We start from the raw sequence: 114,997 nt of genomic DNA, 5'->3' as shown, positions 1-114,997 counted from the left end.
AACGTCGGCGGGGTTGTGTATGTTGTTTACATACTAGTGTTCATTACAGTAATCCACGCTCTTGAAAGTTATTTATTAAATCCAAAATTTATGTCTGCAAAAACGAATTTACCTGTTTTTTATACATTTATGATTCTTATCTTTTCAGAGCATTTCCTCGGAATATGGGGGCTTATTATTGGGATTCCAATCTTTATCTTTTTATTAGATGTACTTGATGTAAATAATGATGAACCGATTAAAGATAATAAGTGATAGAAAATGACCGATGTTTTCTCTTGATGAAAACATCGGTCATTTATTATTTTTTCTTTGGAGGAGGTAGTTTAATGAAGGTATTTGCAATTAAAGCTATAATAACAGCAGCAAAAATAAAGACTGCAATTACACTAACTCCCATACCTGCCCATCCTCCTACAAGGAAGATACTTATCGGTATTGCTAACAAGCTTAAAATAATTAGAATCAATCCGAGATTCTTATCATATTTTTTAGTTGGAAATAGCGTTCTGATGATTAAGAAGAGGAAAAGTATTAAGGATGCTACAGCTAGCAAGAGGATTGCAATCGTCAAAGAATCATTCATGAAATCACCCCTTTTTATAGATAATATTACCGTTTAAATTGAGGGGGAACTATAAAAGTATAAAAAAGCAATCCAATATAAATCGGATTGCTTTTTTGATTGGAAAATATGATTAAAGAACAGGAGCCATTGTTTCTTTCAACACTTGAACAGAGTGATCGAATTTTAATTCTTCCTCTTCACTTAGTTCAACTTCTAAAATTTCCCGAACACCGCCGCGGTTTAAAACAGCAGGTACGCCGATATAAACATCCTGTTGGCCGTATTGACCTTCAAGATATGCTGATACAGTTAATACGCTGTTTTCATTGCTTAAGATTGCTTTCGTAACACGTAAAAGTGACATGCCGATGCCGTAGTATGTAGCACCTTTTCGTTCAATAATGTGATAAGCTGCATCACGAACGTTTACGAAAATATCATCTAAATCTTTTTGGTTATATGTGTTGTCTTTTTCAAGAAGCGTTTGTAGTTTTTGAATACCAATTGATACGTGACTCCACACCGGAAGTTCTGTATCACCGTGCTCTCCGATAATATAAGCGTGAATGTTATGAGGTCCAATATCGAAGTACTCACCTAACATATAGCGGAAACGAGCTGAGTCAAGAGTTGTACCAGAACCGATTACGCGTTCTTTCGGTAATCCAGATTCTTTCCAAGTTACGTAAGTTAAAATATCTACAGGGTTTGTTGCGATTAAGAAGATGCCATCAAAGCCGCTATCCATAATGCTACGAACAATTTGCTTGAAAATTTTAGCGTTTTTCTCAACTAAATCTAAACGTGTTTCACCTGGCTTTTGTGGCAATCCAGCTGTAATTACAACAAGATCTGCGTCTTTACAATCTTCATAACTACCTTTCCAAACCTTTGTTGGAGCTGGTGCGAAAGGAACGGCATGGCTTAAGTCCATTGCTTCTCCTTCAGCTTTTGCTTCATTTACATCAACTAAAACAAATTCTTCAGCTACAGCTTGGTTAATCATACAGTAAGCATAACTACATCCAACTGCTCCTGTTCCTACTAATACAACACGGTTAATACCTTTTTTCATTTCAAAATTCCTCGCTATTTCATAAATTTTATTATGTAAGATAATACGTCTTACTTCTATAGTTTCATATCTATTTTATTACATTTTATAAAAGATATTCAAGTGATTGAAAATGTATCCACTCAATTACTTGAATGAAACATAGGAATCCTGTTAAACGAATATAATTCAGTAAAATCCTTCGTAAAAGGGGAATTGGCATGGGGAATCCATTATCGATGGAACAAATGCTTCAAATTGTTCATGAAGGGCTTGCCAAAACGAATAACCCCAAACGGATTACAGTTGCCGGTGCAGGGATATCTGGATTAGTTGCAGCATCTTTATTAAAAGAGGCTGGGCATGAGGTAACGATTATAGAAGCGAATAACAGAATAGGTGGCAGGGTGTATACGATTCGTGAACCATTTAGTGCAGGATTATATTTTAACGCAGGTCCTATGCGTATTCCGGATACTCATGATTTAACTTTAGCCTACATTCGTAAATTTAAACTACCGTTAAACCTTTTTATTAATAAAACTTCTTCAGATATAATTTATACGAATAACAAAAGAACGAGATTGGATGTGTTTGAAAAGGATCCAAGTGTACTTGGATATCCAGTTTTAGATAAAGAAAGAGGGAAAACGGCAGAAGGGTTAATGTTAGAGGTATTGGAACCGATACTTAATTATATTAAGAAAGATCCTAATAAAAACTGGATTATTGTTGAAAAAAAGTATAAAACATATTCGCTCGCTTCATTTTTAACTGAGTATTATTCAGATGGAGCAATAGATATGATCGGAGTACTTCTTGATATGGAAGCATACATGGGAATGTCTTTAATTGAAGTATTACGCGAAATGATCTTTTTCACTTCGACGACGAAATATTATGAGATAACGGGCGGGATGGATAAATTACCAAATTCATTTTTACCAGAACTAAAGGATAATATTTTTATGTCATATAAAGTAGAAAAAATTATACAGGAAGATAATAAAGTAATGTTGCAAGTAACTCATGAACATACGTTAGAGCAATTTATAGTAACGGGTGATATTGCTATTATCACAATTCCATTTTCAGCTTTGCGCTTTGTAGAAGTTCAGCCATATCATTTATTCTCTTATTATAAAAGGCGGGCAATTCGTGAATTAAATTATATTGCTGCAACTAAAATTGCGATAGAGTTTAAAAGTAGATTTTGGGAAAGAGCAGGACAATATGGTGGTAAGTCAATTACAGATTTACCTATCCGCTTTACATATTATCCGAGCTACGGCATTCATACACCAGGGGCGGCTATCGTTTTAGTGAGTTATACGTGGGCAGATGAGGCGTTAACGTGGGATAGTCTCTCGAATAGAGAACGTATTCGTTATGCGTTGAAAAATTTAGCGCAAATATATGGAAATGTGGTTTATAGTGAGTATGTTGCGGGAGAATCTTTTAGCTGGAGTCAAAATCCGTATTCTTGCGGAGCATTTACAGCTTTTGAACCAGGGCAAGAGCTTGAATTGTTTCCATATATTACGCCGCCAGCGGGTAGAGTGCACTTTGCAGGAGAACATACGACATTAACACATGGATGGATGCAAGGGGCAATCGAGTCTGGAATTAGAGTTGCTCATGAAGTGAATGGAAAATGAAACGATAATCTAGCAGTTTTGTTTACAAATAGGTATTCTTTTAATAAAATGATAAATATAAATCGTAATAATTACGCTTTGAAGAAATTTGAAGTAGAGAAATGGATGGTCGGTCGAATGAGTAAAGTAGAAATTCATATATTAGGTGGTTTTTTAGGTAGCGGAAAATCAACATTGCTGCAAAATTTATTATTAGCAGAAAAGAAGAAAAATCGAAAAGTTGCAGTTTTGATGAATGAAATCGGTGAATACTCGGTAGATACAGATATTATTGGAAAAGAGAATGTGCTAAGGGAACTTCTGAAAGGATGTATTTGTTGTACGTTAAAAGAAGAGCTTGAAATTCAATTACATTCTTTATATCAACAAGAAAGACCAGATGTAATTTATATAGAAACAACAGGTGTCGCACATCCAATTGAAGTGTTAGATGCATGTGTATCACCAATTTTAGCTCCTTTCCTTGAAGTGAAATCAATTGTCGTCGTTTTAGATGCAGTAAGATGGTTAAACCGAAGTATATTAAGTGCAAATGTACAACAGCTATTACATGAGCAAATGAAATATGGAAGTCATATTCTTATTAATAAATCAGATTTATTAACAGATTCGGATAAGAACAAAGTACTTGAAGACGTGAAAGCAATAAATAATCATGCGAAATTGTTTGAAACAAAATATTGTAATATATCTTTAGAAGACATAGAAGAAGCTGAATTTACGAATGATGGGGAACATGAGACACTACATGTCAAACAGCATTTACATATACAAACGATGACGTATCAATTTACGAAATCGATTGATCAAGATAAATTATACGAATGGCTTTCGAATTTACCAGATAGTATTTATCGTGTAAAAGGATTTGTGAAATTCCATGGAGATAAATACCCTCACTTATTCCAATATTCATTTGGCGTACCAACTTTACTGGAACAAGACTTCGGTTTCCCGACAAACTTGGTAGTAATAGGGGAAGGATTAGATAAGAAGCAATTGGTTGAGGGGTTAGAGAAAGTCGAAAATAATTAATCGGTTTTTCTAATCATTTTTTTAGGTAAGCTGCAAATAATTGACTTAATGAATTAAGTCAATTATTTGCAGCTTTTTGCGTGATGATTACTGTAATGAAACAGTAATTTCATTTGAACAACGGAATATATATTGATTGTATGTCCGTTTCCATTTAATAGGAAGGTGATTATAGATTTGTGCCGAATGTAGAGGTTACTACAAGAGTTTTCCATTACCAATTTTAAAGTCATGATTACGGACAGGGGAATTTGGCGTGTTTGATTCTATCAGAAAGTAAAGTATGGGGAGGATCACAATGTCGATGAAAAAACGTAAATGGCTAAGAACGGTGGTTACTGGTTGTGTTTTAGGGTCATTATTAGTAACAGTAGCTTGTTCGGGAAAGAAGACAAGTACAGAAGATGAAAAGACGATTAAGGTAGGGGTTCTTGCTTCATTAACAGGTCCATTAGAATCATATGGAAAACAAACAGTGAACGGATTTGAATTAGGGTTAGACTATGCAACTGGTGGAACTGGGAAAGTGGAAGGGAAGAAGATTAAGTTTGTTGTAGAAGATACGGAAACGAAAGCTGATGTAGCGGTTAAAAAAGCTACGAAGTTATTAGAAGAAGAGAAAGTCGATTTTTTAGTCGGATCGTCTAGTTCAAGTGATACATTAGCGGTTTTACCACTTGCAGAGGAATATGAAAAAATAATGGTTGTAGAACCAGCAGTTGCTGATAGTATTACCGGGAAGAACTGGAATAAATATATTTTTAGAACAGGTAGAAACTCTTCGCAAGATGCGATTGCTGGGGCTGCCTCAATTGCTAAAAAAGATGTAAAGATTGCGACGTTTGCTCCAGATAATGCTTTCGGTCGTGAAGGGATTGCAGCATTTAAAGCGGGAGCAAAGAAATTAGGTGCGAATATTGTAAACGAGCAATACGCGGATACGAATTCAACTGATTTCACTGCAAATATTCAAAATATTATTAGCTCAAAGCCAGATTATTTATTTATCGTTTGGGCAGGTGCGAATTCACCATGGAAACAGTTGAAAGATATGAATGTGGAAGCGCAAGGTATTAAAATTTCTACTGGTGCACCTGATATACCAGCATTAAAAACGATGGATGCACTAATAGGGATGCAAGGGTTTTCTGTTTATTATCACTCACTTCCAAAGAATAAGGTGAACGATTGGCTAGTAGAAGAACATAAAAAACGTTTTAATGGTGCTGTTCCAGATCTGTTTACAGCAGGAGGAATGTCAGCGGCAATTTCTATCGTCGAATCTTTAAAGAAAACGAAGGGCGATACAGATGTAGATACACTTATTAAGAAAATGGAAGGGATGGAATTTGAGACACCGAAAGGAAAGATGAAATTTAGAGAGAAGGATCATCAAGCATTACAAACTCTATATTCTATAACGCTGAAAAAGCAAGATGGTGTTGATTATCCAGTACCAGTGTTAGAGAGAGAATTAACGATGAAAGAGACAGAACCATCAATTCAGAATAAATAGACTGAATTTTCTGTTGTATTTGTATAAAGAGGGAATACCCTCTTTATACTTGTTTCTTTCATAAACATGGCTTTCAGTGGGAGGGATTTTATGACACATTTGTTAGAGACGAAAAATCTTTGTGTATCTTTTGGGGATCATCATGTTATTAAGGATGTTAATTTAACGGTACAAAAAGGAAAGCTCATTTCAATAATTGGACCGAATGGTGCTGGAAAGACAACGCTATTCAATTTACTAAGTGGACAAATTTCTCCAACAAAGGGTGAAGTATATTTTAAAGGACAAGAGATTACAAATTTATCAATTTCGGATCGTACTCGATTAGGAATTGGTCGTTCTTTTCAACTTACAAATATATTCCCAGAGTTAACGGTACTTGAAAATGTTCGTTTAAGTGTTCAATCATTTGTGCAAGATTACTATAGTTTTTTTCCGAGTTCGGCAAAATTTAAGCAACAAGTTGGAGAGGCGAGACGTTTCTTAAAAACAGTATTACTTCACGAGAAAGAACATGTATTAGCGAAAGATCTAGCGCATGGGGAAAAACGAAAGTTAGAGCTTGCGATGTTATTAGCTTTAAAAACGGATGTGTTACTACTTGATGAGCCGACGGCAGGTATATCAGTTGAGGAGGTACCGGCTATTTTACAAGTGATTGAAAATATTAAGAAACATCCAGAGAGTACAATTGTACTTATTGAACACAAAATGGATATGGTACTAGGTTTGTCAGACCATCTTATCGTTTTATTCCATGGAGAGTTATTGGCTGAAGGTTTGCCCGAAGAAATGATGAAAGATGAGCGTGTACAAAGTGCTTATTTAGGGGGATTATATAGTGGCACTATTACAAGTGAATAATATAGAGACGTATTTAGATCAGTTTCATATTTTACAAGGGGTATCTCTTACTGTTGAGAAAGGAACGATTACTGTACTGTTTGGAAGAAATGGGGCAGGGAAGACTACGACATTACGTTCGGTTATGGGATTTCACCATATCGCACATGGTGAAATTTATTATGATAGTACACAAGTAAATGGATTATCTACACATTTAATTTCAAGGAAAGGAATAGGGTATGTACCAGAAAATCAAGGTATTTTTCACGACCTGACAGTAGAAGAAACATTCGCTCTTGCTAGGGGGAAGGGAGAAGAAGCGGAAGAAAAAATAGACTGGATGCTTGAATTATTTCCAGATTTAAAGAAATTTTGGCACAAAAAAAGCGGACTCTTAAGCGGAGGGCAAAAGCAAATGCTAGCAATTTCAAGAGCATTTATTAATAGTGATGGTTTATTACTTATTGATGAGCCGAGTAAAGGCTTGTCGCCCATTATGATAGAAAAATTAATGATAGCCATTTTGAAAATGAAGGAAAAAACGACTGTTTTACTTGTTGAACAAAATTTTATGATGGCTAGTCAAATCGGTGATTATTTTTACATTATGGATAATGGGCGCATTGTGCATAACGGTTTCATGGAGGAACTGCGAGAGGATAAGGAAACATGTCATAAATATTTAGGTATTTCTTAACATTGATACGGGGGGATAGAACGTGGATGTGCTAATTAACTTATTTGTAAATGGCGTTTCGACAGGGATGCTTATTTTTTTATTAGCGTCTGGTCTATCACTTATTTTCGGTTTAATGAGCGTACTAAATTTTGCGCATGGCGGTTTATTTGCATGGGGAGCATTTACAGGCGTTTGGTTATTTAATATGACAGATAGTTATTTATTAGCGCTAATTGGGGCAGTCGCTATGGGTATGTTCCTCGGTTTCATTTTAGAAAGATTTCTTATTAGACCAGTGTATGGAAACCATGTGCGGCAGCTACTCGTGACACTCGGAGGAATGCTCGTTCTTAGCGAGTGCATCAAAATATTTTGGGGTCCTAATCCAATTGCTGCAAAATTACCGTTATGGCTTCAAGGCAGTTTTACATTTGGAGGAGTTATCTTAATAAAATATCGCCTATTCGTTATTTTAGTTGGGATACTAATTTACATCGCTTTACTATTGCTGCTGAAAAAAACAAAGATAGGACTTATGATTCGCGCTGGTGTAATGGATAAAGAGATGGTTCAAGCTCTCGGAATTAACGTAAAAGCGATATTCTCGTTTGTTTTTTTATTAGGAGCAGGGATGGCGGCGTTAGGTGGTTTTCTACTAGCACCATATTCAGGAGTTATTTTTGCTGAGATGGGTATGCAGTACGCAATTTTAGCTTTTATAGTAGTTATTATTGGCGGATTAGGTAGCGTACAAGGTTCAGCGCTAGCATCTTTAATTGTCGGATTAGCCGGTGCTTTTACAGCGTATTTTTTGCCAGATTTATCTCTTGCAATCAATATGTTAATGTTACTATTTTTCTTAATAGTGAAGCCAACGGGACTTGTTGGTGAAAAGGGGTGAAATGGTGAACAGCACATCAAATCGAATTAAAGTATACTTCGGAGTATTTATGCTCATTTGTTTAAGTGTATTTCCATTCGTAAATGATTCACGGAGCTTGTTAATTTTGTTCACTCAAATCTTCATCTTTGCTATTTTCGCTATGAGTTTTGATGTTCTCCTTGGATATACAGGTATTGTTTCATTCGGTCATTGTATGTTCTTTGGTATAGGGGCGTATGGGGTAGCACTTTTATTTGATCGACAAGGGGTGTCTATCACAAACTTTTTTATAGGAATAGCAGCCGCAATTATTGTATCAGCCATCGTTAGTTATATAATCGGTTTGCTTTCTTTACGGCTGAAAAGTCATTTTTATGCAATGTTAACGCTTGCTATTTCCCAGCTGTTTTTTGTACTTGCTGAAAAATGGCGTTCACTGACTCATGGAGGAGATGGATTTACATTTCGTGTACCAGATATATTCCGTGATCGTTTTACATTTTATTATATAACATTTATATGTCTAATCAGTATTTTCATTTTGTTACGTCTTTTCACAAAATCTTCAATTGGGAAAGTGTTAAAGGCGATTTCACAAAATGAACAACGAGTTGAAGCACTTGGCTATAAAGTTCTTCATTATAAAATTATTGCTAGTGTTGTTGCAGGAGTAGTTGCAGCGATTAGCGGTGGTTTATTTGTCATCACATTACGCTTTGTTAATACAACTGTATTTTCAATTGAAATGACGTTAAATGCATTATTGATGACAATGATTGGGGGAGTTGGAACGTTAATCGGAGCTATTGCTGGAGCGGGGATTATTGAATCACTGAAATATTATTTATCAGAACTAGCTACAGAGTATCCGATTTTTGAAAGGTGGACGATTATTCTAGGTTTATTATACATTATCGTGTTATTAGTTTTTCCAAAAGGATTAGTTGGAACGGTTAAGAAGTTGAAGAATTTTAAAAGAAGTAAGAAGGAGAAGAGTACAGGGGTGGAACAGAACGTGTAAAATAAGTCTTCAAGATGAAAAGGGATGTCCTAGTAGTTAAACATATTAACTAGGTAACATCCCTTTTTATTTTATTAAGCCGTACGATAGTATATGAAGTTATATTAGCGATTCGAAAAGGGATATTTATTTACCCGTAAAATACGACAAGTGTAGCCTTTTTATTAATTAAATAGTTCACCTGGAATCACTTTATCTAAGTCTCGAGTTGTAAAGAAGTTAATAGGTAGTTTTTCAACCGCGACATTTTCAACTGGAACTAATTTATCATTTCTAATCGGTAAAAAAGCTATCCCATTTCCCTCAACAATAAACTCTTCAATAAGCGAATAAGAATCTAACTGTTGAAGTTGATGCTGAGATAGATTGTTTTCTTTTAGAAATTGTATTGTCATATTTCTAAAAGGGCACTTTTTATCGTTACTAACAAAGAAAAGTTCTTTTGAAAAGTCAATGTTACACTGTTCTTTCGCTTTTAATAAGCCTACAGAAATTGAAGTGGTGAATACTTTTTTAAACGCTGCGTCGGGATAATCCTCATAAGTTATGACCATATCAACTTTTTGTTGCTGTAGTAGTTTTTGTAAATGGCTACTACTTTCTATATATATTTGATAATTCCTGAAATTTTCTTTAATACGCATACTTAAATAATTAGTCAAAATAGATTGTGACGTCGCTATTACATAAGAAGAAGCACTTGTTTTAATTTCATCTTTGGCTTCTTCTAAAAGAGCTAATATTTTATTCGTGTAGTCTAATAAAATGTCACCAGAAGGTAACAGGGAGACACCTTTGTTATCTCTATGTAGTAAAGGTGTTTCTAATTCTTGTTCTAATTTTTTGATTCGCTCAGTTACATTTGGTTGTACATAGCCTAGTTCTTTAGCGGCTTTACTAATAGATCCTTCGTTAGCTACAGTTTTAAATATGATAAGATCATTTATTTCCATTCATTTCAGCCCCTTATACGGTATCATTATAAATGATATCAAACATAATTTATACCTATTTTACGTCAGCCAATCATCGGTTTATCATTATATATATAAGATCGAAAGTGAGTGATAAACATGATTGGTATGCAATATAAGGTCATTTTACCAAAGGATTATGACATGGAGATTATTAAAAAAAGGGTAAAGGATAATGGGTTTAAAACTGATGGTTTTCAAGAACTAAATTTTAAGGCTTATTTAATTACTGAGACAGGTAAGGGTGGGAATTTCTATAACTGTTATGCACCTTTATATATGTGGAATGGTTATGAAGGGATGAACAAATTTATATTCGAAGGGTATTACGATAATATTTTGCAATCGTTTGGGTGGCAACAAATAAATATAGGTGTTCCATTAGTTGTTAATTTAAGTAATGATTTTAGAAAAAGTAGATATGCTGTTGAATATGCAGGGAGTATTTCTCAAAGTAAATCGCTGATTGGGACGCAATTAAATAAAGTAAATGAAAATGTGCAAAACATAGAAAAATGTTTAGGAAATGTAATAGTTTATAATCCGGATAAGTGGGGATATAGTCAATTCAGTTTTTATAAGGAAAAGCCTGAAATAGATGTAATGGGCGATGTTACTATTTATGAGATTTTACATATTTCACGAGGATATGTTGTTGAATGCTAAATTAAGAAAAAGGAATGAAAATCTATGCCTTTTGTGAACGTTTATTATCATGAAGATATATTAAATAAAGAAGAGTTGAAAAAGATAGGTGAATGTATCCATCTTTCATTAATTGAACATTTCGACATCCCTGAAAATGATTATTTTCAAATATTTTTACCTTATCAACAAAATCAATTTTTGTATAATCCATATTATTTGTTGGAAAGAGGAGAAATGAGAACTGAGAATATGATTCATGTTTCTATTACATGTGGACCTGGAAGAACAGTGCAACAGAAAAAAGGTTTGTATCAATCTATATCCTTTGAAATTTCAGCATGTTCCAATGTGAAAGTTACTGACATTTTTATTACATTACATGAGATAGCTGCTGAAAACTGGTCATTTGGTCAAGGGATGGCACAATTGGTAAAAATGAAGGGAGCAAAATGATGAATGAACCAATTGAATTCTATATTCCAAAGAAAATGAGAGAAGTAGCACCTGTATTTTCTCATTATAGTGAAGAGATATTATTTGAGGAAGTGTGGCGGGATGCCGCTTTAACATTAAGAGAAAGAAGCTTATGTACATTGTCGGCACTAATCAGTCTTGGTAATACAGAACAATTACCATTTCATCTGAAGCTAGCTAAACAAAATGGGATAATGGAGAATGAATTAGTTGCATTAATAACACATATGGCTTTTTACGTTGGTTGGCCAAAAGCTGTGGCAGCTTTAAATATAGCAATGAATGAAATGGAAAGTTAAGAATAATGATTTTGGGAGGTATTTTTAACATATTTCTACTTGCATTACTATCACTTGAGTGGTAAAGTGATAGTAAGATTAACGCTAGGAAGTGATGAAACATGCGTGAAAATACGATAGGATCGTTAATATGGCTACGTTTAATACGATTTACGAACCAAAGTAATCAAATGTCAAATGAGTTTTTAAAACGTTTTGATTTAACAACAGCCCAATTTGATGTGCTTTTGCAAATACGGACTTATCAGCCATTAACACAAATGGAGTTAGCAGAAAAGGTTACCGTTACACAAGGCGGTATTTCTCGAATGTTAACACGTCTTGAAAAAGAAGGATATATTATACGAAAACAAGATTGGAAAACGAAAACAATTAGTCTTACAGAGCAAGGGGAAGCGGCTTTAGAAAGAGCATTGCCAGAGCAACTTGCATTTCAATCATCATTTTTTGATGATGTATTAAATGAAGAAGAGCAGAAAATACTATACGAGTTGATGTCAAAAGTTCATAAGCATAGTGAAAAAAAAGAATTACCGAATGAGTAATTTTTTTTACTTAATCAATTGACTAATCAAGTGATAAAGAGGAGGAAGTTTTATGTATACAATTCCAGGACATCACCACATTTCTATGGTGACTAAAAATGCGAAAACAAATAATAATTTTTATCGAGATGTCTTAGGATTACGCCGGGTGAAAAAGACAGTCAATCAAGATAATCCATTTATGTATCATTTGTTTTATGGTGATTTAACAGGGAGTGCCGGAACTGAATTATCATTTTTTGAAATGCCGAATGTAGGTAGAACAATCCGTGGTACAAATGCAATAACACAAATAGGCTTGCTCGTACCTTCAATAGAAAGTCTTACATTTTGGAAGAGACGTTTTGAGTCACTCCAGGTGGCGCATGGGGAAATTACAACTTACGCCGGAAGAGACGCACTGCACTTTGAAGATCCAGATGGTCTACGGTTAGTGCTGTTAAATAATAAAGATGAAGAGGTGCCTGAATATTGGACTGCATGGGATGAATCTTCTGTAGAGCAGAATCATCGTATTTTAGGCATGGGAACAGTTGAAATGACAGTGCGCAGTTTAAATAAATTATCAAAAACATTAACAGGTTTGTTTAGTTATAAAGAAGTATCTCGTTCAGAAGATGAGGGGATTTATCAATCTATCGATGGTCAATCTTTTGGAGAAATTTTGGTGAAACAGCAAGATGGAGAGAGTGAAAGACCAGGAAAAGGAAGTATTCATCATTTAGCTATTCGTGTGAAAAATGATGAAGAACTGAGTTATTGGAATGAAGCGGTGAAAGATAAAGGGTTCCAATCAACAGGGATTATCGATCGCTTTTATTTTAAAAGTTTATATTTCCGTGAGTCAAATGGCATTTTATTTGAGATTGCGACGGATGGCCCAGGATTTACAGTAGATTCAACAGTTGAAGAATTAGGAAAAGAGCTGGATTTACCACCATTTTTAGAAGAGAGAAGAAAAGAGATTGAAGAGAAATTAATACCGCTTTATTAAAAGGGAGAGAGCAACTATGGAAAAATACCGTATTGATACAAGTAAGGGAATTGAATTTGGATTATATTCAATTGGAGATCATATTTTAAATCCGCATGATGGTTCGAAAATAAGTGCAGAAAAAAGAATTCATGAACTAATTGAAACAGCTAAGTTAGCAGATGAAGCTGGAATTGATGTGTTTGCTGTCGGTGAAAGTCATCAAGCGCATTTTACAACGCAAGCTCATACAGTTATTTTAGGAGCTATTGCACAAGCTACGAAAAACATTAAAATCGCGAGTTCTGCAACAGTATTAAGCACGTCAGATCCGGTTCGTGTATATGAGGATTTTGCCACAATTGATTTAATTTCTAATGGTCGTGCTGAAATCGTTGCTGGTCGTGGATCTCGTATTGGGGGATATAGTTTACTTGGTTACGATGTAAATTATTATGAAGAACTATTTGAAGAGAAGATGGATCTTTTATTAAAAATAAATAAAGAAGAAAGTGTAACATGGAAAGGGCAGTTTAGAACGCCACTTGAACATGCGGCAATTATACCGAGAGCTAAAAATAACAATATGCCAATTTGGCGTGCTGTTGGAGGGCCACCTGCTAGTGCAATTAAGGCAGGACGCGCAGGTGTACCAATGATGCTTACGACACTTGGTGGCCCAGCTGTTAATTTTAAAGTTTCGGTTGATGCATATCGTGAAGCAGCTGAGCAAAGTGGTTTTGATCCAGCAACATTACCAATTGCAACAACAAGTTTATTTTATACAGCAGAAAATTCACAATATGCACTTAGTGAATATTATCCTCATATTAATGCTGGTATGCTTGCGCTACGCGGTGGTGGGTATCCAAAACAACAATTTACTAACGCAGTAGATCACCGTGATGCGTTAATGATTGGTAGCCCGCAACAAATTATTGAAAAAATGCTTTATCAATATGAATTATTTGGACAGCAACGTTTTATGGCACAGATTGATTTTGGCGGTGTACCATTTGATAAGATTGAGAAAAACATTGAATTAATTGCTACCGAAATTATGCCGGCTGTTAGAAAATATACAACGAAATAATGATTAAAGTACCGGGAATATAATTTATTCTCGGTACTTTTTTATTTAGTCTGTTTGAAAAATGACAAAAAAACGAATTTTATGTCTAGAGAAAGGGGAGTTTTTTTCTATTTGTGAATAACAATATTGTTGATTTGAATTTTGGAAATACATTTTTCTCTTGACAAAAAACTAGCATATTTCTAGGTTTGATTCGAGGACATTTTTCAAGGGTAAAGTCAAGCGTATGAAGAGAAAAACATAATAACAATTGATATAAGAGTGTGTTGTATGTTTGAAAAGTACGTTTTTAAAATGTGAGAAATCAAATTCAAAAAAATTACAAAAGACATATTTCAGACAAAATCCTGTCAATAATACGTCAAAAATCACCTGAATTTATTATGTAAGTATATTATACAATTCGATTAACGAATAAAACACTACTGAAATAGTGAAAAGGTAAATCGTATGAAGAAAGTTCTTTTGTAATTATCTAAAAAACTGACAATCTATATTTTCAGAAAGTACATAAACGAATTTATCTTTTTGTATTTCCACATGATTGAATTGTTCGTTATGAAGTGAATTCATACAATTCAATCGATATTACGATATAAAAAAATATGAAGGAAGTGACTTTAGCATGGAAACGCTCGAATTGGCACGAATACAATTTGCATCAACAACGATTTTTCATTACTTTTTCGTTCCGCTGTCTATAGGTTTAGCTTTTATCATTGCGTTAATGCAAACGTTGTATGTGGTAAAGGGACAAGAAATTTATAAGAAGATGACAAAGTTTTGGACACAAATATTCCTTGTTAACTTCGCAGTAGGTGTAGTAACAGGTATTTTACAAGAATTTCAGTTTGGTATGAACTGGTCAACGTATTCACGTTTTGTTGGTGATGTTTTCGGACCATCACTTGCAATTGAAGGTTTATTAGCATTTTTCATTGAGTCTACATTCCTAGGTTTATGGGTATTCGGTGAGGATAAACTTCCGAAGCGAGTTCACCTTTTATGTATTTGGCTCCTCTCAATAGGAACAATGTTATCAGCATTTTGGATTTTAACTGCAAGTGCATTTATGCAGTCCCCGGTAGGATATGAAATGGCTGCAGATGGACGTGCGCAGATGAATGATTTCTTGGCGATTATTCAAAATCCACAACTATGGGTGCAATTCCCGCATACAATTACAGCGGCACTTGCAACAGGCGCATTCTTTATTGCTGGTGTTAGTGCATGGAAAATCGCAAAACAACAAGAGACTGAGGTGTTTAAGAAGTCTTTCCGAGTTTCTATCGTTGTTGGAACAATTTCAACAGCATTGGTATTATTTTTCGGTCATGCACAAGCGCAAAATTTAATTAAGACACATCCGATGAAAATGGCAGCAGCTGAAGCATTATGGAATACGAGTGAGGATCCAGCGCCATTTACAGTATTTGCAAAAATTGATACAGAGAAGAAAGAAAATTCGTTTGAAATTCAAATCCCTTATATGCTAAGTCTATTGTCATACGATAAATTTAGCGGTCAAGTTGAAGGGATGAACCAAATTCAAAAACAATATGAAGAAAAATATGGACCTGGAGATTATATTCCGCCAGTACATACTATGTTCTGGAGTTTTAGAGCGATGGTAATGAGTGGAACATTCATGCTTCTTTTAGGAATGTACGGCTGGTTCTTATCAAGAAAAGATCGCTTAACTGAAAACCCTTGGTATTTAAAAATAATGGTATATGCAATTGCACTACCGTTTATCGGTAATACAGTAGGATGGATCATGACTGAAATGGGACGTCAGCCTTGGGTTGTCTTCGGTGTTATGAAAACAGAAGATGCTGTATCTCCAAACGTTTCATTTGGAGAAGTATTATTCTCTCTTGTTTCATTCACATCACTATATTTAATTGTTGGAGGAATTACTGTTTACTTATTCGTTCGTATCATTAAAGGACATGCGAATAAGAAAACGAAAAAGGATTATCAAAGCCATGATCCATTTGATAAGGAGGAAGAGTATGTTATCTCTTAATGAGTTGTGGTTTCTAATTATCTCAACCTTATTCGTTGGCTTCTTTGTACTTGAAGGTTTCGATTTTGGTGTAGGAATTGTTTCAAGGTTTTTAGGGAAAAACGATTTGGAAAAACGTATATATTTAAATACAATTGGGCCGTTTTGGCACGCAAATGAAGTATGGCTTGTTTGTGCTGGTGGCGCTATGTTTGCGGCATTCCCGCACTGGTATGCAACTTTATTTAGTGGGTTTTATATTCCATTTGTGTTTATGCTTCTTGCATTAATTATAAGAGGTGTTTCCTTTAAATTCCGTGCGAAAATAGAAAATCATAAATGGAAGAGTTTCTGGGATTGGGGCATGTTTATTGGAAGTTTGCTACCTCCTATACTTTGGGGAGTTGCAATCGCAAACTTTATGACAGGTGTACCAATTGATGAAAGTAAAAATATGGTAGGCGGGTTCATGAAATTACTTCACCCATTTGCGTTACTTGGGGGAGTTATGTTTCTTCTTCTATGTATTGTTCATGGTTTGCAATTCCTTACTATACGTACAACAGGGAAACTACGAGAACGCGCACGTATTGCCGCGACAAAGATTGCACCTTTTGCATTAATAACACTTCTTGTTTTTGCAGCTGTAGGGTTATGGAAAACAGATATTTTCACCGCACATGGTTCAGAGTGGCTAATGGTTCCAATTGGAGCTTTTGTAGCGCTATTTGTTTCTACTTTATTGAATAAAAGAAGAAGAGATGGTTGGGCTTTCTTTATGACGAGTTTAACAATCATTTTGTTAAGTGCAAGTGTGTTCATCGGTATGTTCCCGCGTGTCATGATTAGCTCATTAGGAGCGGTAAATGATTTGACAATTTATAATGCAGCATCAGGACCTTATGCATTAAAACTGATGAGCTATTTCTCTCTTGCTATTTTACCGTTTGTTATCGGTAGTCAAATATGGAGTTTCTATGTATTTAGACAACCTGTTAAGTCAGACAAAGATTTGGAGTACTAATGAAAAGAAAAAGAGGACTTCCGTCGTATCCTGGTAGCCGAGTTTTATATGTAACTTTAAGTCTTATTAGCATTTTAGAGGCGTGTAGTATCATTGCGCAGACAGTGTTTTTAGCACGAGCAATCACATTTTTATTTCAAGGAGAAACAGTGCAAGCTGTGCTAAATGAAACTGTTTATTTTGGGGTCACGTTTGCAGCACGCCAAATGTTGGTGCGAACATCGCAAATATTGGTGGAGCGTTTCGCTGAAAAAACAGGATTTGCATTACGTAAACAGTTAATAGAAGCATATTTTACGTTAGGGCCGAGATTTGTCCAAACGAATGGGACTGGTCATTTGGTTACTTTATCGATAGAAGGTATTGAGAAATTTAAAACATATATTGAATTGACAATTCCTAAAATGATTAGAAGTAGTATCGTTCCAGGGCTAATTGTTCTATATGTTTTTACACTGGACATTAAGTCTGGAATCATTTTAGTTGTAACGATTCCAATTGTGATCATATTTATGATCCTTCTAGGATTAGCAGCGCAGAAAATGGCGGATAGCCAATATGAGACATATCGTGTACTTTCTAATCATTTTGTAGATACGTTAAAAGGATTAGAAACATTAAAGTATTTAGGGAAAAGTAAACAGCACGAAGGAAAGATTGAAAAAGTAAGTAAACGATATAGAAAAGCAACGATGCGTACTTTGCGAGTTGCTTTTCTTTCTTCTTTTGCATTAGATTTCTTTACGAGTTTATCAATTGCATTTGTAGCAGTTGGATTAGGGATACGGTTAATAGATGGGACAATTATACTGTTGCCAGCTCTTACGATTTTAATTTTAGCGCCGGAATATTTTCTGCCGATTAAGCAAGTTGGAGCGAATTATCATGCTACATTAGATGGACAACTTGCAATGGAGCAAATAGAAGAAATTTTACAGAAACAAAAAGAAATAGAAAAGAAAGATTCAAATGTAGATATAGTATGGAATTCTTCTAGTAGTTTGAAATTACAAGATGTAAAAGTAAATAATGATGAATCTGAAAAGGCTATATTAGAGGGAATTGATTTTACTTGGCAAGGTAACGGTGCTATAGGCATTATTGGTGAAAGTGGGGCAGGGAAATCAACGTTAATCGATGTGTTAGCAGGATTTCTACCGCCTTCGGGTGGGAAGATGTTAGTAAATGGTGTGGAAATTGGTGAATCTACTCGAGAAGATTGGCAAAAAAATATTGCTTATATTCCGCAGCAACCTTATATTTTTCCGCTTTCATTAAAAGATAATATTTGTTTCTATGAAACGAATACAATTGATGAAGAAGTTGAGAGAGTTATTAATGAAGTTGGCCTTCGTTCGCTCGTTGCATCATTACCACATGGGATGTACGAAAGAATTGGAGAAGGTGGACGTATGCTTAGTGGCGGACAAGAACAACGTGTCGCTATGGCACGTGCACTTTTAAGTAAAAAGCCAATCATTTTATTAGATGAACCTACAGCACATCTTGATATTGAAACTGAATTTGAAATAAAGCAATCGATGTTACGTCTGTTTGAAGGTAAGTTAGTATTTCTTGCAACGCATCGTCTGCATTGGATGAAGCAAATGGATCATATTCTTATTTTAAATAAAGGGGAAATTAAAGAAAGTGGAACATATGAAGAGCTTTTAAAGAATGAGACATTACATTTTCATAGGGAAGAGAGGGGAGAGCGATGAGTAACTGGATTAAACCTCATATACAGCAAAATAAAGGTAGAATGACGTTGACTATTTTCCTCGGGCTTCTTGGAGTTAGTTCAGGTGCGATGTTACTTTTCATTTCAGGTTATTTAATTTCTAAATCTGCTCTCAGACCAGAAAATGTAATGGCTGTATATGTTCCTATAGTTGCAACGCGTGCGTTTAGTATAGGGCAAGCTGTCTTTCATTATTTAGAGCGTTTAGTAGGGCATGACGTCGTTCTACGAATTTTAGAAAAAATGAGAACAAAACTATATAGAATTGTAGAACCACAGGCGTTATTTTTACGCTCTCGATTTCAAACTGGTGATGTACTAGGTGTATTGTCTGATGATATAGAACATTTACAGAATCTATATTTACGTACAATATTCCCTAGTATATTAGCGTTAGTTGTATATAGCATTTTCGTAATTGTTATAGGTGCATTTGACTTAGTATTTGCACTTATCGCAGCTTGTATGTTAGCTGTTATTGTTTTTCTTCTCCCATTCGTATCACTACTTTTGATGAAACGACATCATGTTGCTTTGAAGCGAGGAAGAAATCGTTTGTATCAACAATTGACAGATGCTGTATTTGGGTTATCTGATTGGCAGGCGAGTGGTAGAAAAGATGAATTTATTAATGAGTATGTAGCGCAAAATGTCCAGTTGTTAAAGACAGAAAAGAGAGTGAAACGCTGGTACCATATTCGAGACAGTATCATTCATTTAATAGTCGGCATTGTAGTTATTTCAATGATTATGTGGACTGGAAATCAAGCGGCAAGTGAACAGATTGCACCTACAGTTATCGCAGCTTTCGTATTAATGACATTATCTGTGACAAATGCGCTTATCCCTATATCAGATGCTATCGATCGAATTCCATCTTATGTAGAATCTGCTCATCGGCTTAATGGCGTAGAAAGTGAGAGCACTTTGGATGGTGGTAAGGAGTTACCTGTAAATAAGGAATACGTTGTATCAAAACATGTAGATATTGAACTGAGTAATGTGTCGTATAATTACCCGGATAGTAATGAACCTGTATTAAAAGATGTATCATTGCAAATAAAGGCAGGAAAGAAAATTGCTATTTTAGGTAGAAGTGGAACAGGAAAATCTACTTTACTAAAACTGTTAACTGGGGCGCTACGTCCGGTGAGTGGGCAAGTTATATTGAATGGTGAACAAGCTCGTACGGGTTTTTTGTCAAAATATATTTCTGTATTAAACCAAAAACCACATTTATTCGATACGACAATTGGAAATAATGTGCGGATCGGTAAACCAGAGGGTAATGATGAAGAGATATGGAGAGCTTTAGAGAAAGCACAGCTAGCACCGCACATTGCTTCTCTTCCTGATGGATTACAAACAAAAATGCATGAAATGGGAAAGAGGTTTTCTGGCGGAGAAAGGCAAAGGGTAGCATTTGCAAGAACTCTTATGCAAGAAGCATCGATTATTGTGCTTGATGAACCAACTATCGGTTTAGACCCTAAAACGGAATTAGCCTTAATAGAAACAATGTTTTCTGCAACAGAAGAAAAGACTGTTATTTGGATTACACATCATCTTGTAGGAATTGAACATGTAGATGAAGTTATTTTCCTTGATAGTGGCCAAATCGCTATGCAAGGTAGTCACGAACAGCTACTGAAAGAAAATGAGAAATATCGTAGGTTATATGAGCTTGATAAAGGTATATAGGAATGAAATGCAAAAAAACACAAATTCTTGGTAGTTCAAGGTTCGTATTTTTTTGTATTTGTGGTGAAATCATATAAGCCGTATAAGCTATTTGATCATGAAATGGTTATATATTGTTAGAAAGGGTGTTTAAAACCTATCCTTTCAAGGCAATACTTGAGCCATAGTGAATGGATTGTTGGAAGGCGTGATTATATGTTTGAAGAGGATGGCATTGTTTTAATACTGGAGCCTGCTGATGAGCGGAATATGAGGAAATTTATTTTTACAGTACCGAAGTCAGTTTATGAAAAAAAAGAAATTTTATTACATTACGGAACACCTTTAGGCCAAGGATATACGGACATTATAGAAGATATTATTAGTGTACATATAGACATAGATATTATAACAGTAATAGGGCATGTGAGAGGATAAAGAGAAACTTTAATTAGTGAGAGCTATACGTACCTGGAAAACAGACGTACTTAAAATAAGTATGTCTGTTTTTATATTTAAATGAAGATAGTTTCGAGGTACATGTTGAACAGGATAATAATGATTTTTCTAGAATGTATAAGAGGAAGATTAAAAAAATAAGATATGATGTGATAAAGTGTATAAGAAGAAAATAAAGTGTTTATAAATGAATAAAAGTATGGCAATTATTTAGGAGGTAAAAATGAAGTTTACAAAAACAATGTTACTTTCAATTGTAGTTTCAATTGGTTTGATGGGATGTTCGCTAGTAGAGGAAGGGAAGAACTCCATAGATTACGCTCAAAAAGCGACAGACTATGTAAATGAAATAAGTGCATTTGCAAATGAAGCGCCAGCATTAGCAGAAAAGGCCGTTAATGATGGGGAAGCCCGGAAAGAACTAGAAACGAAACTTACTGAAATTAAACAAGATATACCAGCTTTTAATGAATTAACACCACCAGATGTAGCGAAGGATCTTCACCAGCAAATCGTCGGGTATAATGAAAAGTTAAATACATTAATTGATACATCTATGACAAAGATAGAGGAAGGGAAAATGAATGTAGAGCAGTTTAAAAACTCTGAGCTTATGCAGACGATAGAACAAGTTCGTGATTTGAAAGATAAGGTTCAAAATTTAGGGCAATAACAAAAAGATCCGTTTATCATAAACGGATCTTTTTGTTATTGAATACAATAGATGATTACACCAATGACAATAATAATGTTGCCAATGATTTTTCGTTTCGTGATTTTCTCCCCTAGGAAGTACCAACTGAAAATTAAAATGATGATATAACTTAATGATTCTAATGCAGATGCTTGCTTTAATGCCATGCCCTTTAAGGCGATCACATTTAATCCGGCATTAATTACAAATAAAAAGTAGCCGATGATAACATAAGGATTCACATATTCTTTTATTCTAGAATCGTATTGTTGTAAAGTAGCCTTTTTTAATAATATTTGTGAGTAATTGGCTAAAATTATCCCAAATATCAATAATAACATATAACTATTCATCTTTTGTCACCACCACAATTCCGACGATAATAATAGCTGCGCCAAGTATGTGATTCCACTGTATCGTATCTCCAAACAGGAATACTGACCAAAGCATTGACCATAGTATGATAATCCCACGGTGTGAATATGCTCTAGAAATTTCAAAGTTCTTAATGACTTGTTGCCATAGAATTGCATATCCGAATAAAAGTACAACAAGTCCGAAGTAAGCAATAAAAAATGAAATTGATGCAATAGGGAATTGAGATGCCCATTTCATGTAAACCATAATGATAGAATATATCAAGAAGGCTACATGTAGAAATACATAGTTTTTAATAGTTGGTTTCATATATTCACTCTCTTTTACTTTATATACACGTATGTAAACTCGATGTATATAATCAATAGCTTCTTATTATATATAAAAGGCATATTGAAATGATTTTTGTTTATTTCTTCACATTCCAAAATATATAGTATCATGTCTTCTAATGTAAAACAATAGAAGGCAATGCGTAGCTTTAGAGCTGAAAATAATAGAGCTAGTAGAGTTAGATTTTCCACTGTTCTATAATTTGTATCGTTTTATTTGTTGCATCCATCTCTACGTGAATACCTATTGGCAAAGTAATCATTGGATGAGTATGACAACAGTCAAAATCGGCTAGAAAAGGAAGTTTTTGATTTTGTAATACTTCTAATAATATTTCGTAAGGTTTTCTATTTGTACCACAATCATCAAATTGCTCATGTTTTCCAAGGATGATACCTGAAACTTTATCAAAAACGCCGCTAATTTTAAGTAATGAAAAACTTCTTTCGATAGTAGCTGCATCTTTTGAGCTATCTTCAATAAAGAGAATGTCACCATCTTGAATAAGTGGCATATAGGGGCTACCCCAAATACCTTGTATAGTGTTTAAATTCCCACCAATAATACGTCCAGTAGTTTTTCCGCCCATTACTGAAATCCAATTGTTCGGTCGAAGATCTTTTTCTTTCGTTTTTTCTTCCCAATTAATAAATTCATCTGACCAAAATAACGGCTGGTTTATGTTGTAAGGAAGGTGTTGATCAGTTAATAAAGTATCCGCAAAATATTTGTACGTGCAATCTACGAAAGGCTCAAATTCACCAAAAGAAGGAACAAGTGCTGGACCATAAAATGTAGGAATTCCTGTTTTTGCATAAATACCTAGTAATAATGCTGTTGTGTCTGAATAGCCAATCATTATTTTAGGATTCTTTTGAAAAGTCTCATAATCAATATAAGGTAATAATGAATTTGAATTCAGTCCCCCAATTGTCGACATGATACAAGAGACGTTAGGGTTTCTAATCAAGTCATTTAATTCCTCAGCACGCTCTTTAATGCTCCCGGAACGATAATAATCATATTGACCTGTTAGTGAACCTTCTAATATATGAAATCCTTTCTTTTGTAAGTATAATTTTGCGCGCTCAAATCTCTTTGGAGAAGTATAGGTTACTGGTGAAGAGGGAGAGTAGATGCCAATGGTATCGCCATATTTTAATGCTTTTGGAAGTATCATTTGTATAAATCCTTTCTATTATATAGTGTTTTTGTGTTTAAATGTAATTGAATATTCTTATATTTCGTTGTTTTTAGTGTAACACATATGAAAAAGAGAACGAGGTTGAAATTATAATTGTTATAGATGAATAAATATGCTTTTTACCTTGACGATATAAAGTAATTGTTGTTATGGTTAAACATGAGTGTATAAAAGGTTTGTTAAAGGAGTTTTAGAATGAAGCGGTTAAAATGGGGAAGATTAACAATCCTGTTAGTAGTAATTCTGGGTATATGTTGGTTCTTTTTCCAAGGAGTTCAAAAGAGTGAAACAAATGTAGATACTCAGCCTTTACAAGTGGCAGAGCTACCTAAAACAGGGCTATCTGAAAAAGTAGTTCCACCAAAATATATACCACCAGAAATTGATGCAAAAGCAGCTATTATTATCGATGCGAGTAATGGAGAAGTTATTTATCAAAATAATGAAAATGAAGCTGTTGCCCCTGCTAGTATGTCAAAAATGATGACAGCATATCTCGTTTTAGAGAGTATACATAATGGGAAAGTCCACTGGGAAGATCCAGTGAAAATAAGTGCAAAGTCGGCACAAACAGAGGGTGCAAAAATCCCGATGCAAGCAAATGATACATTAACTGTTAAGGACTTATATCATGCGTTAATGATTGAATCGGCTAATAATTCGGCTGTCGCTTTAGCGGAACATGTAGCTAAGACAGAAAAAAACTTTGTTCAACTTATGAATGAAAAAGCAAAGCAGTTAGAAATGTCAGATAAAGCTAAATTCGCGAATGCTTCCGGATTGCAGGAGCCCGACGGAAGTGAAACAAAAATGACAGCAGCTGACGTAGCGAAATTAGCGTATCATCTTATAAAAGACTATCCAGAGATATTAGAAGTGACTCACTTACGTCAAAGTCAGTTAGCATTTAATAATGTTAATGTTACAAGCACAAATGAGATGTTAAACAAAAATAATAAAGCTTTATATATAGAAGGAATAGACGGATTAAAAACAGGATTTACAGATAGCGCAGGGTATTGTTTTACAGGTACTGCAAAACAAGGTGATAATCGCATTATTACAGTTGTTATGGGGACAAAAAGTAAAACAAAACGTTTTACAGAAACAAATAAATTAATGTCCTATGCATTTCAATTGCTTAATTAGGTGAAGAAAGAAGTAATTTAGATTGTTATAAAAATAAGACAGACAGTTTATTGAACCTTGATTTTGGTGACAATAAACTGTTTTGTTATTTTTTGACGTATAGGAAGTGGAAACTCAAGTGATATCATTTGAGTTTGTTTTTGTTTGTTGATATTATTAAGTTAAGAACTTATTAATAATAAGTTCGAGAGGCATTATATGCTTCGTACATATGATACTGCCTCAAATGAAAATTGGAGGGAATTGTAATGGCAAAAGATTTTTACTCAGCAATTGAAGACAGAAGATCTATTTACGCGATTAGTAAAGAGCAAGTAGTTTCTGATGAAAGAATTCAAGAAGTGATTTATCATGCTGTGAAACATACACCTTCGGCTTTTAATTCTCAAAGTGCAAGAGTTGTTGTATTACTAGGTGAACAACACGACAAATTATGGAGTGTTACGAAAGAAACGTTACGAAAAATTGTGCCTGAAAATAATTTTGCACCTACTGAAGAGAAAATGAATGCATTTAAAAGTGGCTATGGAACAGTTTTGTATTTCGAAGATAGTAAAGTAGTAGAAAGTTTGCAAGAGAACTTTGCACTATATAAAGATAATTTTCCTACATGGTCTCAGCAATCTTCTGGAATGTTGCAATTTGCGATTTGGACAGCATTAGAGATTGAAGGTTTTGGTGCTACACTACAGCATTATAATCCGTTGATTGATGAGGAAGTAAAAAAAGAATGGGATGTACCTGAAAACTGGAAGTTAACTGCGCAAATGCCATTTGGTAAACCGGTAGTTTCGGCAGGAGATAAAGAATATCAGCCATTAGAAACTCGTGTGAAAATTTACAAATAAAATAAAAAATAAAAGGTGAACAGAGATATAATCTGTTCACCTTTTATAAGTAGTAAGGATTTTTTTTGTAGGAATTTTTCATCTGATTTTTTAATTTGTTTTTACGTGTTTCAATAGTTGATACTTTTTGTAATGTTATAATTGAAACGAATTGAAAAAAAGCATAGTACAGTTCTATATTTTTATTTATAGGATCATCTATTATGTTTTTCATAAATATATCTCCTTTTTTTATCTCACTATTTGCGGGCAGTAAGACTTCCATATCAAAATTCAATGATACGTATAGAATACCGACCTGTAAAAGTTCGATTGGTTTCAGTGTGGGGTGAATAAAATTTGTATGGATTAAAATCCTACTTTATATATGATAATATAAATATCCTAAAAATTCCATGGATAGTGAAAAATAGATAGTGGAATGTGTATTTTCGTCAAATTAGAACAGAATTTTTGGAGTTAAATCTTACAAATCGTCAAATCTTTTAAAAACGATGGATAATATCAAAAATAGTTTTCTAAAAATATTATACTATTGATAAAAAAAGCACTTTTTGTCATGATAAGAGTATGCTTCATGGAAGGGACTTTACTAGAAAATACATTCTTTGCATTGTATTAGATTAATAGAGTTTTTTAAAGTGGATAGCAAAAGAAAAATATATATTAAGATAATGAATGGAATGTCGAATTTTCAATGAAATACATAAGAAATTTGAAAAAAGCATTGCAAAAACACACTGTTTAATGATAAAGTTCACATGAAGTTCACACTAAATTCACTTCAATCGTTTAAAATAAACGATGTGTGAAAAATAAAACTCTTGCTAAAAAATGGAACTGGATGAATATTTTACTTTGATAATATTGTAAAGTACTAAGTTTATAGTTTTCTCAAGAGGATAGTAGGGAAAGGAAGTAAAGACAACTTATGAAAAAAGTAATCGCAGGTTTAGCAGCAGCATCTGTAGTAGGTGTAGCAGTTCCTGGAATGGATTCTGCTCATGCACAAGTTTCAAATGATGCGCTAAAAGAAATTAATGGACAAACTCAAACTCAAACGACTGTAACTGAAACAAAAACGGTAGAAACAACTTCTGAATTAAAATACACAGTAACAGCTGATGTATTAAATGTACGTTCAGGTGCTGGTACAGGACATAACGTTATTTCTAAAGTGAAATCAGGTCAAGTACTTCAAGTAATTGGACAAGAAAACGGTTGGTTCAAAGTTAGTGTAAACGGTCAAACAGGTTATGTAAGTGGGGACTTCGTAACAACTGGTGGCAATAAAGGAACTACTACTACTGTTCAGCAAGGAACAGGTACTTACACAGTAAACGTTTCTTCATTAAACGTACGTACAGGCCCAAGTGCATCTCATACTGTTTTAGGTTCTGTAAATAAAGGAAAAACAGTTCAAGTTGTAGGTGAAGTTCAAGATTGGTTTAAAATTAACTTCAATGGTGGAACTGGATACGTAAGTAAAGACTTCGTAACAAAAGGTGGTTCAGCTGTATCTAACGAAACTCAGCAACCAACTACAAACAACAACAACAATACTACTACAGTTCAAACTGGTGGATCTTATGTTGTTAACACAGGTGCTTTAAAAGTACGTACAGGTCCAGCTACATATAACCCTGTAATTGGTGGGGTAACAAATGGTACAGTATTAAACGTTACTGGCGCTGAAAATGGTTGGTATAAAATTAACCATAATGGCCGCACTGGTTACGTAAGTGCAGACTTTGTTAAGTTTGTAAAAGGCGGAGTGAACAATGTAGTTACTGGTGGTAACCAAGGTACGAACCAAGGTACGAACCAAGTACAAAAACCAACAGCACCAACAGGTGGAGATACATCTTCAATCGCTGGATTCGCTAGATCTTTAAATGGTTCACCATACAGAACTGCTGGTACAACACCTGCTGGTTTTGACTGCAGTGGATTCATTCACTACGTATTAAATCAAACTGGTCATAAAGGCGCTCGTCAAACAGTTGCTGGATACTGGAGCTCTAAAACAAAGACTAACAGTCCACAACCAGGTGATTTAGTATACTTCCAAAATACTTATAAATCAGGTCCTTCTCACATGGGCGTTTACTTAGGTAATGGACAGTTCATCAGTGCAGAAACTGACGCAACTGGTGTACGCATTAGCTCTGTAAGCAACTCTTACTGGAGTAAGCACCTATTAGGTTACACAAAAGCATACTAAGAAAAAGTATTTTATATACTTTTCGTATAGAGAAAAGGCTTTCCAGGGAAACTTGGGAAGCCTTTTTCATAGTTGGATAAACTAACAGTATAGTAGTATTTATCCTGCTATTTGCGGGATAATAATCAGCGGGGATGGACAAATCCCCGCTGATTAAAGTTTCACTTTATGTCAATTTTCCATGCAAAAACTTAGCATATAAATCATGAAAATAGTTTGGACGGAATAAGTTTGCTGCATGACCTGCTAATGGAATTTCTTTATATAAAACGTTCGGAAGAATGGACTTCAAATCAAAGAGACAAGATTTATAGAGATGATCATGTTCTCCCATCACCCATAATATAGGATGGGGAAGTGCTTTTAATTTAGATTTTAAGTCGAATTCTAAGCGGTGTCGTAATGACTCAGCAATAATGGACGAGTGTAATTGTAATCCGAAACGGTAATAAATATTTCGTGAAATAACAGCGAACGGATTTGCCCTTAGTATTCCACTTGGAAAAATAGTACTAGCATACTGAGAAAGCCAAGATGAATATTCATCACCACGTTTTTCCCAAAAATTCTGAAAAACATTATATAAACGGGAAGGGTTATTATAATGTCCACCAATATGACAAATACTCAATACTTTTTCTGGATGCATTTGTGCAAATGTCGTAGAGATATAACAGCCATAGCTTAGAGCGCAAATATGAGCCTTTTTAATTCCCTCTTTTTCATACAAGTTCAATAATTGATCTACGAGGCGCTGTATTGAAAAGTCGATAGCTTCTCCTTTATCGTCGCCGTGACCTAATAAATCATAAGTTATAATGTTGTAGGAGGCAGAAAATCGTTTATGCTCTTTTTTGAAGGCGCGGCGATTTCCAACTAATCCATGAATAAAAATGATTGTTTCCTTTTCGGAATGTGTATTTGTTTGCAAAAAGGATACTCCTTTCAATGCTGGAGATTTATATAGTGTTTTAAATTAGCTAATTGATAAAATTAGTTATATATTTTCTATGCGTAGTCTATAATTTACATAGAATAATAATAAGTACCAGGTAATAATATCAGATATTTATACTTGTTGTAAAGATGAGTTTATATGTATATTTTGTAAAATTAGAAAAAAGTGTGTTTACATTCAGTTTACATTTATAGCGTATTCTAGTTTTAGAAAGAATAGTTTTGTTTATAACGAGGAGATGAACGACAATGGAAGTTAGGAATACAGAAAAGAAAAAAGGGAATTGGAGGCAGTTTTTACGTCTCATTCAAGATACAAATCCACCGAAAGGCATTCTTATTTTTGCATTAATAATGAGCTTACTTTCTACTGGAGCGAGTTTGTTTATTCCAATGCTGACAAAAGGTTTAGTTGATAATTTTTCACTTTCTTCAATTAGTACGGGACAAATTGTTGGATTAATTGCATTCTTTATTATTCAAACAATTGCTGCAGGATTGTCAATTTATTTACTGAATTATATTGGACAAAAAATTGTAGCTGGACTTAGAGAACGATTGTGGAAAAAGGTACTTATTTTACCAGTGTCTTATTATGATCAAAACAGAACGGGAGATACAATTAGTCGTATGACAAATGATACAGGTGTTGTTAAAACATTAATTTCTGAGCATTTGTCAAACTTATTAACAGGCGGTATCTCAATTATTGGGTCATTAATTGTATTATTTGTTTTAGACTGGAAAATGACAATTTTACTTTTAACGGTTATTCCATTATCGGTACTAATTTTAGTTCCACTTGGACGGAAAATGTATAAGATTTCAAAAGCACTTCAAGATGAAACGGCTTCTTTTACTAGTGTATTAACACAAGTACTATCAGAAATTCGTTTAGTAAAATCTTCAAATACGGAAAAAAAAGAATATGAAACAGGTAATACAGGTATCCAAAAATTATTGCAATTTGGTTTGAAAGAAGGAAAAGTGCAAGCATTAATTTCACCTGTTATGTCGTTTGTTTTAATGGCATTGCTTGTTATTATCGTAGGGTATGGTGGAATGCGAGTTTCTAGTGGTGCATTAACAACAGGTGAACTTGTAGCATTTATTTTGTATTTGGTTCAAATTATTATGCCAATGAGTCAGTTATCAATGTTCTTTACTCAGTTCCAAAAAGCAATTGGTGCAACCGAAAGAATTAATACGATTTTAGAATATGAAGTAGAAGATCATGAAACAGGTATGAATGTTACAAATGCGAAGCAGCCGATCGTTATTGAAAATGTACATTTTGAGTATAACGAAGAAGAGAAAATCTTGAAAAATATCGACTTCACGATTGAATCTGGAAAAGTAACGGCGATTGTAGGGCCAAGTGGTAGCGGAAAAACAACTTTATTCTCGCTGTTAGAACGTTTTTATGAGCCAACTAGTGGTTTCATAAAATTAGGGAAAGAACCAATTACAGCATATTCATTACAATCATGGCGACGTCAAATTGGTTACGTTTCACAAGATAGTCCGTTAATTGATGGAACGATTCGTGATAATATTTGCTACGGTGTTGAGGGTGAAGTGACGGATGAAGAAATTGAAAAAGTAGCAGCGATGGCGTATGTTGATGCGTTTATTCATGATTTACCAAGTGGATACGCAACAGAAGTTGGAGAGCGTGGTGTGAAGCTTTCTGGAGGGCAAAGACAACGAATTGCGATTGCTCGAGCGTTACTACGAAACCCGCAAATCCTTATGTTAGATGAAGCGACATCAAGTCTTGATAGTAAATCGGAATCGGTTGTTCAGAAGGCGTTAAATAACTTAATGAAAGGTAGAACAACTTTAGTTATTGCGCATAGACTTTCTACTGTTGTAGATGCAGATAAAATTATCTTTATTGAAAAAGGGAATCTTACAGGAAGTGGCTCACATGATGAGTTATTACGGACACATGACATGTACCGTGAATTTGCAATGCAACAATTGAAAATTAAAGAAGGAGCATTATAGAATGAAAACAAACAGTGAAGGGGCACTTCACTGTTTGTTGATTTTAGAGTGCTAAAAAGTATGTTAAGCAGAAAGGATATGATTCCTTGATACCCAAAATTTTAATTGTAGATGATGATCCGCACATTAGAGAACTTGTTTCTGTATTTTTGGAACGAGAAGGTTTTCAAACATATGAGGCCGTTGATGGATTAGATGCTCTTCGAAAAATAGAAGAAGTGAAAGTCGAAATGGCGATTATTGATATTATGATGCCAAATATGGATGGGTTTGATTTATGTTATGAATTAAGAAAATACTATGATATCCCAATTCTTATGCTGACTGCTAAAGGTGAAACATCTCAAAAAGTAAAAGGATTTCACCTCGGAACAGATGATTATCTTGTAAAACCATTTGATCCTTTAGAATTAGTTGTGAGAGTGAAGGCATTATTAAAACGTTACCAAATTACAGTATCGCAATCTATTCAAGTTGGGAATGTACTGTTAAATCGTAAAACATTTGAAGTTAACGTTGGAGAACAAACGGTGACGCTGCCGCTAAAAGAATTTGAGTTGCTCTTTACATTAGGATCTAAAGCGGGAAGAACTTGTTCAAGAGAGCAATTAATAGAAGACGTATGGGGATATGATTTTGAAGGGAATGAACGCACGCTAGACGTTCATATTAATCGGTTGCGTGAAAAGTTTCAAGAAGAGCTATCAAAGTTTAGTATAAGGACGATAAGGGGCTTAGGGTATCGCTTAGAGGTAAGTAAATGAGAAAAAGAGAAAGAATGAGTAAGATGAAGATGTTAAAAGTAATGGGGGCGATAGTAGCGCTCTTTGCTTTTCTTACTATAATTTGGTCAATAGCCTTTTTTGTATCGTCTAGTGTAATGAAAGCTTTTGAAATAAACGTATCGCCTTTTATTACTTTTCTAATTAGTGATATGGTCGGCTTTGTTTTTATCGTTCTTATTTGGACATTAATCGGAATTTTAATGAGACCGAAGCGAGAGGCGATGATTTGGACGATCATTGAACCGATACAAAAAATTGCAAAAGGGGACTTCTCTGTAAAAATACGGAATGAAGAAAAGTATGATGGTGAAATTGGTGTGCTTGTAAAAAGTATTAACGATATGACGGATGAACTTAATGCAATGGAGAAAATGAGACAAGAATTTGTATCGAATGTTTCTCATGAAATACAGTCGCCATTAACATCTATTAAGGGATTTGCTCGAGCGCTACAAGATGATAATCTACCAGTTGAAAAAAGAAAACATTATCTTACTATTATTGAAACTGAAACAACGCGATTATCTAAATTGAGTCAAAATTTATTGAAGCTAACACTTTTAGAGTCAGAGGAGTATTCACCAGAAAGAGCTACTTATCGATTAGATCAACAGTTGAAACAAATTGTGTTAAATAGTGAGCCTCTTTGGGATGAAAAAGGACTTGAGCTAGATCTTGATATGGATAAAGTGTGTGTTACTGCAGACAAAGAAAGTATGAGCCAAGTATGGATTAATTTAATTCATAACAGTATTAAATTCACACCAAATGGTGGCACGATTACAATTCATTTAAAAGAACATAAAGAATTCCTGGAAGTAAGTATTCATGATACGGGAATTGGTATATCCGAAGAACAGAAACAACATATTTTTGAACGTTTTTATAAAGCGGATTCTTCACGAAACCGTGCTTATGGAGGAAGTGGATTAGGTCTAGCAATTGTAAAAAAAGTACTCGACCTTCATCAAGGAAAAATAAAAGTTGAGAGTGTAGAAGGAAATGGTACAGAATTTATTGTGCGTATTCCAAATCATGAAGAAAAATAGTGTTAGAAGGAGGCCTTCTAACACTATTTTTCTTTAAAAATGCATTTACCATTACTATAGTTACCTATAAGTAACCTACGCACATAAAAGTGCATCATTGCCTTTTTACATAAACATAGCTACACTTTTAATATAATAAACAACTGAGAAGATTAAGGAGTGTTACACTTGGCAGAATTATTACAAGGAAAAAATGCTTTAATTACAGGAGCAGGTAGAGGGATTGGTCGCGCTGTAGCGATCGCATTAGCGAAAGAAGGCGTAAATGTTGGTCTTTTAGCTCGTTCAGAAGAAAACTTAAAAGCAGTTGCGAAAGAAGTAGAAGCAGAAGGCGTAAAAGCTGTTATTGCGACTGCTGACGTATCTTCATATGAAGAGGTAACTACTGCAATTGAAACATTAAAAAACGGTTTAGGATCTATCGATATTTTAATTAATAACGCTGGTATTTCTAAATTCGGTAAGTTTTTAGAATTAGAAGTTGCTGATTGGGAAAAAATCATTCAAGTAAACTTAATGGGTGTATACTATGCAACTCGTGCAGCTTTACCAAGTATGATTGAACAACAATCTGGTGATATTATTAATATTTCATCTACAGCAGGACAAAAAGGTGCACCTGTAACAAGTGCATATAGTGCTTCTAAATTTGGTGTTCTTGGTTTAACAGAATCGTTAGCGATGGAAGTTCGTAAACATAATATCCGTGTAACAGCTCTAACACCAAGTACAGTAGCAACTGACATGGCTGTAGACTTAGGATTAACTGATGGAAACCCTGATAAAGTAATGCAAGCGGAAGATATTGCAGAGTTTATCGTAGCGCAGCTGAAATTAAATAAACGTACATTTATTAAATCAGCAGGACTTTGGTCTACTAATCCGTAAGGGGTAAATATAAAGTACAAAGAAGGGACATCTATTCTGTAATGGAGTGGGTGTCCCTTCTTTATTTTTTGTGTATGAAACGGAATTTTCGATATAATTAAATGTGAATGGTAGATAAGTATTAAAAACTTTAAGGGGATGGTATTTACATGAGTACGATTGAGAAATGGACGGCTGTTGATCAATATATGAGTGATGTATTAATACCGAAAGACTCTACATTAGAAGAAGTTCTTCAAGCAAATGCTTCAGCTAATTTGCCGGCACATGATGTATCGCCAACGCAAGGGAAGTTTTTACAACTATTAGTACAAATCCAAGGAGCTCGTAACATATTAGAAATTGGCACTCTAGGCGGATATAGTACAATATGGCTTGCAAGAGCATTGCCATCTGGAGGGCGAATTGTTACATTAGAAGCAAGTGAAAAGCATGCTGAAATTGCACGGAGCAATATTGAGCGTGCCAATTTGAATGATAAAATTGAAATACGATTAGGATTAGCGTTAGATTCTTTAAAACAAATAGAAAATGAGAAGTATGAACCATTTGATTTTATTTTCATAGATGCGGATAAACAAAATAACCCTGCTTATTTTGAATGGGCACTGAAACTATCACGCCCTGGTACTGTAATTATTGGGGATAACGTAGTACGTGAAGGTGAAGTTATTGACAATACTAGTAGCGATCCTCGTGTACAAGGGATACGCCATTTCTATGAGCTAATAGCTGCTGAGCCGCGTGTAAGTGCTACTGCGCTTCAAACTGTAGGAAGTAAAGGGTACGATGGGTTTGTAATGGCAGTCGTAACAGAGTAATGTAAGGAGGAAAAAGGGATGAAAAAGAAGTTTCAAAAATTATAACGTGTATCTTGTACAACGAATTTAGCTCGTGGACCTCCAATTTACATAGCTTTATATTATATATTAAAAACTTGGAGGCTATAAGAAGATGAGAACTGAAAAAGAAATGTTAGACTTAATTATAAATACAGCAAAAGAGGATGAAAGAATTCGAGCTGTCATCATGAATGGGTCACGTGTGAATCCAAATGTGAAAAAAGATTGTTTTCAAGACTATGATATTATTTATGTTGTAAAAGATATACAATCTTTTACGTGTAATCATAGTTGGATTAATAGATTTGGAGAAATAATGATTGTGCAAATGCCGGAAGAAATGTCGTTACTTCCAGCTGATAAAGACGGGAAATTTCCGTATTTAATGCAGTTCATGGATGGGAATCGAATTGATTTAATGCTAGTTCCAGTTGATTTAATAAATAAATTTATTGGACAGGATAGTTTAAGTGAATTACTACTGGATAAAGACAATTGTATTGGAGAATTTCCGCCAGCAAGTGATAAAGATTACGTTATAAAAAATCCTACAGAAAAAGAGTTTTTCGATTGCTGTAATGAATTTTGGTGGTGCAGCACAAATGTAGGGAAAGGGTTATGGAGAGAGGAACTTTCTTATGCGAAAGGAATGCTTGAAGGCCCAATGCGAGATATGTTAATCGTAATGATAGAATGGCATATTGGCATGAAAACAAATTTTACAGTGAATACCGGAAAGTTTGGTAAGCATTTCGAGCAATATGTTGAAAAAGATACGTGGGAGCAATTTAGAAAGACATTTTCAAATGCAGAATATGAAAATATATGGGAGTCATTCTTTGTAATGGGTGATTTATTTAGGGAAGTTGCGAACGAAATTGCTAACACATATGGATATCAATACCCGCAAGATGATGATGACAAAGTGACAAGCTATTTAAAACATGTGAAAGTTTTGCCGAAAGATAGTACATCGATTTATCCCGCATAAACGGGCAGTAAAACCCCCACTGATTAAAGTTTCACTTTATTAATTGTATAAAGCAGTAAGACTGTCCTAATTACGGACAGTCTTATTTTTGTTCATGAATAAGAAATTCTCTAACAAAGTGCAGATGAATCACATATGAAATTTTAGGGAGGTTTTTATCATGTATTATTTTTATGCGCCAGAAATGTTCGTTCCATTTCCTTTGGGGCTAGAACGCAATATTTCGTATGCTTATATGCCATATCATTCATTTTATTATGGAAACTATATAGACGCAGTGCCGTATGTATTAAATGTTCCGCAAAATGATCAAGTCAAAGTGAAGGAAGAGAATCGGGGGTCATGGACACCTTTTTCATGGGTTGAAAAATATGCGTATGCATTTTCAGGACCATACAATAAAGCGGAAGTAGCTCTTACATTTGATGATGGACCAGATTTAGTATTTACGCCAAAAATTTTAGATAAGTTAAAACAATATAATGTAAAAGCTACTTTTTTCTTACTTGGTGAAAATGCAGAAAAGTTTCCGAATGTAGTAAAGCGTATCGCGAATGAAGGGCATGTAATTGGTAATCATACGTATAATCATCCGAATTTAGCGAAAGTAAATGAGGCTGAGTACCGTAATCAAATTATAAAAACGGAAGAAATATTAAATCGTTTAGCTGGTTATGCTCCTAAATTTATACGTCCACCGTATGGTGAAATACTTGAAAATCAATTGAAGTGGGCGACGGAGCAAAATTTTATGATTGTACAGTGGAGTGTTGATACAGTTGATTGGAAAGGGGTAAGTGCGGATACGATTACAAATAATGTGCTAGGGAATTCATTTCCAGGAAGTGTCATACTTCAGCATTCAACTCCAGGTGGACACTTACAAGGATCTGTAGATGCGCTAGACAAAATCATTCCACAGTTAAAAACGAAAGGGGCACGTTTTGTAACACTTCCAAGTATGTTCCAGACATCTAAAGAGAGAAAATAAAAATGTTAATAATTGGAATTTTAAAAGTTGTATAGTATAATGAAGGTGTAAGTTAGGGGGGGGGATATAATTGATGGATGCACTAGTAAACGTAGGAATGAGCATATTGATTGGTATTATATTTATACTTGCGGCACTTATTCTTCAAAAAAATCCACCGACGGATATTAACGCAGCATATGGTTACCGTACGAAACGATCTATGAAAAATAAGAAATTATGGGATGCAGGTAACAAGTATAGTGCAGAAGTGATGAAACAAAATGGATTCATCATGATATTAATTGGAAGTGTGATTAGTATACTGTTTAGATATCCACATACAATGATTGCGATTATGATTGTTATGCTGTTATTAATTATACGATTATTTATACGAGTAGAGAAAAAATTAAAGATACTTGAGCAATAAAAAAATAAGACTCCCGAATAAAGTAAGCTGGGAGTCCTATTTTTTTATAAACTATTTTTGTTTAGCGATTCTTGTCCTTGCACTATAACAAATTCATAGTATTCAAGATCATAAGGATAAATATCTTCAAATGTTATCGTTATCGGATTATTGTTTAAAACAGAATTAGTCGTTAAAGATGAAATCTCTCTTCTTAATAGTTGTAGAAAAGAAGTCGCATGTACTTTCATCACATCGTCTACTTCTTCACCTGGTGCAAATGGAAGTGGTTTTATTACATTGTGGAAATACATATGACAAAACTCACGATCAGTAAGGCTTGAAATTTCATAATCTATTTTATAGATTCCTTTGTATGTTAAATCATTCGTTTGGAAGGAAAGACCCAGTTCTTCCTCAATTTCACGTAGACCGCCAATTAGTACATCTTCATCATGCATAATATGTCCGGCGGATGTAATATCCCATATACCCGGAGCTTCTTTTTTATTATTAGAGCGTAATTGGAAATATAAGAACATATCCTCAGCATCTTTTTCTACAAACCAGCAATGAAATGTTTCGTGCCAATCACCGTCACGATGCACGTCATCACGTAATTTCTTTCCAAGTGTATTTCTTTCAGGATCAAATATTGTTAACCACTCTGTCATTTTAATTCCCCTTTCTGCAAATTTTATTATACAATATTTGTATTGAATTTTGGGAAAATAAAGAAAAAGGAGTGATTATTAGTGAAGATAGAGAATAAGGAAATAAAATCAATAATTTCAACTGAGGAAGAATTACGACAAATATTGGGGCAACCAAGTGAACGGGCTTTGAAAAAAGTTATTTCATCACTTGATCACCATTGTGTAGATTTCCTGTCTAAATCGCCTTTTCTAGTATTATCTACTGCAAATAAATTCGGAGAGTGTGATGCTTCGCCGAGGGGAGACGCACCTGGATTTGTATATGTATTAAATGAAAATAAAATTATCATCCCAGAAAGACCGGGTAATCGTCGTATAGACTCTATTTTAAATATAATTTCAAATTCGCACGTAGGGTTAATCTTTTTTATTCCGGGTCTTGGGGAAACACTCCGAATAAACGGTAAAGCATATATTACGAACGATGAAGAAATTTTGAAAGAAATGCAGGCGAATGGACGCAATCCGTTACTTGGAATTGTTGTTGAAATAGAAGAATGCTATATTCATTGTGCAAAAGCTTTTATTCGTTCAAAAATGTGGGATCCAGAGTCATGGTTAAATAAAACAGAGCTACCTTCAGCACCGAAAATGTTAATGGAGCATGCGAAAGTGAATGCTTCAGAAGAGGAAGTTGCACGTTCTTTAGAAGAAAGTTATAGGGAAAGATTGTATTAAAAATTATTTTTTAAATATAGTGTTGAAGTATGAAACTCTAAACGTTTTAGAGTGAGACTTTAACTATGAATATTGTTAATTTGTATGTGATGAATATATGTGCAAGAGAATACATCTGTATTAGATGATTTGTTATTTTAAAATATAATTATTCATATTCTTAAAAATTGTGAAGAAAAATAGGCTTGCTTTTTAAAAAGTTGATAACTATAATAAGTTAACAAATAGACATGAACGAAAAAGTAACGATAAGGACATGAGATGATTTTTACGGTTTACAGAGAGGGAAGACAAGGCTGTGAGCTTCCTAACACGAAAAATGATCTTACCACCTTTGAACTTCAATAGTGAACGAGTAATCTAGTAATTATTGACGGTATCAGCCGTTATCTGAACTTGAGCAATCTAGAAGAAAGTAAGTCTAGGTTGGAACAAGGGTGGAACCACGAAAACACATTCGTCCCTTTCCTAGGGATGAGTGTGTTTTTTTAATTATTTTAAGATTGAAAATTTAAAATAATTAAAAAATAGTATTGATTTTGTTTTTTATGCGAGTATAATGAGTTAACAAATAAACATGAGCGAAAAAGTAACGATAAGGACATGAGAACATTTTTACGGTTTACAGAGAGGGAGGCCAAGGCTGTGAGCTTCCTAACACGAGAAATGATCTTACCACCTTTGAACTTCAATAGTGAACGAGCAATCTAGTAATTATTGACGGTATCAGCCGTTATCTGAACTTGAGCAATCTAGAAGAAAGTAAGTCTAGGTTGGAACAAGGGTGGAACCACGAAAACACATTCGTCCCTTTCCTAGGGATGAGTGTGTTTTTTTATCCCGCATTAACGGTCAGTAAGATTCCCATCTCAAAATTTGGCGGATGCGAGGGAGTAAGACGGGAGATCAACTGTCCGTAAAAGCCCGATTGGTTCAACTAATAATCAGTGAGGAATGGACAAAATCCCCACTGATTAAAGTTTCACTTTATTACTTTGAAAGGAGGTGCGGTAACATGAAACGATTAGTACGTACGGAAATAACCACCACCTGCATGATTAAAAAGCAGAGTAAGGTGATTCATAGGTGTAACAATTAAACTATTTAGGAGGAGATTAGAAAATGAATAACGTTATTAATGTTGGGGTATTAGGGTTAGGTACTGTCGGAAGTGGTGTTGTCCATATTTTGAAAGAACATTATAAAAAAATCACTCTTGATACAGGATATGAAGTAAAGGTAAAGACAGTCGTTGTACGTGATTTGGAAAAGGAACGTGATGTTTGCATTGATGGAATCGTAGTAACAAGTAATGTAGATGAAGTTCTAAATGATTCAAATATTGATATTGTAGTAGAGGTAATGGGCGGAATTGAAGAAGCAAAACAGCATATTGTTACGGCTTTACAAAATAAAAAACATGTTGTAACAGCAAATAAAGATTTAATGGCCGTATACAGTGCGGAGCTTTTGCAACTGGCAAATAAAAATGAATGTGACCTATGTTACGAAGCGAGTGTAGCCGGTGGGATTCCAATATTAAGAGGATTATCAGACGGGCTAGCTTCAGATCAAATTGAAAAAATAATGGGAATCGTAAATGGAACAACAAATTATATGTTAACAAAGATGAGTCAAAATGGATGGTCGTATGAAGAGGCTTTACAGGAAGCGCAAAAATTAGGGTTTGCAGAATCAGATCCGACAGCGGATGTAGATGGACTAGACGCTGCGAGAAAGGTAGCAATTCTTGCAAACTTAGGTTTTTCGATGAATGTTTCTTTAGATGATGTTCAAGTTAGAGGTATTCGAAAGGTTGAAAAAGAAGATTTAGAGATGGCCGAAAAATTAGGATTTACAATGAAATTAATTGGTAAAGCAGAGAAACAAGGATCAGCCATTCATTTAAGTGTAGAACCGACTTTATTACCAAGGCATCATCCGTTATCGAATGTAAATAATGAATTCAATGCGGTGTATGTTCACGGTCAAGCAGTAGGGGAAGTGATGTTTTACGGACCTGGAGCTGGGAAGTTACCAACTGGTTCTGCTGTAGTAAGTGATATTATTTCAATCGTTAAAAATATGAATCAAGTTCCGAAAAATAAAAGTGCGTTAAAAGAACCAGAGCCTTACGAATTACAAGGAGATGAAGAAGTAGTTTCGAAATATTTCTTACGTATTTCATTACGAGATGAGCCAGGGATGTTGCGAAAAGTAACGGAATGTTTCGTTAATTACTCTGTAAGTTTAAAAGAAGTTATTCAATTACCTTTAAATCGCGAACTTGCAGAAGTCGTTGTTGTGACGCATCGAACTTCAAAATATCAATTCGAACAAGTTTTAGGGGCGATAGAAGATGTCGCAAGTGAAATAAACAGTTACTACATTATTGAGGAGGAAAAACAATATGTATAAAGGACTATTAAAACAGTATGCTTCTTATTTACCAGTGAATGAAAACACACCTGATGTCAGCTTAATGGAAGGGAATACACCTCTGATTCCATTATTAAATATATCAAAGCAATTAGGAATTCAGTTATACGGGAAATATGAAGGAGCGAATCCAACAGGTTCTTTTAAAGACCGTGGCATGGTAATGGCAGTTGCAAAGGCGAAAGAAGAAGGGGCAGAGGCAATTATTTGTGCATCTACAGGTAATACATCGGCATCAGCTGCCGCATATGCGGCACGCCTCGGAATGAAATGTATTATCGTAATACCAGAAGGAAAGATTGCGCATGGGAAATTAGCGCAAGCAGTTGCTTATGGAGCGGAGATCATTTCAATAGAAGGGAATTTCGATGATGCACTTAAGGCTGTAAGAAATATTGCTGCAGAAGAGCCGATTACATTAGTAAACTCAGTAAATCCTTACCGAATTGAAGGGCAAAAAACAGCGGCATTTGAAATTTGTGACCAGTTGCAAAACGCACCAGATGTTCTAGCTATCCCTGTTGGAAATGCTGGGAATATTACAGCATATTGGAAAGGGTTCTGTGAATACGAGAAAGAAAAAGGCTATAAGAAGCCCAGAATTCACGGCTTTGAAGCGGAAGGAGCGGCGGCAATTGTAAAAGGACATGTCATTGAGGCACCTGAAACGATTGCAACAGCGATTCGCATCGGTAATCCGGCAAGTTGGTCGTATGCAGTAGAGGCTGCCGAACAGTCTAATGGTGAAATAGATATGGTGTCAGATGAGGAGATTTTACATGCGTATAGATTGTTAGCAAAAACTGAAGGAGTTTTCGCAGAGCCAGGATCAAATGCTTCATTAGCGGGCGTAATTAAACATGTTCAATCTGGAAAAATCAAAAAAGGCGAAACAGTTGTTGCAGTTTTAACTGGAAATGGTTTAAAAGATCCTGATATCGCAATTTCTTCTAATAAATTTGATATTGCAAGTGTGTCAAATGATATAGAACAAATTAAAGATCATATTAAAGGGGTGATTATGTCGTGATACCATTAAGAGTTCGTGTTCCTGCTAGTACAGCGAATGTTGGACCAGGATTTGATTCTGTTGGAATAGCTTTGTCATTATATTTAGAAGTAAGTGTAAAGGAAGAAGCTGATAAGTGGCAAGTGATACATTCTTTTGACGATTCAATTCCAAAAGACGATAAAAATTTAATTGTTAGCACGGCATGTAAAGTATGTCCTTCTTTATCACCCCATATAATAGAAGTTACTAGTAATATTCCGCTGACAAGAGGGCTAGGAAGTAGCGCATCAGCGATTGTAGCAGGAATAGAGCTTGCGAATCAACTTGGAAATTTATATTTAACAACTGATCAAAAGGTTCAAATTGCTACAAACTTTGAAGGACATCCAGATAATGTCGCTGCTTCTATTTTAGGTGGAACTGTAATCGGAGCACTTGATGGAAAAAATGTTTCGGTTGTAAGGATTGAAAGTAAGGAATTAGGCGTAATTTCTCTTATTCCGAATGAAGAGCTAAATACGGATGAAAGTCGATCTGTATTACCAGAGATGTTTCCGTTTCATGAAGCGGTTAAGGCTAGTGCGATAAGTAACGTATTAGTAGCTGCGTTATGTCAAAAGAAGTGGGAAGTTGTAGGTGAAATGATGGAAAGAGATCATTTCCACGAGCCATATCGTTTAGAACTTGTACCGTTATTACCATCAATTCGTAAATGTGCAAAAGAATTCGGAGCATATGGAACAGCGCTTAGTGGTGCGGGACCATCCATTTTTATTTTAACTCCGTACGAGAAGCGTAAAGAAATAGCTGACCAATTAGCGAGAGTATTTGCAGCTATGAAAGTATGTGAGCTTGAAATTGATCATAAAGGGATTACTGTAAATAAGGAAGAACATATTGGATTATAAAGAAAGCTAGCATCGCTAGCTTTCTTTACGTTATGGAGAATCTATTTTAAAGGGGATTTTTCGGAATGAACATTAATTTTAGAGGTGATTATATGAGTTCAAAAGAGTCACCAGAAGAAAAAAGAGAACGCATGAGACAAAGTGAATTGAAAAATAATCCTACCGGTTCTTTGAATGATGGACTCAACAGGGCGGAATCAGGTAGCCCCGCTGATATGACAGGTGGTATGAATTGGAAAGGTACAGGGATATTAATTTTAGTGCTAGTTTTAGGATATATTATATATAGTTACTTTTTCAGTTAAGGAAAGCTTGATGGAATTTAGATTTGCTTGATCTAATTATTAGTGAGAATAAAAAAAAGGATTAAAGTCCCCCTGTATTACATATTTTCTTTAAACAGATTATAGTAATACGTAAATTTTTTTTGCTCATAATAGAGCTAGCATAATGCTAGCTCTATTATTTTTTGCCATATTCCTGTAACAAACCTCCTGTATATTCAGTGGTGGAGGTGCAGAAGATGAAAAAAATGATAGCGATATGTCTTCTTACAACATTGTCACTTTCGACTTTAGTCGGGTGTGATGTAAAAGGTAATGATGCTTTACAAGAGTCTAAAATAAAGAAAGCGACGTATAAAGATTTTACTTACGATGTAAATCCTGAGACTTTTACGTTAACTGTAGAACATGATGGTGTAAAAGAACAGGCATCACAACCGTTACCAAAAATGAAGGTATCGAATTTGAAAAAAGACAAGGATCATACATCATGGGAATATCCGGATCAAAAAGTAAAAGTAAATTTAGAAAAGAAAAAAGACCACTTAAATATTGAAGTGGAATCGACTGGTGCAGAAAGTTTTACATGGCCAAAAGTGCAAGCTGAAAATTATACACTTCCGTTATGGGAAGGTAAGCAAATTCCGAGTAATGATGAGAATTGGAAGAAGTTTTTAAAGGATGATGCATATTCATTTGCTGAATCATTTTCTATGAAGTTTTTTGCATTAAATGGTTCTAAATATTCGATCGTATATATTGCGAACAATATGTTTAATAATGAATTGAAATTTCATTCAGATCCGAAAATAGGGTTTGATTTTACACATGAATTCCCGAGTATAAATAAAAATAAAACATATGGATTTCAATTATATGTGACAAATAATGATGCAGTAAGTATTGCTAAACTGTATAAGGATAATATTGCTCGAAAAGGTGAATTTAAAACATTACAAGAAAAGGCAAGAAAAAATAAAGAAATCGAAAAACTTTACGGGGCAGCTCATTTTTACTTTTGGAATCAAAATGGTTTATCAGAAAGTAACGTGAATTGGCCGAAGCTAAGAGAGCAAATAAATAGCCCGGTGTTTAGCCATATAAAAGATCTTATTAAAAAGAATAGTTCAGAGCCTGGGGAATTGAATGTATTTGAGCAGGTGAGTAAACAAGACTTTATCGATAAGTACCAAAAAAATGTTATTTTACGCTATACAAACGAAGTATTATCTATGAAGGAATTGTATAAAGAGGATATTTTCCCGAAAGTTAATCAGGAAGCTAGTGTGTTATTAAAGAAAGGTGTAGATCACTTATCGAAGACAGAGCTGTATAGCTTAAATAAACATTTATTAAAGTCAGTACTCGGTGATGCAGTTGAAGAAGTAAGCAAATGGGGTAAAGCAGATGGAACGGATATAATAAAGGAAATGAAAAAAGTAGGGATAGACAAAGCGTGGATTGGTCTACCGAACTGGGAACAAGGATTTATGCAGCCTAATTTCGTTACAGAAGCTAAGGAAATGGGATATTTAGTTGGTCCGTATGATTCTTACCATTCTATTCACGAAAAAGGTGATAAAAATTGGAACACAGCTTCTTTTAATGACCCATCGTTATATGAAGAAGCCACTGTAACGAAGAAAAATGGTGAGAAAGTGCAAGGGTTTTTAGGGAGAGGCCGAAAATTAAATCCGACATTATCACTTCCTAGTGTAAAAGAACGAATGAACGATATATTACAAAATGGCCCTAAATATAATTCATGGTTTATTGATTGTGACGCGACGGGCGAAATTTATGATGATTATTCAACAAAACATTTAACGACACAAGAACAAGATTTACAAGCAAGATTAAAACGAATGGATTATATTGCACAAGAAAAAGGTATGGTAGTTGGCTCTGAGGGCGGAAATGATTTTGCAAGTAGCACGATTGCATTTGCTCATGGAATTGAAACACCAGTTATTAAGTGGGACGATGAAGATATGAGAAAAAATAAAACAAGTCCGTATTATGTCGGTGGATATTGGTCACCAAATCAAAATGTTCCAGAAAAATATGCAAAACAAGTACCGTTAAAAGAAGAATATAAGCAAGTATATTTAAATCCAGTATATTCGGTGCCATTATATAAACTAGTATACAATGATTCGGTTATTACAACGCACCACTGGGAATGGGGAAGTTTGAAGGTAAAGGACGAGGTTGGAAATCGTATGTTATATGAGTTATTGTATAATGTTCCTCCGTTGTACCATTTAGATGAAGTAGAGTGGAATAAGCATAAAAAAGAAATTACAGAGCATCTGAAAGTTTGGAATGAAGTTCATGAAAAGGCAGTAAAAGAAGAAATGACGAACTTTGCATATCTGTCAGAAGATAAGCTAGTACAATCTACTTCATATGGAAAAGATATTAAAATCATTGTGAATTTCTCAAATAAAGATGTAGAAATAGAAAAAACGAAAATAAAAGCAAAGTCAGCTTTAATTAATAATAATGGGAAGCAAATGATATACACACCAAATGAGAAATAATAAAGTGAAACTTTAATCAGTGGGGGATTTATCCCTCACTGATTATTAGTCATCACCAATCAAGATGGTACGGCACAAACTTGACTCTTTATTCTTGCTAAATTGTGAGGTGAAAATCTTACTACCTGCAAATAACAGAATAATAAATATGTAAATTCGAATATTCCGAAGTATTGGATTTTTTAAGTTGATAAATAGTGACTTGCCAAAAATAAGCACAAGAGTATAATGTGAAATGGAATACATGTTGGATTCATGAAGTAACCTTACAAAAATGTAAGGTAATTGAAAGGAAATTCAATATGAAGATTAATAGACTTACATTATACTAGGGAAAGAGAAAGAGAGGCGAATGGGTATGAGCTCTGAATTAGAACAAAATACGAGAAGCAATAAAAAACGTTCTAAACGAAAGTCAATAAAATGGTTCATTTTAATTCCATTTTTCCTACTTGTTTTTGGAGGAGTAGGATATGGATCGTTTATATATAACAAAGCAAAAGCTGTTGTAAGTGATGCATATGCACAAATTGATAAGTCATCAAAAAGGGACAAAGAAGTGGAACCTTTAAAGGATAATATTTCGATTTTAATCATGGGTGTCGATGGAAGCGAAATGAGAAAAAGCCAATATGGTGAAGCGGTTCGGACAGATGCACTTTTATTAGCGACAATTAATAAAGATGATAAATCCGTTAAATTAGTAAGCATTCCTCGTGATTCACGTGTTTATATTCCATCTAGAAAGAAATTAGATAAAATTACACACGCACACGTATTTGGTGGTGTTGAAAGTACAAGAGATACAGTGGAAAGATTTTTAAATGTACCAGTTGATTATTATGTGAAGTTTAACTTTGAGTCATTTGTACAAATTGTAGATTCAATTGGTGGTATTGATATTGATGTACCTGTTACTTTCACAGAACAAGATAGTAAAGACCAAGCAGGTATGATCCATTTAGAAAAAGGTTACCAACATTTAAATGGTGAACAAGCCCTTGCACTTGCTAGAACGCGTAAAATTGACAGTGACGCAATGCGTGGTCAAAGACAACAACTTGTAATTGAAGCAATTGCGAAAAAAGCAATGTCTGTTCAATCAATTAGTAAAATGGGCTCTTTACTTGATGCAGTTGATAAAAATATGAAAACAAACTTAACGTTTGATGATATGCTTGCTATTACGAAAAATATGGCAGGATCAGATTTGCAAATGGAAAAGATGCAAATAGAAGGAACGGATAAACGTATTGGTGGTATTTATTATTACATTCCAAATGAAAAGAATGTAAAAGATATTTCGAATAAGTTAAATGCGCATTTAGGTGTTACACCAAAACCAAATCGAAATGAATAAGTATAAAAAAAGGTTGGCCTCAGCCAATCTTTTTTTATGGAAATGGACTGCTTCATTTATTTTTAGTAGAAGGGCTACTAGTTTTTTCACGTCTACAGTTAAATCATTTTAATTTATATAAACAAAAGGTGCAATTGTACGATATACTAGAGGAAATAATTTGGTAATTAACTCCTGAAATAGAGAAAATAAATTCATCTCATTGCAAGTTGAAAGCGAATTGAATTGATGGAAGATCAAACAGGTTAAAACAAATCTTCTTGAAAGTTGTACATAGTGCAATCAAGAATTGGTATGAAAAGAATAAAGAGCTTGTTGAGGCAGGAACAACAATTTTGATAAAACTCCCATTATAATTCATATTTTAGATTGTTTATATAGTGTAATAAAATAAATAGATGTATAATTATATTGGGTGATTTATATATAAGATTAATAGGGAGAGGAATTCGATAGAATGGAAAAGGCTTTTAAAATTAAACGAGTTGCAGTTGTTTCAGTAGCGATTGCAATAGTAGCTATTGGGTATTTCATGTTTCAATCTATTACTTCACCAGCAAAAGCTGTTGCGAAGCAAGAAAATATAGTGCAGCTTGCAAGTGAACAACAGAAAGTTGAAATGAATAAAACGGCGCCAAGTCGTTTTAACGGAATGGAAAGAAAAGTTGCTTATCTTACATTTGATGATGGGCCAGGAAAATATACGGCTGAATTATTAAATATGTTAAAACAGCATGATGCGAAGGCGACATTCTTTTTAATTGGTGCGAATGTAAAACAGTTTCCTGATTTAGTAAAACGTGAAAATGCAGAAGGACATTATGTTGGAATGCATAGTATGACACACAATTTTGCGAAGTTATATAAAAATGGCGAATATGTTAATGAAATGAAAGAAGATCAAAGCTTAATCGCAAATATTATTGGAAAATCACCTCAATTAACACGTCCACCATACGGGTCGAAGCCTGGTTTAAATGAAGACCTTCGAAACAAAGTAGTAGAGGGTGGTCTTAAAGTGTGGGACTGGACAATTGACTCTTTAGACTGGAAATACAATAAAGTACCAGTGGATGCAGCGGCAGCGCAAATCGCTCAAAATGTATTAGCTGGTGCAACAAAACCGCAAGAAGTCATTTTAATGCATGACATTCACCCGCAATCAGTTGCTGCTGTGCCAGCAATTTTAAAGGGTCTAAAAGAAAAAGGTTATGAGTTTGAAGCATATCATGAAGAGAATCACTTCCCCGTGAACCTCTGGCATGATAACCGTATGTAATGGAGGAATTGAAGTTGAAATATGGAAAAGTAGCAGTAGTTGGAGCATTATCAGTAGGATTATTATCAGGTTGTTTCGGTGAAAAGCCAGAAGAAAATTTATTTACGGCTTTTGAAGCAGCATCTACACAAGAAAAATCTTTAGCAGATGACACAAAAAAATTAGAGAAGTTAGAAAAGCAAGGACAAGAACTTTATTCTCAAATTTTACAAGAAGGTAAAGAGCATAATGAAGCAGTTTCAAAGAAAATAGAGCAAGCTACTGCAAATGTAGACGAGCGTGAAAAAGTATTGAAAAACGAGAAGGAACAGTTAGAAAAAGCGCAGAAAGAAACGACACCCGTTCAAAAAAATATTGAAAAACTCGAAGATAAGAAATTACAAAAACAAGCAAAAACAGTAGAAGAATCGTATAAAAATCGTTATGATGCCTTCCAAAAGATGAATGAGAATTACACGAAGGCGTTAGCGACTGAAAAAGAACTGTATGAAAAATTAAAAGTAAAAGAAACGAAGTTAAAAGAAATTGGTGAAAAAGTTAAAACTGTTAATGAGTTAAATGTGGAAGCGCAAAAGGCGAAAGAACAATTTAATAAACATACAAAAGAGTATAATGATAATAAGTTAGCATTTTATAAAGATGCACAAATTAAAATTAAAGAACAAAAATAAAGAAAGATCTTAATTATAATAAAAAGCCGGGGAAACATTGTCAAAAATGTTTTTTCGGTTTTTTACTTTAAATGAATAGAAAAGACTGGAATTGATATCATAAAAGAGTTATAGTGGATTGTTCCAAGGGAAACATTGTAAAGTAAGGAGAATGAAATATGTCATATGAATTTTTATTCAAATTAGGTTTAGCACTCTTTTTAGGATTATTCATCGGAATAGATAGGCAGCTAAAGAATAAACCGCTTGGTGTGAAAACAAGTATGGTTATTTCCGTAGCGAGTTGTTTAATTACAATGGTTTCAATTGAATCAGTGAATGTTTATTCTGTACCGGGTCATACAAACATGGATCCAATGCGTCTCGCCGCTCAAATTGTTAGTGGGATTGGTTTTCTTGGAGCAGGGGTAATTTTACGAAGAAATAATGACGTTATTTCAGGATTAACGACAGCCTCTATGGTATGGGCCGCTTCAGCACTAGGTATTGCGATTGGTGCAGGTTTTTATATACAAGCGACGGTTGCTATGATTTTAATTATATTAGCGATTAACGTACTTCCGCAAATTGTGAAAATTGCAGGCCCTTATTCATTAAGACAAAAGGACTTATCTATAAAAATTACCGTAAACAAACATCGAGAGTTAGACGGGATTTTTAAGCAAATTAAAAATTTAAATATGCAAGTGAAACGAGTGAAAATTAAAGATATTGATAATGGGGCATCTCAGCAATTGGAAATGGTCATTTTAGCTCCAGAAGATTTATATACAACTGAATTATATAGTTCTTTAAAAGAAATCGATCATGTTGTTTCAGTAGAAGTTGAAAGTAGATAAAAAGAGTGATGAAAATTCACTCTTTTTTTAATGCATACAAAACATTTTGCTATAATTATTTTCTAAGGGGGATGAGTATGGTGGAGATACATATTAGAAGGGCAATAAAAGATGATATTTCGGCAATTGCAAAAGTGCATGTGGATAGTTGGAAAACAACGTATAAGGGGATATTCTCTAATGAAATTTTAGACAATATAACGTATGACCAACGAGAAAAGCTATGGGAAAGTATATTTCAAAAAGAAGACGGGCATCAATTTAGGTTTGTAGCAGAAACGTTAAATGGTAAAATAATTGGATTTATCGATGGGGGAGTTGAAAGAACAGGTGCATATAATTGTGATGGAGAATTATATGCAATATACATTTTACAAAAATATCAAGGAATGAAGATAGGACAAAGATTATTTCAAGCATTGCTATCGGAATGTAAAAAAGATAATATGCAATCTCTGTTAGTTTGGGTTGTTGCTAATAACCCTTCTAAAAAGTTTTATGAAAAATATAATCCGGAAAAAATTGACACGAAACTTTTAGAAAGACTAAATGTAGAAGAAATAGCATATGCTTGGCGAGATATGGATTGTTTATACAAATCACTATCAATCTAGAAAACGATAATGTTATTATGTAAACTTAATTTACGAGAATGAAAAAATACATCAATTATTATATTGGTGTATTTTTTTGTTGACGGATTAAATGTTTTGAAAAGGTGAAAAGTTTAGTTAGATAAAAAAATTCTGAAATATATCTTGAAATGATTATCATTATCAATTAAAATCATAGTTGATAATAAAATTCAACTGTCAGAAGTTTCACAAAAAAATGATAGTGTTCGTCTAAAAGAGGAGGAGCAGTATGCAGCATGCGAAACAAATCGCGGAACATGCAACAATACAAAGCTTTTTAAATTGTTATTTAAGAGAAACAGGAAGTGGAGAATGGATTACGGAGGATAAAAGGATAGAAAATATTTTCTGCCATTCATTTCAAAGAGACGCTATCCCCACTTATTTATGCTGCCCTTTATCGGCACAAAACGTTACTTTGTATGGGGAAGTTATATATAGATCGTCAACGGACCGTCATCTATTTGGAGAACAATTTTATTACCAAATTGGCGAAAATAAAAATGTTATTAAAGCAGATTATATTACGGTTATTATGTTTTTAATAAAGGAAATGTCTATTAACTATGGAGAAGGTACGAATCCTGATGAACTTATGCTTCGAGTTATCTGTAGTTGTCAAAATATTGAGAAGTTTATACAAGGAAGGGAGCAGGATACAGCTGAATTATATGGTTTCCATACGACTTTTATAGAGGCGGAGCAATCTTTATTATTTGGACATTTAACTCATCCTACACCAAAGAGTAGACAAGGTATATTGGATTGGAAAAGTTCAATGTATTCTCCTGAATTAAAAGGGGAGTGCCAACTTCACTATTTTCGGGCACATAAAAGTATAGTAAGTGAAAAGTCATTGTTACAAGATTCTACAACGGCGATGATAAAAAAGGAATTAAAGAACGATGAAAAGGTAGGTCAAGAATTTATTGAAGAGTACTGTCAAGAAGATGAATATTCATTAATTCCAATCCATCCGCTACAAGCAGAATGGCTATTACATCAATCTTATGTGCAAAATTGGATGAATCAAGGTGTACTTGAATATATCGGTCCAGTAGGTAAGTGTTATATGGCGACATCATCACTTAGAACGCTATATCATCCTCATTCGAAGTATATGTTCAAGTTTTCATTCCCTGTAAAGGTCACGAATTCAATGCGTATTAATAAATTGAAGGAACTTGAGAGTGGACTTGAAGGTAAGGAAATATTGAATACTAAAATTGGAGAGGTGCTAGAAAAGTTTCCGGGATTTGATTTTATATGTGATCCGGCATTTATTACTTTAAAATACGGGGCACAAGAGTCTGGATTTGAAGTGATTATTCGAGAAAACACATTTTATAGTGAAAATGAAAATGATGCAACGCTTATCGCTGGATTAGTACAAGATGCAATTCCGGGTGAAAGAACTCGTTTAGCAAATATTATCCACCGCTTAGCGGATTTAGAAGGTAGAAGCTGTGAAGAAGTAAGTTTAGAGTGGTTTAGACGATATATGAATATCTCTTTAAAGCCGATGGTATGGATGTATTTACGTTATGGCGTTGCATTAGAAGCGCATCAACAAAATAGTGTTGTTCAATTGAAAGATGGTTATCCAGTTAAGTTTTACTTCCGTGATAATCAAGGTTTTTATTTCTGCAATTCAATGAAGTCAGTGCTAGATAATGAACTAGCGGGTATTGGCGAACGTACTGGGAATTTATATGACGATTACATTGTAGATGAAAGATTTCGTTACTATTTAATTTTTAATCATATGTTTGGACTAATTAACGGTTTTGGTACAGCAGGATTAATAAAGGAGGAAATTCTTCTTTCAGAATTAAGGTCTGTACTTGAAGCGTTCCTTCCATATAACCGCGAACCTTCTACATTTTTAAGTGAATTGTTGGAAGAAAATAAATTGGCATGTAAAGCAAATTTGCTAACGAGATTTTTCGATGTTGATGAACTGACAAATCCTTTAGAGCAAGCAATTTATGTACAAGTAGATAATCCACTCGTTAGAGAAGTGGCTGTTCGTTCATAAGTAGTGCTAAAATTTCACGTAATACAAATAATGGAATTTGATATTCCGTATTATAGCGGAGGGATTTATGAAAGAAGAAGTTTATCACATAAAAATATTGAAGGCACTCCAATCAAAAGAGTACATTTCAGTAAGAAGAAGAGTATTCCGGCAATTAGTAGAATCGTTAATTTATGAAGAAATCATTACGCCGATTCGTATACAAAAGGGAGAGCAAATACTTTTTATTATACAAGGTCTTGATGAAAAGGATCAAAATGTAATGTACCAATGCTATGGGCAAGAACGTATGACATTTGGGCGTATTTGTTTACATGACTCATTAATAATGAGAGTTCAAGATGAGGAAGAAGAAATACAATCAGTTTCACAATTTTTACAGGAGATTTTTCGGATTGTTCAAGTGGATCGAACGAAATTGGATTCTTTTATTCAAGAATTAGAACAAACAATCTTTAAAGATACGATTGCACAATATGAGAGAAGTTGTGAAGAAGACTATCTTGCGAAATCTTATGATGAGCTTGAAAGTCATTTAATAGATGGACACCCGTATCATCCTAGTTATAAAGCACGCATTGGGTTTCAATATCGTGATAATTTTCAATATGGATTTGAATTTATGCAACCAATGAAAATTATATGGATTGCAGTTCATGAGAAATATACGACTGTAGGATATGAAAGTGAAGAGAGTTATAACTGTACCTTTAAAGAAGAAATTGGTGAAAAGAAAATCGAAGAGTATATGGATCGTATTCGAACAATGGACTGTGATTCGAAGAAGTACATGTTTATACCTGTTCATCCTTGGCAGTGGGAGAACTTTATTATTCCGAATTATACTGACCATATACAGGGTAAATATATTATTTATTTAGGGAAATCAGAAGATGATTATTGCGCGCAGCAGTCGATGCGGACATTAAGAAATGTTACGAATCGAGAGAAACCATATGTAAAGTTATCAATGAATTTACTCAATACTTCAACTATCCGTACATTAAAACCACATTCGGTTGTGAGTGCACCTGCTATATCGAATTGGTTAAAAGATATAGTAAATCATGACCCTTATTTAAGGGATGAATCGCGTTTAATTTTGTTAAATGAATTTTCGAGTGTTACGTACGATGCGAATAAAAAAGCTACGTATGGCTCATTAGGATGTATTTGGCGCGAAAGCGTTCACAAATATTTAGATAAGAAAGAAGAGGCAATCCCATTTAACGGTTTATATGCCAAGGGGAAAGATGGGACACCAACTATTGACTTGTGGTTAAAGAGATATGGAGTAGAAAGCTGGTTACAATTGCTTATTCAAAAAGCAATTATCCCAGTTGTACACCTCGTTGTAGAGCATGGAGTCGCATTAGAATCACATGGACAAAACATGATTTTAGTTCATGAAGAGGGAATACCAGTCCGTATTGCACTAAAAGATTTTCATGAAGGACTGGAGTTTCATCGTCCATTTTTGAAAGAACTCGAAAAATGTCCAGACTTTACTAAAATGCATAAAACATATGCGAATGGTCAAATGAATGATTTCTTTGAAATGGACCGTATTGAATGTTTGCAAGAAATGGTTTTAGATGCGCTTTTCCTATTCAATCTAGGTGAACTGGCTTTCGTGCTGGCAGATGAGTATCAGTTGAAAGAGGAACAATTTTGGATCATTCTTGTTGAAGAAATAGAAGATCATTTTGAAAGATTTTCGCATTTGAAAGAACGTTTTGAAGCATTACAATTATATGCACCTACATTTCATGCAGAGCAATTAACGAAGCGTCGTTTATATATGGATGTGGAATCGCTTGTTCATGAAGTTCCAAATCCATTGTATAGAGCAAAGCAACTTACAATACAAAAATCAGTTGTTACAGGGGGAAATCATGCTAATCGTTAATAAACAAGAATTTAGCAAATATGATTTTGAATTGAGATTACAAGGTTACGAGGGAGTGGAACAATTTCAAGAAGCAGAAGGAAATAGATTTGCACTTTGTCTGAAAAATCCATTCGATATTATTACGCTTGTGTTTTTCCTAAAAGAAAAAAGAGCATCTGTACTACTTATTCATGAAGATACGCCAAAGGATACAGCTATTGAAATGGCAAAGCGCGCAAAGTGTACTGCACTTTTATACGGAGAAAGTAACGACTTTACAAAATTAGAAGTTCCAAATCTATTACAAGAAGAACCGTCTTTATTGCAGTATAGTTCAGGTACAACAGGAGAGCCAAAACTGATTCGTAGAGCATGGACGGAAATTGAAACAGAAATTGCTGCTTACAATGAAGCTTTAAAATGTGAAGAAGACGAAGTGCCAATTGTAATGGCTCCAGTTTCACATTCATACGGATTAATTTGTGGCACGTTATCAGCAATTACGAGAGGTAGTAAGCCTATAATCATTACAAATAAAAACCCTAAATTCGCATTAAATATAGTTCGTAATACCGAAAAACATATCATATACGCAGTACCACTTATGTTACATATTATGGGGAGTTTTCCACAAGGGACTTTTCAGTTTCATAAAATTATGACATCAGGATCACCTTTGCCAGAAACGCTATTTTATAAGTTAAAGGGCATGACGAAATACATGATGCAGCAGTACGGCTGTTCTGAAGCTGGTTGCATTAGTATATGTCATACTATGGAAACACATTTGGATTTAGGAAAACCACTTCCTCATGTAAGTATTAACATAGGTTCAAATGAAGATGAACCTGAAGAAATCGTAGTGAAAATTGCTGAAAAGGAGATCTATACAAAAGATTTAGGTTATAGATCTGAGCAAGGCCTTCATTTCATGGGGCGAATAGATGATGTTATTAATGTGTCCGGTCTAAAGGTATTTCCTATAGAAGTGGAAGAAACGATGCTTCGATTAGAAGGTATTCAGGAGGCGATTGTATACCGGGGCAAGCATCCTGTGATGGGAGAAATAGTAAAAGCGAAAGTAGTCTCTCGTATTGAACCAGTACAAATACGAGAATGGTGCATACAGCATTTACCGTCTTATAAAGTGCCACATGAAATTGAAAATGTAGCAGAGATTCCGAAAAATAAAACAGGGAAAGTAAGTCGGAAGTTATTAGAGATGGGAGAGATAACAACATGAGTCGTGAAATGTTAAAAGAAGCAGTTTTAAGTATTATGAGAGAAAAAATGGAACTGAAAAATGTAACGCATTTAGAAGAAACGATGCGTTTAAATCAAGATTTATATATAGATTCGGTAATGATGTTACAGCTTATAGTATACATAGAAATGGATTTAAAGCTATGCGTTCCAGAGGATGAGATAGACCCAAAGGCGTTTCTTACTGTAGGATCTTTGCTTGACTTTATGGAAGAGTTACAGCCGTTACACGAAATAAATGTGAATAACTAACTTTTTAGGAAAGTGGATGAGAGTATGACTTCAATTAAAGTTCACTGTTTAGTGAGTTGTTTTTGTGAAATTATAAAAAGGCGTAGCGATATAGATTTCCGTCCATTTTATTTCGGATTATGGGATGGAGATTTTGATATAACAGAAGGCGGGATTATTTCTTATCATTCCGAAAACATTAATCATGATAACTACTTACTTTGGTATGAAAAATTGTATGGCATTAAAGTGAACGAATGGTACGATCATTCAAAAGATAAAAGTAGCAATGTAGAAACATTTTTAGAATTAGTAGAAAATAAGCCGGAAAATCGTTACGTAATTGTAATGGTTGATATGTCTTTATTGCCTGAGAGAGAAAATAAGTTTCATCAAAAACCGTTTCCGCATTACTTAATGATATCGAAGACAGAGAAAGAAGAGGAATGGTTCATGCTTGATCCTGATTTTCGCTGGGAAGGGAATATGGAAAGAGAAAAAGTGCTCCATTCTGTTAAAGACAACCCATTTGGTGGAGGCTATTTCATTGATATAGAAGGAATTCAGGAGCCAACACAAGAGATGGTAGAAAGTTATTTCATGGAAACATTCAAAAAAGATGATAATGAACTAACAATGGAATTAAAAAAATTAATAATAAAAATGGTAAATGAAGAGGGTGGGTATTCACTTTCCGGGCTCGTAACGGCAGTAAAGCAAATACCCGTATTGGCAATACGTAAATATAGCTATGAACATGCCTTTGCATACTTCCGTGAAACTTTACAATATTCGGAGCAAGAATTTGATTATTGGTGTGATCGAGTGGAAGACATTGTACAAGGATTTACAAATGTACAGTACCGTGCTATTAAAATGGCAATGACAAATAATAAAGATATGTTATTACCAATTGTTGAGAAACTTGATGAAATGAATACAATTGAACTGCAGATTAAGGATGAACTAGAGAAACAGTTTCTGTTATGGAAAGAAATGATAACAAATCAGTCTTTCTTAACTAATACAAGTTCATTGAATTTAAGATAAGGGAGTTCAAACCAATGAAATATTCGCTATGTACAATTTCATTTCGCCATCAACTAATTTCATTTACTGATATTGTTCAATTTGCATACGAAAACGGTTTTGAAGGAATTGAGTTGTGGGGGACCCATGCACAAAATTTATATATGCAAGAGCGTGAAACGACAGAACGAGAAATAGATTATTTAAAGGATAAAAATTTAGAAGTTACGATGATAAGTGATTACTTGGACATATCATTATTAGCGGATTTTCAAAAAACGATGGAAAAATGTGAACAGCTGGTAACACTAGCTAATTGGTTTAATACAAATAAAATTCGTACGTTTGCCGGGCAAAAAGGTAGTGAGGATTTCTCGGAACAAGAGAGAAAAGAGTATGTGGAACGAATTCGCATGATTTGTGATCTATTTGCTCCGCATAATATGTATATACTATTAGAAACACATCCAAATACGTTAACGGATACTTTGCCGTCTACTTTGAAATTGTTAGAAGAAGTAAATCATCCATATTTAAAAATAAACCTTGATTTTCTTCATATATGGGAGTCTGGTGCAGACCCTGTAGACAGTTTTCATCGATTAAAGCCGTGGATACAACATTACCATTTTAAGAATATATCATCAGCGGAGTATTTACACGTGTTTGAACCAAATAATGTATATGCCGCTGCTGGAAGTCGTGTAGGAATGGTTCCATTATTTGAAGGTATTGTAAACTATGATGAAATCATCCGGGAAGTGAGAGATACTGATCATTTTGCTTCGCTTGAATGGTTTGGGCATAATGCGAAAGATATATTGAAAGAAGAAATGAAAGTATTAACGAATAGAAAATTAGAAGTAGTAAGTTCATAAGGTGAAATGATGAAAGAGTCTCGTTTAGGAGACTCTTTTTTTATTTTATCAATAACCAAAAATTACCATGTATTTAATTTCGGATTTGATACAGTTTAATATATATAAGGAGGTGATCGGTAATGGCTAGAAATCGTAACGCTAATCAATTAGCATCACATGGAGCACAAGCAGCTCTAGATCAAATGAAATATGAAATTGCACAAGAGTTTGGTGTACAGCTTGGGGCTGATACTTCTTCACGTGCAAACGGTTCTGTAGGCGGTGAAATTACAAAACGCCTTGTAGCGATGGCAGAACAACAGCTTGGTGGCGGATATACTCGCTAAATGTAGAAGGTTATAGGAGAAAGGAAGGATTCTTCCTTTCTTTTTTATTTTCAATTAATTGGTATGGATATATTGTGAACAGGATTCAAAGAATAGGAGTAATGCTATATTTTACCCAATTTCTTTTGTTGTAAATGGAAAGTAGTAAAGATGAAATAGCCCTGGTGGAATGTAAACATAATTTCCAGCAGGGCTATTATATGGTAAGAAATATATGATGAAAGGTTCCGAAATCAACATGTTAAAAAAAGAAAACTGTTGTTTAATTGCACTTGCATCAGTTCCACTTGTTATGACGCTAGGTAATTCAATGCTTATTCCAATCCTGCCAACCATTGAAAAGAAATTACATATTTCATCTTTCCAAGTATCCATGATAATTACAATTTATTCTATCATTGCAATTATACTTATACCGATTGCTGGTTATTTATCAGATAGATGGGGACGAAAGATGGTAATGGTTCCAAGTTTATTAATTGCAGCTATTGGAGGAGCGATAACGGGATGGGTATCATGGAAAGTTGATAACCCTTATGTTTGGATTCTTATCGGAAGAGCAATTCAAGGGATAGGTGCTGCTGGTGCTATGCCAGTTGTCATACCATGTGTCGGTGATTTATACAAAGATGAAAAACAGGTTAGTGCAGGTTTAGGAATCATTGAGACGTCAAATACATTTGGAAAAGTATTGAGTCCCATATTAGGATCAGCTCTTGCAGCAATTGTATGGTTCTTACCATTTTGGGCGATTCCAGTTTTATGTGTAATATCGATTGTTTTACTACTGGTACTAGTAAAGGCGAAGAAACAAGAAGAAGAAGCTCCACCACTTAAGGAATTTATTCAATCTATTATCTCTACGTTTCGAGAAAAGGGAAGATGGTTAATTGCCATTTTTATACTAGGTGCAATTATTATGCTTATTTTATTCGGAATACTTTTTTATCTGTCAACTATACTGGAGTCGAAGTACGATATTCATGGTATATGGAAAGGGTGTGTACTCGCTATTCCTTTACTTGTACTATCACTTAGCTCATATATGGCTGGTAAAAAAATTGGAGATAAACAAGATATTATGAAAAAGTGTATCTATATTGGATTTTTACTGGCTGCTGCATCTGTCTTCTTACCTTTATTTCTAAAAGGAATCTATTTGCTACTTCTTTGTCTCGTTATTATGGGGGGAGGAATTGGTATGGCGTTACCATGTCTAGATGCTCTTATTACACAAGGGATTGAAAAAGAGCAGAGGGGGACAGTTACGTCATTTTATAGTTCAATGCGATTTATCGGTGTAGCAGCTGGACCACCCCTGTATTCTTTTTTTATGAAAGGGGCAGACCATGAAGTGTTTTATTTAACAAGCATCTTCGCTGCTATTGGTGCTGTCATAGCAATTATTTGGATTAAACCAGCAAAAGATGAAATGATGTTAAAACAGAAACCGGAACCAACTTCATAATGCGAAAGAGAATTGCATGCCAATTACATAACATGCAATTCTCTTTAATTAGTTAGGAAAAACAACTTGTTTTAACATATAAAGTGCGACTCCCCATATGAGTAGCCCTGAAATTTTATTTAATACTATAATCGTTTTTCCTGTTGAGTCAAATCCTTTTAGAAATTTTCCAGCAAAAGCTAAACTAATAAACCAGATCCAAGAAACTATAATTGTTGCAAAAGTGAAAGCCCATTTCTCACTTCCTATGTACTGTATAGAGTTTGTTCCGATTACACCAATTGTGTCTAAAATTGCGTGTGGATTTAGTAATGAAACTGATGCGGCGAAAATAATTTGATTTTTTAAAGGCATGCTTTTTTCTTGTTTTACATCATTTGAAGGATCGCTTCTCCAAATAACCCAGCCCATATACATAAGAAAGAAAAATCCAATCATATACAAGGTGGTTGTTAACCAAGAGAAAGTTAAGAGGACAAGGGAGACACCTTGTACAGCAATTAATATTAATAATGTATCACATATAGATGCAGTCAAGACTACAGGAGCAGCTCGCCAAATATTTGGTTGACTAGCGCCTTGGTTAAAGACGAAAACATTTTGGACACCTAATGGAATGATAAGACCAAATGCAAGGATGATACCGTGAATAATTGCTTCACTCATCAGATTACCTCCTACTTAATTTGATTAATTATGATAGTCTATATTGTATAGAAGAAATGAAAATTTGTATCCATCCATATGGTTGGATAGGTTACCAACCATAAAGTATGTGAGGTGAGATAATGGAAAGGCTCGTTTGGAAACCTAATATGTCTTCATCTGTTCCTTTGTATAAACAAATAGAATCTTATATAAAAGAGAGAATTGTTAATGGGGAATGGACAATTGGAACTAAATTACCTTCACAAAGAGATTTGGCGCATACGTTTGAAGTGAATCGAAGTACAATTGTAATGGCTTTCGATGAATTAGTAGCAAAAGGGTATGTTGAGGGGAATGGCCGGAAGGGAACAATTGTTATAAATAATAGTGAGAGTACTTCTACATATGCCCCGCCTCCAAACTGGCAGTCTTATGTAGAAACAGGACTTCATTATCCGAATCTTCCTGCTGTACAAGAGATTAATCAAGCTGAATTTACTCCCAATGTAATTCGATTAGGAACAGGTGAACTTTCACCGAGTCTCTTGCCTGAGAAAAAGATGAAGGGTATTATTAATAAAATTCTACAATCAAATGTTACACTTGGGTATGAGGAACCGAAAGGAAATCTCCATTTAAGAGGAAAAATTGCGGAATATTTAAAAGGGCATGGGGTATATGTATCTCCTGACTCTATTTTAATTGTTTCGGGAGCAATCCAAGCACTGCAACTTATTTCTATGGGGCTTCTTCCGAAAGGAGCGTCAATTTTATTAGAAAAACCATCATATTTATATTCGCTTAATGTATTTCAATCAGCAGGAATGCGCTTGATTGGAATACCAATAAATGAGAATGGTATAAATACTTCCTATATCACAAAATATAAGAAACAATTTAACGCATCTATTTTATATACAATCCCATCTTTTCATAATCCGACCAATTTTAGTATGAACGCTAAGAAGAGGGAAGAAGTGATGGAGATATGTAATGAAATTGGATTACCTATTATTGAGGACGCGGTATATCAAGATTTATGGTTCGATGCACCAGTTTCAAAGCCTTTAAAGGCATATGATAAAAATGGTATCGTGCTACATATTGGAAGTATGTCCAAAGTCATTAGTCCTGGTTTAAGAATTGGGTGGGTTGTTGGATCAGAATCAGTTATTCAAAGGTTAGCAGATATAAAAATGCAAACTGATTATGGTTCAAGTTCTATATCCCAGCAGATTGCAGCGGAGTGGTTTGAAAATGGATTGTATGATGAACATTTACAGTTTGTAAGAAGTGAATTGAAAAAACGTAGAGATTTTATGATAAGTATGTTAGAAAAGTATTGTAGTGGCATTGCAACTTGGCATGAGCCAGTAGGAAGCTTTTACATTTGGCTACATATAAATCTACCAATTTCGAATCGTAGTTTATTTGAAAAAGCTTTACAAGAAAAGGTGTTGTTAAACCCAGGCACTTTGTATGATAGAAGTGCTAACCAATTTTTACGTCTTTCTTATTCCTATGCAACTGTAGAAGAAATTGAAGTTGGAATAAAAAAGATTGCGCAATTAATTAAAATATAAAAGGAGAAAACCATGAAACAATATGTGATTTGCCAAATTATCGATGGGGATAAATATTTAGCTGCTTATGCAGAGACAAAACAGGATGCAGTTGAAAAAGCAGAACTGTTAGGATTAAGAACTGGAAACCGTTACATAGTAATTACCGCAGAAGAAGCTGAAGGGTTAACTTATCCTTAAATAATGGGAGAGTACATAAGAAGTAAATAAGCCTAATAATGTACTATACTATTAGGCTTATTTACTATTAAAGTGTGACAGGGAAAATAATATAATTATGAGTCAAGTTGACGGAAATACCGATTTGTTTTTCGATCCTGATTTCCGTCTCTATATTCATCAACATATTGTCTGAAGTTCCAGGATTGTAAAAACTTATTAGCTGCATTATAACCAGAGTTATAGAGCCATTCTTTCTCTTCTTTAGTTAGTTGAAAATTAGTACTGGTAATGCTTCCTGTTGGAATTGTAATAGTTCTAGCCTTTGATTCTTTATCTAAATGCCGTAAATCATGAGCTTGCATCATCGTTTTAAATAATCCTTTGAACATGGAAATAGGTTCGTCATAGTGGGCGGGATCAGCTTGAATCTCATCTTTTACAAAATGAAATCCAAAGGTAGGCCAGCGAGGAGAAGTCGGTGAATCGAAAATCCAAATTGGGTAATTACTTAAAATCCCGCCATCAACCATATAACAAGGCTGCTTCCATTTTGGTGTTCTCCATTTTACTGGCTCAAAGAAGAAAGGGATTGTACTACTCATTCTTACTGCTTTAGCGATTGAGAAGCGATAATTTAAAAATCCGTAGTTTGGTAAGTCATCGGGAAAAATAACCATTTTACCATTGCTTATATCTGAAGCAATAATTTTGAGCTTATTCAAATCGGATAAGTCTGTAAACAAATGAATTCCTTTTTTTCTAAGCAGGTCTTCTAGCCATTCTTCGAGAAATACATTTGAATAAATACCTAGAGTAGACCAAGCGCTTAATCCTTTACCAATAAAGGGGATTTTATCAAGAAAAGTTTTTTTAGTGAATTTTTCATAATCAATGTCTGTTACAATCGTCTTTAATTCGGAACAAGAATATCCTGCTGCTAGAAGAGCTGCAATAATAGCGCCGGCTGATGTTCCAGCTAAACGTTCCCATTCATATCCTTTTTCGGCTAACGCGCAAATTGCCCCTACATGAGCAATTCCGCGTACACCGCCTCCTTCAAAAACACCATCAATTTTCATTGAACATACTTCCTTTCTAAAAAATGAAAATGGAAAAAAAGCACGTATTGTACGTGCTTTTTTACAATAGTTTTTAAGTTTACTAGCAGCCTACAAAGCCGCCCCAACAGCTAGCTCCGATGATGATTAGAAGGATAAATAAAACGATTAATAAAGCGAAACCTCCATAACCACAACCGCCACCACAACTACCGCCGTAACCGTAACCACCGCCGTAACCGCCGCAACTATATCCGTAACCCATGTGGAATTCCTCCTTAAATTAAAAATAAAAATGAACGAGGGGAAAATGTACTGGAAGAAATAAAGAACTATCGTGTTTGTAGGAACAATGTATACTATGCTTTTTTAAACTTGTTCGCGTACGAGGGATAAGCCCGTTTTTTGGAGGGCTTGTTGAATTTACAATGAATGAAGTATAATCTTTGTGCTATGATACAAATAAGTATGTAAATGTAAGGAGAATTTATGGAACAGAAAATTGAAATATTAATTGATAAATATGAACTAACACATTTGAAACAGGAACTTATTAATACTGTATTTCCTTGTGTAAAAGTTGTGCCAAAACAACAGGAAATAATTGCGATAGGCAGTTCGAAAATGAGCGGAGTTCCTGATTTGCCAAATACATTTGAATATCCAACATACAAAGAGAATCCGTTACGTTTTATCGCACAATTTAATTTAAGTGATTTACAAAACGTTGGTATGGATCACAATCTTCCTAAGACAGGGATGTTATATTTCTTTAGTATTGAAAATTACTTTGAAGAAGATGTGGATCCAACCGAAGCTGGACGTGTACTTTATTATGATATCCCTGTAGAGCAATTACGTAGAGCAGATGAAATACAAGCGAAATATAACCAGTGTGTAATTAATTTTGAACTGACATATAAATTGCCAGAGCTTTTCATTGAAGATGAGGCGGATTCAGATCGTTTCTTGCAATTACTTGAAGAGCTAATCCCAGACAACTATGATAATCATCAAATGTTTGGAGAACCATTCTCTGTACAAGATGAGGTATTGTACGAGACTGGACAATATATGGGGATAGATCCACAGCATATGACGCTCTTATTCCAAATTGATTCAGATACTAAAAATTGTAATATGATGTGGGGAGATTTAGGGATGCTTTATTTCTGTATTGGAAATGAAGACTTGAAAAATCGCCATTTTGAAAATACATGCTGTGTGTTACAAACTTGCTAAAAAAAGGGTTGTTCTTTTTCTAAAAGAACAACCCTTTTAAAAATGTTAAATATGCATAATCTCATATGACCTATTTTGAAAAGTATTGTATACTCTGAAACTATACGATACTTTTTTGTATAGTTATAGAATGTAAGGAGTGACAAGATGGGAAAGACAAGTAAGTATGTGACAGCTGCCGCACTTTGTTCAACTATAGTAATGGGAGGCTTACAGGCGTCAGCTGTATCTTATGCGGCTACGAATCCGACTACAGTGACAACACAATCAGATGCAAAGTTGTTAAATGATTTCAGAAAAGAATTAAAAAAACAGATTGATAATAGAGAAGAAAATATTACAATCACATATAAAACAAAAGATAGAAATGCTAGAAATATTATGGACCAATTGTATGGCGAGTTTAATAAAATTGTAGATGCTGATGAGTATGTAAAATATAATGTAGCGTCTACTAAATATTCTATAAAAGGGATGCCAGGGAATTATACATTTACATTACAAGTGAAGTATCGTGAATCAAAAGAGCAAACACAGTATGTAAAGTCTCAGGCGAAAGCAATTGTAAATTCTATCATTAAACAAGGCATGGATGAACATGAAAAAGTGAAAGCTATTCATGATTATGTTGTGAAAGAAGTATCATATGATACTTCTTATCAAGCATATACAGCGTATGAAGCGTTAGCGAATCGTTCTGCCGTTTGCCAAGGATATACATTGTTAACATATCAATTACTAAAAGAAGCAGGTATTCAAAATCATATTGTAACAGGTACAGGGAATGGACAAGCTCACGCATGGAATTTAGTGAACATTGATAACAAGTGGTACCACCTTGATACTACATTCGATGATCCAGTTCCTGATAAAGCTGGGCGCGTAACATATTCATATTTTAATATGTCTGATGAACAATTAAGCAAAGACCATGAATGGGATCGTAGTGAATATCCAGTGGCAACTACAAGCTACTTCAACGAATTAACAAGCAAAATAAAAGCCGGTAGTTCAAAAACTGCTGTATATGAACAAATGTTAAAAGAAACAAATTTAAAGTATTTATCTGCACAATACGGAGCGGAAAATTACAATGAGTTTAAGAAAAAATTACAGCAACAATTTGCTTCCAAGCCAGAAAAAGTAGAAGTACGATATAAGCAGTCCATGGATGGAACGATGCAAGATATAAAGAAAGTATTAAATGAAATAACTTGGCCAAAAGGTGCAAAGCGTGTATCTTATCAAGTTGCGCCATATAGTGCAATGACAGGTTATTCATTAGCGACAATTACATTTACGTATTAATGAAAAAGAGCATCTTTAAAAGGTGCTCTTTTTACGTTTGAGTATAATTCTAGTGACTATTTAGAATTATGTGATAAAATAATTGAAAATAGAGGATGTGATAGCTGAATGAATTTGTTCGAAAATAATATATTTGCATTGATATATTTTTGTCTAGTAATCGGACTTATCGTTTTGTTTTTTGTATCATTTACTCTGTTCATTAAAAGATTATTGCAAAACAACACTATGAAAAAACAACATGTGATTAATATGAATCAGAAGTTAGATCGGATTATTGAATTGCTTGAAAAAGATAAAAAAGAATAATGGAAGATGGATAAAAAGGAGAAGCAGATGGCGAATTATATAAAGGAATTACGTGAAAAAATAGGGCATGATTATGTTATTTTGAATTTTGCAGGAGGTTGTGTATTTAATGAATTTGGTGAAGTGCTTCTGCAAAAAAGAGGAGACTTTAATGCTTGGGGATTTCCAGGCGGTGCAATGGAAATCGGGGAATCTGCGGCAGAAACTGCGATTCGAGAAATAAAAGAAGAAACAGGATATGATGTGAAAATTGATGAGCTCATTGGTGTGTATACGAAATATTTTCAAGCATATCCGAATGGAGATCAGGCACAGGCAATTGTAATATTCTTTAAGTTTTCAATCGTTGGAGGGAATACAAAAATAGACGGTGATGAAACGTTAGATTTGCAGTTTTTCCCTTTAGACAAAATGCCGCCATTGTTTAATAAACAACATGAAGATTGCTTGCAGGATTTATTAGAGAAAAGAGTAGGGGTATATCGTTAACGTATAAAAAAGAAGCTAAATGAGATTAGCTTCTTTTTTATGTTCTATTTCCACCAATCATCAAACATTGACGCTGGTACTTGTCTTTTATGTTCACTCACTTTGTAACGCTTCTCAATCTTTTCAGCAACGTCAGCTGGAACGGATTTACCTTCTAAATAGTCATCTAATTGATCGTAAGTAATGCCTAGCTCTGTTTCATCAGCTTGACCTGGTTTTTCATCTAATAAATCAGCTGTTGGCATTTTTAAGTAAAGTCGCTCGTCTGCACCTAATTCTTGTAATAAATCACGTCCTTGGCGTTTCGTTAATCCCGTTAATGGTAATAAATCTGCACCGCCATCTCCGAATTTTGTGAAGAAACCTGTTACAGCTTCAGCAGCATGATCAGTTCCGATAACGAGTAGCCCTTGTTGTCCGCCGATTGCGTATTGTGTAACCATACGGATACGCGCTTTAACGTTCCCTTTATTGAAATCTGTTAATGATTCGTCTAATAAGTTTTCGTATTGATTTGAGAAAGCATCAACTGTTGAAGCGATATCGAAAGCAACAGACTGATCAGCTTGAATAAATTGTAATGCTAATTGTGCATCATCTTCATCTTTTTGTACTTTGTATGGAAGACGTACGGAGATAAACGTTGCGTTACCACCTTCATTACGAACTTCTTCGACTGCAAGCTGTGCTAAACGTCCTGCTAGTGTAGAGTCTTGTCCGCCGCTAATTCCAAGTACAAATCCTTTTGCACCTGTAGTTTTTAAATAATCTTTTAAGAAATCAATTCGTTTACGAATTTCTACTTTCGGATCAATTACAGGCTGAACATGTAATGCTTTCATAATTTGTTCTTGTAATGTCATTATGTTTTCCTCCTATTCATATTAAAGCGGTAAATAAGTTTATATGTATATTGGTACATACTTCTATCCTTTATTATTTCGCAAAACTAACGAATATACAATAGGATGCGTGTATGAATGTAGTCATTATAATGAAACTGTTTTATATAAGCAATTGTTTAAAACCTTTCAATAATGTAAGGTTTTTGTCATTTGAATCGATGGAAGGTATTTCCGAACTTTACTAATATAAAAGTATAGTTAGTAGAAGGGCGGAGAAGTAGTATGAACATTAGAGAACTCGCATTTCGAAATGTAACGCGAAATAGACGAACATACTCAGCTTATTTTTTGAGTAGTGCATTTGCAATTATGGCCTTTTTTGTGTATTCATTTTTTGCGTTTCATCCGGCATTAAGTGCTGGAGAATTAGGACAGTACGTATTCGTAAGTATGTCTTTTGCGCAGTCTATTATTTACTTATTTACATTCTTCTTTATTTTATATTCAATGGGAATGTTTTTAAAAACGAGAAAGCGTGAACTAGGAATTTTAATGATGCTAGGTATGACGAAATATCAATTAAAGCGTCTTATCTTCTTTGAAAATATAATGATTGGAATAGGAGCAATAATTTTTGGGATTCTTTCAGGTATGTTGTTTTCAGGGATATTAATATTTGTAGCTCCGATGATATTAAAACTAGATATCTCTTTATCCTATTACATACCGATGAAAGCGATTGTTGTAACGAGTATTATGTTTTTCGTATTATTTATGATCATTTCATTGTTTAGTGCAGGAATGGTTCGTAAAAATAAAATTATGAAATTGTTTAGAGGATCAGCAGAGGCGAAGCCAGAACCGAAGGCATCTATAATTTCTTCTATATTAGCAGTATTATTGCTTAGCGCTGGTTATGCAGGAGCTCTTATGTCACATGGTGCAATGGTATTTATAATGATGATTCCTGTTACAACGGTAGTCATTATTGGTACGTATTTGCTGTACAAGCAGTTGAGCGTCTTTATTATTCGATTATGTAAAAAAAGCAAACGTTTCTATTGGACACAGACAAATATTATTACTTTGTCAGATTTAGCATACCGTATGAGAGATAATGCAAGGATGTTCTTTATTGTAACGATTATTTCAACAGTAGCATTTTCAGCAATAGGTACATTGGTTGGGTTTGCTTCGATGACGAAAGAAATTATGGACAGACCAATTGCGTTTCACTATCAGTCTAAGCAAGGTAATAGCAATGAGCCACAGCATCTGAAAATCATTGACGAAGGATTAAAGAAACATAATATAGCAGCTTCAAAAATAAATATTTCATCGAAGAAAACGGAGGAGCAGTCGTTAAGAAGCGCCATTTTTATAAAAGAATCAGATTATAAAGAATATGCAAAGTTAACAGGAGAACCATTTAATACTGTATCAAATAAAGAGGCTTTATTTTTGTCAGTCGAAATACCCGGACCACCGATGAAAGAAAGAAAAGAAATTACTTTACCAAATATGAATGAACCTTTAAATGTGAAAAAAGTTAATACTTCTTCATTAAGTAAAATACTAAGAGGTAATGTGTATGTAATCTCTAAAAATCAATATGATTCATTACAAGATGGATTTAAAGAAGAAAAAGATTATATGTATAAAACACAATCCGCGAAAGATGAAATTGAGGTCGGTAAGGAACTTACGCTTCAGATGAAGCCTTATGAAGAACATTCAACGTTTAGTGCAGAAGAGTACGATCAAAATCAAAGTCTACAAATCGCAGGACCCATTTTATTTGTAGGTTTCTTTATTGGTATTGTATTTTTCGTTTGTGCAGGAAGCTTCCTTTACTTCCGTTTATTTTCAGATTTGGAGGACGATACTCGTTTATTTGAAATGATTCGAAAAGTTGGATTGACGAGAGGGGAATTATCGAAAGTAGTCACAATCCGCTTAGCGCTTTTATTCTTCGTTCCAGTTGGAGTTGCAACATTACACGGGGCAGTAGCATTAACTGCGTTAGGACAAATGTTTGAGTACTCACTGTTTAAAGAAAATACAATTGTATTAAGTATTTTCGTAGGTATTCAAGTTGTATACTTCTTAATTATAAGATCGCGTTATTTAAAACAATTGAAAGAAAGATTGAATATTCGTTAAATGTGTTTTTTTAACTTTTGTACTATATTTTCTAAAAAGAGTAAGGCATTACCAAATATATAGTGATAAAATGAAAATAGCGAGGTGAAAAAAATAATAGAGAGTAAGGGGGGAGTAACATGAAAGCAACAGGAATTATTCGAAAAGTAGATGAATTGGGACGGATAGTTATTCCTAAAGAATTACGAGATGTATTAGGAATACAAATCAAATCACCACTTGAAATTTTTGTAGAAGAAGACAAAGTCATTTTACAAAAATATCAACCTTACAATGCTTGTCAAATAACAGGTGATGTTTCAGACCAAAATATTTCATTAGCAAATGGAAACATTACTGTTAGTATAGAAGGCGCAAAACATGTAATAAAAGAAATTGAGCAGTTTTTGAACAAGAGTAAGAATTAGTCTTAATTTATCCCGCTATTTGTGGGCAGTAAAACTCCCACCTCAAAACTCGGCTGAAGAAAAGAAGTTGGGTGGGAGTCGGGCTGCCCGTAAAAGCCCGATTGGTGAGGGCTAATAATCAGTGGGGGATGAACACCACCCACTGATTATAGTTTCACTTTATATTATTCTATTGAAAAACTGAAAAAGAAAAGGACCATTAATGGTCCTTTTCTTTTGTTTATTGAGAAACATTTGAGAGGAAGGGAAATGGAACGAATAAAACGAATGTTAAATCTAAACGCATTCAATAGTGGTCTGAAATGAAAATAATATATTTTCAGGAGGGATTACGATGAATAGTAGTACAGCGAATAAACAAAAAGGCATTAAATTAATTCCGTTTACTGTAAATAAAGTGGTTGAACAAGTAAATGAAATTCCACCAGGTGTACAATTGATTCATGCTCCGCAAGTATGGGAAAAGAGCGCGAAAGGAAAAGACATTGTCGTTGCTGTTTTAGATACAGGTTGTGATGTAAATCATGTAGATTTAAAAGATCGTATTATTGGTGGGAGAAATTTCACAAAAGATTATGAAGGAAATCCCAATATTTATCTTGATAATAATGGGCATGGTACTCATGTAGCGGGGACAATTGCAGCGACTGAAAATGGAGTGGGTGTACTAGGAGTCGCACCACTTTCTAAAATGTTAGTTTTAAAAGTATTAGCTGGAGATGGTTCTGGAAGTTATGAGCAAATTATTGAGGCCATTCATTATGCTGTAAATTGGAGAGGACCGAATAAAGAGAAAGTAAGAATTATTTCAATGTCACTTGGTGGTCCGCAAGATGTACAAGAGTTACATGAAGCTATTCAAAATGCGGTAAAACAAGACGTACTTGTCGTGTGCGCTGCAGGAAATGATGGAGATTGTAACGATGATACTGAAGAATTAGATTTTCCAGGTGCTTATTCTGAAGTAATTGAAGTAGGTGCTGTTAATTTAGAACGGAAAATTTCATGCTTTAGTAATTCAAATCAAGAAATTGATTTAGTAGCGCCGGGTGATGAAATACTGTCTACGTATCCAGAGGGGAAATATGCGGTATTAAGTGGTACTTCAATGGCGACGCCGCATGTCGCTGGGGCGCTAGCACTTCTCATAAAGCAGTGTGAGAGAGAGTATGGTAGAAAATTATCAGAGCCGGAAATATATGCGCAACTTATAAAAAGGACTGTACCTTTAGGGTATGAACGTACATCTGAAGGGAATGGATTAATAGATTTATTAAAAGAATAGTAATTACTAAAAAACATCTCATATTTATATGAGATGTTTTTTAGTATGGTTCTGTCGCATGTATTACAACATCTAATAAACCAGGGAATCGAGCATTTAAATCATCTTCACGAATTGAAATGAAACGTTGCGTTCCCTCAAGTCGTGTAAACATAACACCAGATTCACGTAAAACTTTGAAATGATGAGATAAAGTTGATTTTGCAATTGGAATGTTTAACGCACCACAAGATTGTTCATTTTTCTCTAGTAGCATAGTTACAATTTGTAAACGAATTTGATCGCTAAGTGCATATAAGACAGAAGAGAATTGAATTTCTTCTCGATTTGGATGATAGAGAGTACGCATTTTTTCACCTGCTTGTATAAGTTAATATATTTGCACTATAACATATAAAGTGGTATATTTCTATTGTTCGAATATAATCGAACAATAGAAATATAGGGGGATAAAAAATGAAGTATACAAAATTGCAAAAGGCAGGACTAAATATTTCGAAGTTGGGGTTAGGAACAAACGCTGTTGGGGGACATAATTTATATGCTGATGTGAATGAGGAAGAAGGAAAAAGATTAATAGAAGAAGCAATTCAGCAAGGGATTACATTTTTTGATACAGCAGATTCATACGGTTTCGGTAGATCAGAGGAATTGGTAGGAGAAGTATTAAAAGGAAAACGCCACGAGTTTGTACTTGCTACAAAAGGTGGAATTCAGCCGTTATTAAATGGAGAGGTTCATATTAATAATGAACGAAGCTATTTAAGAAATGCTTTGGAAAATAGCTTAAGAAGATTACAAACTGATTATATTGATTTATATTATTTACATTTTACAAATCCTGAAACAAGTTACATAGATTCAATTGGAGAGCTTACTCGCCTAAAAGAGGAAGGGAAAATTCGTTCAATTGGAATATCTAACGTAAATGTAGAGCAACTAAAAGAAGCGAATCAGCACGGACATATAGATGTTGTACAATCACCGTATAATATGTTGGATCGTGTTGCTGGGGAAGAACTTTTGCCATATTGTATAGAATCAGGTATTTCATTTATTCCGTACGGGCCTCTTGCCTTTGGGATACTAGGCGGTAAATATACAGAAGATTTTAAATTGGATGAAGGCGATTGGCGTCAAAGTGTAAATCTATTTGAAGAAAATACATATAAGAGTAACTTTAAGAAAGTTGAGAAGTTAAAAGGCTTATCTAAAGAAAAGAATCTCGAAGTATCGCATTTAGCTTTAGCGTGGTTATTAAACAAAAAAGGAATTGATACTGTTATTCCTGGCGGGAAGCGGGCAGAGCAAATAAGAGAAAGTGTAAGAGCAGTGGATGTTTCATTGAATGAAAAAGTTATGAAAGAGATTGAATCTATTTTAGAAGATTAGTTGAAAAGAGGGATAGGGCCCTCTTTTTATATAAAAGGAGAAGAAATACATGAAGGAGCTTTTGAGTGCAGGGGGTAAAAAAAGTAGACAAATAATAGAAATGTATTGTAGTAAAATTATGGGAAATCCAAAAAAATAAAAAATCCCTAAAGAGATAGGGATTTATATATTGGCATATAGTTCCTTGGAAAAGGATATACTTAGTTTAACATATAGGAATACTTATATTTGTGAAATAGATGTGAAAGTAATGTGAAAAATGCCGTAATAAAAAGCACTGTTTTAGCTAAAACAGTGCTTTTCGTTTAGATTGAACTGTTGCCGCATTTTCATCATGTATTCCTGCTTCTTTAATAATTCGTTTTTTTACTTTATTTAATAGATGGTCTACTGCCTCACCAAAATAGTTAGCTTCGCTTTTTGTGCGGGCTTCTCGTAAACATTTATAGTTTTCTAGCAGTTCCTCTTTTTCGGTGTTTGTTAAGAAATCTTCTATTTTCTTTTTTGTCATACGAAACACCCTTTCTTCTGACAAACGACGCAATAGAAAATATTTATTTTTTATTATAACAATAATTTTTAGAGAAAGTATAGACTAACGTCGTAATAGTTTGTCAATTTCTTGGATTTTCTCATCAGCTTTCCCAATTTGCGTATTTTTAGCCTGTTCACCACCAAGAGCTTGGTGAAGTAAAAACGTTTGACCGGAAATAGCGGTCACAATGGAGACTTTTATAATTTCTTTTATTAAGGTGACATCGAATAAAACGAGTCCAAGAAGTGCGGCGAGGCTACCTGTAAAAATATCAGTTAAAAATCCAAAATGAAAAAAAGTTTTTAAACGGCGTGGAAGCAATAACTTGCCTTGGTTATTGATCAGATGGGAAACGAAGCCAGTAATGCCACCAACGAGAACAGCGGTTAGCCATTGATACATTTCCATCGAATCCACTCCTTTTAGTGAATAAGATTCGATAATTTGATATTGATTCCTTTTAATATTTCATATAAGCATATTGAGAAAGTTTGTTTAGGTTTATTCCGTATTTAATTTAATTATAACAGAAAAATCTGATATATTTCAGTCTATTGTATGAAGCGGTTATTCCTTAATATGAATGTAGAAAGGGGTGCGTGATATGAATATAGATTATCGAATAAGAAGTGTAGATGGTTATACAAAAAATATAGGGGAATTAGTAAGCATGCTGGAACATACGAGGGCTGTAACATTACAGGAAATAAACAAGCTATCAGTTGAGCAATTAGATTTAATTATGCCGAGTGGAGGGAATTCCATCGGAGCGTTACTAAAGCATATAGCAGCTATTGAAAAAGCACATCAGCTTATTTCATTTCAAAAGCGTGACTTTACAAAAGAAGAATTAGAAATATGGGAAGATGCACTGTATTTAGGGGAAGCAGGGAAATCTATTCGTGGCTATGACATACCGTATTATGTACAACTTTTGCAAAAAGTGAGAGAAGAAACACTAAAGTGTTTGAGTGAACAGGATGACGAATGGCTAATGTCAGAAAGAAAGTGGCCTAATGGCGTAGCGTATAATCAGCACTACCTTTGGTTTCATGTGCTAGAAGATGAAATTAGTCATCGCGGACAAATTAAAATGCTAAAAAATAAGTTATTTGAAAATTACGTTAAATGAGGTAGCTTTTTAAATCAATATTCCATATAATGAGAGTAATTAAAATAAGAACGGGGTGATGTATTATGGCGAAATTAACTTATATGAATAATAAACCAAATACAAAGGTGGACGGAAAGGGCGATACTCTATAAGTGAGCGCACGATCCTTCCACTAAGTTCAAACTAGGGAGGATATTAATTTGGATCAAAATATTTTAGAATCTTTCGGATGGGATTCTTTTTTTGAAGAACAAGCTGTAGAGAACTATGAAGTAGGGCGTATTTTACTTGAGCATAAGCATATATATCGGATTATTTGTAATGATGGTGAATATGTAGCGGAACTGTCTGGGAAGTTTCGTCATGAAGCGTTAACGAAGGGAGATTATCCGGCAGTTGGGGATTGGGTATATATAAAGAAAATAGAAAATGAGAAAAAGGCAATTATTCACCGTATTTTTCCGAGAAGAAGTTCTTTTTCAAGACAAGAAGCTGGTAACAGAACTGAAGAACAAATTATCGCAACAAATGTAGATTATCTATTTTTAGTGAATGCACTTAACCATGATTTCAACGTAAGAAGGATGGAACGTTATTTGCTGGTGGCTTATGAGAGTGGTGCAATGCCTGTTATTGTTTTAACGAAGAGTAGTTTATGTGAAGATGTGGAACAGAAAATTGCAGAAACTGAAGCGGTAGCAATCGGTGTTCCTATATTTGTTGTTGATAGCTTAGTGTACGTCGGAATAGAATTATTGCAACAATTTGTTTCACCAGGAAAAACAATTGCTTTAGTTGGATCTTCAGGTGCAGGGAAATCTACTTTATTAAATGCATTAATAGGAACAGCTGTAGCAAAAACCGGAGATATACGTGAAGAAGATAGTAAAGGAAGGCATACGACAACTCACCGTGAATTGTTCCAATTACCGAGTGGCGGTTTAGTAATTGATACGCCTGGTATGAGGGAACTTCAGCTTTGGGAAGGAAGCACGGCAATTCAAACTACATTTTCCGATATTGAAGATCTTGCAAATACTTGCCGCTTTCGAGATTGTAAACATGAAGGTGAACCAGGATGTGCAGTGCGAAATGCTATAGATAACGGAACTATACCCGTAGAGCGCTTACTAAGCTATAAAAAGCTGCAAAGAGAATTGGCATATGTTATGAGAAAACAAAACATTACTCTGGCAAGGGCGGAACGAGATAGATGGAAGAAGATTTCTAAACAACATAAAAAAATGTAAAAAACCAAAGGACTATTCCTTTGGTTTTTTGTATTTGTAAATTTTATAATAATATTATTCATATATATAGACAAAGGGGGAATATTTGTTTAAACTTTACAAGGTGTTTATCAAAAACGAATTGTAAAAATAGAGGATAGGGAATGGGATATATTCATAATTGGTTATTTATCTTTAAAACTTAATATTTAAATGTAGGAGGTTTATAATGAGTAAACTGTTAAGGTGGTTTCGAGATATAAAAGTAGCAAAAAAGCTATTAATTTCATTTTTGATAATTTTAATTGCAGCTGTCTCTATTATTGGAGGAATGTCTTATCAAACGGCTAAAAAGAATTTTGAATCACAAATTACGAGTAGTGCTCACGATAATATAAAAATATTAGATAATTTAATCAATCAAATGATTGAGGCGAAATTTAACGAAGTAAATAACTTTGCACGAGTGATTCATAGTGATATGTATCAAGGAGATAATCAAGATGAATTAAGAAAGGTATTATCTCAATATATTAATTTAAATAAAGATATTGAACAAGTATATGTTGCCGGCAATGATAAGAAGTTTGTGCAAGAACCAAATATACAAATGGCAGCAGATTATGATCCAACAACTCGTTCTTGGTATAAAGATGCAGTGAGTAAACAAGGTGGAATCGTGGTCACTGAACCGTATAAGGCGAAAGGAAATGGACATATTGTCGTAACGATTGCGAAACAAACAGAAGATAAAAATGGTGTTGTTGCGGTAGATTTAAGTTTAGAGAATTTATTGAAAACAACAAAGTTAATCAATATTGGTAAAAAAGGATATACTTTCATTTTAGATGGAAAACAAAAAATAATTGCGCATCCTCAAGAAAAACCAGGAGATAAAGCAGCTGATTCTTGGGCAAAGAGAATTTACGAAGATAATCAAGGCACTTTTTCATACACGTATGATGGTAGTGAAAAGAAAATGGTATTTGCTACAAACTTAAAAACAGGTTGGAAAATCGGTGGAACGATGTACTCAAATGAAGTAATTGAAGCTGCTCAGCCTGTATTTTATAATATGTTAATTGTTATGCTTATTTCATTAGTTGTAGGTGGGGCACTTATTTATTTCGTAACTCTTTCTATTACAAAACCTTTAAAGAGATTAGTTGCCACTTCTAAAGAAATAAGTGAAGGAGATTTAACGCAAACAATTGAAATTCATTCAAACGATGAAATCGGTCAACTTGCAAAAGGTTTTAATGAAATGACAGATTCACTAAGAACGTTAATTGGAAGAATTAATACTTCAGCAGGGCATGTTGCAGCTGCATCTGAAGAGTTAACAGCAAGTGTGAGACAAGCGAGTGAAGCGACTGAACAAATTACATCAGCAATGGATGAAATATCAAGTGGTGCAACGACGCAAACAGCAAGCGTAGAAAATGGTGCTATGTTACTGTTTGATGTAACAGAAGGGATTCAGCATGTAGCAAATAGCTCATCATCTATTAATACTGCTTCTGCTCACACTCGCGAAAAAGCAGAAGATGGTGGAAAGCTAGTTGGAAAAACAGTAAATCAAATGCAATCTATTGCGGAATCTGTTTCACAGTCAGATGCTGTAATTCAGTTGTTGAATAACAAATCAAAGCAAATTGGTGATATTTTAGAAGTTATTCAAAATATTGCAGATCAGACAAATCTTCTAGCTTTAAATGCAGCAATTGAGGCTGCAAGAGCTGGTGAGCATGGAAGAGGCTTTGCAATTGTTGCTGATGAAGTACGAAAATTAGCAGAACAATCTAGTGTATCATCAAGTGAAATTAGTAAATTAATTTGTGAAATACAAGATGATATGAGTAAGACAGTAAAATCTATGAATAATGTAAATGAAGAAGTGCAATCTGGACTTGTTATTGCAAATGAAACAAAACAAAATTTTACTGAAATTTTACAATCTACAAATGAAATTGCTGACCAAATTAAAACGATGGTTGAAACAGCTAATGGGATGTCAAAAGGTGCAAATGAAGTATCTATTTCGGTTGGTCAAATTGCTATGACGGCACAAAATAATGCGACGAGTACACAAAGTGTTGCAGCGTCAGCTGAGGAGCAGTTAGCTTCTATGGAAGAAATTGGTTCTGCAGCTGGTACACTATCTCAAATGGCTGAAGAGTTACAAGTATTAATTGAAAGATTTAAAGTATAAAAAGGGGAGGCTGTCTCAAAATAGCATTAGTGCTATTAGAGACAGTCTTTTAGCTGATAAACGGATTAGAGGTTCAATGTATTTAATGTTTGTCGAAAAATAGAGGAATTTGTTAAGCGGGTGTATAATTAATATAATATAGACTACGTTTAAAGGAGATCAGTATGGGAGTGTATTGGGGAACGAAAAGACATTCTTGGCTTAGCTATGTCTCGTTTTGGTTAAGCATTTTATTCTTTGTTGCTTTTTTAATTGAAGTGTTTGTATTTAAAACACTTTCAAATAGCTCATTACAAATCGTTAAATACTTTTATTTTATATTTGTTCCATTAAATATCATTCTTAGTTTAAGGTTATTATTTAAGAAGAATGAAAAGAAAATATTACCGATTTTTAGTTTAATTGTATCACTATTATTTGCAAGTTTAATTATAGTGTTAGCATTAGTAGCTACAGGAAAAGTCTTATGAGGAGAGTGATATAAATTACTCTTCTTTTTTGTGGTTTTTTAAGAGTTATAAGTAGTGTGTAGGAAATAAGGAAAGTGATAAGTTATCAGTAAGAGGACGTACTAGTGAATAGAGAGTGAACTGAAAATACTATATGTTTTGTATGTGTTTATAAAGCAAATGAATGCGGTAAGATTCATGATATATGGTACAATAAACATGGATAGTGATAGAGATAAAGGGTATATAAAATACTCATCGTTTTTTAGTAAGAGAGGGGTTATCTTATGCTATACGAGGATTTGATGACATTATTCCAAGCTGCTCCGATAGAATTGGATAGAGGCGGCTGGAAATATATAATCCAGGAACAAAATGATAATTATGAAATTGTTGATGAAATGTTAAAAAAGCAAATGAATGTTGAATTGTATTTTAATGAGTATGATGAGGTGAAAATCACTTTATATAAAGATGGAAGCCCTATTACTACTATGCAAAGAATTGCTATTTCAAAAGTTGAGTTGGATGAAGAGGAAGACGGCATTCAATTCGTATTGGAACGCATGCCAAGTCGAATGATTCGTTTGCAATTAAAGCCATATCTTGCAGTAGAAATGGGGCCGTACTGGGAAGTATGTGAAGACTGTGAATGAAGATGAAAAACATCCGTATACACGGATGTTTTTTTATGTTTTTTGAAGTTGTTTAAAGGCAATAATCGGTAGTAAAATGATGCTCACCCAACCGATAATAGGGTATAGAATATGAAGTAATTCACTATATCCAATGAAACTAAAGCAATAACTAATTAGTAATATGAAGTAAATAATGTTATTACTTTTCCATCCGGTAATGGATTGCATTTGTTTTGTCATTCCGAATATATTCCCAACTAATGTGGTGAATACTTCACCAAAAATGATAAGAACAAAGAAAAAATGGAAAGTTGCATTAAACCTTCTTACAACTTCAGCCATTGGGATGTTATATTGATAAAATTGTTCAACGGATAATATTGCTAGATGGCTACATAATAAAATAAAGCAAAGCCCCGCGCCGCCTAAAATACCACCCCATAAAATAGCTTTTCGATCTTTTACTTCACTGGCCAATGGGACGAGAACACTTTGGGCGAGAGAAAGATTTAATGCAACATATGTAATAGGGCTAGTAATCCATTTCATATTCCAACTTTCTGTAGGAACGGTGTCAATAATAGGAGTTGTACCATGAATAAAGGTTGTAATAGCAAGTCCGATAATGAAAATCATCATAATAGGTACGACAAGTGTATTCACTTCAAAAACACCTTGTAATCCCCGGCTCCCAATAATGAGGCAGGCGATGACTGTGATGAAAATACCAAGTTGTCTCGGGAGACGAAGTTGTTCTTCAAATACTGCCCCGGCTCCTGATAACATAACGCTAGTTACGCCAAATAATACGAGTAATAATAAAGTATTTACGACATTTCCAAATACATCCCCAAATAAATATTTATTAAATTCTTGCGCTGAAAATGCCCCGATTTGTGATGAAAGTAACATCATTTTTGTACCGAGCCAAATAAAAAAAAATCCACTTATACATATGCCAATGGTTCCGTACAATCCGTTAACTGTAAAAAATTCGACAATTTCTCGCCCAGTAGCAAATCCAGCTCCAACGACCGTTCCGATATAAGTAGCAGCGACTTTCTTTGCTACTTGCCATTGTTGATTGTCCATGTTATCCCTCTTTCTTCTATGATGAGCTTGACTTACTATTATGCATATGTGTGAGCTTGGACAATTAGACATATGAAGTAGTTGAAAGGATACATGAATTATATGATATTAGGGAAATATTAAGGTTGTTAAAACTTTGTTACATATAAGCTGTTCATTCAAAAGAATAGGGAATGTATGGTAAAATGAAGTTAGGTCATTAAAAAGATAGTAACATGATAAGAGGAGTGGATTGTATGAGTACGAAAACGAATGTTGTTGAAGTATTAAACAAGCAGGTAGCAAACTGGAATGTATTATATGTCAAACTGCATAATTATCATTGGTATGTGACAGGGCCGCACTTCTTTACATTACATGAGAAATTTGAAGAGTTTTATAATGAAGCAGGAACATACATTGATGAGTTAGCAGAGCGTATTTTAGCGTTAGAAGGAAAACCGTTAGCGACAATGAAAGAGTATTTAGCAACTTCAACTGTAATCGAAGGGACAAGCAAAGAGTCTGCAGAAGAAATGGTGCAAATTTTAGTAAACGATTTTTCTGCACTTATTCAAGAATTAAAAGAAGGTATGGAAGTAGCTGATGAAGCTGATGATGAAACATCGGCTGATATGCTATTAGCAATTCATACGACATTAGAACAACATGTATGGATGTTAAGTGCATTCTTAAAATAAACATAAATGGATTAAAGAAAAACTCTATTGAAAAATTCTTTCAATAGAGTTTTTTATAATTTTTCAGTTTTCTTTTATGCTATAATATAGTAAAAAGGAGGCGATACAATGTTTCGCTTTTTCAGAACTGGAAAAGAAGATAGGGAAATTACGAAAGATGAATTAGAACAAGCGATGGCGAAGTTTCTAGAAACGAATGCTAATATCGTTTATACAGTTTTAGTAAATGATGATTACACAGTAAATTATGATTTGCTAAAGCCCTATTTACCTGCATTTCCAACAAATTTTTTTCTGATAACGAAGGAAACGCTTGAAGTATTTGAACATACAGAAGAAAATCTAAACCTAGTTAAAGAAATTGATATCGTACAAAAGGCCGTAGATCAATATGTAACAGAAAAAGAAATGTTCCCAATTGTTGAAGATAGCGAAGATCGCCTCATATGCGGAGTGAAGCTAGGACCATATTTAAATCGTATATTAAAAAGAAACTTATATATTTCAGAAAAGCATTATTTAGTTTCAAGTAAACCAGATAAGAAAAAAAAGAATAGTGGGCAGATGTTATGAGAACAACAATAATATTATTGTTGTCTTTTTTTTATTAAAATATTGATTTTTCAGTTTATTTAACTTTATACTACAACTAGTGGATAGGAAGGAGTGGTGTATTATGCGTATACATACATTAACTATTAAATATCATTCTGAGAATCAGGTATTGTTAAGTTGAATTGTAGAATTTAACTATTTATACCGTGACCCTAGAATGATAGGAAGATTGGAGAAGCAATTATTATAAAAGGTTACGGGGGAATTCCTATATGGAAAATAATATGACTTATATTAAGTTATTAAATGAAACGTTACATTGTTATGCAAATAAAGGAAGTTTTGAAGCGTATTCTTATATAATGAATAATGCTAAAGATGTAATGGGTAATGAAGCACAAATATATAATTTTAAATATGCATTAGCAAGTGCAGCAGGACTTGAAGAAGAAGCGTTGCATTTAATGAAGAAAGCAATTATAGAAAATGGATTTTGGTACGGAAGTGAGTATTTAATTTCCGATGATGATTTAAAACCACTACATAAATTTGAAGAGTTTCATAGAATGGTTCAATTATGTAAAGAAAGAGAAGAATTAGAAAAGAAATCGGAACAAGCAGACGTGAAATATAAATACAGCAAACAAACTGAAAATCTACTAATAACACTGCATGGGGATCAAGAAAATATACAAATAATAGAACCATATTGGAACTCTGTAATGGAACAAGGTTTTATGCTAGCATTGCCTCAATCTTCCCAAATTCAATTTTCAGATGGATATGTTTGGGATAATATCGAAAGAGGAAGAGAAGAGTTAAAAGGACATTACAATAAGATTAAAGTGAATAAACCATTTGAGAATATTATTATTGGTGGCTTTTCTGCTGGGGCAAGAGTAGCGTTACATTCCATGTTACAAGGTGAAATAGAAGTGAACGGTTTTATTTTTGTGGCACCGTGGCTCCCGGAAATGGAAGAATGGGAAGAAATGATTGGAATATTGCATGATAAAAGCGTAAAAGGATATATAATATGTGGGGATCAAGATGAAGATTGTTTTGAAGGTACACAGCAATTTGTAAAGTTATTAAAGGATAAAAATATAGAACATAAGTATAAAGTTGTGCCTAACTTAAATCATGATTACCCTCATAATTTTGATGAGTTATTAAAAGAAGCTATTGAATATATAGGAAGCAAAAACAATTGATTGGTAGTAAGAAAAGGAGATGCATCATATGTGATGCATCTCTTTTTCGTTATTATAAATTAAAAGCATCTGCCAATAGGCGATAAGAGTTTAATTTATGTTCAAATTGATGAGTAATCGTGACAATCATAAATTCGTCAGTATTATACGCTTTGCTTAAGTTTAATATTTTTTCTTTCACAGAAGACGGATCACCGACAATCATACGTTGACGATTTTCTTTTATGCGGAATAGATCATAAGCACTATACGAATAATTTTGAGCAGTTTCAATAGAAGGAGTACCAGTAGTCCGTTTTCCTTGTTCTAATAGTAAAATCGATAAATCAAGGCTTGATGCAATCTTCTCCGCTTCTTCATTTGTTTCTCCGCAAATAACAAAAATAGATACGATTGATTTTGGTTTATCACCTAAATAGGAAGGTTGGAATTGTTCTTGGTAAGCCTTCATTACTTCAGGGCCACCGTATCCGTTAATGAACTGTGCAAATGCAAAAGAAGCGCCTTGCTTTGCGGCAATCATTGCACTTTCTCCGCTAGAACCGAGCATCCACATTTCAGGAGATGTTGGGATAACTGGAGTAGCCTTTAAGTTTGCATAATGATGGTTTTCTGGTACTTGATCATGTAAGTACATAGCAACATCTGCAATTTGTTCTGGATATTGATCAAGTGAGACCATTTTACCTTCTTGAAGTGCGCGAGTTGCTATCGGCATACCACCAGGCGCTCTACCGACACCAAGGTCGATGCGGCCCTTATAAAGTGCTTCTAAAACGCGGAAATTCTCGGCAACTTTATATGGACTATAATGTGGCAGCATAACACCACCAGAACCAACTCTAATACGGTCAGTTTTCGCGGCAATATGTGAAATGAGTATTTCTGGACTTGAACCAGCTAAGCTAATTGAATTATGGTGCTCGGATACCCAAAAACGTGTGAATCCGAGTTTCTCAACTTCTTGTGCAAGCGTAACTGTATGCGAAATAGCCTGGGCTGCTGTGCTACCATCTGAAATAGGTGATTGGTCTAATACACTTAATTTGATCATAGAATATACCTCTCAATCTTAATGTACATCCTATTATATATTTACTTACGAAAAATGCGTAATGAAATGCTCAAAAGGAAAAGTGAATAATTTTTTATCCGCTTTTAATGAGAAAACCCTCGTTCATAATGATTCATTTCGACTAAGTTTAATATATATTCGTAGTTATCAATTTCTAAATGTATTTGCTTGCGTTCTTCTTCAGTTAGTTTAACGCTAGTGAGTTTTTTACATAACTGCTGTTTTTTTAATTCTAAATGTTTTTTTGTAGCCTGATAATCGTAAGTACGTTTCATGTGTATCCATCCTTTCCATACAGTTACTATCTGTATGTTTATCATATGAAGCATGTGGAAGGGGGAGAGCTGCACCTTATGTATTTTTAGTGAATTTTCAAATTGTGGTGGTGTTATGTTTAAGTGAATTTATGAATAAAATGCACTAAACCACTAATTCGTATTTCATGAAGTAAGGGGTGGGATTGTGCAGAAAGATATAATGTTTAACAATGAGATGGATGAAACGTTAAAAGTTATAAATAAGGGATTGAAGAAGACGACACGTCCGAAACAAATCATTGTAGTAGGGGCTGGTATGGCTGGATTAGTTTCGGCATCTTTATTAAAAGCAGCAGGGCATGAAGTGAAGGTTTTTGAAGCGAACAACCGTGTAGGTGGCCGCATAGAGACAGTTAGGATGGAAGATACCGGATTATATTTAGATGTTGGAGCGATGAGAATTCCGTATTCGCACAAATTAACGATGGCATATATAAGAAAGTATGGGCTACAGGTGAGCCCTTTTATTAATAGGAATGAGACTGATATTATATATGTTAATGGCCGAAAAACAACGTTGAAACAATATGAAAAGGACCCAAGTATTTTAAAGTATCCGGTGGAAATGAACGAAGAGGGGAAAACGTCGGAGGCCCTATTATTATTAGCGGTACAGCCAATTATAAATTTTATTAAAAGAAATCCAGAAAAAAATTGGGATATTGTAGTAAAGGATTTTGGGAAATATTCTACAGGGCAATTTTTAAAGTATCATCCTTATCAATATAATACTTATTTTTCGCCAGTAACGATTGAGATGATTGGTGTTCTATTAGATTTAGAAGGTTTTTTGGAAAGGTCATTTGTTGAGACGTTACGATTTTTATACATTATGCAAGAGGAAAGTGGATTTTGTGAAATAATAGGTGGGAATGATAGATTACCAAAGTCTTTTTTACCACAATTAGAAGAAAATATTATATATAATCAAAAATTAATGAAGCTTCATCAACAAGCCAATGGTGTAACAGCCTATTACCGAAATGAGGAAACTTTTGAGTATAGTAGTATAACTGGCGATTTAGTTATTGTTACAATTCCTTTTTCAACAATGCGCTTTGTAGAAGTAGATCCATTTGATTCGATATCTCATGCGAAGTGGAAAACAATTCGCGAATTGCATTATATGCCGGCTACAAAAATAGGGATTCAATTTAAAAGTCGTTTTTGGGAGGAACAAGGGCAATTAGGTGGGAGAATTATAACAGATCTTCCTATACGTTATGCGTATTATCCAAGTCATGGAATCGGTTCAAAAGGACCAGCCATTATGCTAGGGAGTTATACATGGTCATACGATGCATTACTATGGGATGGGTTATCAAAGGGGGATCGTATCTATTACACACTACAAAATTTAGCAACAATATTAGGCGGTCAAGTATATGATGAGTTCATGTCTGGAATATCAAAAAGTTGGACATTAGATCCATATGCGCTTGGAGGGTTTGCACTATTTCAAGCTGGTCAAGAATCAGAATTACAGCCAGTCATTGTAAAACCTGAGGGGAGAATATACTTTGCCGGAGATCATACAACGCTGTATCACGGATGGATTCAAGGTGCGATTGAATCCGGAGTGCGTGTGGCGATGGAAGTGAATGATCAAAAAGTTTAAAATTCAGAAATTTCTTTACTGTATAACTTGAGATGGATATTATTATATATAAAAGAATTATAGGGAGTGTTTACAGTGAATCCGTTATTATTCGATTTTCCTTCTGAATTTTATACTGACAGGCTTTTTATTCGAATGCCAAAACCAGGTGATGGTAAAGTTGTATATGACGCAATTCAAGCTTCAATACAAGAATTAAAACCTTGGATGGTCTTTGCACAAAAAGAGCAAACAGAGGAAGAAATAGAAGAGAGTATTAGAAAATCGCATATTCAATTTTTGCAGCGTGAGGATTTGAGATTACTAGTTTTTTCGAACGAAACAGGTGAATTTATTGCATCTGCCGGATTACATCGTATTAATTGGGATATACCTCAATTTGAAATCGGGTATTGGATTGATTCAAGGTTTAGTGGAAAGGGCTATATGGTAGAGGCTGCAAAGGGTATAACAGATTATGCTTTCACTGAATTGAAAGCAAACCGCGTAGAAATTCGTTGTGATTCTCTAAATAAGAAGAGTAGAGCGATACCAGAGAAATTAGGCTTTAAATTAGAGGGTACTTTAGAAAGCGCGAGTGTTGCGGTGGATGGAAATGGATTAAGGGATATGTGTGTATTTGCAATGACGAGAAATACATATGAAAAAGAAGAGCTGTAAAGAAACAGCTCTTCTTTTTGTTTATTATGGTACAGGATGTCCATTAGAGCTTTCGAAAATTGTAAACCATTGTTGGCGGTCTAAGTTAACTTTTGTAGCAAGAGCGGCTGTTTTCACACGATCTAATTTACCAGATCCAACGATTGGCATCATGTTAGCTGGATGAGCGAGTAACCATGCATACATAACAGTATCGATGCTAGTAACACCTAGTTCAGTAGCAACTTTTTGTAAAGTTTCACGTACACGTATGGCACGTTCTGATTGACCAGTAAAGATTTCACCACCAGCAAGAGGTGACCAAATCATTGGATTGATTCGTTTTTCTTGGCATAAATCAATCGTACCTTTTTCAAAATGCTCAAGCTGCATCGCAGATACTTCAATTTGATTTGTAATGAGCGGGAAATCTAAATACGAACTTAACATATTAAATTGTGAAGGTAAAAAGTTAGATACACCGAAGTGACGAACCTTTCCTTCTTGCTTTAAGCGTGAGAACGCTTCTGCCACTTCATTTGGGTCCGTGAATGGATCAGGACGATGAATGAGCAATACATCAATATAATCTGTATGTAAGTTTTGTAATGAATCCTCCGCGCTTTTTATTATATGTTCAGCACTCGTATTGTAGTGAGCAACATATCGCTCTGGAAATTTAGGGGATGGGGGAGCGATTCCACATTTAGTGATGATTTGCATATTTTCGCGTAAGGAAGGCTTGAGTTGTAACGCTTCTCCAAACAATCCTTCACATGTATATCCGCCATAAATATCAGCGTGATCGAAAGTAGTAATCCCCAAATCCATACAGTCTTCAATAAAAGAAAGTAACTCTTGCTTTGTCATATTCCATTCTGCTAAACGCCAGAACCCTTGAATAATACGAGAAAATTCTAGTGTTTCGGCCATTTGAACTCGTTCCATTATAAGTACCCCCCTTGATGAATGATAATATTTTTGAAAAGGCTTTCTTGCTACATATTATTATATAGTTACCCGGTTGTACATACAATAAATATGTTTTGCTACAAAAACGTTTTTCTCTATATGCTATAATGTAGAAACATATAGCTATAAGGAGATGTAAGGAATGATTCCAGTAACAATACTAACTGGTTTTCTTGGATCAGGGAAAACGACATTATTAAATCGAATTTTATCAGAGGATCACGGCAAGAAATTAGCAGTGATTGTAAATGAAATAGGGCAAATTGGTATCGATAATCAATTAATTATGAACGTTGAAGAAGAAATTATGGAAATGACAAACGGTTGTTTATGCTGTACTGTGCGTGAAGATTTACTTGTTGCTTTAAAACAATTACTGGATGTGAAAGCAGAAGGGAAAATGGACTTTGATGGATTAGTAATTGAAACAACAGGTCTTGCAAATCCAGGTCCGATTATTCAAACTTTCTTTTTAGATCCAGTTATTCAATCTGCATACCAAATTAACGGTGTTGTAACAGTTGTAGATAGCTATCATATACATAAACATTTTGAAAAGGGACTAGAAGCAAAAGAACAAATTGCCTTTGCTGATGTTGTGTTAGTAAATAAATTAGATTTAATTGAAGAAAATGAGAAAGAAAGTCTCGTACATGAACTGCAAGGAATTAATCCAACTGCAAAATTAATCGAGACGACTAACTGTGAGGTAGATATTCCATCGTTATTACAAATTCAAACGTTTAAAACGAAAGATACGCTGCAAATTTACCCTCATACAGAACATAACCATCTAGAAGGTGTAAAATCGTTTGTACTACGTGAAGAACGTCCGTTAGATTTACAAAAATTGAATGAATGGATGTCAGCTGTCGTTCAGGAACTAGGGGAGCATTTATATCGCTACAAAGGAATTTTATCTATTGATGGGGTAGATAAACGTATTGTTTTCCAAGGTGTGCATACGTTATTTGCTGCTTCGTATGATAGAGAGTGGCAAGAGGGCGAAGAGCGAGTAAGTGAAGTAGTTTTCATCGGAAGAGATATTAATAAAGAATGGTTCCAAGAACATTTTGAAGAATGTGTGAAATAAGTCTGCGTAAATCGCAGGCTTATTTTTTATGAGCATTTTAATGAGATAATACTAGATTACAAAAATGAAGTAATAAGGGAACGAAACTAAAAATAGAAAACATAACATTGATAAATGCATAATAAAAAGCCTGTTTTCACAGACTTGTATTTTCATCTATAAGTAATTCCATTACAACACCTACAACTGGACCTTCGTCATCAATATCCCCATTTAAACGGAAGCCAAATGACTCATATAGTCCCATTGCGTGTTTGTTGTCAGGATGTAAACTTAAATAAATTATTTTACATTCGAATTTTTGTTGCAAGAATTGAATTAGTAAGCGAAGGAAACGTTTTGCGTATCCTTTTCCTTGAAATTGTTGGTCAATCATAAAACGATCTAACCATACACTTTCATGTTTTTGGGAATACCAACCGTACATTGCGTATCCAACGAGTGTTTCTTTGTCATATAAGCCTACTGACGTTCCGTTTTCTTCATATAATGATTCCGCTAAAGAAAACGCATTGCTTTCAATAAACTGCTGCTGGTCTTTTGCTACGTCTAAAGCAGCAACTGAACGCCAATTATTTGCTGTTACTTCACAAATGTGAAGATTCATAGTTCCAACTCACCTTCTAAATTAGTATAGCTTACAAGCTAATATGGATAATTCTACTTGTTATTTCGATCAAGTCAAGGATAAATACATAAAAAGGCAGCTGAATGACATATTCAGCTGCCTAGAAAATATAGTTGATTAGTTTGTTGCTTCTTTTAAAGTATTTACGTTTTCTTCCATTAATGTGAAGTAATCTTTATTGTTCTTTGCATCATCCTCAGAAATAGTAGCAAGGTGATTTAAGCGTAAAATTTTTGTACCTGTTTCTTTTTGAATAACTGATGCTACTTTTGGAGTAGAGAATGTTTCAAATAAAATATATTGTAGACCGTGCTCTTTTACTGTTTTTGTAATGTCAGCAAGCTGTTTTTGAGATGGTTCATCAGATGCTGAAATTCCAGCGATTGGAATTTGTTTCAAACCGTATCGTTGTTCCCAGTAGCCGTAAGCTGCGTGTGAAACTAATATTTCTTTCGTTTTTGCATTTGCAACAACTGCTTTAAATTGATCATCTAAATCAGTGAATTTTGTTTGTAGTGCTGCAAAGTTTTTTTCGAACTCTTTTTTATGTTCAGGCTGTAATTCTACAAGTGCATTTTTAATTTTTTCTGCTTGTTTCATCGCAAGAGTAGGATCTATCCAAACGTGTGGGTCTTTATCGTGATGATGTTCATCTTCTTTATGACCGTCTCCATGATCGTGCTGCTCTTCTTCAGATGAAGCACGAAGTTCGATATCTTTAGATGCATTTACAATTTTTACGTTTTCTTTTTTTAATGATTTTTCCATTTTTTCGGCAAATGGTTCTAATTCTGCGCCGTTATAAACAAATAAATCGGCTTTCGCCACTTGTACAGTCTGCTTTTGACTTGGTTCAAATGTATGAGAATCCGCACCAGGTGGGTAAATTGTTTCTACATTTACATAATCACCACCGATTTTTTTTGCAAAGTCAGCGAGTGGGAAAATGGTTGTATAAACAGAAAGTTTCCCATCTTTTTTCGCTGCACCTTCTTTGTTGTTAGAACATCCAGCAAAGATGAGTGTGAAAATAAGTATAAATGAAAATAGAGCTAATTTTTTAGGCATATAATTCTCCTCTTTTCTTTTTTACAATTATATTTTCTCCAAATATAAGAAGAAAATATCGTTTTAATACAAAACGGAATAATTACGTTTTAGTTTGCGAACCTAGTATAATACATCTTTATGAAAGTTGCAATAAATAATAATCATTACGATTTGATTTTGTAATAAATCTGTCAAAAAGAAAGGTATTAATTTTTATGATTGGTGCATATGTGACAATGTTACTTTCATATATTGGGAGGGAGCAGAAAAAAGGGGATGAGCGCTTGGGTTACTTCATGGAAGCTATCTTATTAATACTTGCGGTTGTTTTGCCATTATCTTTTGTTTTAATTTTTTTAAGAAGACTAATAAGTAATTTAGGGGATGCTACAACAATTACAAAATTGCCAGCAGAAGAAAAAGAAGAGAAAAAAGAGTAAGTAAAGCACTATGCATACGCATAGTGCTTTACTTATGGTAAAATGGGAGAACGGAAACTCCTGTTAGCGACGATTAGCTATAGGAGAGAATAGTAAATAAAGAGGTATACACATATATGAATAAGCGAACAGCGTTAGTACTTGGCGCAAGTGGGTTAGTTGGACAAGAAATAACGCGACTATTACTTGACTCAGATTACTACGATTCGGTTACTATTTTTGTAAGGGAACCATTACAATTACAGCATGAGAAATTGCAACAGAAACAGGTGGATTTTTCAGTATTAGAGGAATACAAAGAATTTTTTGCAGTAGATGATGTTTTTAGTTGCTTAGGAACAACGATAAAAAAAGCGAAGTCGAAGTCGAATTTTAAAAAAGTAGATTATGAATATACATTACGAGCTGCCTGCTTAGCTGAAAAACAAGGCGTGCAAAATTTTCTTGTTATTTCATCAATGGGAGCAAAACCTAAATCATTTTTCTTTTACTCGCAAGTGAAGGGGAAAATGGAAGAGGAGCTGAAAAAGCTAGTTATTGGTGGCATACATATTTTCAGGCCGTCATTATTAGTTGGAAATCGACAAGAATATCGTTTTGGGGAAAGAATGGCTGAGAAATTATCTCGTATTCTTCCGTTTATATTTAAAGGGGCTTTTAAAAAGTATAAACCAATTTCAGCTAAAGATGTGGCGAAAGGAATGTATATAACAGCGCTACGTGAAGAATCTGGTATTCATATTTATAGTTCAAACGATATTATAGAAATAAAATAAGTAAAACCGAGAAGAATAATTTCTCGGTTTTATTTATTAGTTTTAATTTTCCCGGGTGCTCGCCCGTATTGATATGGTTCTTTTAATTCAAAGCCAAGTTCATTGGCAGCTATTCTTGGGAAGTATGGATTACGAAGTAACTCGCGTCCGATAAAAATTAAATCTGCTTCGTTATTATTTAAAATTTGCTCTGCTTGTGATCCGGTTGTAATTAATCCTACCGCACCAGTCGCGATGTCAACATGCTCCTTAATATGTTTAGCATATTGTACTTGGTAACCAGGATACACATCAATATGTGCGGGTACAACAGCACCAGAACTACAATCGATTAAATCTACCCCTTGTTCTTTCATCCATCCTGTATACTGCACATAATCTTGAACCGTTAACCCGTCAGGATGATAATCATTTGCTGAAATACGAACAAATAACGGTCCGTTCCAAACTTCATTTACAGCATCGATGATTTCGCGTAAGAAACGATAGCGATTTTCAGGTGAGCCCCCGTATTCATCAGTCCGCTTATTGGAAAGCGGAGAAAGAAATTCATTAATAAGATAACCGTGAGCACCATGTAATTCAATAACGTCAACCCCCGCTCGTTTAGAGCGTAAAGCTGCTTTTTGAAAAGCAGAAACAGTTTCTTTAATCTGCTGTTTATTCATTTCTACTGGTATTTTCATTCTATCGTTAAACGGAATTGCTGAGGGAGCGAAAGCATCTGTTTCTAATTCAGCCTTTCTTCCGGCGTGAGCGAGTTGAATGGCTGCTTTTGCACCGTTATTATGTATAAATGTTGTCGTTTTATGTAAGCCTTCAATTAGATTATCATCCCAAATGCCTAAGTCTTTGTTAGAAATTCGTCCTTCAGGTAACACAGCTGTTGCTTCAATCATAACTAAACCTACTTGGCCAGCAGCCCTGGTTCCATAATGGACGAGATGAAAATTAGTTACTTGGCCATCCTCATTTTCTGATGAATACATGCACATAGGTGACATAATGATACGGTTTTTTAGCGTAACGTCCTTAATTGTATAAGGTGAAAAGAGTTGAAACTCCATCAAATATCCCCCCTTGATTGAATTTTCTTACATTGTATCATCCTCTTTTTTGTTTCCCTAATAAAACGCTTATACGAAAAATTTCGTCTATTCGTGTTACAATAAATAATATGTAATGAATTGGAGGATGACATATGTACCAGGCTTATTATGATAGTGAATTAGGTTTGTTAGAAATTACAGCGAACGAAGAAGGAATTACGTCTGTTATATTTGTTGAAGAAAGAAAAGAAGAACATAAAAATGAATTTGTTGAACAATGTATAAATGAATTAGATGAATACTTTGAAGGAAAAAGAAAAGAGTTTACAGTTCCATTGTCTGCTGAAGGAACACCATTCCAAAAGAATGTATGGGATGCACTTTACACTGTTCCGTATGGCGTAAGTGCTTCATATTTAGATATTGCGGAGAAGGTTGGGAATACGAAAGCTGTACGAGCGATAGGAGGGGCAAATAGCCGAAATCCAATTTCAATTATCGTTCCATGCCATCGTGTAATAGGAAAGAGTGGAAAACTTGTTGGGTATGCGGGTGGTTTATGGAGGAAAGAGTGGTTATTGAAACATGAAGGTATTTTAAATAAATCGTAAGAAACAACCTTTGGAACGAGGGAGTTAGCTCGGATTTCCTAAGACAAATGCGTTAGCTATCAAAAGTAACGATGAACCGAGAAGCCCCCACTTCGGGGTAAGCTCGTAAGAGATACTAAGTGGTGGGTAGTTCACAATGAAGTATGGATGGAAAGAGGGATTGTTTTGAAATGTATAAATTGTGGGCGACCTTGTATTAATGATCAGTTGAATTGTGCAAATTGTCAACGGAACTTGCATAATAAACAAGGTGAAGAAAGCTCGCTAATAGACAAAGAATTAGAAGTATATGTAGGGAGACAATATCCATATTACAAAAGAAAATGGGAGCTTGAGAATAAGCGAATTGCTAGGTGGAGCTGGAATGGTTTGGCTGCTATTTTCAATGTAGGTTGGCTTGGATATCGTAAGTATTATTTACCTGCTGCTTTATTTATACTGTTATTAGTAGCATGTGATGCATTTTCTTATTATATGGGGTTCAACGTAGCGTTGCCAATCATTAATATGGTGCCTCTTACGTTTTTATTACTCATTTTCATTCTATTTGGGATGGGGATTTTTGCAAATGGATTATATTATCAATTTGCAGAAAGGCGTATATATCGAATAAAAGCACGGGGAATTAAAGATGAATCGGTTGAAAATTATCTCATCCGTGATAGTGGTGGAACGAGTAAAATGGGAGCAACAATCGTTACTATTTTAGCAGTTGCTAGTATTTTGTTTAGTCATTTCTTTTTCCCAACTGATCGGGATATTATTCAAAAAGTTCGTACAAGCTCGCTTTATGAATATCCAGTCTTTTCAATTGGTGAATCGTTCGAAAATTATTTTCAAAATTCAGGATGGATATACTATCGGGGAACGGAAGGATTAGAATTAGTAGAATTTCAGGGGGAGAGTCCTGAGATGCCAAGGAAAAAGGTGACAATTCAATTTATTGTTGATTATAAATTGGGAGAAGTGGAACCATATTCACTTACGATTAACGGTGAATCTAAAAATGAAGAAGAGTTTTTGAAGATAATGGAGGAAATATTTAAAGTTCAAAATCCATTTGATATAGAGGATGGCTTACAAGTAAATGCTATTCAACAAAGCGGAGGGAAAGCAATTTCTGACCGCTTTTTTTCTTTTTATGAAAATAAATATTTAAAATAATCAGAATTTTTTGTATAATAAAATATATTATACAAGTTTTAACTTATACATATAGATTGGGGGAAGGAAGAATGAAGAGAAAGGTAACAACGATTGCTGCAGTTGCATTATCGGCTAGTGTACTGGTTGCGGGATGTGGGAATGGGGAGAAGGCTTCGACAACGAAGAAAGAATCAAGTAAGGGAATGGCAGATAAACAAGTTTTAAATTTGCTAGAAACAGCTGAAATTCCTTCAATGGATACATCTAAATCAACAGATTCTGTATCTTTCCGTGTATTTGTAAATGCAATGGAAGGATTATATCGTCTAGATAAAGATAATAAACCAACTCCAGGTATGGCCAAAGACGTGAAGATTAGTGAAGATAAAAAGACATATACATTTGAATTACGTGATGCAAAATGGTCAAATGGTGATCCAGTTCGAGCACAAGATTTTGTATATGCATGGCAACGTACATTAGATAAAGCAATAGCAGCAGAATATGCATTTATTTTATTTGATGTGAAAAATGCACAGAAAGTAAATAAAGGAGAAGTACCGTCGGATCAATTAGGTGTTAAAGCGAAGGATGATAAAACGTTGGTAGTAGAATTAGAGCAACCAGCACCTTATTTCCTTGAGCTTACTTCGTTCCCTACATTCTTCCCATTAAATGAAAAGTATGTAAAAGGACAAGGGGATAAATACGGATTAGAAGCAGATAAATTATTGTACAATGGACCATTTACAATGAGTGAATGGAAACATGAACAAAGTTACCAGTTAAAGAAAAACCCAAATTATTGGGATAAAGATGCTGTAAAATTACAAGAAATTAATGTGGGTATAGTAAAAGAGACAAGTACTGGGGTAAATTTATATGATAGTGATCAAGCAGACCGTGTCATTTTAAGTTCTGAGTTTGTAGACAAATATAAAAAGAATAAACCAGATGAATTTAAAACGAAGCTAGACCCACGTATGTATTTCCTACGTTTTAATCAAAAAAATGCAACGTTTAAAAATCAAAAGGTTCGTGAGGCGATTGATTTAGCGTACGATAAAAAAGGAATTGCGGATGTAATTTTGAATGATGGATCATTGCCAGCGTATTTCTTAGTACCTGAAAAGTTTACGACAGGACCAGATGGAAAAGACTTCCGTACTGTAAATAAAAATTTCCGTGACAGTAAAGATAATGCTGCGAAAGCAAAAAAACTGTGGGAAGAAGCGAAGAAAGAACTTGGTCAAGATACAATTACAGTAGAATTACTAAATGATGATAACGGTAGTCGTAAAAAAGTGGGCGACTTTATTAAAGAAGAATTAGAGAAAAACTTACCTGGTATTAAAGTGAATTTGAAGCAACAACCATATAAGCAGAAGTTAGATTTAGAAAAGAAATTTGAATATGAATTCTCATTATCTGCATGGAGTCCAGATTATCCAGACCCAATGACATATATTGATATGTTCGTTACTGGAAGCTCATTTAATGAAATGGATTATTCAAATCCGAAGTACGATGATTTAGTAGCAAAATCAAAAGGAGAACTACTAAAAGATGACGCAGCACGCTGGAAAGCACTTGCAGAAGCTGAAAAAATCTTAATTGGTCAAGATGCTGCAATCTCTCCTACGTACCAACAAAGTACAGCTTACTTAGAGAAGACGTATGTAAATGGTATTGCTAACCATACGTTCGGTGGCGACTTTAGTTATAAATGGGCATATATTACAAAGAAATAGTATAATAAAAGATGAGTGAATTTTCGCTCATCTTTTATTTGTTTAGGGAGGAACGTGGAGTGTTGAAAGGAATCAATCATCTTTGTTTTTCAGTATCAAATTTAGAAAACGCTATTATGTTTTATGAAAGAGTGCTAGAAGGAGAACTATTAGTTAAAGGGAGAAAACTTGCATATTTCAATATATGTGGAGTATGGATAGCACTGAACGAAGAGGCACATATTCCAAGAAAGGAGATTCATCAATCTTATACGCACCTCGCATTTTCTGTTGAACAAAAAGATTTTGAACGCCTGTTACATCGGTTAGAAGAAAATAATGTTCATATTTTACAAGGAAGAGAACGTAATGTGAGAGATTGTAGGTCTATATATTTTGTTGATCCTGACGGTCACAAGTTCGAGTTTCATTCAGGGACACTGCAAGACCGTCTAAATTATTATAGGGAAGAAAAACCTCATATGACATTTTACTAAGGGGGGAAGAAGTTGCATGCGCTTGTAATTGGTGGAACAGGAATGTTAAAGAAAGTTTCTATGTGGCTTTGTGATCAAGGATTTCGTGTGTCTGTTATTGGACGAGATGAAGTGAAATTAGAAAATGTTAAGCAAGCTAGTTCGGCACCAGAAAATATTACATGTCTTCCTTTAGATTATCAAAATGACGATGGTCTAAAGCGATCTATTACAAATACAATTGAACAGAATGGTCCAATTACATTAGTAGTTGCATGGGTACATTCGAGTGCTAAGCATGCATTACGACTCATTTGTAATGAAGTTGAATTGTCATCGGAAAAGTATAGTTTATTTCATATATTAGGTAGTAGTGCATCGCGTACGAAGTCACAAAAAATAGGTGGGACATTATGTAGTTATTATAGAATTATATTAGGGTTTATTTTAGAAGATACATATGCAAGATGGCTTACTCATGAAGAGATTGCTGACGGAGTTATAAAAGGAATTGAAAGTAAATGCACAGAATGGATTGTAGGGAGAGTAGAGCCGTGGGAATCGCGGCCAAAATGGTAAGGGGGCATGTGAAATGAAGACAACGGTATATGTAACAAGGCACGGTGAAACAGAATGGAATGTAGCAGGGCGGATGCAAGGACGGAAAAATTCAGCATTAACAGAGAATGGTATGATACAAGCGAAACAATTAGGGGAGCGTATGAAGGATTTACCACTCCATGCCATATATAGTAGTCCAAGCGAAAGAACGCTTCATACTGCTGAATTGATTAAAGGGGAACGCGATCTTCCAATTATAGAAGATGAACGTTTCTATGAAATAAACATGGGGATATGGGAAGGGCAAACAATTGCTGACTTGGAAATGCAATATCCAGAAGAAGTACATTTATTTTGGAATGAACCACATCTTTTTCAGTCAACATCAGGGGAAAACTTTGCGGCCGTTCATAAAAGAGTAATTGAAGGGATACACTTTCTTTTAGAAAAGCATAAAGGAGAAAATATTTTAATAGTTACTCATGCTGCAGCAGCGAAATTACTCGTAGGGCATTTTGCAGGTTTTGAAATTGAACATGTATGGGAAGAGCCATTTATGCATAGCGCGAGTCTTAGTGTGATTGAATTTGATGAAAACCGTGGTAAAGTAAAACAATTTGCAGATATAAGTCATTTTCAGTAAACGTAAAAAAGGCCGCAATGCGGCCTTTTTTGGTGGACATAAAAAACTAGCAATTACGTTTTTTATACCAGAAGTGATCGAATTTCTTGTTTTTGCAAGATGGGAACTTATGTCCGTCTCTGCAATCATTCCATTTGTGCCCGTCATCGTGACAGTCTTTACCATGATCACAATCATCATCGCAAGAGCTACCGTGTCCGTGAGGGAAGAATTCGCATTTTTTACAGAAACTTCGTTTTGTCCAGAAAAATTTCTTTTCAAAGCGTATGCATTTTGTAACGAACGTACAATGTTTTCTGCGAGTACGTTTTGTAACTAAAACGCATTCTTTTCTACGAGTAACTTTTGTAACGAACGTCCATTTTTGAACGCGCACACGAGTGCATTTCGTAACAAACGTCCATTTTTTAACATGAGTACATTTTGTAACGAAAGTACAATGTTTTACGCGAGTACATCTTGTTCTTGGACATTTACGCCCTGTTGTACATTTACGCCCTGTTGTACATTTACACCCTGTTGTACATTTATGATGAGAGAATTTATCATCATCGCACTCAAAAGTACTTGGATCTTGGTGTAAGAAATCCTCCATACCAGCACTTTTGATTTCTTCAACAGCTTTTCTAATATCACGTTTCATAGAAATCCTCCTTATCGAGTGTTAAATTGAAAAGGTATTCTTTTTCCTTAACATGATATGAGATTCGACTTCTTTCTGAACAGGACAAGAGTGTAATTTTATATAAATAGATGATAGCGGATGTATGGACAAGACAAGGCGCATACATTGAATGAAGAGAACTGAGAAGGGATGAGAAAACATGCTGCCTTCATATGATTTTTTTGTTCATCCAATGTACTTAGTGGAATTGAAAAAGGACATTTGGTCAGATAGTCCAGTGCCAGCAAAATTAACTTATGGAAAAAAGAAGTATGACATTGATATCGTATACCGAGGGGCTCATATTCGCGAATTTGAGAAAAAGTCTTATCATGTTATGTTTTATAAACCGAAAAAATTTCAAGGCGCGAAAGAGTTTCATTTGAATTCTGAGTTTATGGATCCGTCTCTCATACGAAATAAATTATCTTTAGATTTTTTTCATGATATTGGTGTACTTTCGCCAAAATCACAACATGTATTTATAAAAATTAATGGTCAAATTCAAGGTGTGTATTTACAGTTAGAATCAGTTGATGAAAACTTTTTGAAAAATAGAGGGTTACCGAGTGGTTCTATTTATTATGCGATAGATGATGATGCGAATTTTTCGTTAATGAGTGAGCGAGATAAAGATGTTAAGACAGAGCTCTTTGCGGGTTATGAATTTAAATATTCGAATAAAAATAGTGAAGAACAACTGAGTGAATTTGTATTTCAAGCGAATACTTTGTCGAGGGAAGATTATGAAAAAGAAATCGGGAAGTTTCTACATGTAGATAAATATTTACGATGGTTAGCTGGAGTTATTTTTACGCAAAACTTTGATGGTTTCGTTCATAACTATGCACTATATCATAACGATGAGACAAATTTATTTGAAGTGATACCGTGGGATTATGATGCGACTTGGGGGCGAGATGTACAAGGGAGACCACTTAATCATGAATATATTCGTATTCAAGGTTATAATACGTTAAGTGCAAGATTGTTAGATATACCTGTATTTAGAAAACAATACCGAAGTATTTTAGAAGAAATATTAGAAGAACAATTTACCGTTTCGTTTATGATGCCGAAAGTAGAAGGTTTGTGTGAATCGATTCGTCCATATTTACTACAAGATCCATATATGAAAGAAAAATTAGAAACATTTGATCAAGAAGCTGATATGATTGATGAATATATAAATAAAAGAAGGAAGTATATACAAGACCACTTACATGAATTGGATTAATTTTGAAAGAGATTGGAACATTATCAATCTCTTTTTTTGTATAATAAAGATGTATCGATTGAATTGACGTAATATTTACTTAATAAAGAATGGAGATGTGGAAACATGACGGTCAAGTGGATTGATTGGGTAAAACAAATACAATCTATAACTCAAGCGGGTTTAACGTATTCTAAGGATGTATATGATATAGAGCGTTTCCAACAATTACGGGACATTTCAGTTTCAATGATGTCACATTACACAAAGACAGATTGGGAAGTAGTAGAGAATTTATTTGCAAGTGGGACAGGCTATCAAACACCTAAAGTTGATATACGGGCAGTTATTTTTCAAAATGAAAAACTATTATTTGTGAAAGAAAAAAGTGATAGGAAATGGGCATTGCCAGGTGGATGGGCTGATGTTGGTTATACGCCAACAGAAGTAGCAGCAAAAGAAGTTTTAGAGGAGACGGGCTATGAAGTAGATGATTTTAAGCTACTCGCTATATTTGATAAAGAAAAACATCAACCATCGCCTTCAGCAACACATGTATATAAAATTTTTATTGGCTGTAAGATTATTGGTGGCGAAAAGAAAACTAGTATTGAAACAGAAGATGTGGAGTTTTTTGGTGAGAATGAATTGCCTAATTTATCGATTGCTAGAAATACAGAAGAGCAAATTAAAGAAATGTTTGCCTACATGAAAGAACCTCAAAAAGAAACATTAATAGATTAATAATGCTTATGCCGATGATATTGTTGAAATGAAGATATTGGCAGAATGCGACCTTTATGTAATAATGGGATGGTATGTGAAGAAAAAAGGAGATAGAAAATAAAATGTTAGCAAGCATAATAGATCAGTTATTGCAATTTTTTGCAAGCCTAGGTTACTTTGGAGTAGCGCTAGCTTTAATGATTGAAATTATCCCGAGTGAAATTGTACTTTCGTATGCTGGATTTTTAGTAGCGGATGGTAAAATTAGTTTTGTCGGTGCAGTTATCGCCGGAACTATTGGTGGTACTTTAGCCCAAATCTTTTTATACTGGCTTGGATATTACGGAGGGCGTCCGGTTGTAGAGAAATATGGGAAATATCTACTTATTAATAAACACCATTTAGACATAGCGGAAGGTTGGTTTAAGCGTTACGGAGCAGGAGTAATCTTTTCTGCACGCTTTATCCCAGTAGTACGTCATGCAATCTCTATTCCAGCAGGATTAGCTAAAATGCCGTTAAAACTATTTACACTATATACAGTAGTTGCGATTATTCCATGGTCAATACTATTTATATACTTAGGTGAAAAGCTTGGTGGAAATTGGCGACACATTAAAGAGTATGCATCTGATTACACACATTACATAATTATAGGGGCTGTTCTCTTTGTTGCTCTATACTTCGGTTTAAAGTATTTAAAAAAGAAAAAAGCAGCGCGTTAAAGTCAATGATTTTTCATTGGCTTTTTTTATTGTTTCAGTTCTAAAAAAAAGGAGTTGTCCATAATGTGTAATAATAAAGCGTAGCGGGGGAATGTGATGAAAGGATCACCGTTTTTACGTGGAACGATATTTTTAACGATGGCAACGATGATATCTAAAATGTTAGGGTTTATATATGTTATACCATTTACAGCAATGGTGGGTACGAGTGGGTACGTATTATATACGTATGCATACCGTCCTTATACAATTATGCTTAGTATTGCAACGATGGGATTACCACTTGCCGTTTCAAAAATGGTTTCAAAATATGATCAACTCAATGATTATCACACTGTTAAGAGAGTGCTAAAGAGTGGTATCGTTTTTATGGTCATTATGGGCGTTATTTCTTGTTTAGCATTATATATGTTAGCACCACATTTAGCTAAACTTGTGATTGATGGAAATGATCAGTCGGGGAATAGTGTGGTAGCTGTCACGCACAATATTCAAATTGTAAGTTTTGCGTTAATACTCGTTCCTGTAATGAGCTTGTTACGTGGTTTCTTTCAAGGTTTTCAATCTATGGGACCTTCTGCGCTCAGTGTAGTTGTAGAGCAATTTTTTCGGGTCTTAACTATTTTGATAGGAAGCTTTGTCGTTTTATATGTTATAAAAGCTTCTGTTTCGTTGGCAGTTGGTATTTCAACGTTTGGAGCATTTATGGGAGCACTAGGTGGATTAAGTGTTTTAAGTGCGTATTATATAAGAAGGAGAAAACATTTAAAGAAAAAAGAGATTGCCAGTATACCACAAACGACGAAAACTTTTTTTTCGTTGTATAGAGAACTGTTTACATATTCTATTCCTTTCGTTGTAGTTGGATTAGCGATTCCGTTATATCAGACGATTGATACATTTACAATTAATAAACTACTTATACAAATAGGGTATATGCAAGGAGAAGCGGAGAAGATTAATGCGATAATTGGTCTTGTCCAGATGGTTGTACTTATCCCGGTTTCCGTTGCGACTGCTTTTAGTATGTCTCTCGTACCTGAGATGACAAAAGCCTATACAGCAGGGAATGTGAAGTTACTGTACAAACATTTTACGAGGACGAATGTATTAGTAGTAGGTATTACGGTACCAGCGGCGATTGGAATGATGTTGTTAGCAAAACCAGTATATACTCTTTTATTTGGTGCCGGAAATGATCCGGAGATGGGGAGAGTTATTTTACAGTATTATGCTCCTGCCTGTATACTATTTTCGCTTTTTACAGTAACAGCTGCGATGTTACAAGGAATTAATCAACAACAGAAAACAGTGCTAGGATTAGTAATTGGTATTATTGTGAAGATAGTTTTAAATATCGTATTGCTTCCGTATTTCGATTATGTAAGTTTTATTATTTCAACATACGCTGGTTATACGATTTCAGTTGGCTTTAACTTGTGGATGCTTTCTAAATATGTTATAAAGGCAACATAAGCTTTTTAAGGCAGAGAGCACTCTGTCTTTTTCTTTGTTTAGAATATTTTTCTTATAAAAACGTTTTCAAAATAATTTTTCTATTGAAATTTAAACGTATGTTTCATATGCTGAGAATGGCGGTTCAAAAACTGTTATGTAAGAGAGGTAGATTCCTACATGTAAAAAGAATCGGGGTGATAGTATGTTAAATATTTATTTAACAGACCGAAACGGAAAACTACAAGAGGTTGAGGAAATGCAAAAGGGTTGCTGGATTAATGTACTTCATCCAACGGAAGAAGAAATTCAATATCTAGTACAAACGTTAAATGTAGACTTAGATTTCATTAAAGACCCTTTAGATGATGAAGAACGCTCTCGTATTGAAAAGGAAGACAATAATACTTTAATTATCGTGGATATTCCAACAGTTAGACATGATGAAGAAGGAAATTCGATTTATGACACGATTCCAATAGGTATGATTGTAATGCCAGATTGCTTTGTGACAATTTGTTTAGAAGAAAATCCAATTTTTGAACGCTTTATTAATCAACGTATTAAAGAATTTTATACGTTTAAAAAGACGCGCTTTGCACTTCAGCTCTTATATACGATTTCTACTTATTATTTAAGATACTTAAAGCAAATTAACAGAAAAACAATCGATTTAGAGCACCAATTAAATAAGTCGATGAAAAATAAAGAAATTTTTACATTGCTAGGCCTTGAAAAAAGTTTAGTTTACTTTACAACATCATTAAAGGCGAATAAAATTGTAATTCAAAAATTAATGCGTAACAGTACATTTTTAAAAATGTATGAAGACGATCAAGATTTACTAGAAGATGTATTAATTGAAAATAAGCAGGCTATTGAAATGGCGGAAATATATAGTCACATTTTAAGTGGAATGATGAATACTTTTAGCTCTGTTATATCAAATAATTTAAATAGTGTTATGAAACTGTTAACGTCTATTACAATCATTTTATCGTTACCAACGATGGTTTCTAGTTTCTTTGGAATGAACGTAAAGGTTCCGTTTGAAGGGGAAGCACATGGTTTTGTAATTGTACTCATAATATGTGTAACACTATCTTTCACATTAGCGTTTGTTTTTTGGAAGAAACGTTACTTTTAACGAGAAGAAAGCTGCTCTAGCATAGTTGTGTAACTGCGCTAGAGCAGCTTTTTTGCTATGAAATCCTAAATTTTGAATAGAATATAACTTATAAAATGTAATGTATATGAAAGGGGTGAATTCCGTATAAGTCTTGTCCAATTCATAAAATGAGGTTAAAATTACATATTGTTAATGAAAAGTTGGAGGAAATACATCATGGAATTGTTTCAATTACCGAAAGCATTCCTGCAAATGAATACAATTTTTATCTCCATATTGATCGAAGCACTTCCTTTTGTGCTCATTGGTGTATTTATTTCAGGATTCATTCAAATGTTTGTAACAGAAGATATGGTAGCAAAATGGATGCCGAAAAATCGATTTCTGTCTGTTTTAATGGCTACTTTTTTAGGGATGATGTTTCCGGGCTGTGAATGTGGAATCGTTCCGATTGTAAGGCGATTAATCGGAAAAGGGGTTCCGCCCTATGCCGGGATTGCATTTATGTTAACTGGACCAATCATTAATCCAGTCGTATTATTTGCAACATACGTTGCCTTTGGAAGTAGTATGCACATGGTATGGTATCGTTCTATTGTAGCGATTATCGTAGCAATTATCGTTGGAATTATATTATCATTTATGTTTAAAGAACATCAATTACGAGATGATCACTTCCCAGAAGTGAATCATAAGCGTCCATTACGTAAAAAAATGTGGGATGTATGTACGCATGCTGTTGAGGAATTTTTCTCGATGGGAAAATATTTAGTATTAGGTGCGTTAATTGCAGCGGCAGTTCAAACGTTCGTACAAACTTCAACACTTCTTGCTATAGGACAAGGGCCGTTCTCTTCACCAGCTGTTATGATGGGGCTTGCTTACATATTATCACTTTGTTCAGAAGCGGATGCGTTTATTGCTTCGTCATTCCAAAGTACATTTTCAACAGCGTCACTTGTCGCGTTCCTCGTATATGGACCGATGGTGGATATTAAAAATATGTTTATGATGCTTGCGACATTTAAAACAAAATTTGTAATTGTTGTGACGGTTACAGTTACACTTGTTGTTTATGCAAGCTCACTACTCATTTATGCGATGGGGTGGTAGGTTATGTTTCGAGCATATATATTATTAGGCTTTACAATTTTAATTGGACAGCTTCATATTTCCGGTAATATTACGAAGTATATAAATATGAAGTACGCCTATTTATCAAAAACTGCAGCTATTATTTTAGGTTTCTTAACGATTGTACAAATTATTATCGTTTTCCAAAAAGAACATCAAAAAGAAAAAGAGAAACATGATTGTAGTTGTGATCATAGTCATTGTGGGCATGATCATTCGAAAGATGAGAATACATGGTGGAAAAAAGTGTTTTCTTACACGTTATTCTGTTTTCCAATCATTACAGGATTGTTTTTCCCAATTGCAACATTAGATTCCGATATTGTTAAGGCGAAGGGATTCCATTTTCCAGTAGCGCAAGCAGAAAGTAAAGATCCATTTATGACAAGGCAATTTCTAAGACCTGACACGAGCATTTATTACGGGAAAGAAGGATACCGTGGTGTAATGGAAAAAGGGAAGAAAGAGTTTGTAACGAAAGACAATATCACTTTAAAAGATGAAGATTTCTTAAAGGGTATGGAGACAATTTATAATTATCCTGGTGAATTTACTGGTAAAACCCTGTCTTATAAAGGATTTGTTTTCCGAGATGATTCTTCTAAAAAGGAACAATATTTCTTATTCCGTTTCGGCATTATACATTGTGTTGCCGATTCGGGTGTATATGGTATGTTAGTTAAAAAACCAGAAGGTGTAGAGTGGAAAAATGATGATTGGATTCAGATAGAGGGAGAAATTTCAACTGAATTTTATCAGCCGTTTCATGCGAATATTCCAGTGTTAGAAGTAACGAAATGGAATAAAGTTGAACAGCCGAAAGAACAATATGTATTTAGAGGAGCCGATTGATAAAATCGGTTCTTTTTTATGGACTAAAAGTTCTAAAAATTGTTAATATTAAACGTGTAGTTCATGAGGTGTAGTGTATATTGGGATATTAGGGATAAATAATTAAAGGGGTGATAACAATGACTGAAGTAAAGGGTAAAACAGCTAATGAATCAAGGGTGTTTAAAACGAGTCGAGTATTTCCAACGGATTTAAATGATCATAACACGCTATTTGGTGGAAAGATATTGGCGGAGATGGATATGGTTGCTTCAATTTCAGCAACGAGACACTCGAGAATGGAATGTGTCACAGCGTCTATGGATTGGGTAGATTTCTTACATCCAGTACGTTCTTCAGATTGTGTTAGTTATGAATCTTTCGTAATTTGGACGGGAAGAACTTCTATGGAGATATTTGTGAAAGTAGTAGCAGAAGATTTAATTTCAGGTAAAAAACGTGTAGCAGCAACTTCATTCGTTACTTTTGTTGCGCTTAGTAAGGAGAATAATCCAGTTCCTGTACCGCGTGTTATCCCTGAGACAGAAGAGGAGAAAGAATTGCATCGAATTGCTGTGTTACGTGCAGAACAGCGCCATATTCGTAAGGCAGAGAGTAAGAAGGTAGCTACACTGCTAACTTTTTGATGTAAAATATTTTCCTAGTGGTACTATTTTGTAATAGGTTAGGAGATTTTTGAAATGAAAAGCGGACACCTAAAAATAGGTGTCCGCTTTTATAGTTTTTTCATCCCCATATCGTACTACAATAACTGCTTAGCAGAAGCAAGCAGCACCGACGATAATTAAGAGGATAAATAATACGACTAGTAGCGCAAATCCATTACCATGTGCGAAGCCCATTGTTATTTCCTCCTTTTATTTTAAGATACAACATACAATATGCAGATGAGCTCCTGTTTGATATGGACGTATATCATGCAATGACATATTTTTTGTATGATAATGTTTTAAAAAAGGAAAGATATAGGAATAACAGTAGTTAGAGAAAGGAACGTATCCATGAAGCGCTTTTTAATTGTAATAATTTGTTTTATAGGTGTATTCATATGGATGAACGTTGATGTGGAAATGGGGAAGAAAATGGCTAGTGGATATGAATTAGAAAAAATCCGATCAGGGGATTTTCAAGTATATACGAACGGTGATGAGTTATATAAAAGTTTATTTGAGGATATAAATCGTGCAGAAAAGAATGTGTATATTCATTTTTATATTGTAGGAAAAGATGAAGTAAGCCAAAAGTTTTTACAGTTATTAGAGAAAAAAGCATCTAGCGGAGTAGATGTGAAATTGTCAGTAGACCGCATTGGCGGATATAAGCTTAAGAAAAAGATAATTAATCAATTAAAAGAAAAAGGCGTGAAGTTTACATTTAGTAAAAAACCTAAATTAAAAAACTTATTTTATTCTTTGCATCAACGTAATCATAGACGCATTGTTACTATAGATGGGAAAGTTTCGTACATTGGTGGCCTCAATATTGGAAAGGAATATCTTGGACAGGATCCTAAATTTGGTCCGTGGCGTGATTATCATGTACGCATCGAAGGGAATGGAGCTACTGATATGGAACGGAAGTTTGCGGAAGATTGGCAAGAAGATACGGGAGAAAAGTTTCCTATACACCATGAGTTACCTGTACAAGGAAATGTAAAATATCAATACGTATTTTCGAATGGAAAAGGTTTATGGAAGGAGTATGGAGCGTTTTTAAAGAAGGCAAAACATTCTTTAATTATCGCTACACCATATTTTGTACCGAGTAAAGAAATGGTGAAGGGGCTGAAAGATGCATTAAATCGTGGTGTACATGTAAAAATCCTCGTCCCATTTAAAAGTGATGCAGTATTGCTAAAACAGGCTGCCTATCCTTATTTGAAAGACATGTTAGATGCTGGAGCGGAGATTTATCAATATCGAAATGGATTTTTTCATGGGAAAGTAACAATCATCGATGAGGAAATGGTTGATATTGGTACAGCAAATTTTGATAATAGAAGTTTTTACTTAAATAACGAATCTAACTGTTTCATATATGATAAGACAGTCGTTGCTGACGTATGGAGTCGATTAAAAGAAGACTTTCATAAATCAAAACGATTTTCTGAAGAAGATTTTGAGAAAATTAGTAGATGGGATTGGTTTCTAGCAAGAATATCAAATGTTATCGCATCATATTTATAGTATAGAGATGAAATAGGAAGGGAGGCGCTTTAATGGATTGTATGAAAGAATTGATGACATATAGTTACACACTTATATATAAAGTTGGGGAATACACGAGCAAGGTTCGAGATGAAGAATTAAAGGATATATTACAGCATCATTTGCCGTATATGTTACAAGCATATAATGAACAAGTGAATTTTCAAGAAGGAGAAAATATACAACATATAACTTGTAAACAAATGTGGCCGGAATTTACTGAAATGGATAGGGAAACAGATAATGAGTATACAGGGGATATTGGGATTGCTATTTGTTATATTTCACATTTGAAACGATTAGCATTAAAGTTTGCTCAAGTTGCAGTGGAAGTTGCGAACCCAGAGTTTCGTTCTTTCTTGGAAAATTGTTTTGTAAAAATGAATCGTTATGCTTATAGTGTTTGGCAATATGTTGTGAAGAAGGAATATAAAATTAAACATTTATATGAAAATGAAAGTGAGAAGTTTGCGTGAAAAACTAAGACGGAATGAAAGGCGTCTTAGTTTTTTTATGTCTAATGAAAGGCTCAATTAGAAGAATTGAGAAAAACCAGTTGTGTTATCAGAGTATTTACAAAAGTTTACAATATCTTTACTGTTTTTAAATCTTTCCTTTAAAAAAAAAGAGTAATATGGGATTGTACATATTCTATCAAAGGGAGGAAACGCAAATGAACAAATGGGTTAAGTCATTAACTGCTATGGCACTTGCAAGTTCTTTATTAATGGTAGGTTGTAGTAAAGATGAGGATAAAAAGAAAGAGGATGACACAACTTCGCAGCAAGATGAAAAGAAAGATAAAGAAACAAGTGGAACAGAAAAATCTTCTGATTCGAAAGAAAAGAAATAAAGTGAAACTTTAATCAGTGGGGATTTTGTCCATCCCCACTGATTATTAGCCCACACCAATCGGGCATTTACGGGCAGTTATCTCCCACCTAATTTCCTCGCATTCGCCGAATTTACTGCCCGTTAATGCGGGATAAATGGATAACAGAGCTTCCTCACATATACGAGGGAGCTTTTTTGTTGTATATTTGTAAGTTTTGCGGAAAAATAGAGAGAAAGAATGGAAGAGGGGATAATATATGAAAGTATGCATATTAGGAGCGACAGGTAGAGTAGGATCACACATTATGAAATTGGCATTACAAGATTCATATGAAGTAACGGTATTAGTTCGTGATTTGAGTAGAGTGGAAACAGAGCATGAAAGGTTGCAAGTTATTAAGGGAAATGTATTAAGCGGAGATGATATAAAGGAAGCGATTAAAGGATGTGATATTGTAATTAGTGCTCTTGGAACTGATCGGAATGGGACGTTAGAGAAGAGTGTACCGATTATTATAAAGCAAATGGAAGAAGAGGGCATAAAGAAAATTGTTACAATAGGAACTGCTGGTATTTTACAAGCACGAACAAACCCAAGTATATATCGTTTCCAATCAAAAGAATCGAAAAGAAAAATGACAACAGCTGCGGAAGATCATTTAGCTGCTTATGAAGCGCTGAATAATAGTAAACTATGTTGGACTGTTGTTTGTCCGACGCATTTAATAGATGGTGATGTAACCGGTGTATATCGAACTGAACAAGATATGTTGCCAACAGATGGATCGAAAATCACAGTTGGTGATACAGCTCAGTTTACATGGAGTTTACGTAATAAAAGCTTATACGAGAAAAGCCGAGTAGGTATTTCATATTAAAAAACCATCCCAAAATAGGGATGGCTAAAAAATGATATAGCATACAAAGATGATAATCATAATGATTTGGAGAATGGCCTTGGCTACTGTACTACTTAAAAAACCGACAACAGTTGCAATTCCGACTAAAAGGGCGTCTTTTGGCGCCTTTTTATGCATTAGTTCCGTAATAAATACAGATAAGAACGGTATGATAATAAGCCCGAATGGTGGGAAGAAGAACGATCCGACAATGATAGAAACCATACCAACACGTTCGCCCGATTTTGTACTTCCGTATTTTTTTAGGAAGTATCCATTTGCAATAAAGTCAGCAACGAAAATGAAGAGTGTAAAAATGACTTGAATAATCCAAAAAGATGTCGTTAACTCTCCGCCGTTTATTCCAAAATGATAAATGAAATAGCCAGCCCATACGGCAAGGATGCCAGGGATAATGGGGTATATAAAGGCAAGAAATGAAACAATGAAACAAGCAATGATACAAATTGTTAGTAAAACAGTCACTTTATAGCTCCTTTGTAGTATCTAATTTATGTACAGCAATCTTTTTAATTTGATGCCCATCAAGTTCTAATGCTTTAAATTGAAAACCATCATATTCAACTGAATAGCCAGCCTCAATATTTAAATCAATTGATTGAGAGAGAAGCCAACCACCAATTGTATCTAAATCACTTTCATCGATATGTAGGCCAAACATATCATTTACTTCAGAAATGAGTACTTTCCCATCTAAAACAGTAAGCCTAGGAGTACGCTTTTCAATCATTGGTGATTCGTCTGCGTCAAATTCATCTTGAATTTCTCCGATAATTTCTTCAAGAATATCCTCCATCGTTAAAAGGCCAGCAGTTCCGCCGTATTCATCCATAACAATCGCCATTTGTACGCGGTTCTTTTGGAGGTGTATTAACGTTTTACGAATGGGAACTGTTTCAAATACAGTTAAAACAGGATGTATGTAGGCATCAAGTGGTTTGTAAATGCCTTTTGTTTGATTATGAAAAATCTCTTTCGTATTTATCATTCCGATAATATCATCTTTATCCTTTTCAATAATAGGATAACGTGTATACTTTTCAGTTGCAACGATTTTCATATTTTCTTCTAACGTATTTTCAGTAGATAAACAAACCATTTCAGTTCTAGGTACCATAATTTCTTTAGCAACACGATCATCAAATTCAAAAATATTATTTACATATTTATATTCGGTTTGATTAATTTCGCCGCTTTTATAGCTTTCACCTAAAATGAGTCGTAGTTCTTCTTCGGAATGGGCAAGTTCATTTTCTTTCGCAGGCTCTAAACCGAGTAATTTTGTGAAAAATATAGCTGCACTATTGAGAAGCCAAATGAACGGATACATAATTTTATCAAATAAAATAAGTGGTTTTGCAAATTTTAATGTGATTGCTTCAGCTTTTTGGATTGCGAAAGACTTAGGAACTAACTCGCCTAATACAACATGGAAAAAAGTAATCACACTAAAAGCAATAATAAAGGATAACGTGTTAGCCATTGTTCCAGTAATATTGATTTTTTCAAATAGTGGTCGCAGTAAATGTTCCACAGTTGGTTCACCAAGCCAACCAAGTCCTAAAGAGGTGATAGTAATGCCAAGCTGACAAGCGGATAAATAAACGTCTAAGTTAGATAAAACGCTTCTTGCAGCTAATGCTTGTTTATTACCTTCATTAGCAAGCTGGTCAATTCGACTTTTTCGTACTTTTACGACAGCGAATTCTGAAGCAACGAAAAAACCAGAAATAAGGATAAGTATAAAGATGAGAAAAATATTTAATATGTCCAAGTGTGTTCTTTATTCCTAATTTGGAATAAAGATGTCACCTCCTGTAATTATGTTATACTTTTATAATAAATCCAAATGAAAAGATTAGTCAAAGAAAATGGGTAAATAATGGTAGGTTTCTATAGTAGTTTTTTAATTTGCTGTTATTTTGTCCTCTATATAATAGGAATAACCGTCTACTTTTAATTTAAGTAGACGGTTATTCTATGTTATGGTTTCGAAATACTTCTAGTTAAAGTATACGTGTTTTGTTTAGAGTGGTTTGTTGTCCATAAAGCTTGGAGAAACGATAAGATGCTATATGGAATATAAAGTAGTAATAAACCAATTGTGACAACTATAGGTGCATTTCTACCAAATTGGACGATAAATTGTAATAGTCCGTTTGTATGAAAAATACATTCCATAAAAACGAATGAAAGAATAATGGAACTCAAAATAGATTTATGATTGGAAGTAAGCGCAATAAATAACGTATCAACAAGGAAAGATGAATTTTTTATTTCGTATTCATTAGTAGTATTTAAGAACGGTAGCCATTTTTTAATTGCTTGCATAACGATTATCATAGAAGTGCTACATACGATGATAAAAGAAGAGAAGAAAGGAAACTTTATGAATTTAGATATGTAGAGAAGTGATAATAGGACTGAACATTGTAATATCACAGTGCCAAAAGAATACGGTATCCAGCGAAATAAAGAACTACACTTTTTTAATGAGTTTGGTGCTTTTAAAAATAGATGGCCAATTCCTAGACTTATAAAGAAACCGATTACAAGAGTGAATGTGAAACGAACGATTGATAAAAAATATATTTCCCATATGTAGGGGAACAGTGGTGACGAATGGTTAGAGATATGTAGTATATTTTGTGTATGTACAAGCTGATTTGCTGAGAAAAGGATAGGCTCATGCATCCAATCAATTGTTGGAATTGAAATGGAAGAAGGCTGTGCTAAATTATGAAAAATGCTTACAAATCCAGTTAAGTAGGAGTAATTATGTGTAATGAATAATGCTGGAAGGGGACTTATGACAAAAATAATCAAAACACCGGCTATAAATTTACATATATGTGAGCGCAATAAGGACATACAATCACCTACTCTTAGAATATTCAGAAAATTATTATTCTTATTTTAGCTTTTTTCAGGGGAAGTTACAATATATTTTTCTTTACCTATTGGTATATGGATAGTTTTAAATTATTTTTAGAAATTTATTTTATGTATGGGATGAATGAAAAGAAATGTAGGTAAATGTCGAAAGGATTAAATTGATTTTTCAAATTGGAAAGTGATACCATAAAGTTAAACGGTGTTTAAATCATTGTTTAATCGATAAATTCTAGAGGGGGAGATAAGTTGGGGGGAAATGAAAACATATCAACGAAAGAAAAGATTTTAAATACAACCTTGGAGTTAATTAAAAACGAAGGTTTTGAAAGGGTAACGATAAGGAAAATTGCATCATTGTCAGATGTAAATATTGCGCTTGTAAATTACCATTTTGGTTCAAAAGAAAAGTTGATTAGTGAGGCGATTAAAGTTTTGTTAATTAGCTTCCAAGGCACTTTTTCTATTTTAGATGATATTACAGTACCAGCGAAAGAAAGATTAAAAATATTTTTATTTGATTATGTACTAGTAATTCGGCAATATCCTGAGTTAGTCAGGAAGATTATTGCAATGGGAACTACGGTATTTACATCTCAATACGAATATGGAGATTTTTTGAAGAGGCTAGGTTTTAGTAAAGTGAAGAATATTTTGAGCGAAATAACAAATGAAGCGGATCAGGAAATTTTAATGATGATGACAGTGCAAATATTTGGATCCATTTTTCTTCCAGCATTAATGATGCCAATTCTTGAATCAGGAGCAGATATAAGAGTACTGCCTATAGAAAAACAGATTGATTTCCTATTTGAACGCTATTTTTATAAAAATTGAGATAGTGGGTGATAGAGATGGTTAGTTTCTTTAGAAAGCATTGGTATGATATAGGGTTAGTTGTGGCTATTGTTGTCGTTGTTTGTTTAGTCGCGAATTTGGGAGAAATAAGTGAAATAAATGTACTGTTAGCGTTAAGTTTTGTAGCCATTTTAGTGCATCAATTTGAAGAGTATCGTTGGCCAGGTTATTTCGCTGGTCTGTTTAATGTAGTTATATTTAAAAGTGATATACCAGATCGCTATCCATTAAATACGCAATCTGCTATGGTAATAAATATTTTGATTGCGTATGTTTTTTATTTACTTCCGGTTTTCTTTCAAAATATAATATGGCTTGGGATGGCACCTATTTTAATGGGGTTTTTTCAATTCATATGGCATGGTATTTTTGCAAATATAAAAGCTAAAACAATATACAATCCGGGATTAGGTGCGGTTGTATTACTACATGTTCCGATTGGTTATGCATATATGAGATATGTTCTTTTACACAATCTAGCTACAAATTTGGATTGGATATTAGGGCTGATCTATTTTCTAGTAGCAACCTATTTTTTAATTATAAAAGGAAATATGTTAATGAAAAGTAAGGAGACAAATCATTGTTTTTCTAAAAAGCAATTAGGTCCGTACAATGATGCAGTAAAGTGATCCAGAATTCAGAAGGGATTTTTGATGCTGAAGAGAGTACAAGTGAATGATTCATGAATAAATTATGACGGAAAAATGAATAATTTTCAGAAAAATAAAATAATATATTTATTTTTTTCTGAAAATATAATATAGTTATGGCACAGAAAGTATTTTAACATAAGGAGGCTGTTTATGAGGATTAAAGGAAATTATGTGCCGAAAAGGGAAGTGTTATTTTGCTCAAGTTCAATTACGATAGGGGAAGCACTGGAGCATTTAAATAAAACTGGGTATCGTTGTGTACCAGTTTTAGATGAAAAAAAAGAGAAATACTTAGGGAATATATATAAAGTAGATATTTTAGAATATAAAGGTTCACTTGAAGAGAGTGTAGTACAAATATTAAATGATAAAGAAGGATATGTGAGAGAAGATTCTTCGTTCTTTAAAGTATTTTTTACAATAAAAAAATTACCTTATTTATCAGTAGTTGATGAAAAAGGAGTTTTCCTGGGGATTTTAACGCATAAAAAAGTTTTTGAGTTATTAGAAGATGCATGGGGAGTCCATTCTAGTAAATATTCTGTCATGATTGGAACACAAGATTATAATGGGGCCATTCAAAAATTATCGACAGTGCTAAAGAAATACACTGGTATTCAAAGCTTAATGACTTTTGATAATGATGCTTTATTAGTACGTAGAATAATGTTTACATTGGGAGAAGAGTTTGAAGATAGTGAATTAGAAACATTGCTAAAGGATTTAGAAGATCATGGATTTAGAGTTGTGTATGTTGAAGAGATGAATAATCCACGTGAAGTTGAAACGATAGACTAACAAGTAAAAGCCATCTTATTTTTTGATGGCTTTTACTTTCTTTCGTATAAAAATATTCAAATATAATAAAATGTAAAAATCGTAAATTTCTAAAAAAATTTGTGTAATAAAATAAATAAAGGAGGTATGTGTGGATAATTTTGATTTTCAAAAAATTCTATTTAAAAATATGTTTTTATTTTTCAGCCAAATATGTTACTATATGTGTGATAAAAACAAAGAGGTCTGACAACTAAACTCCACGTTATAACACTCTAATGACTTGAATATTCAAAAAAATCAAAAATTAATAATTAGAGTAAGAATAAGGGGAATGGAGAAATTATGGAGAAAGACATTGCTTTGTAAGGGGCATATTTTATCATCTTGAGCAGAGAGGAGGATGCATAGCATATTGTGAAAAGAGAGATAAACAATGAAAAAGTGCTATGCAAATGAAAAGCATGAAGGGACGTTTAAGGCCAGGTGATACGGTAGCGATTGGTTTAATGTTATTTGCACTATTTTTAGGAGCAGGAAATTTAATTTTCCCACCAGTTTTAGGTCAACAAGCTGGAGAGAATGTTTGGGTTGCTACAATTGGATTCCTTGTAACGGGAGTCGGATTACCCCTATTAGCTGTAACAGCTGTCGCGTTTGTAGAGGGGGACTTGAAAGCGCTGTCTTCTAGAGTTCACCCTATATTTGCGTTTATTTTCCCATTGATTAGTTATTTAGCGATTGGACCATTTTTCGCGATTCCGCGTACTGGAGCTGTTTCATTTGAAATGGGTATGAAGCCATTTCTATCAGAGACAATGGTTTCTGAGTGGTACATGCTATTTCTTTTCACTATAGTTTTCTTCGGAATAACGTGGTATTTATCATTAAATCCATCTAAATTAGTGGATTGGTTCGGGAAATTTCTTACACCATTGTTAGTATTGATTGTTGCTGTTATTGTCGGAAAGGCAATTATTGATCCGATTGGAGAACCAGCTGCACCGCTAGCGGCATACAAAGAAAATGCTTTCTTTGGTGGATTTATTCAAGGATATTTAACGATGGATGCAATTAGCGCGCTCGTATTTGGAATTGTCGTTGTACAAGTTATCC

The 114,997-nt window shown here is 34.2% G+C and carries 123 protein-coding genes, 2 pseudogenes and 2 other annotated features (2 of these 127 only partly in view); of the genes and pseudogenes, 97 read left to right on the top strand and 28 right to left on the bottom strand.

Translation table 11 applies throughout. The features are described from left to right. On the top strand, positions 1-255 hold the final stretch of the coding sequence (locus tag AC1DS7_RS07355; protein WP_002031308.1) for an AI-2E family transporter. 765 nt of this gene lie to the left of the window's left edge; 255 of the gene's 1,020 nt are visible here — the last part of the coding sequence; its start codon lies off the left edge, out of view; its stop codon occupies positions 253-255. Between the two features lie 46 nt (positions 256-301). On the opposite strand, the gene AC1DS7_RS07350 is transcribed toward AC1DS7_RS07355, so the two are convergent. Both AC1DS7_RS07350 and AC1DS7_RS07345 read right to left on the bottom strand, forming a co-directional pair. After that, on the bottom strand, positions 302-586 hold the full coding sequence (locus tag AC1DS7_RS07350; protein WP_002086206.1) for a YesK family protein: 285 nt from the start codon (positions 584-586) through the stop codon (positions 302-304). Positions 587-698: 112 nt separating this feature from the next. Continuing rightward, the gene (locus tag AC1DS7_RS07345) at positions 699-1,643 is read right to left on the bottom strand and encodes an L-lactate dehydrogenase (RefSeq protein WP_002012312.1); all 945 of its coding nucleotides are present in this window, start codon (positions 1,641-1,643) and stop codon (positions 699-701) included. Positions 1,644-1,843: 200 nt separating this feature from the next. Between AC1DS7_RS07345 and AC1DS7_RS07340 the strand changes: the two genes are divergently transcribed. The 7 genes from AC1DS7_RS07340 to AC1DS7_RS07310 all read left to right on the top strand — a co-directional run bounded on the left by AC1DS7_RS07340 (position 1,844) and on the right by AC1DS7_RS07310 (position 9,260). Next, complete coding sequence (locus AC1DS7_RS07340) at positions 1,844-3,280, top strand: flavin monoamine oxidase family protein (RefSeq protein ID WP_476998879.1); 1,437 nt, start codon at positions 1,844-1,846, stop codon at positions 3,278-3,280. A gap of 117 nt (positions 3,281-3,397) precedes the next feature. Next, positions 3,398-4,315, top strand: coding sequence for a CobW family GTP-binding protein (locus tag AC1DS7_RS07335; protein ID WP_170969899.1), 918 nt, complete (start codon positions 3,398-3,400; stop codon positions 4,313-4,315). A gap of 298 nt (positions 4,316-4,613) precedes the next feature. Continuing rightward, the gene (locus tag AC1DS7_RS07330; RefSeq protein WP_002031313.1) at positions 4,614-5,831 is read left to right on the top strand and encodes a substrate-binding domain-containing protein; all 1,218 of its coding nucleotides are present in this window, start codon (positions 4,614-4,616) and stop codon (positions 5,829-5,831) included. A gap of 90 nt (positions 5,832-5,921) precedes the next feature. Beyond that, on the top strand, positions 5,922-6,695 hold the full coding sequence (locus AC1DS7_RS07325) for an ABC transporter ATP-binding protein (RefSeq protein WP_016103178.1): 774 nt from the start codon (positions 5,922-5,924) through the stop codon (positions 6,693-6,695). Beyond that, on the top strand, positions 6,673-7,374 hold the full coding sequence (locus tag AC1DS7_RS07320) for a branched-chain amino acid ABC transporter ATP-binding protein (RefSeq protein ID WP_476998878.1): 702 nt from the start codon (positions 6,673-6,675) through the stop codon (positions 7,372-7,374). Before AC1DS7_RS07325 ends, AC1DS7_RS07320 begins: the two co-directional genes overlap by 23 nt. 22 nt (positions 7,375-7,396) lie before the next feature. Further along, a complete protein-coding gene (locus tag AC1DS7_RS07315) occupies positions 7,397-8,257 on the top strand; it encodes a branched-chain amino acid ABC transporter permease (protein WP_002141340.1) in 861 nt (286 codons plus the stop codon). Between the two features lie 49 nt (positions 8,258-8,306). Beyond that, positions 8,307-9,260, top strand: coding sequence for a branched-chain amino acid ABC transporter permease (locus AC1DS7_RS07310; protein ID WP_002126891.1), 954 nt, complete (start codon positions 8,307-8,309; stop codon positions 9,258-9,260). 164 nt (positions 9,261-9,424) lie between these two features. Here AC1DS7_RS07310 and AC1DS7_RS07305 read toward each other — a convergent pair whose 3' ends face one another. Continuing rightward, a complete protein-coding gene (locus tag AC1DS7_RS07305) occupies positions 9,425-10,213 on the bottom strand; it encodes a LysR family transcriptional regulator (RefSeq protein WP_002031321.1) in 789 nt (262 codons plus the stop codon). 120 nt (positions 10,214-10,333) lie between these two features. Here AC1DS7_RS07305 and AC1DS7_RS07300 point away from each other — a divergent pair, with 120 nt between their 5' ends. From AC1DS7_RS07300 to AC1DS7_RS07245, 12 genes are all read left to right on the top strand, one after another. After that, on the top strand, positions 10,334-10,900 hold the full coding sequence (locus AC1DS7_RS07300) for a DUF4865 family protein (protein ID WP_002031323.1): 567 nt from the start codon (positions 10,334-10,336) through the stop codon (positions 10,898-10,900). A gap of 24 nt (positions 10,901-10,924) precedes the next feature. Beyond that, positions 10,925-11,335 carry a tautomerase family protein gene (locus tag AC1DS7_RS07295; RefSeq protein ID WP_002031325.1) on the top strand — a complete coding sequence of 137 codons (411 nt, stop codon included), beginning with the start codon at positions 10,925-10,927 and terminating at the stop codon, positions 11,333-11,335. Continuing rightward, a complete protein-coding gene (locus AC1DS7_RS07290; protein WP_033709001.1) occupies positions 11,332-11,655 on the top strand; it encodes a carboxymuconolactone decarboxylase family protein in 324 nt (107 codons plus the stop codon). Before AC1DS7_RS07295 ends, AC1DS7_RS07290 begins: the two co-directional genes overlap by 4 nt. A 101-nt stretch (positions 11,656-11,756) precedes the next feature. Then, complete coding sequence (locus AC1DS7_RS07285) at positions 11,757-12,200, top strand: MarR family winged helix-turn-helix transcriptional regulator (protein WP_002012331.1); 444 nt, start codon at positions 11,757-11,759, stop codon at positions 12,198-12,200. A gap of 52 nt (positions 12,201-12,252) precedes the next feature. Then, complete coding sequence (locus AC1DS7_RS07280; RefSeq protein WP_016103180.1) at positions 12,253-13,194, top strand: ring-cleaving dioxygenase; 942 nt, start codon at positions 12,253-12,255, stop codon at positions 13,192-13,194. 16 nt (positions 13,195-13,210) lie between these two features. Then, positions 13,211-14,266 (top strand): LLM class flavin-dependent oxidoreductase, encoded by a 1,056-nt coding sequence (locus AC1DS7_RS07275; protein ID WP_476998877.1) that lies wholly within the window; start codon positions 13,211-13,213, stop codon positions 14,264-14,266. 625 nt (positions 14,267-14,891) lie between these two features. Continuing rightward, entirely contained in the window at positions 14,892-16,295 is a 1,404-nt protein-coding gene (gene cydA / locus AC1DS7_RS07270; protein ID WP_016098345.1) for a cytochrome ubiquinol oxidase subunit I, read from the top strand. After that, positions 16,282-17,298, top strand: a complete 1,017-nt coding sequence (cydB, locus tag AC1DS7_RS07265) for a cytochrome d ubiquinol oxidase subunit II (RefSeq protein ID WP_016103182.1) — start codon at positions 16,282-16,284, stop codon at positions 17,296-17,298. Before cydA ends, cydB begins: the two co-directional genes overlap by 14 nt. Then, entirely contained in the window at positions 17,298-19,019 is a 1,722-nt protein-coding gene (gene cydD / locus AC1DS7_RS07260; RefSeq protein ID WP_476998876.1) for a thiol reductant ABC exporter subunit CydD, read from the top strand. Before cydB ends, cydD begins: the two co-directional genes overlap by 1 nt. Beyond that, the gene (cydC, locus tag AC1DS7_RS07255) at positions 19,016-20,740 is read left to right on the top strand and encodes a thiol reductant ABC exporter subunit CydC (protein ID WP_476998875.1); all 1,725 of its coding nucleotides are present in this window, start codon (positions 19,016-19,018) and stop codon (positions 20,738-20,740) included. Before cydD ends, cydC begins: the two co-directional genes overlap by 4 nt. 195 nt (positions 20,741-20,935) lie before the next feature. Next, positions 20,936-21,157 carry a hypothetical protein gene (locus tag AC1DS7_RS07250; protein ID WP_002031341.1) on the top strand — a complete coding sequence of 74 codons (222 nt, stop codon included), beginning with the start codon at positions 20,936-20,938 and terminating at the stop codon, positions 21,155-21,157. Positions 21,158-21,401: 244 nt separating this feature from the next. Then, positions 21,402-21,851, top strand: a complete 450-nt coding sequence (locus AC1DS7_RS07245; RefSeq protein ID WP_002012340.1) for a DUF6376 family protein — start codon at positions 21,402-21,404, stop codon at positions 21,849-21,851. A gap of 35 nt (positions 21,852-21,886) precedes the next feature. Here AC1DS7_RS07245 and AC1DS7_RS07240 read toward each other — a convergent pair whose 3' ends face one another. The 3 genes from AC1DS7_RS07240 to AC1DS7_RS07230 all read right to left on the bottom strand — a co-directional run bounded on the left by AC1DS7_RS07240 (position 21,887) and on the right by AC1DS7_RS07230 (position 23,763). Next, complete coding sequence (locus AC1DS7_RS07240; RefSeq protein ID WP_002135751.1) at positions 21,887-22,225, bottom strand: EamA family transporter; 339 nt, start codon at positions 22,223-22,225, stop codon at positions 21,887-21,889. Beyond that, positions 22,218-22,559 carry an EamA family transporter gene (locus AC1DS7_RS07235; protein WP_002086172.1) on the bottom strand — a complete coding sequence of 114 codons (342 nt, stop codon included), beginning with the start codon at positions 22,557-22,559 and terminating at the stop codon, positions 22,218-22,220. Before AC1DS7_RS07235 ends, AC1DS7_RS07240 begins: the two co-directional genes overlap by 8 nt. A gap of 202 nt (positions 22,560-22,761) precedes the next feature. After that, on the bottom strand, positions 22,762-23,763 hold the full coding sequence (locus tag AC1DS7_RS07230; RefSeq protein ID WP_016103185.1) for a S66 family peptidase: 1,002 nt from the start codon (positions 23,761-23,763) through the stop codon (positions 22,762-22,764). A 219-nt stretch (positions 23,764-23,982) separates the two neighbouring features. Here AC1DS7_RS07230 and AC1DS7_RS07225 point away from each other — a divergent pair, with 219 nt between their 5' ends. Further along, positions 23,983-24,936 (top strand): D-alanyl-D-alanine carboxypeptidase family protein, encoded by a 954-nt coding sequence (locus AC1DS7_RS07225; RefSeq protein WP_002086170.1) that lies wholly within the window; start codon positions 23,983-23,985, stop codon positions 24,934-24,936. A 248-nt stretch (positions 24,937-25,184) separates the two neighbouring features. Beyond that, positions 25,185-25,784 carry a nitroreductase family protein gene (locus AC1DS7_RS07220; protein WP_016103186.1) on the top strand — a complete coding sequence of 200 codons (600 nt, stop codon included), beginning with the start codon at positions 25,185-25,187 and terminating at the stop codon, positions 25,782-25,784. 43 nt (positions 25,785-25,827) lie between these two features. Here AC1DS7_RS07220 and AC1DS7_RS07215 read toward each other — a convergent pair whose 3' ends face one another. Then, the gene (locus AC1DS7_RS07215) at positions 25,828-25,998 is read right to left on the bottom strand and encodes a hypothetical protein (protein WP_002086168.1); all 171 of its coding nucleotides are present in this window, start codon (positions 25,996-25,998) and stop codon (positions 25,828-25,830) included. A 717-nt stretch (positions 25,999-26,715) separates the two neighbouring features. Between AC1DS7_RS07215 and entFM the strand changes: the two genes are divergently transcribed. Further along, a complete protein-coding gene (entFM, locus tag AC1DS7_RS07210; protein WP_002012346.1) occupies positions 26,716-28,008 on the top strand; it encodes an enterotoxin EntFM in 1,293 nt (430 codons plus the stop codon). Between the two features lie 166 nt (positions 28,009-28,174). Here the strand turns inward: entFM and AC1DS7_RS07205 are convergent, their stop codons facing one another. After that, complete coding sequence (locus AC1DS7_RS07205; protein ID WP_002141349.1) at positions 28,175-28,939, bottom strand: alpha/beta fold hydrolase; 765 nt, start codon at positions 28,937-28,939, stop codon at positions 28,175-28,177. A 275-nt stretch (positions 28,940-29,214) separates the two neighbouring features. Here AC1DS7_RS07205 and AC1DS7_RS07200 point away from each other — a divergent pair, with 275 nt between their 5' ends. The 8 genes from AC1DS7_RS07200 to AC1DS7_RS07165 all read left to right on the top strand — a co-directional run bounded on the left by AC1DS7_RS07200 (position 29,215) and on the right by AC1DS7_RS07165 (position 36,933). After that, the gene (locus AC1DS7_RS07200) at positions 29,215-30,975 is read left to right on the top strand and encodes an ABC transporter ATP-binding protein (RefSeq protein ID WP_002031356.1); all 1,761 of its coding nucleotides are present in this window, start codon (positions 29,215-29,217) and stop codon (positions 30,973-30,975) included. A gap of 86 nt (positions 30,976-31,061) precedes the next feature. Continuing rightward, positions 31,062-31,739 (top strand): envelope stress response regulator transcription factor HitR, encoded by a 678-nt coding sequence (gene hitR / locus AC1DS7_RS07195; RefSeq protein ID WP_002031358.1) that lies wholly within the window; start codon positions 31,062-31,064, stop codon positions 31,737-31,739. Continuing rightward, on the top strand, positions 31,736-32,809 hold the full coding sequence (gene hitS, locus AC1DS7_RS07190; protein WP_016103187.1) for an envelope stress sensor histidine kinase HitS: 1,074 nt from the start codon (positions 31,736-31,738) through the stop codon (positions 32,807-32,809). The genes hitR and hitS overlap by 4 nt, the downstream gene beginning before the upstream one ends. Before the next feature lie 168 nt (positions 32,810-32,977). Beyond that, positions 32,978-33,697 (top strand): 3-ketoacyl-ACP reductase, encoded by a 720-nt coding sequence (locus AC1DS7_RS07185; RefSeq protein WP_002012353.1) that lies wholly within the window; start codon positions 32,978-32,980, stop codon positions 33,695-33,697. Positions 33,698-33,846: 149 nt separating this feature from the next. Further along, positions 33,847-34,518 carry an O-methyltransferase gene (locus tag AC1DS7_RS07180; protein WP_016103188.1) on the top strand — a complete coding sequence of 224 codons (672 nt, stop codon included), beginning with the start codon at positions 33,847-33,849 and terminating at the stop codon, positions 34,516-34,518. Between the two features lie 133 nt (positions 34,519-34,651). Further along, a complete protein-coding gene (locus AC1DS7_RS07175; protein WP_061674172.1) occupies positions 34,652-35,530 on the top strand; it encodes an aminoglycoside 6-adenylyltransferase in 879 nt (292 codons plus the stop codon). Positions 35,531-35,690: 160 nt separating this feature from the next. Then, positions 35,691-36,521, top strand: a complete 831-nt coding sequence (locus tag AC1DS7_RS07170) for a peptidoglycan-N-acetylglucosamine deacetylase (protein WP_088039229.1) — start codon at positions 35,691-35,693, stop codon at positions 36,519-36,521. 73 nt (positions 36,522-36,594) lie between these two features. Then, positions 36,595-36,933: an SdpI family protein gene (locus tag AC1DS7_RS07165; RefSeq protein ID WP_002086147.1), complete on the top strand. Its 339-nt coding sequence runs from the start codon at positions 36,595-36,597 to the stop codon at positions 36,931-36,933. Positions 36,934-36,977: 44 nt separating this feature from the next. On the opposite strand, the gene AC1DS7_RS07160 is transcribed toward AC1DS7_RS07165, so the two are convergent. Next, positions 36,978-37,586 (bottom strand): NUDIX hydrolase, encoded by a 609-nt coding sequence (locus tag AC1DS7_RS07160; protein WP_002086146.1) that lies wholly within the window; start codon positions 37,584-37,586, stop codon positions 36,978-36,980. Positions 37,587-37,667: 81 nt separating this feature from the next. On the opposite strand from AC1DS7_RS07160, the gene AC1DS7_RS07155 reads away from it, so the two are divergent. The 20 genes and pseudogenes from AC1DS7_RS07155 to AC1DS7_RS07060 all read left to right on the top strand — a co-directional run bounded on the left by AC1DS7_RS07155 (position 37,668) and on the right by AC1DS7_RS07060 (position 59,403). Continuing rightward, entirely contained in the window at positions 37,668-38,306 is a 639-nt protein-coding gene (locus AC1DS7_RS07155) for a pyridoxamine 5'-phosphate oxidase family protein (RefSeq protein ID WP_002012360.1), read from the top strand. Positions 38,307-38,542: 236 nt separating this feature from the next. Further along, positions 38,543-38,774 (top strand) — a binding site (T-box leader). Positions 38,775-38,889: 115 nt separating this feature from the next. Then, positions 38,890-39,121 (top strand) — a binding site (T-box leader). Positions 39,122-39,428: 307 nt separating this feature from the next. Continuing rightward, positions 39,429-40,724 (top strand): homoserine dehydrogenase, encoded by a 1,296-nt coding sequence (locus AC1DS7_RS07150; RefSeq protein ID WP_476998874.1) that lies wholly within the window; start codon positions 39,429-39,431, stop codon positions 40,722-40,724. After that, the gene (thrC, locus tag AC1DS7_RS07145) at positions 40,717-41,775 is read left to right on the top strand and encodes a threonine synthase (protein ID WP_002189302.1); all 1,059 of its coding nucleotides are present in this window, start codon (positions 40,717-40,719) and stop codon (positions 41,773-41,775) included. The genes AC1DS7_RS07150 and thrC overlap by 8 nt, the downstream gene beginning before the upstream one ends. After that, a complete protein-coding gene (gene thrB / locus AC1DS7_RS07140) occupies positions 41,772-42,665 on the top strand; it encodes a homoserine kinase (RefSeq protein WP_002189304.1) in 894 nt (297 codons plus the stop codon). The genes thrC and thrB overlap by 4 nt, the downstream gene beginning before the upstream one ends. Before the next feature lie 92 nt (positions 42,666-42,757). Continuing rightward, positions 42,758-42,970: a DUF6366 family protein gene (locus AC1DS7_RS07135; RefSeq protein ID WP_002031378.1), complete on the top strand. Its 213-nt coding sequence runs from the start codon at positions 42,758-42,760 to the stop codon at positions 42,968-42,970. 218 nt (positions 42,971-43,188) lie between these two features. Next, entirely contained in the window at positions 43,189-45,492 is a 2,304-nt protein-coding gene (locus AC1DS7_RS07130; RefSeq protein ID WP_215588959.1) for a glycoside hydrolase, read from the top strand. Between the two features lie 358 nt (positions 45,493-45,850). After that, entirely contained in the window at positions 45,851-46,852 is a 1,002-nt protein-coding gene (locus AC1DS7_RS07125) for an LCP family protein (RefSeq protein ID WP_088039780.1), read from the top strand. Between the two features lie 62 nt (positions 46,853-46,914). After that, positions 46,915-47,175 (top strand): annotated as a pseudogene (locus AC1DS7_RS07120) (sensor histidine kinase); the annotation flags it as partial. A gap of 134 nt (positions 47,176-47,309) precedes the next feature. Next, on the top strand, positions 47,310-48,131 hold the full coding sequence (locus AC1DS7_RS07115; RefSeq protein WP_088039235.1) for a peptidoglycan-N-acetylglucosamine deacetylase: 822 nt from the start codon (positions 47,310-47,312) through the stop codon (positions 48,129-48,131). 14 nt (positions 48,132-48,145) lie between these two features. Continuing rightward, the gene (locus tag AC1DS7_RS07110; RefSeq protein ID WP_002135778.1) at positions 48,146-48,802 is read left to right on the top strand and encodes a YkyA family protein; all 657 of its coding nucleotides are present in this window, start codon (positions 48,146-48,148) and stop codon (positions 48,800-48,802) included. 158 nt (positions 48,803-48,960) lie between these two features. Continuing rightward, complete coding sequence (locus tag AC1DS7_RS07105; protein WP_002012374.1) at positions 48,961-49,641, top strand: MgtC/SapB family protein; 681 nt, start codon at positions 48,961-48,963, stop codon at positions 49,639-49,641. A 77-nt stretch (positions 49,642-49,718) separates the two neighbouring features. Beyond that, entirely contained in the window at positions 49,719-50,255 is a 537-nt protein-coding gene (locus AC1DS7_RS07100) for a GNAT family N-acetyltransferase (protein WP_061675411.1), read from the top strand. Between the two features lie 250 nt (positions 50,256-50,505). Beyond that, positions 50,506-52,314, top strand: coding sequence for an IucA/IucC family protein (locus tag AC1DS7_RS07095; RefSeq protein WP_061689797.1), 1,809 nt, complete (start codon positions 50,506-50,508; stop codon positions 52,312-52,314). A 67-nt stretch (positions 52,315-52,381) separates the two neighbouring features. Continuing rightward, positions 52,382-54,223, top strand: a complete 1,842-nt coding sequence (locus AC1DS7_RS07090; RefSeq protein ID WP_215588960.1) for an IucA/IucC family protein — start codon at positions 52,382-52,384, stop codon at positions 54,221-54,223. Next, positions 54,210-55,448: an AMP-binding protein gene (locus AC1DS7_RS07085; RefSeq protein ID WP_002141367.1), complete on the top strand. Its 1,239-nt coding sequence runs from the start codon at positions 54,210-54,212 to the stop codon at positions 55,446-55,448. The genes AC1DS7_RS07090 and AC1DS7_RS07085 overlap by 14 nt, the downstream gene beginning before the upstream one ends. Further along, positions 55,445-55,720, top strand: a complete 276-nt coding sequence (asbD, locus tag AC1DS7_RS07080; protein WP_002064932.1) for a petrobactin biosynthesis protein AsbD — start codon at positions 55,445-55,447, stop codon at positions 55,718-55,720. Before AC1DS7_RS07085 ends, asbD begins: the two co-directional genes overlap by 4 nt. Positions 55,721-55,744: 24 nt before the next feature. Continuing rightward, on the top strand, positions 55,745-56,749 hold the full coding sequence (locus AC1DS7_RS07075; RefSeq protein ID WP_002141368.1) for a DUF6005 family protein: 1,005 nt from the start codon (positions 55,745-55,747) through the stop codon (positions 56,747-56,749). Between the two features lie 14 nt (positions 56,750-56,763). Then, positions 56,764-57,606, top strand: a complete 843-nt coding sequence (locus tag AC1DS7_RS07070) for a sugar phosphate isomerase/epimerase family protein (RefSeq protein WP_002031414.1) — start codon at positions 56,764-56,766, stop codon at positions 57,604-57,606. A 122-nt stretch (positions 57,607-57,728) separates the two neighbouring features. After that, positions 57,729-57,935, top strand: coding sequence for an alpha/beta-type small acid-soluble spore protein (locus tag AC1DS7_RS07065; protein ID WP_000113539.1), 207 nt, complete (start codon positions 57,729-57,731; stop codon positions 57,933-57,935). 238 nt (positions 57,936-58,173) lie between these two features. Further along, on the top strand, positions 58,174-59,403 hold the full coding sequence (locus tag AC1DS7_RS07060) for an MFS transporter (protein ID WP_321147156.1): 1,230 nt from the start codon (positions 58,174-58,176) through the stop codon (positions 59,401-59,403). A gap of 48 nt (positions 59,404-59,451) precedes the next feature. Here the strand turns inward: AC1DS7_RS07060 and AC1DS7_RS07055 are convergent, their stop codons facing one another. Beyond that, entirely contained in the window at positions 59,452-60,069 is a 618-nt protein-coding gene (locus AC1DS7_RS07055; RefSeq protein ID WP_002189328.1) for a LysE/ArgO family amino acid transporter, read from the bottom strand. 122 nt (positions 60,070-60,191) lie between these two features. On the opposite strand from AC1DS7_RS07055, the gene AC1DS7_RS07050 reads away from it, so the two are divergent. Both AC1DS7_RS07050 and AC1DS7_RS07045 read left to right on the top strand, forming a co-directional pair. After that, positions 60,192-61,634, top strand: a complete 1,443-nt coding sequence (locus AC1DS7_RS07050) for an aminotransferase-like domain-containing protein (RefSeq protein WP_215588961.1) — start codon at positions 60,192-60,194, stop codon at positions 61,632-61,634. A gap of 12 nt (positions 61,635-61,646) precedes the next feature. Then, entirely contained in the window at positions 61,647-61,814 is a 168-nt protein-coding gene (locus tag AC1DS7_RS07045; protein WP_002012388.1) for a DUF3933 family protein, read from the top strand. Positions 61,815-61,909: 95 nt separating this feature from the next. Here AC1DS7_RS07045 and AC1DS7_RS07040 read toward each other — a convergent pair whose 3' ends face one another. Next, positions 61,910-62,875: a patatin-like phospholipase family protein gene (locus AC1DS7_RS07040; protein WP_088039240.1), complete on the bottom strand. Its 966-nt coding sequence runs from the start codon at positions 62,873-62,875 to the stop codon at positions 61,910-61,912. 82 nt (positions 62,876-62,957) lie between these two features. Beyond that, positions 62,958-63,119, bottom strand: a complete 162-nt coding sequence (locus AC1DS7_RS07035; protein ID WP_002012392.1) for a YjcZ family sporulation protein — start codon at positions 63,117-63,119, stop codon at positions 62,958-62,960. Positions 63,120-63,343: 224 nt separating this feature from the next. Here AC1DS7_RS07035 and AC1DS7_RS07030 point away from each other — a divergent pair, with 224 nt between their 5' ends. The 4 genes from AC1DS7_RS07030 to AC1DS7_RS07015 all read left to right on the top strand — a co-directional run bounded on the left by AC1DS7_RS07030 (position 63,344) and on the right by AC1DS7_RS07015 (position 66,202). Further along, complete coding sequence (locus tag AC1DS7_RS07030; RefSeq protein ID WP_476998873.1) at positions 63,344-64,096, top strand: YwqG family protein; 753 nt, start codon at positions 63,344-63,346, stop codon at positions 64,094-64,096. A 147-nt stretch (positions 64,097-64,243) separates the two neighbouring features. After that, complete coding sequence (locus AC1DS7_RS07025; protein ID WP_016102183.1) at positions 64,244-65,404, top strand: transglutaminase domain-containing protein; 1,161 nt, start codon at positions 64,244-64,246, stop codon at positions 65,402-65,404. 108 nt (positions 65,405-65,512) lie between these two features. Beyond that, the gene (locus AC1DS7_RS07020; RefSeq protein ID WP_002141377.1) at positions 65,513-65,713 is read left to right on the top strand and encodes a DUF4083 domain-containing protein; all 201 of its coding nucleotides are present in this window, start codon (positions 65,513-65,515) and stop codon (positions 65,711-65,713) included. 27 nt (positions 65,714-65,740) lie between these two features. Next, positions 65,741-66,202: an NUDIX hydrolase gene (locus AC1DS7_RS07015; protein WP_002141378.1), complete on the top strand. Its 462-nt coding sequence runs from the start codon at positions 65,741-65,743 to the stop codon at positions 66,200-66,202. A gap of 44 nt (positions 66,203-66,246) precedes the next feature. Here AC1DS7_RS07015 and nadE read toward each other — a convergent pair whose 3' ends face one another. Then, positions 66,247-67,065: an ammonia-dependent NAD(+) synthetase gene (gene nadE / locus AC1DS7_RS07010; protein WP_002031433.1), complete on the bottom strand. Its 819-nt coding sequence runs from the start codon at positions 67,063-67,065 to the stop codon at positions 66,247-66,249. Positions 67,066-67,329: 264 nt separating this feature from the next. On the opposite strand from nadE, the gene AC1DS7_RS07005 reads away from it, so the two are divergent. The 3 genes from AC1DS7_RS07005 (at position 67,330) to AC1DS7_RS06995 (ending at position 70,902) form a co-directional block, all read left to right on the top strand. Next, positions 67,330-69,210 carry an FtsX-like permease family protein gene (locus tag AC1DS7_RS07005; RefSeq protein ID WP_016102182.1) on the top strand — a complete coding sequence of 627 codons (1,881 nt, stop codon included), beginning with the start codon at positions 67,330-67,332 and terminating at the stop codon, positions 69,208-69,210. A 119-nt stretch (positions 69,211-69,329) separates the two neighbouring features. After that, positions 69,330-69,617: an AbrB/MazE/SpoVT family DNA-binding domain-containing protein gene (locus AC1DS7_RS07000; RefSeq protein WP_016102181.1), complete on the top strand. Its 288-nt coding sequence runs from the start codon at positions 69,330-69,332 to the stop codon at positions 69,615-69,617. Positions 69,618-69,951: 334 nt separating this feature from the next. Continuing rightward, positions 69,952-70,902 carry a serine protease gene (locus AC1DS7_RS06995; RefSeq protein ID WP_016102180.1) on the top strand — a complete coding sequence of 317 codons (951 nt, stop codon included), beginning with the start codon at positions 69,952-69,954 and terminating at the stop codon, positions 70,900-70,902. 40 nt (positions 70,903-70,942) lie between these two features. On the opposite strand, the gene AC1DS7_RS06990 is transcribed toward AC1DS7_RS06995, so the two are convergent. After that, entirely contained in the window at positions 70,943-71,251 is a 309-nt protein-coding gene (locus AC1DS7_RS06990; protein ID WP_016102179.1) for an ArsR/SmtB family transcription factor, read from the bottom strand. 107 nt (positions 71,252-71,358) lie between these two features. On the opposite strand from AC1DS7_RS06990, the gene AC1DS7_RS06985 reads away from it, so the two are divergent. Both AC1DS7_RS06985 and AC1DS7_RS06980 read left to right on the top strand, forming a co-directional pair. Next, the gene (locus tag AC1DS7_RS06985; RefSeq protein WP_215588962.1) at positions 71,359-72,294 is read left to right on the top strand and encodes an aldo/keto reductase; all 936 of its coding nucleotides are present in this window, start codon (positions 71,359-71,361) and stop codon (positions 72,292-72,294) included. A gap of 49 nt (positions 72,295-72,343) precedes the next feature. Then, a pseudogene (locus AC1DS7_RS06980) lies at positions 72,344-72,550 on the top strand (hypothetical protein). 30 nt (positions 72,551-72,580) lie between these two features. Here AC1DS7_RS06980 and AC1DS7_RS06975 read toward each other — a convergent pair. After that, a complete protein-coding gene (locus AC1DS7_RS06975) occupies positions 72,581-72,805 on the bottom strand; it encodes a hypothetical protein (RefSeq protein WP_002141385.1) in 225 nt (74 codons plus the stop codon). Between the two features lie 84 nt (positions 72,806-72,889). After that, positions 72,890-73,237, bottom strand: a complete 348-nt coding sequence (locus AC1DS7_RS06970; protein ID WP_000426320.1) for a DUF4257 domain-containing protein — start codon at positions 73,235-73,237, stop codon at positions 72,890-72,892. A 196-nt stretch (positions 73,238-73,433) separates the two neighbouring features. Between AC1DS7_RS06970 and AC1DS7_RS06965 the strand changes: the two genes are divergently transcribed. From AC1DS7_RS06965 to AC1DS7_RS06945, 5 genes are all read left to right on the top strand, one after another. Continuing rightward, positions 73,434-73,961: a DinB family protein gene (locus tag AC1DS7_RS06965; RefSeq protein ID WP_476998872.1), complete on the top strand. Its 528-nt coding sequence runs from the start codon at positions 73,434-73,436 to the stop codon at positions 73,959-73,961. A gap of 182 nt (positions 73,962-74,143) precedes the next feature. Further along, complete coding sequence (gene rsgA, locus AC1DS7_RS06960) at positions 74,144-75,193, top strand: ribosome small subunit-dependent GTPase A (RefSeq protein ID WP_016102176.1); 1,050 nt, start codon at positions 74,144-74,146, stop codon at positions 75,191-75,193. Between the two features lie 208 nt (positions 75,194-75,401). Continuing rightward, positions 75,402-77,384, top strand: a complete 1,983-nt coding sequence (locus AC1DS7_RS06955; protein ID WP_002012412.1) for a methyl-accepting chemotaxis protein — start codon at positions 75,402-75,404, stop codon at positions 77,382-77,384. 164 nt (positions 77,385-77,548) lie between these two features. Further along, positions 77,549-77,854, top strand: coding sequence for a hypothetical protein (locus tag AC1DS7_RS06950; RefSeq protein WP_016102175.1), 306 nt, complete (start codon positions 77,549-77,551; stop codon positions 77,852-77,854). Between the two features lie 266 nt (positions 77,855-78,120). After that, positions 78,121-78,489 carry a DUF3979 family protein gene (locus AC1DS7_RS06945; protein WP_002086098.1) on the top strand — a complete coding sequence of 123 codons (369 nt, stop codon included), beginning with the start codon at positions 78,121-78,123 and terminating at the stop codon, positions 78,487-78,489. Positions 78,490-78,522: 33 nt separating this feature from the next. Here AC1DS7_RS06945 and AC1DS7_RS06940 read toward each other — a convergent pair whose 3' ends face one another. After that, positions 78,523-79,563, bottom strand: a complete 1,041-nt coding sequence (locus tag AC1DS7_RS06940; protein ID WP_002031445.1) for a YkvI family membrane protein — start codon at positions 79,561-79,563, stop codon at positions 78,523-78,525. A 236-nt stretch (positions 79,564-79,799) separates the two neighbouring features. Between AC1DS7_RS06940 and AC1DS7_RS06935 the strand changes: the two genes are divergently transcribed. The 3 genes from AC1DS7_RS06935 (at position 79,800) to AC1DS7_RS06925 (ending at position 82,012) form a co-directional block, all read left to right on the top strand. Beyond that, positions 79,800-80,243 carry a Dps family protein gene (locus AC1DS7_RS06935; RefSeq protein ID WP_002012416.1) on the top strand — a complete coding sequence of 148 codons (444 nt, stop codon included), beginning with the start codon at positions 79,800-79,802 and terminating at the stop codon, positions 80,241-80,243. 108 nt (positions 80,244-80,351) lie between these two features. Further along, complete coding sequence (locus AC1DS7_RS06930; protein WP_000488199.1) at positions 80,352-80,816, top strand: DUF3939 domain-containing protein; 465 nt, start codon at positions 80,352-80,354, stop codon at positions 80,814-80,816. 254 nt (positions 80,817-81,070) lie between these two features. Continuing rightward, the gene (locus AC1DS7_RS06925; RefSeq protein ID WP_016102174.1) at positions 81,071-82,012 is read left to right on the top strand and encodes an alpha/beta hydrolase; all 942 of its coding nucleotides are present in this window, start codon (positions 81,071-81,073) and stop codon (positions 82,010-82,012) included. Positions 82,013-82,064: 52 nt separating this feature from the next. Here AC1DS7_RS06925 and AC1DS7_RS06920 read toward each other — a convergent pair whose 3' ends face one another. Continuing rightward, the gene (locus AC1DS7_RS06920) at positions 82,065-83,066 is read right to left on the bottom strand and encodes an LLM class flavin-dependent oxidoreductase (RefSeq protein WP_002141391.1); all 1,002 of its coding nucleotides are present in this window, start codon (positions 83,064-83,066) and stop codon (positions 82,065-82,067) included. 104 nt (positions 83,067-83,170) lie between these two features. Further along, positions 83,171-83,362 carry a DUF3896 family protein gene (locus AC1DS7_RS06915; RefSeq protein WP_002012420.1) on the bottom strand — a complete coding sequence of 64 codons (192 nt, stop codon included), beginning with the start codon at positions 83,360-83,362 and terminating at the stop codon, positions 83,171-83,173. Positions 83,363-83,549: 187 nt separating this feature from the next. Between AC1DS7_RS06915 and AC1DS7_RS06910 the strand changes: the two genes are divergently transcribed. Then, the gene (locus AC1DS7_RS06910) at positions 83,550-85,022 is read left to right on the top strand and encodes a flavin monoamine oxidase family protein (RefSeq protein ID WP_476998871.1); all 1,473 of its coding nucleotides are present in this window, start codon (positions 83,550-83,552) and stop codon (positions 85,020-85,022) included. A 75-nt stretch (positions 85,023-85,097) separates the two neighbouring features. Then, positions 85,098-85,682 (top strand): GNAT family N-acetyltransferase, encoded by a 585-nt coding sequence (locus AC1DS7_RS06905; protein WP_002126982.1) that lies wholly within the window; start codon positions 85,098-85,100, stop codon positions 85,680-85,682. A gap of 24 nt (positions 85,683-85,706) precedes the next feature. On the opposite strand, the gene AC1DS7_RS06900 is transcribed toward AC1DS7_RS06905, so the two are convergent. Next, positions 85,707-86,609 carry an aldo/keto reductase gene (locus AC1DS7_RS06900; RefSeq protein WP_002064972.1) on the bottom strand — a complete coding sequence of 301 codons (903 nt, stop codon included), beginning with the start codon at positions 86,607-86,609 and terminating at the stop codon, positions 85,707-85,709. 166 nt (positions 86,610-86,775) lie between these two features. On the opposite strand from AC1DS7_RS06900, the gene AC1DS7_RS06895 reads away from it, so the two are divergent. Next, a complete protein-coding gene (locus tag AC1DS7_RS06895) occupies positions 86,776-87,726 on the top strand; it encodes a CobW family GTP-binding protein (RefSeq protein WP_033730282.1) in 951 nt (316 codons plus the stop codon). A 136-nt stretch (positions 87,727-87,862) separates the two neighbouring features. Here AC1DS7_RS06895 and AC1DS7_RS06890 read toward each other — a convergent pair whose 3' ends face one another. Further along, positions 87,863-88,333: a GNAT family N-acetyltransferase gene (locus AC1DS7_RS06890; RefSeq protein ID WP_002012425.1), complete on the bottom strand. Its 471-nt coding sequence runs from the start codon at positions 88,331-88,333 to the stop codon at positions 87,863-87,865. Positions 88,334-88,471: 138 nt separating this feature from the next. Next, the gene (locus AC1DS7_RS06885; RefSeq protein WP_002126988.1) at positions 88,472-89,422 is read right to left on the bottom strand and encodes a metal ABC transporter substrate-binding protein; all 951 of its coding nucleotides are present in this window, start codon (positions 89,420-89,422) and stop codon (positions 88,472-88,474) included. Positions 89,423-89,619: 197 nt separating this feature from the next. Between AC1DS7_RS06885 and AC1DS7_RS06880 the strand changes: the two genes are divergently transcribed. Together AC1DS7_RS06880 and AC1DS7_RS06875 are read left to right on the top strand one after the other, a co-directional pair. Beyond that, positions 89,620-89,844, top strand: a complete 225-nt coding sequence (locus tag AC1DS7_RS06880) for a hypothetical protein (protein WP_002012427.1) — start codon at positions 89,620-89,622, stop codon at positions 89,842-89,844. 116 nt (positions 89,845-89,960) lie between these two features. After that, entirely contained in the window at positions 89,961-90,620 is a 660-nt protein-coding gene (locus AC1DS7_RS06875; RefSeq protein ID WP_002031464.1) for an oxidoreductase, read from the top strand. Between the two features lie 29 nt (positions 90,621-90,649). Here AC1DS7_RS06875 and namA read toward each other — a convergent pair whose 3' ends face one another. Beyond that, positions 90,650-91,687 (bottom strand): NADPH dehydrogenase NamA, encoded by a 1,038-nt coding sequence (namA, locus tag AC1DS7_RS06870; protein WP_063226477.1) that lies wholly within the window; start codon positions 91,685-91,687, stop codon positions 90,650-90,652. A 134-nt stretch (positions 91,688-91,821) separates the two neighbouring features. Between namA and AC1DS7_RS06865 the strand changes: the two genes are divergently transcribed. From AC1DS7_RS06865 to AC1DS7_RS06840, 6 genes are all read left to right on the top strand, one after another. Continuing rightward, complete coding sequence (locus AC1DS7_RS06865; RefSeq protein ID WP_002186074.1) at positions 91,822-92,280, top strand: methylated-DNA--[protein]-cysteine S-methyltransferase; 459 nt, start codon at positions 91,822-91,824, stop codon at positions 92,278-92,280. A gap of 165 nt (positions 92,281-92,445) precedes the next feature. Next, entirely contained in the window at positions 92,446-93,444 is a 999-nt protein-coding gene (locus tag AC1DS7_RS06860) for a DUF2628 domain-containing protein (protein WP_050000243.1), read from the top strand. 71 nt (positions 93,445-93,515) lie between these two features. Further along, a complete protein-coding gene (locus tag AC1DS7_RS06855; protein ID WP_002126994.1) occupies positions 93,516-95,177 on the top strand; it encodes a peptide ABC transporter substrate-binding protein in 1,662 nt (553 codons plus the stop codon). A gap of 59 nt (positions 95,178-95,236) precedes the next feature. Continuing rightward, positions 95,237-95,653: a FosBx1 family fosfomycin resistance bacillithiol transferase gene (fosB, locus tag AC1DS7_RS06850; protein ID WP_050000244.1), complete on the top strand. Its 417-nt coding sequence runs from the start codon at positions 95,237-95,239 to the stop codon at positions 95,651-95,653. Positions 95,654-95,665: 12 nt separating this feature from the next. Next, a complete protein-coding gene (locus tag AC1DS7_RS06845) occupies positions 95,666-96,211 on the top strand; it encodes a short-chain dehydrogenase (protein ID WP_002031473.1) in 546 nt (181 codons plus the stop codon). Positions 96,212-96,224: 13 nt separating this feature from the next. Further along, a complete protein-coding gene (locus AC1DS7_RS06840; protein WP_002012438.1) occupies positions 96,225-96,836 on the top strand; it encodes a phosphoserine phosphatase 1 in 612 nt (203 codons plus the stop codon). Positions 96,837-96,882: 46 nt separating this feature from the next. On the opposite strand, the gene exsB is transcribed toward AC1DS7_RS06840, so the two are convergent. Further along, positions 96,883-97,479: an exosporium protein ExsB gene (exsB, locus tag AC1DS7_RS06835; protein WP_002193076.1), complete on the bottom strand. Its 597-nt coding sequence runs from the start codon at positions 97,477-97,479 to the stop codon at positions 96,883-96,885. A gap of 181 nt (positions 97,480-97,660) precedes the next feature. On the opposite strand from exsB, the gene cotH reads away from it, so the two are divergent. The 8 genes from cotH to AC1DS7_RS06795 all read left to right on the top strand — a co-directional run bounded on the left by cotH (position 97,661) and on the right by AC1DS7_RS06795 (position 105,363). After that, positions 97,661-98,737 (top strand): spore coat protein CotH, encoded by a 1,077-nt coding sequence (gene cotH / locus AC1DS7_RS06830; RefSeq protein ID WP_000937998.1) that lies wholly within the window; start codon positions 97,661-97,663, stop codon positions 98,735-98,737. Between the two features lie 105 nt (positions 98,738-98,842). Beyond that, the gene (locus AC1DS7_RS06825) at positions 98,843-99,460 is read left to right on the top strand and encodes an NUDIX hydrolase N-terminal domain-containing protein (protein WP_476998870.1); all 618 of its coding nucleotides are present in this window, start codon (positions 98,843-98,845) and stop codon (positions 99,458-99,460) included. Between the two features lie 104 nt (positions 99,461-99,564). Continuing rightward, on the top strand, positions 99,565-100,167 hold the full coding sequence (uptA, locus tag AC1DS7_RS06820) for an undecaprenyl phosphate transporter UptA (protein WP_000881203.1): 603 nt from the start codon (positions 99,565-99,567) through the stop codon (positions 100,165-100,167). A 96-nt stretch (positions 100,168-100,263) separates the two neighbouring features. Beyond that, the gene (locus AC1DS7_RS06815; RefSeq protein WP_002086052.1) at positions 100,264-101,643 is read left to right on the top strand and encodes a putative polysaccharide biosynthesis protein; all 1,380 of its coding nucleotides are present in this window, start codon (positions 100,264-100,266) and stop codon (positions 101,641-101,643) included. A gap of 184 nt (positions 101,644-101,827) precedes the next feature. After that, positions 101,828-102,769 (top strand): magnesium transporter CorA family protein, encoded by a 942-nt coding sequence (locus AC1DS7_RS06810; protein ID WP_000932392.1) that lies wholly within the window; start codon positions 101,828-101,830, stop codon positions 102,767-102,769. Positions 102,770-102,967: 198 nt separating this feature from the next. Next, the gene (locus tag AC1DS7_RS06805; RefSeq protein ID WP_000418724.1) at positions 102,968-103,864 is read left to right on the top strand and encodes a permease; all 897 of its coding nucleotides are present in this window, start codon (positions 102,968-102,970) and stop codon (positions 103,862-103,864) included. A 3-nt stretch (positions 103,865-103,867) separates the two neighbouring features. Further along, positions 103,868-104,737 carry a TIGR03943 family putative permease subunit gene (locus AC1DS7_RS06800; RefSeq protein WP_002012447.1) on the top strand — a complete coding sequence of 290 codons (870 nt, stop codon included), beginning with the start codon at positions 103,868-103,870 and terminating at the stop codon, positions 104,735-104,737. Between the two features lie 119 nt (positions 104,738-104,856). Beyond that, a complete protein-coding gene (locus tag AC1DS7_RS06795) occupies positions 104,857-105,363 on the top strand; it encodes an acyl-CoA thioesterase (protein ID WP_002012448.1) in 507 nt (168 codons plus the stop codon). Between the two features lie 129 nt (positions 105,364-105,492). On the opposite strand, the gene AC1DS7_RS06790 is transcribed toward AC1DS7_RS06795, so the two are convergent. Beyond that, positions 105,493-105,579, bottom strand: a complete 87-nt coding sequence (locus tag AC1DS7_RS06790) for a YjcZ family sporulation protein (protein ID WP_000505094.1) — start codon at positions 105,577-105,579, stop codon at positions 105,493-105,495. A gap of 159 nt (positions 105,580-105,738) precedes the next feature. Between AC1DS7_RS06790 and cls the strand changes: the two genes are divergently transcribed. The 4 genes from cls (at position 105,739) to AC1DS7_RS06770 (ending at position 108,656) form a co-directional block, all read left to right on the top strand. Next, on the top strand, positions 105,739-106,923 hold the full coding sequence (cls, locus tag AC1DS7_RS06785) for a cardiolipin synthase (protein ID WP_476998869.1): 1,185 nt from the start codon (positions 105,739-105,741) through the stop codon (positions 106,921-106,923). Positions 106,924-106,955: 32 nt separating this feature from the next. Next, positions 106,956-107,420: a spore coat protein gene (locus AC1DS7_RS06780; RefSeq protein ID WP_002012450.1), complete on the top strand. Its 465-nt coding sequence runs from the start codon at positions 106,956-106,958 to the stop codon at positions 107,418-107,420. Between the two features lie 197 nt (positions 107,421-107,617). Continuing rightward, complete coding sequence (locus tag AC1DS7_RS06775) at positions 107,618-107,797, top strand: hypothetical protein (RefSeq protein WP_002086048.1); 180 nt, start codon at positions 107,618-107,620, stop codon at positions 107,795-107,797. Positions 107,798-108,035: 238 nt separating this feature from the next. Beyond that, positions 108,036-108,656: an NAD(P)-dependent oxidoreductase gene (locus AC1DS7_RS06770; RefSeq protein WP_002086047.1), complete on the top strand. Its 621-nt coding sequence runs from the start codon at positions 108,036-108,038 to the stop codon at positions 108,654-108,656. 24 nt (positions 108,657-108,680) lie between these two features. On the opposite strand, the gene AC1DS7_RS06765 is transcribed toward AC1DS7_RS06770, so the two are convergent. The 3 genes from AC1DS7_RS06765 to AC1DS7_RS06755 form a co-directional block, all read right to left on the bottom strand. Continuing rightward, positions 108,681-109,163, bottom strand: coding sequence for a DUF456 domain-containing protein (locus AC1DS7_RS06765; RefSeq protein ID WP_000217328.1), 483 nt, complete (start codon positions 109,161-109,163; stop codon positions 108,681-108,683). 1 nt (position 109,164) lies between these two features. Further along, complete coding sequence (locus tag AC1DS7_RS06760) at positions 109,165-110,472, bottom strand: hemolysin family protein (RefSeq protein ID WP_002086044.1); 1,308 nt, start codon at positions 110,470-110,472, stop codon at positions 109,165-109,167. A gap of 209 nt (positions 110,473-110,681) precedes the next feature. After that, positions 110,682-111,569 (bottom strand): hypothetical protein, encoded by an 888-nt coding sequence (locus tag AC1DS7_RS06755; protein WP_002189374.1) that lies wholly within the window; start codon positions 111,567-111,569, stop codon positions 110,682-110,684. Positions 111,570-111,839: 270 nt separating this feature from the next. On the opposite strand from AC1DS7_RS06755, the gene AC1DS7_RS06750 reads away from it, so the two are divergent. From AC1DS7_RS06750 to brnQ4, 4 genes are all read left to right on the top strand, one after another. Then, complete coding sequence (locus tag AC1DS7_RS06750; protein ID WP_002012456.1) at positions 111,840-112,427, top strand: TetR/AcrR family transcriptional regulator; 588 nt, start codon at positions 111,840-111,842, stop codon at positions 112,425-112,427. Between the two features lie 8 nt (positions 112,428-112,435). Continuing rightward, positions 112,436-113,080 carry an HXXEE domain-containing protein gene (locus AC1DS7_RS06745; RefSeq protein ID WP_476998868.1) on the top strand — a complete coding sequence of 215 codons (645 nt, stop codon included), beginning with the start codon at positions 112,436-112,438 and terminating at the stop codon, positions 113,078-113,080. 174 nt (positions 113,081-113,254) lie between these two features. Beyond that, a complete protein-coding gene (gene cbpA, locus AC1DS7_RS06740) occupies positions 113,255-113,902 on the top strand; it encodes a cyclic di-AMP binding protein CbpA (RefSeq protein WP_002012458.1) in 648 nt (215 codons plus the stop codon). Between the two features lie 443 nt (positions 113,903-114,345). Continuing rightward, positions 114,346-114,997, top strand: the 5' portion of a protein-coding gene (gene brnQ4, locus AC1DS7_RS06735) for a branched-chain amino acid transport system II carrier protein BrnQ4 (RefSeq protein ID WP_431182189.1). The gene runs 686 nt beyond the window's last position; 652 of the gene's 1,338 nt are visible here — the first part of the coding sequence; it begins with the start codon at positions 114,346-114,348; the stop codon falls past the right edge of the window.

Source organism: Bacillus sp. P4_E1 (assembly GCF_056401715.1).
Note: the sequence above shows the minus strand (reverse complement) of the source record. Positions and strands in the feature narration are given on the sequence as shown.

Excerpts from the sequence above, each read along its gene's own strand:
- AC1DS7_RS07350 (WP_002086206.1), bottom strand. The coding sequence starts at position 586 with ATGAATGATTCTTTGACGATTGCAATCCTCTTGCTAGCTGTAGCATCC.
- AC1DS7_RS07345 (WP_002012312.1), bottom strand. The coding sequence starts at position 1,643 with ATGAAAAAAGGTATTAACCGTGTTGTATTAGTAGGAACAGGAGCAGTT.
- AC1DS7_RS07340 (WP_476998879.1), top strand. The coding sequence starts at position 1,844 with ATGGGGAATCCATTATCGATGGAACAAATGCTTCAAATTGTTCATGAA.
- AC1DS7_RS07335 (WP_170969899.1), top strand. The coding sequence starts at position 3,398 with ATGAGTAAAGTAGAAATTCATATATTAGGTGGTTTTTTAGGTAGCGGA.
- AC1DS7_RS07330 (WP_002031313.1), top strand. The coding sequence starts at position 4,614 with ATGTCGATGAAAAAACGTAAATGGCTAAGAACGGTGGTTACTGGTTGT.
- AC1DS7_RS07325 (WP_016103178.1), top strand. The coding sequence starts at position 5,922 with ATGACACATTTGTTAGAGACGAAAAATCTTTGTGTATCTTTTGGGGAT.
- AC1DS7_RS07310 (WP_002126891.1), top strand. The coding sequence starts at position 8,307 with ATGCTCATTTGTTTAAGTGTATTTCCATTCGTAAATGATTCACGGAGC.
- AC1DS7_RS07305 (WP_002031321.1), bottom strand. The coding sequence starts at position 10,213 with ATGGAAATAAATGATCTTATCATATTTAAAACTGTAGCTAACGAAGGA.
- AC1DS7_RS07300 (WP_002031323.1), top strand. The coding sequence starts at position 10,334 with ATGATTGGTATGCAATATAAGGTCATTTTACCAAAGGATTATGACATG.
- AC1DS7_RS07295 (WP_002031325.1), top strand. The coding sequence starts at position 10,925 with ATGCCTTTTGTGAACGTTTATTATCATGAAGATATATTAAATAAAGAA.
- AC1DS7_RS07290 (WP_033709001.1), top strand. The coding sequence starts at position 11,332 with ATGATGAATGAACCAATTGAATTCTATATTCCAAAGAAAATGAGAGAA.
- AC1DS7_RS07285 (WP_002012331.1), top strand. The coding sequence starts at position 11,757 with ATGCGTGAAAATACGATAGGATCGTTAATATGGCTACGTTTAATACGA.
- AC1DS7_RS07280 (WP_016103180.1), top strand. The coding sequence starts at position 12,253 with ATGTATACAATTCCAGGACATCACCACATTTCTATGGTGACTAAAAAT.
- AC1DS7_RS07275 (WP_476998877.1), top strand. The coding sequence starts at position 13,211 with ATGGAAAAATACCGTATTGATACAAGTAAGGGAATTGAATTTGGATTA.
- cydA (WP_016098345.1), top strand. The coding sequence starts at position 14,892 with ATGGAAACGCTCGAATTGGCACGAATACAATTTGCATCAACAACGATT.
- cydB (WP_016103182.1), top strand. The coding sequence starts at position 16,282 with ATGTTATCTCTTAATGAGTTGTGGTTTCTAATTATCTCAACCTTATTC.
- cydD (WP_476998876.1), top strand. The coding sequence starts at position 17,298 with ATGAAAAGAAAAAGAGGACTTCCGTCGTATCCTGGTAGCCGAGTTTTA.
- cydC (WP_476998875.1), top strand. The coding sequence starts at position 19,016 with ATGAGTAACTGGATTAAACCTCATATACAGCAAAATAAAGGTAGAATG.
- AC1DS7_RS07250 (WP_002031341.1), top strand. The coding sequence starts at position 20,936 with ATGTTTGAAGAGGATGGCATTGTTTTAATACTGGAGCCTGCTGATGAG.
- AC1DS7_RS07245 (WP_002012340.1), top strand. The coding sequence starts at position 21,402 with ATGAAGTTTACAAAAACAATGTTACTTTCAATTGTAGTTTCAATTGGT.
- AC1DS7_RS07240 (WP_002135751.1), bottom strand. The coding sequence starts at position 22,225 with ATGAATAGTTATATGTTATTATTGATATTTGGGATAATTTTAGCCAAT.
- AC1DS7_RS07235 (WP_002086172.1), bottom strand. The coding sequence starts at position 22,559 with ATGAAACCAACTATTAAAAACTATGTATTTCTACATGTAGCCTTCTTG.
- AC1DS7_RS07230 (WP_016103185.1), bottom strand. The coding sequence starts at position 23,763 with ATGATACTTCCAAAAGCATTAAAATATGGCGATACCATTGGCATCTAC.
- AC1DS7_RS07225 (WP_002086170.1), top strand. The coding sequence starts at position 23,983 with ATGAAGCGGTTAAAATGGGGAAGATTAACAATCCTGTTAGTAGTAATT.
- AC1DS7_RS07220 (WP_016103186.1), top strand. The coding sequence starts at position 25,185 with ATGGCAAAAGATTTTTACTCAGCAATTGAAGACAGAAGATCTATTTAC.
- AC1DS7_RS07215 (WP_002086168.1), bottom strand. The coding sequence starts at position 25,998 with ATGAAAAACATAATAGATGATCCTATAAATAAAAATATAGAACTGTAC.
- entFM (WP_002012346.1), top strand. The coding sequence starts at position 26,716 with ATGAAAAAAGTAATCGCAGGTTTAGCAGCAGCATCTGTAGTAGGTGTA.
- AC1DS7_RS07200 (WP_002031356.1), top strand. The coding sequence starts at position 29,215 with ATGGAAGTTAGGAATACAGAAAAGAAAAAAGGGAATTGGAGGCAGTTT.
- hitS (WP_016103187.1), top strand. The coding sequence starts at position 31,736 with ATGAGAAAAAGAGAAAGAATGAGTAAGATGAAGATGTTAAAAGTAATG.
- AC1DS7_RS07180 (WP_016103188.1), top strand. The coding sequence starts at position 33,847 with ATGAGTACGATTGAGAAATGGACGGCTGTTGATCAATATATGAGTGAT.
- AC1DS7_RS07175 (WP_061674172.1), top strand. The coding sequence starts at position 34,652 with ATGAGAACTGAAAAAGAAATGTTAGACTTAATTATAAATACAGCAAAA.
- AC1DS7_RS07170 (WP_088039229.1), top strand. The coding sequence starts at position 35,691 with ATGTATTATTTTTATGCGCCAGAAATGTTCGTTCCATTTCCTTTGGGG.
- AC1DS7_RS07165 (WP_002086147.1), top strand. The coding sequence starts at position 36,595 with ATGGATGCACTAGTAAACGTAGGAATGAGCATATTGATTGGTATTATA.
- AC1DS7_RS07160 (WP_002086146.1), bottom strand. The coding sequence starts at position 37,586 with ATGACAGAGTGGTTAACAATATTTGATCCTGAAAGAAATACACTTGGA.
- AC1DS7_RS07150 (WP_476998874.1), top strand. The coding sequence starts at position 39,429 with ATGAATAACGTTATTAATGTTGGGGTATTAGGGTTAGGTACTGTCGGA.
- thrC (WP_002189302.1), top strand. The coding sequence starts at position 40,717 with ATGTATAAAGGACTATTAAAACAGTATGCTTCTTATTTACCAGTGAAT.
- AC1DS7_RS07135 (WP_002031378.1), top strand. The coding sequence starts at position 42,758 with ATGAGTTCAAAAGAGTCACCAGAAGAAAAAAGAGAACGCATGAGACAA.
- AC1DS7_RS07130 (WP_215588959.1), top strand. The coding sequence starts at position 43,189 with ATGAAAAAAATGATAGCGATATGTCTTCTTACAACATTGTCACTTTCG.
- AC1DS7_RS07125 (WP_088039780.1), top strand. The coding sequence starts at position 45,851 with ATGAGCTCTGAATTAGAACAAAATACGAGAAGCAATAAAAAACGTTCT.
- AC1DS7_RS07115 (WP_088039235.1), top strand. The coding sequence starts at position 47,310 with ATGGAAAAGGCTTTTAAAATTAAACGAGTTGCAGTTGTTTCAGTAGCG.
- AC1DS7_RS07105 (WP_002012374.1), top strand. The coding sequence starts at position 48,961 with ATGTCATATGAATTTTTATTCAAATTAGGTTTAGCACTCTTTTTAGGA.
- AC1DS7_RS07100 (WP_061675411.1), top strand. The coding sequence starts at position 49,719 with ATGGTGGAGATACATATTAGAAGGGCAATAAAAGATGATATTTCGGCA.
- AC1DS7_RS07095 (WP_061689797.1), top strand. The coding sequence starts at position 50,506 with ATGCAGCATGCGAAACAAATCGCGGAACATGCAACAATACAAAGCTTT.
- AC1DS7_RS07090 (WP_215588960.1), top strand. The coding sequence starts at position 52,382 with ATGAAAGAAGAAGTTTATCACATAAAAATATTGAAGGCACTCCAATCA.
- AC1DS7_RS07085 (WP_002141367.1), top strand. The coding sequence starts at position 54,210 with ATGCTAATCGTTAATAAACAAGAATTTAGCAAATATGATTTTGAATTG.
- asbD (WP_002064932.1), top strand. The coding sequence starts at position 55,445 with ATGAGTCGTGAAATGTTAAAAGAAGCAGTTTTAAGTATTATGAGAGAA.
- AC1DS7_RS07075 (WP_002141368.1), top strand. The coding sequence starts at position 55,745 with ATGACTTCAATTAAAGTTCACTGTTTAGTGAGTTGTTTTTGTGAAATT.
- AC1DS7_RS07070 (WP_002031414.1), top strand. The coding sequence starts at position 56,764 with ATGAAATATTCGCTATGTACAATTTCATTTCGCCATCAACTAATTTCA.
- AC1DS7_RS07065 (WP_000113539.1), top strand. The coding sequence starts at position 57,729 with ATGGCTAGAAATCGTAACGCTAATCAATTAGCATCACATGGAGCACAA.
- AC1DS7_RS07060 (WP_321147156.1), top strand. The coding sequence starts at position 58,174 with ATGTTAAAAAAAGAAAACTGTTGTTTAATTGCACTTGCATCAGTTCCA.
- AC1DS7_RS07055 (WP_002189328.1), bottom strand. The coding sequence starts at position 60,069 with ATGAGTGAAGCAATTATTCACGGTATCATCCTTGCATTTGGTCTTATC.
- AC1DS7_RS07050 (WP_215588961.1), top strand. The coding sequence starts at position 60,192 with ATGGAAAGGCTCGTTTGGAAACCTAATATGTCTTCATCTGTTCCTTTG.
- AC1DS7_RS07045 (WP_002012388.1), top strand. The coding sequence starts at position 61,647 with ATGAAACAATATGTGATTTGCCAAATTATCGATGGGGATAAATATTTA.
- AC1DS7_RS07040 (WP_088039240.1), bottom strand. The coding sequence starts at position 62,875 with ATGAAAATTGATGGTGTTTTTGAAGGAGGCGGTGTACGCGGAATTGCT.
- AC1DS7_RS07035 (WP_002012392.1), bottom strand. The coding sequence starts at position 63,119 with ATGGGTTACGGATATAGTTGCGGCGGTTACGGCGGTGGTTACGGTTAC.
- AC1DS7_RS07030 (WP_476998873.1), top strand. The coding sequence starts at position 63,344 with ATGGAACAGAAAATTGAAATATTAATTGATAAATATGAACTAACACAT.
- AC1DS7_RS07025 (WP_016102183.1), top strand. The coding sequence starts at position 64,244 with ATGGGAAAGACAAGTAAGTATGTGACAGCTGCCGCACTTTGTTCAACT.
- AC1DS7_RS07020 (WP_002141377.1), top strand. The coding sequence starts at position 65,513 with ATGAATTTGTTCGAAAATAATATATTTGCATTGATATATTTTTGTCTA.
- AC1DS7_RS07015 (WP_002141378.1), top strand. The coding sequence starts at position 65,741 with ATGGCGAATTATATAAAGGAATTACGTGAAAAAATAGGGCATGATTAT.
- nadE (WP_002031433.1), bottom strand. The coding sequence starts at position 67,065 with ATGACATTACAAGAACAAATTATGAAAGCATTACATGTTCAGCCTGTA.
- AC1DS7_RS07005 (WP_016102182.1), top strand. The coding sequence starts at position 67,330 with ATGAACATTAGAGAACTCGCATTTCGAAATGTAACGCGAAATAGACGA.
- AC1DS7_RS07000 (WP_016102181.1), top strand. The coding sequence starts at position 69,330 with ATGAAAGCAACAGGAATTATTCGAAAAGTAGATGAATTGGGACGGATA.
- AC1DS7_RS06995 (WP_016102180.1), top strand. The coding sequence starts at position 69,952 with ATGAATAGTAGTACAGCGAATAAACAAAAAGGCATTAAATTAATTCCG.
- AC1DS7_RS06990 (WP_016102179.1), bottom strand. The coding sequence starts at position 71,251 with ATGCGTACTCTCTATCATCCAAATCGAGAAGAAATTCAATTCTCTTCT.
- AC1DS7_RS06985 (WP_215588962.1), top strand. The coding sequence starts at position 71,359 with ATGAAGTATACAAAATTGCAAAAGGCAGGACTAAATATTTCGAAGTTG.
- AC1DS7_RS06975 (WP_002141385.1), bottom strand. The coding sequence starts at position 72,805 with ATGACAAAAAAGAAAATAGAAGATTTCTTAACAAACACCGAAAAAGAG.
- AC1DS7_RS06970 (WP_000426320.1), bottom strand. The coding sequence starts at position 73,237 with ATGGAAATGTATCAATGGCTAACCGCTGTTCTCGTTGGTGGCATTACT.
- AC1DS7_RS06965 (WP_476998872.1), top strand. The coding sequence starts at position 73,434 with ATGAATATAGATTATCGAATAAGAAGTGTAGATGGTTATACAAAAAAT.
- AC1DS7_RS06955 (WP_002012412.1), top strand. The coding sequence starts at position 75,402 with ATGAGTAAACTGTTAAGGTGGTTTCGAGATATAAAAGTAGCAAAAAAG.
- AC1DS7_RS06950 (WP_016102175.1), top strand. The coding sequence starts at position 77,549 with ATGGGAGTGTATTGGGGAACGAAAAGACATTCTTGGCTTAGCTATGTC.
- AC1DS7_RS06945 (WP_002086098.1), top strand. The coding sequence starts at position 78,121 with ATGCTATACGAGGATTTGATGACATTATTCCAAGCTGCTCCGATAGAA.
- AC1DS7_RS06940 (WP_002031445.1), bottom strand. The coding sequence starts at position 79,563 with ATGGACAATCAACAATGGCAAGTAGCAAAGAAAGTCGCTGCTACTTAT.
- AC1DS7_RS06935 (WP_002012416.1), top strand. The coding sequence starts at position 79,800 with ATGAGTACGAAAACGAATGTTGTTGAAGTATTAAACAAGCAGGTAGCA.
- AC1DS7_RS06930 (WP_000488199.1), top strand. The coding sequence starts at position 80,352 with ATGTTTCGCTTTTTCAGAACTGGAAAAGAAGATAGGGAAATTACGAAA.
- AC1DS7_RS06925 (WP_016102174.1), top strand. The coding sequence starts at position 81,071 with ATGGAAAATAATATGACTTATATTAAGTTATTAAATGAAACGTTACAT.
- AC1DS7_RS06920 (WP_002141391.1), bottom strand. The coding sequence starts at position 83,066 with ATGATCAAATTAAGTGTATTAGACCAATCACCTATTTCAGATGGTAGC.
- AC1DS7_RS06915 (WP_002012420.1), bottom strand. The coding sequence starts at position 83,362 with ATGAAACGTACTTACGATTATCAGGCTACAAAAAAACATTTAGAATTA.
- AC1DS7_RS06900 (WP_002064972.1), bottom strand. The coding sequence starts at position 86,609 with ATGGAACGAGTTCAAATGGCCGAAACACTAGAATTTTCTCGTATTATT.
- AC1DS7_RS06895 (WP_033730282.1), top strand. The coding sequence starts at position 86,776 with ATGATTCCAGTAACAATACTAACTGGTTTTCTTGGATCAGGGAAAACG.
- AC1DS7_RS06890 (WP_002012425.1), bottom strand. The coding sequence starts at position 88,333 with ATGAATCTTCACATTTGTGAAGTAACAGCAAATAATTGGCGTTCAGTT.
- AC1DS7_RS06885 (WP_002126988.1), bottom strand. The coding sequence starts at position 89,422 with ATGCCTAAAAAATTAGCTCTATTTTCATTTATACTTATTTTCACACTC.
- AC1DS7_RS06880 (WP_002012427.1), top strand. The coding sequence starts at position 89,620 with ATGATTGGTGCATATGTGACAATGTTACTTTCATATATTGGGAGGGAG.
- AC1DS7_RS06875 (WP_002031464.1), top strand. The coding sequence starts at position 89,961 with ATGAATAAGCGAACAGCGTTAGTACTTGGCGCAAGTGGGTTAGTTGGA.
- namA (WP_063226477.1), bottom strand. The coding sequence starts at position 91,687 with ATGGAGTTTCAACTCTTTTCACCTTATACAATTAAGGACGTTACGCTA.
- AC1DS7_RS06865 (WP_002186074.1), top strand. The coding sequence starts at position 91,822 with ATGTACCAGGCTTATTATGATAGTGAATTAGGTTTGTTAGAAATTACA.
- AC1DS7_RS06855 (WP_002126994.1), top strand. The coding sequence starts at position 93,516 with ATGAAGAGAAAGGTAACAACGATTGCTGCAGTTGCATTATCGGCTAGT.
- AC1DS7_RS06840 (WP_002012438.1), top strand. The coding sequence starts at position 96,225 with ATGAAGACAACGGTATATGTAACAAGGCACGGTGAAACAGAATGGAAT.
- exsB (WP_002193076.1), bottom strand. The coding sequence starts at position 97,479 with ATGAAACGTGATATTAGAAAAGCTGTTGAAGAAATCAAAAGTGCTGGT.
- cotH (WP_000937998.1), top strand. The coding sequence starts at position 97,661 with ATGCTGCCTTCATATGATTTTTTTGTTCATCCAATGTACTTAGTGGAA.
- AC1DS7_RS06825 (WP_476998870.1), top strand. The coding sequence starts at position 98,843 with ATGACGGTCAAGTGGATTGATTGGGTAAAACAAATACAATCTATAACT.
- uptA (WP_000881203.1), top strand. The coding sequence starts at position 99,565 with ATGTTAGCAAGCATAATAGATCAGTTATTGCAATTTTTTGCAAGCCTA.
- AC1DS7_RS06815 (WP_002086052.1), top strand. The coding sequence starts at position 100,264 with ATGAAAGGATCACCGTTTTTACGTGGAACGATATTTTTAACGATGGCA.
- AC1DS7_RS06810 (WP_000932392.1), top strand. The coding sequence starts at position 101,828 with ATGTTAAATATTTATTTAACAGACCGAAACGGAAAACTACAAGAGGTT.
- AC1DS7_RS06805 (WP_000418724.1), top strand. The coding sequence starts at position 102,968 with ATGGAATTGTTTCAATTACCGAAAGCATTCCTGCAAATGAATACAATT.
- AC1DS7_RS06800 (WP_002012447.1), top strand. The coding sequence starts at position 103,868 with ATGTTTCGAGCATATATATTATTAGGCTTTACAATTTTAATTGGACAG.
- AC1DS7_RS06795 (WP_002012448.1), top strand. The coding sequence starts at position 104,857 with ATGACTGAAGTAAAGGGTAAAACAGCTAATGAATCAAGGGTGTTTAAA.
- AC1DS7_RS06790 (WP_000505094.1), bottom strand. The coding sequence starts at position 105,579 with ATGGGCTTCGCACATGGTAATGGATTTGCGCTACTAGTCGTATTATTT.
- cls (WP_476998869.1), top strand. The coding sequence starts at position 105,739 with ATGAAGCGCTTTTTAATTGTAATAATTTGTTTTATAGGTGTATTCATA.
- AC1DS7_RS06780 (WP_002012450.1), top strand. The coding sequence starts at position 106,956 with ATGGATTGTATGAAAGAATTGATGACATATAGTTACACACTTATATAT.
- AC1DS7_RS06775 (WP_002086048.1), top strand. The coding sequence starts at position 107,618 with ATGAACAAATGGGTTAAGTCATTAACTGCTATGGCACTTGCAAGTTCT.
- AC1DS7_RS06770 (WP_002086047.1), top strand. The coding sequence starts at position 108,036 with ATGAAAGTATGCATATTAGGAGCGACAGGTAGAGTAGGATCACACATT.
- AC1DS7_RS06755 (WP_002189374.1), bottom strand. The coding sequence starts at position 111,569 with ATGTCCTTATTGCGCTCACATATATGTAAATTTATAGCCGGTGTTTTG.
- cbpA (WP_002012458.1), top strand. The coding sequence starts at position 113,255 with ATGAGGATTAAAGGAAATTATGTGCCGAAAAGGGAAGTGTTATTTTGC.